Genomic DNA, 91,070 nt, shown 5'->3' with positions numbered 1-91,070 from the left:
TGTTAAAAGAAGTAGTAGAAGATTATACAGAGCATCTCAATTATTCAAACGACCCAGATGCACGACTTGGACATAAAACAGAGGACTCTTCTTTCTTTGGGTTCAAAACACATCTCGCCATGACGAACGAAGAACGAATTATTACAGCGGCAGTGGTTACTTCTGGGGAAAAAAGCGATGGAAAATATCTACAGGAACTAGTTCAAAAAAGCCAAGAAGCAGGAATGGAAATAGATACACTCATTGGAGATACAGCCTACTCAGATAAAGACAACATTCAATTTGCGAAAGCAAATAACATGAGCCTAGTTTCCAAACTCCATCCTATCATTACACACGGAACACGAAAAAATGATGAATTCGAATTTAATAAAGATGCCGGAATGTATGTTTGCAAAGCTGGGCATATGGCTACTCACAAAAAATATGATGGAAGAAAAGGGAAAGATAATAACGCTAGAATCCGATATCAATTTGATGTTGAAAAATGCAAAGTCTGTCCGTTTCAAGCAGGCTGTTACAAAGAAGGAGCAAAAACAAAGTCTTATTATGTGACCATTAAATCAGAAGAACACTCTGAACAAGAAGCATTTCAACAAACGGAAGAGTTTAAAGAAATGGCGAGGTCACGTTATAAAATAGAAGCAAAAAATAGCGAATTAAAACATCGACACGGGTTCAAAATTGCAACATCCTCGGGTCTGTTTGGTATGCAAATTCAAGCTGCAACCACGATATTTGCGGTGAATATCAAGAGAATACTAAAACTTTTGAGAGAAAAAGAATAGGAAAATAAAGAGGAAAAGAGGCAACTTCTCATCCAATAATGGATAGAAATTGCCTTTTTTTATTTAGCTTCTTATTAAGCAAAGAAAAACGGAAGTTTTTCAGTGGCCTCCCTTTATTCCTGCAGGAGTCTACGTATATTTCCTCCGCTAAGGTTGTCTAACGTTCGCATTCTCATTTAAATACTTTAGTTATGTCCCAGTCTGTTTTATTTATTACAAAATAGGGTGAGAAGGGACGAGCGTTGGGTGGATATTCCATATGTCATCTGCGTATTGTTTAATCGTTCGATCGCTAGAAAAGACGCCAGAATGCCCAATGTTAATCACGCTCTTTTGCAACCATTCTCTTTGGTTTTGATAGGTTCGATCCACTTTCTGCTGAGTAGTCAGATAGCTATCAAAATCTCTTAGAACGAAATACTCATCGTTATTATAGAGAAGAGAATAGAAAATATCTTTGAATTCTACATCATCTCCAGAGAAATGTTGATTAACTAGATGATCCATGACAGTTCGTAGTCTTCGATCATTGTTGTAATAATCTCGTGCCCGGTAATCGCCTCTTATTTGATAATTAAACACTTCCTCCGATGTTAATCCAAACGTAAAAATGTTATCTGGACCCACATAATCTCCAATTTCTACGTTAGCTCCGTCCTGTGTCCCAATCGTGAGGGCGCCATTCATCATTAGTTTCATATTTCCAGTACCAGAAGCTTCCTTACTAGCTGTAGAGATTTGTTCACTTACATCCGCAGCTGGAATGATCAGTTCGGCTAACGTAACTTGGTAATTCTCTAAGAAAAGTACTTTTAAATGCTTACTAACCGTTGGATGATGATTGATTTTTTCTGCTACAGCATTAATAAGCTTGATGACTTGCTTGGCGAATGTGTAACCAGGTGCTGCTTTTGCACCAAAAATAAAGGTGCGCGGAGTCATTTCAAGATTTGGATTCTCTAAACAAACATTATAGAGATGGATGATATGGAACAAATTTAATAGTTGGCGTTTGTACCCGTGAAGTCGTTTAATATGAACATCCACAATCGATTGATCATCAATTGTTACATTATAATGTTGTTGAATATAGGAAGCGAGTTTCTTTTTGTTATCATGTTTGACCTTTGCGACCGCATCTTGGAAAGCTGGGTCCGTTGAGAATGGTAACAGATCTTGTAATAATTCGGGTTTCTTAATCCAGTCGGACCCAATGGCATCAGTGATGACTTCGGCAAGACCTGGATTGGCATTTAAAAGCCATCGTCTATGAGTAATTCCGTTTGTTTTATTATTAAATCGGTCAGGAAAAACATGATGAAATGGCTTCATTACACGGTCTTTAATAATGCTTGTATGTAACTTTGCAACGCCATTAATACTAAAGCTTCCTACCATTGCAAGGTGGGCCATATGAATTTGCCCATAAGATAAGATGGCCATTTCATGAATTTGGTCTCGTAACTCTGGATAATCAAACCAAAGCATTTTACAAAAACGCTCATTGATTTCATGGATAATTTGATACAATCTTGGGAAAAGCGTTTGAATCATATCTTCAGGCCATTTTTCTAAAGCCTCGCTTAACGTTGTATGATTGGTATAGGCAACCGTTTCTTGCGTAATAGCCCAAGCTTCATCCCAACCTAGTTTCTCTTCATCAAGTAAAAGGCGCATTAATTCTGGTACAACAAGACTAGGATGAGTATCATTAATTTGAATCACAACATACTTAGACAGTTCATGCAAAGGTTTATTTTTCTTTTTGTAACTTCGTAAAATGCTTTGTAGACCTGCTGAAACTAAGAAATATTGTTGCTTCAGACGTAGTATTTTTCCTTCGTAAAAAGAGTCATCTGGATATAGAAACTCTGAGATTTTTTCGATCGAACGCTTATAGTCAAGATAGTGGTAATAATCATGCCCACGACTAGAGTGAAAATGAAAGTGGTTCGTCGTGGATTCTGCACTCCATAAACGTAACGTGTTAACAGTGTGATTATCATATCCGACAATAGGGACATCGTAAGGAATCGCTAAGACGCGCTCATAATCATGGTGCTGAAAGTGGAGCTCGCCATTGATGTTCGTTGTTTCTACCGTCCCACCAAAGCGCACTTCAATGGCTTTATCATTCCGTTTTGTTTCCCACATGTATTCGTCTTCTAACCAATAATCTGGCAATTCTACTTGGTAGCCGTTCACAACCTTCTGTTGAAACAGACCATATTTATACCTTATGCCCATTCCGTGACCTGGTAATTGGAGGGAGGCGAGGGAATCTAAGAAACAAGCAGCTAGTCGACCTAGCCCACCATTTCCTAGTCCCGCGTCATGTTCTTCTCGAAACACTTCTTCTGGGTTAAACCCAAGAGAAGTTAACGTTTCTTTGTAAACATCTAGTAATCCCAGGTTAAGCAAGTTCGTCTCAATCATTCTGCCTAAAAGAAATTCCATTGAGAAGTAATAGACTTGTTTGCTTTCATTGTTTTCATAGGTTTTTTGAGTCATTTGCCAATTGGGGTGGATTGAGTCTTTCATGATGAGGCAAATCGATTGAAACATTTCCTTTGTAGTCGTTTCCTCGATGCTTTTACCGAATGATGAGGTGAGCTTCTCTTTTAGTAACTGACTTAGATTCTCGACGGTTATGGACATAGTTTTCCTCCTCGTTACACTGCATCGTAAGTACGTTATCATACACTTCTTCATATTTAGATGCAGAATGTTCCCAATTTAATTTTGTTTTATAAACATTTTTTAAGATTCGGTTCCAATGAATAGGCTGGTAGTAGAGATGGATGGCATAGCGGATGGTGTGTAAAAAATCATAAGCATTATAATTCGCGAAAGAAAAGCCATTTCCTTCTCCATTAAATTCATTATACGGCGTAATCGTATCTTTTAACCCTCCTGTTTCACGGACAATGGGAACACTTTCATAGCGAAGCGCAATTAATTGACCTAACCCACAAGGCTCAAACCGTGATGGCATTAGGAAGAAATCAGATGCTGCATATAATCGATGTGCTAGACCTTCATGGAAAATATTAATAAAACGACACGAACCTGGATATTTGTTAGCAATCCATTGAAAAGCTTCTTCAAACTCTGAATCTCCTGTTCCCATTATGATTAGTTGCATCGTTTCGGTACTAAGTAGTTCGTCAAGAATATGAGTTAAAAGTGGAAGTCCTTTTTCCTCCACTAATCGGCTAATTAATACAAACATCGGAATGTCTTTGGATACATGAAGATCTAATTCCTGTTGGATAATCCGTTTGTTTTCTTTCTTTCCTGCATAATTGCGATGGTAAGGAACGGATACATTTAAATCAGACGAGGGGTTATAGATCGTCTCATCAATTCCGTTTACAATCCCATTAAAACTTGTAATTCTTTCCATTAAGAATGGATCTAATCCTTCCCCGTAATAGGGTTGTAATATTTCTTGTGCATACGTTGGACTAACGGTTGTTACCCAATCTGCATGAACGAGCGCTGCTTTCATGAAGTTGAGCGCCCCATTTAGTTCAAGTCCACCCAGATGAACGGGGTCGAGATGCAGCAACTCTTGAAAAACAGAGGTAGGAAAAATCCCTTGATATTTTAAGTTGTGAATGGTGAAGACCGTTTTTATTGGATGCTGATAAACCCCAGCTTTTATATAAAGAGGGATGAGTCCTGTTTGCCAATCATGACAATGAATAATATCTGGCAAAATTTCCAAATGAGTAAGAGTTTCAAAGAAAGCATGTGTAAAAAAAGCATACCGTTCGGCATCATCATATTCACCATAAAGCCGGCTACGGTTAAAATAGTATTCATTATCGATAAAGTAGTATAGAACCCCTTCACTTTCATAAGAGAAAATTCCGCAATATTGTTTTCTCCATTTAACCCAAACATCAAATGAACATTCAAATTGAAGTTGAGATACAATTTCAGAAGGGATCGATCTATGCTTTGGTAAGATTACTGTAAGCTGATGTTTTTTACTTGCTAGTGCTTTCGGGAGGGAGGCAATAACATCGGCAAGCCCTCCTGTTTTTGAAAAAGGTGCACATTCAGATGCAGCCATTACAATATTCATATCCGTGTTACTCCTTTCTACGGTTAGATTACAATACTTTTCTTTTAGCAATGATATAAGGATTTTCAGCGGCTCCGATAAAGGTTCGATCAGGGGAGATGATGATATCTTTATCAAGGATGACATTTTCTAGTAACGTCCCTTTTTGAATCTCGCAACGTTGCATAATGATGGAATTTCGGACGACAGCATCCTTATGTACATGAACGCCACGAAATAAAATACTATTCTCAACAGTGCCTTCAATCACACAACCATTTGCTAATAATGAACGTTTCGTTGTAGCACCTTTTGCATACTTTGTAGGAGGTTCGTCTTTTGATTTTGTATAAATTGGTTTTCGATTTAGAAAAAGTTGTGTATACACGTCAACATTTAATAAAGACATGCTATGTTTGTAGTAACTTTCTACTGAATTAATGACAGCGAGATATCCTGTATAGTGATAGGAAGCGACCGTTAACCGGTCAAGGTTAGCGATAATGCCGTCTAATAGAAGATTATCTTTTTTCCTAGCAATACAATAATCGACTAATTCAAGTAACAACGACTTTTTAAGAATGTACATATCCATAAATAAATGGTGATTCGTTGCATCTGTAGTTATATTTATAACGTTTCCATCTTCGTCCAATTCCAGTTTTTTCTCTGTACAATGTTCAGGTTCTAGTTCAGAAACGGACTGATAGATGGCGGTTACGTCGGCCCCTGAATCTAGGTGTTTTTGAAATACTTTTCTATAGTCGATATTACATATATGATGACTTCCTGTTACGAGAACATATTCTCCTAACCCACGAGTGAAAAAATCTCTATTGTTATGAAAATGTTGTAAGTCGCCTCTTGAAAAATCAGTTGGATCATTCCAATCTGGTGGGAGAATAAACAAACCTCCGCGCTTTCTATCTAGATCCCAAGGCTTTCCTGTTCCTAAATGGTCCATTAAAGAACGATATTTTTGTCTAGCGAAAACAGCAATATCTTGGATTTGGGAATTAACCATATTAGAAAGAACAAAATCAATCATGCGATACCGACTGCCAAATGGAACGGCCGCTCCGCACCTGAAATACGTAAGTTCTTTTAGAAAATCCATTTCTCCATCTAAATGGATGACGCCGATAAGTTTTTCCATTCATTTCTTCCTCTCACCTTTAAGATTTTTATCGTGGAATCGCAGCATAATTTTCAATAGGGGTATCTTTATCAATCACAATGATCTCATGATCAGGAGATTCTATTTCTGTATAATCTGGGACCGTGACACCTTCAGCGAGGATGACTTTATTTAACTTCACGTGTTGACCAATTTTGACGTGAGGCATAATAACACATTGTTCAATTTGGCTATCGCAGCCAACACCTACTTGATGAAACAAGATTGATTTAGAAACCTCACCGTAAATGACACATCCTTCATTAATAAGGGAATCTGTTACGGTCGCGTGAGGGGAAATATATTGGGGTGATTGACATTCGTTAACAGAATAAATTCGCCAATTGTATTCGTGAAGTTTAAGAGAAGGTTGGTCTTTTAATAAATCCATATTCGCTTCCCAAAAGCTTTGAACGGTTCCCACATCTTTCCAATACCCAGAGAATGGATACGCGAATAATTTGCGATTATCATTTAGCATGGCTGGAATAATATCTTTACCAAAATCGTGGCTAGATGTAAGTGATTGTGCATCGTCTTGTAAATAGCTTTTTAAAACAGACCAATTAAAAATATAAATCCCCATCGAAGCTAAATTGCTTTTTGGGTTCTCGGGTTTTTCCTCAAACTCTAGGATGTTGCCGCTATCAGTTGCATTCATAATGCCAAATCGATTCGCTTCATCCCATGGAACTTCAATAACGGAAATGGAGACATCAGCACCACGTTCTTTATGATATTCAAGCATCAGGCTGTAATCCATTTTATAAATATGATCACCGGATAAAATCAATACATATTCCGGATCATATTGTTCGATGAAACTACTGTTTTGATAGATGGCATCTGCTGTACCTAAATACCATGAACCGCCTCTTTTTTCAACAAAGGGAGGAAGACATGTGAGGCCGCCGTTACGCCGATCTAAATCCCAAGGTGTTCCTATTCCTAAATGGTGATTAAGAGCGAGTGGTTCGTATTGAGTAAGAACACCAACCGTCTCAATACCAGAATTAATACAATTGCTTAAGGGAAAATCAATAATTCGGTATTTGCCACCAAAATAAACGGCAGGCTTGGCTAACTTTTTCGTTAGATTTCCAAGGCGTTTACCTTCTCCACCTGCAAGTAACATTGCAACACACTCTTGACTTCTATTCATTTTGACCGCCCCAGTCTGATTTAGATTTAAATGTAAGAGAGGGCCACCTTGTGGGGATACTAGCTGTTTCAAAGCGAGGGTTCTCCTTCTCATAGTGGCATGACCAATATTGTGTTTTCAGTTTATGCGAACGAAAGCGCTTAACATTCCAAATGTATAAAAAATATTTTTAAATGATGAATAACAAAAAAAGACTAGCTCTAACTAGTTCGTTTGTACTAATATATAAATAAGACCTTTAAACTAAAGTTGGTGAGAGAAATGATGGAGGTTACAGAGTTTTATGATAAGAAAGTCACATGTTTGTTTTGCGATCACTCTTTCCAAACGAAGCAAATCCGATCTAGATTCATTCGTGTGAAATCAGTACACAGTGATTTTTATACGGAATATAAGGGAGACGAGATAAACCCTTATTTTTATGAAGTCGTTGTTTGTCCCGAATGTGGATTCTCTTCAACCGATTCTTTTTCAAAGGAATTTCCTTTTCATACGAGAGAAGCGATTAAGAAACAACTTATAAATTGGAAGAAACAGGATTTTGGGAAACCTCGCTCGGTAACAGATGCGATTAAAACGAAAAAGCTGGCGATTCTTTCAGCTGTATTAAAAAAGGAAAAAGATCTTATTATTGCAGGGCTTTGTTTGCGGTTAGCCTGGTTATATCGACTAACCAATAGTGAAGAGCAAGAATTACGCTTTTTGGCAAACTCTTTAACTCATTACAAAGCTGCTTATATAAATTCGGAGTACATAGGGACCTCAATGACGGAATTAACATTGCTTTACTTAATGGGTGAACTAGCGAGGAGAATTGGAGAAATTGAGGAGTCGGCTTCTTATTTTTCAAAAGTTATTCAACACAAACAAAGGCATCTAGAGCCGAAGATTGTTGAAATGACAAGGGAGCAATGGTATCTCATACGTAACAGGGACCAAAAAGTAATATGAGTAATAGAATAGGGTAGAAGTCTAAGGGGGTGTCTAAAAAGATCAATTACAGATCTTTGTGGACACCCCTTTTATTCTCTTTCGATAAAGGAAAGTTTTTTCTTTCCTAGGGGACTCTAAAAATGGCATCTAGATAAAAAGGAATGCAAAAGAGTGTTCATCTTATAGAAAAAAGGGTAAACTTCATGTGTTGGAAAGGAGCGGATTTTGAATGTCTAAAAAGATAGATATGTCTAAATTTGAGAAAAAAATGATTATACGTAACATTGAACCTGCCGATTTTGATGACATCATCGAGATGTCAAAGGTATGTTTCCCTAATATGGAACCATGGGAACGAAAACATCTACAAAGTCATGTTGATATTTTCCCTGAAGGACAATTTTGTGTGGAATATGATGGAGAAATTATTGGTTCTTGTTCAAGTTTAATTATTAATTTTGATGAATATGATGATCAGCATACATGGGATGAAATTACAGATAATGGGTATATCACAAACCATGATTATGAGGGGTATAACCTGTACGGAATTGAAGTAATGGTTCATCCGGAATACAGAAGAATGAAGATCGGTCACCGGTTATATGAGGCGAGAAAGGACTTGGCTCGTGAACTCAACTTAAAAAGCATTATTATTGGTGGACGTATTCCGAATTACTTCAAGTATGCCAAAGAGATGACACCTAGACGTTATGTAGAAGAAGTGACCATGCATAACATTTATGATCCAGTTTTGACGTTTCAAGTTATGAATGGTTTTACAATGAAACGTATCAACCCTAATTACTTAGAAGATGATCGTGCCTCTTTGCGTTATGCTACTTTGATGGAGTGGAACAATATTGATTACCGTCCGACTATTCCGAAAAGACAGTTTAAGACATCGTTTCCAGTACGGATTACAACAATTCAGTATGCGATGAAGAAGATTTCTTCCTTTGAAGATTTCGCGATTCAATGTGAATATTATACGGATGTTGCCGCAAGTTATCATTCTGATTTCGCGGTCTTTCCAGAGATTTTCACACTGCAACTTCTTTCGTTTTTACCTGAAAAAAGCCCGAGTCTTGCTATTCGCCGCTTAACAGAATTTACAGAAGACTATATTGAGCTGTTTACGAATTTAGCTGTAAAGTACAATGTGAATATTATTGGTGGTTCCCACTTTGTTGAAGAAGAAGGAAAGATCTTTAATATTGCTTATTTATTCAGAAGAGATGGGACGATCGAGAAGCAATACAAACTTCACATTACGCCAAATGAACGAAAATTCTGGGGGATCTCAGGCGGCAATCATGTCAATGTATTTGATACGGACTGTGGCAAAATAGCGATTCAAATTTGTTATGATATTGAGTTTCCAGAGCTAGCGCGAATTGCAGTGGATAAAGGAGCGAACATTATTTTTACCCCTTTCTGCACAGATGATCGCCAAGGCTATTTACGGGTAAGATATTGCTCTCAAGCTCGGGCAATTGAAAATCAAGTGTATACAGTCCTTTCTGGAACGGTTGGAAATTTAACGGACGTAGAAAACATGGATATTCAATATGCTCAATCGGGAATTTTTAGTCCGTCTGATTTTACCTTTGCTCGTGACGGAATCGTTGGAGAGTGTCAAGCCAATATTGAAACTGTCGTGGTCGGAGACGTTGATTTAGAAATATTAAGAAGGAACCGTAGAGCTGGAAGTGTCAATCAATTACGAGATCGTCGTCATGACATTTACTCCATTAATTATAAACAATCTTAATTAGGATGTTTACCTCTTCTCTAGTTTGGTTAGGCTGATGGTTGACTTAAAAGGGAGGTCAGGTCTGATGAGACTAGAGAGGGAACCTATTTTTAATCGTCCCATTCTTATGCTGAGTGTAGCTTGCCTAATCTTCATTTCATCGTACTCGGTAATGGCATTTGTTAGTACGGAGGAACTTGAAACAAATTGGACGTTGACCTATGCGGGTGCAGGCGAATCAATACCTACGGGACAGGCAACGGACTTTCACATCTTTCTTGAAGATGAATTGGGAAGTAGTGTCGATCAAGCGACCGTAACGGCTGTTTTTGATCGCCCGGGTACCGTTCACCACATTGAAAAAGGATTCAGTCGGCTAGAAGGTGGATTATATGAAGCAGAAGTGGTTTTTTCCATTCCAGGAACATGGATCGCCATGATTGAGGCGAGAAAAGGTAATCAGCTGTATCGTAATCAAATCATTTTTACTGTTGAAGGCTTCGTCGTTTCGGAAACAAACTGGGATCCAAATGATCACTTTCACTTTGACCAGCCTCTGCCAATGGATATAGAGCGCCAAATAATGAATGTTAGCAAATAAATGAGCTTTTAGTGTAACGGGGATTGGTTCCGTTTGCTATCTTTAAACCAGTCGCCAAAAAAACAGTTATCTAATTGCACCGCGTTTGCGGTGTTTTTTTGTATTCTTTAAATATGAAGGACAACAGACTGCTAATATGGCCTAGAAAAGTCCTTCATCCGCCTTATGAAGGACACAGATTGCTAATACGGCCTAGAAAAGTCCATCATCCGCCTTATGAAGGACAACAGATTGCTAAAATGACCATGAAAAGTCTTTCATCTGCCTTATGAAGGACAATTATCTGCTAAATCACCTAGCTTTTGTCTTACATCAGTTTGAGTCAACTATTAATAGAATAAATGTTCTCAATAGGGAGGGTACTGGTTAGTTTTAGCTTTCTTTTCTTTTTTATTTGGAATTTTAAAGGAATTATAGAGGAATAGGGGGACATGGAGTAGAATTGAGATGCTATAATAAGAACACAATACAACATTAGGAGGCAGCATATGAGTTGGAAAAGTGAATATGAAAAGTGGATGAATTTCTCAGCTTTAGAAAGCGAGTGGAAAGAAGAATTAGAAGCACGTAAAGAAAATGAAGTAGAATTGGAAGATTGCTTTTATAAAAATTTAGAGTTTGGTACCGGAGGAATGAGAGGCGAAATTGGCCCAGGACCAAACCGTATGAATACATATACGATTCGTAGAGCAGCAGAAGGGTTAGCGCGTTTTATTTCTGAAAGAGGAGAGGAAGCGAAGGAAAGAGGCGTGGCTATTGCTTTTGACTCAAGACATAAATCAAGACAATTTGCCTTAGAGTCGGCTCTTACACTAGGAAATCATGGAATTCGTACGTATGTCTTTCATGAATTACGCCCGACACCGGAGCTTTCTTTCGCTGTTCGTCATTTAAACGCGTTCGCTGGAATTGTGATTACAGCAAGTCACAATCCACCGGAATATAACGGATTTAAAGTGTACGGAGAAGATGGTGGGCAATTGCCACCAGGTCCGGCTGATGAACTTGTTCAGTATGTGAATGAGATCGAGGACGAGCTATTAATTAAAGTAGCTGATGAATTAGAGTTAAAAGGTAACCGCCTTCTTCAAATTATTTCTGATGATATTGATAGTGCTTACAATGAGAAACTTCAATCAATCATTGTACAAAAAGACATCATTGATCAATACGGAGATCAAGTGAAAATTGTGTTTACACCTTTGCATGGGGCAGCGAATATTCCTGTTCGCCGTGTCCTTGAAAGCAGTGGATTTACACAAGTAACAGTGGTACCTGAACAAGAACTTCCAGATCCAAATTTCTCTACGGTTACATCACCAAACCCTGAGGAACATGCTGCTTTTGAATTAGCGATTGAGCATGGCAAAAAATTAGATGCAGATGTCCTAATTGCAACCGATCCTGATGGGGACCGAGTGGGAGTAGCGGTTAAGAACAAAGAAGGAGAGTATGTTGTTTTAACAGGTAATCAGACTGGCGCACTTATGCTTGATTACATTTTATCTCAAAAACAAAAACAAGAAACATTGCCTGCTAATGGTATTGTCTTAAAAACGATTGTAACATCTGAAATTGGTAGAGCTGTCGCAACTGAATATAACTTGCCAACGGTCGATACATTAACTGGTTTTAAATTTATCGGTGAAAAAATAAAGCAATATGAACAAACAGGTGAACACAGCTTCCTGTTTGGTTATGAAGAAAGCTACGGATACTTAATTGGGGACTTTGTAAGAGACAAAGATGCAGTTCAAGCGTGCTTATTAGCTGCAGAGTTAGCTGCATACTACAAATCACGTGATATGAACTTGTATGACGGTCTTATCGAAGTTTTTGAGAAGTACGGGTACTATCAAGAAGGGTTAGAATCGCTAACACTAAAAGGGAAAGCTGGTATTGAGCAAATCAATCAAATTCTTTCTTCGTTCCGAGATACTCCTCCAACAGATATGGAAGGAACGAAAGTCGTCACAGTGGAAGATTACAAGACAAGCCAATCAAAAAATCTCATTTCTGGCGCAGAAGAAGTGATTCATTTGCCAGCATCAAATGTACTGAAATATATTTTAGAAGATGGTTCTTGGTTCTGCATTCGTCCTTCTGGGACTGAGCCGAAAATTAAATTTTATTTCGGTGTTAACAAAGAAACATTAGAAGAGAGTCAAGCGTCATTAGCTCAGCTAAAACAAGCGGTTATGACTCTTGTGAACAAAGTTCTTTAATCTATTAAAAAAAGCAATCCTCCGGGGTTGCTTTTTTTAGGTTGTCTTTTTATTACTATTCCTTATCGATCCGTTCCATTGCGCTTCAGGCACTTGCTTTCCGCGGGGAGGATGCCAAGCCCCCACGACGTTCCGTCTGTGGTGTCTTGCCTTTTCCTCTTCTTCCCGCAGGAGTCAAGTGCCTTCCGCTCCATTCCACTAAGTTTTTGTCGAATTTCAATAGTAACACTCTTTGTGAAGAGAGCCTTTTTTATTTTTACATACAGTTGTACTCATGATTTTCACGAACTCGTCATAAATTGGAAGAAAGCAAGTTCAAGGAGGGATTCGTATGTCATCGGAAAATTGGAAGCAGCTTGAACATTCTATTGCTGAAATTACCGAAATTGCTGAGGGGTTTGGCCTTGATTTTTATGAGATGCGTTACGAAATATGTCCAGCGGAAATTATTTATACATTTGGTGCCTATGGAATGCCAACACGGTACAGTCATTGGTCTTTTGGGAAACAGTTTCATAAGATGAAACTGCAGTATGATTTTGGTTTGAGCAAGATCTATGAACTAGTTATTAACTCTGACCCATGTTATGCCTTTCTATTGGATAGCAATTCGCTTATTCAAAACAAATTAATTGTCGCTCATGTTCTCGCGCATTGTGACTTCTTTAAAAATAATGTTCGGTTTTCAAATACACGACGTGACATGGTCGAGAGCATGAGCGCGACGGCTGAACGAATCGCTCATTACGAACATGTTCATGGGAAAGAAGAAGTTGAAAACTTCCTAGATGCAGTTTTAGCGATACAAGAACATATCGACCCTAGTATCCTTCGTCCTAAGTTAAATTGGAGTATGGAAGATGAGGAAGAAGAGCCGGTTAGGAAAATATCTGAATATGATGATTTATGGGCACTAGATGGGAAGAAGAAAGAACCAGTGAAGCCACGTATAAAAAAGAAAAACTTTCCTCCTAATCCCGAAAAAGATATTTTGCTATTTATAGAAGAGTATAGTAGAGAACTTGAACCGTGGCAGCGTGATGTGTTAACGATGATGCGTGAAGAAATGCTGTACTTCTGGCCACAACTTGAAACGAAAATTATGAATGAAGGATGGGCATCGTATTGGCATCAACGGATCTTACGTGAAATGGATTTAACGAGTGAAGAGACAATTGAGTTTGCTAAATTAAATGCAGGAGTCGTTCAGCCATCCAAAACAACGATCAATCCTTATTATTTAGGACTCAAAATTTTTGAAGATATTGAAGAAAGATACAATAATCCTACAAAAGACATGCAAGAACGACAAGGCGTTCAGCCGGGTAGTGGTCGAGAAAAAATGTTTGAAGTTCGTGAAATAGAATCCGACATTTCTTTTATTCGAAATTATTTAACGAAAGATTTAGTAACAAGAGAAGATATGTACTTGTTCCAAAAACAAGGAGCGGATTACAAAATCATTGATAAACAATGGGAACAAGTAAGAGACCAACTGGCACAGTCACGTGTTAACGGAGGATTTCCATATTTGGTTATAACAGATGGCGATTATTTGAAAAATGGAGAACTATACATTAAGCACAACTATGAAGGAACTGAATTGGATGTAGGCTATTTAGAGAAAGTTCTGCCATATCTATTTCAACTATGGGGCCGCCCTGTCCACATAGAATCCATCATCAATGAAAAAGAAATTTCCTTCGTCTATGACGGCAAAAAAGTTCATAGAAAATATCTGTAGAGTTAATAAAAAAAGGTCGCCCTTTCCCTTTTTTTATTAACTCGAAGCGACGAGCGGAGCCGCCGTAATCTTTTAAGCCATTTGAGCGATCTTCTCAAATGGCGCACGGCGAGTGAAGCCGTCGCAAACATGTTCGCACAAGTAAGGATAGCAGGACTTCTTATTTCTTAAAGTAATGGTAAGCTCTTTTTTGAGCTTACCTGTTTTATTGTGAGGTCGGAGAAAATACAGAAAATTTTAAAAAGAATGTTGACGGAGTCTGAATGGGAGGAGTAGTATTAAAAAAGATCAAATGTAATTCGGGAATCTAAATATTCGTTCTTAGAATTAACTTAAGCGGGGGAGTGAAATATGGAAACGTTTAAACGATTGAAGCAATTTTATTGGCCTTACAAACGGTATTTTATTTGGTCGTTGTTGGCTTTGCTGATTGTCACTGGAATGACCGTTCTTTACCCTGTGATCTTGCAGTTTACGATAGACCATGCGGTAAGAGCTGAGAATTATGATTTGATTCCGTATTTAGCTGTTGCGATAGTGGGAGTAATGGCTCTAAAAGGGGGAGCTGTTTATATTCATCAGTACTTTGGTGATTTATTTGGTATTACAACTGTTTATAAATTGCGTAATTCGTTATATCGCAAGCTTCAATATCTGCCCTTTCGCTATTATGATAATGCCAAAACAGGAGACCTGATGTCTCGATTGACAGGAGATGTGGAAACATTCCGCTTTTTTCTTTCTTTTGGTTGCGCTCAAGTTGTGAACTTTGTTTTACTAGTTGGGTTTAGTATGGCCGTTATGTTTTATTATTCTGTTCCACTTACTCTTGTAACAATGGCTGTCCTTCCATTTTTAGCTATCGTCGTAAGGAAATTTGATAAGCGCGTTCATCCTGGTTTTCGAGGAATTCGAAAGTCGCTTGCCCGATTAAATACGAAAGTGCAGGAAAATGTAAGTGGGATGCATACAGTAAAGGCACTATCTCAAGAAGATCAAGAAATGAATCGCTTTGAGCAATCGAATGAAGATTATAGGCAGAAACATATCGATATTTCAAAAATTTGGGGTAAGTACTTTCCGCTTATGGAGTTTCTAGGGAATGTATCAGCTGTGTTTCTGTTGGCTTTTGGTGGGTATTTGACGATACAAGGCAACTTACAGCCAGGGGAGCTAGTAGCCTTTTTTAGTTTGGTATGGTATATCATCGGTCCCATTATGAATTTAGGTTTTATCATTAATATGTTTTCACAATCCAAAGCGTCAGGAGAACGTTTGCTTGAAATACTTGATGAACAAGAGAGAAAAGATGAAGGCAAACCAGTTACTAAAATGAAAGAGACATTTGTAGGTGAAGTTGTTTTTGATCATGTTTCGCTTACATATGGAGAGAAACAAATAGAAGCGTTAAAAAAGATCTCGTTTGAAGCAACAAGAGGAAAAACAATTGGATTAGTCGGTGCAACAGGAGCAGGAAAATCAAGCATCATTCAATTGATTACGAGATTTTATGAGCACTCTTCCGGAAATATTTACATTGATGGCCGACCAATCGAAGACTATTCTCTTCGTGACCTTCGCGAACAAATTGGTGTTGTATTGCAAGAAACGTTTTTATTCTCATCAAGTATTCGTGACAATTTAGCCTATGGCCGTCCAACTATTTCAATGGAGGAGATTATAGAAGCAGCAAAACGTGCCGATGCCCACGAATTTATTACAGCATTGCCAGATGGATATGAAACGGTGCTTGGGGAAAGGGGACTTGGGTTATCTGGTGGACAAAAGCAACGGATTGCAATCGCTAGAGCGATCATTATGGATCCGAAAATTCTGATCTTAGATGACGCAACAAGCGCAGTTGATATGCAAACAGAAGTAAAAATACAAAAGGCGTTTCGTGAAGTGATGAAAGGACGTACAACGTTTATCATTGCCCATCGCATCTCTTCTGTAAAACATGCTGATGAAATTATTGTCTTAAAAGACGGAGAGATCTCTGAAAGAGGTACACATCACGAGCTTCTTCATTCAGACGGATTATACAGAAGAATCTACGATATACAAAACCAAGACCAAGAGTACGTGCTTCAACAAGCTTAAGGGGGGATTCTCATGGAACAAACAACAAAACGGTCTAGATTTCATTACACGACAGAGCAAATTATTGAGAAGCCTTTTAACTGGTCACAAATGGCTCGCCTCTTTAGTTATATGAAGCCGTATGCATGGACATTGTTGCCCAAAACGATCATTGCTATGTTAATTGTAACAGCTGTTAGAGTAGCTGTTCCGATCTTTATCGGGGTATTGGCTATCGATTATGCAATTATACCCGGTAATGTACAGTTACTTTATTTATTTGCAGCCATTGTGTTAGGCTTGTATCTACTCTCTTGGATTGCGAACGTGTTTCGTATACGTTGGATGAATGAAATTGGCCAGCATATGATTTTTGATATTCGAACTGCGTTATTTAACCATATTCAGCGATTATCTCATCGTTTTTTTGACAAACGTTCTGGTGGTTCAATTCTTGTTCGAGTGATTAATGATGTTAACTCGATGCAGGATTTATTTACAAATGGGGTAGTCAATTTATTAATGGATATTGTCATGCTAGTTGGGATTATCATCATCTTATTTACACTAAGCCCGGAACTTGCAATCTTCATTCTCATTGTTCTTCCGATTATGTTTTTAATTTCTACAAAACTAAGAAGGAAGATTCGTAGATCGTGGCAAACGGTTCGTGTTAGACAATCAAAGATGAATTCTCATTTGAATGAAAGTATTCAAGGAATTCGTGTGACACAAGCTTATGCACAAGAAAAAGAAAATATGGATTTCTTTAATGATGTTAATTCGGATAATTATGAAAGCTGGAAGCATGCGACACGAATGAATGCTATTTTTCGTCCATTTGTGGAAATGTCGAGTGCGGTTGGAGCTGTCGTGCTTATCTGGTATGGGGCAACGTTAATTCAATCAGACACGATAACGATTGGGATCTTTGTTTCATTTGCTTTTTACCTAGGAATGTTCTGGGAACCGATATCTAGACTAGGGCAAGTATATAATCAATTGCTTGTTGGAATGGCTTCATCTGAACGTATTTTTGAATTTCTAGATGAGAAACCATCTGTGCCAGAGAAAGAAAACGCTAAGTCTCTTTCAGAAGTAAAAGGAGAAATTGTCTTTGAGAATGTAGAATTTGCGTATGATGAATCGAGAAAGGCACTTCATGACATTAACCTTACATTTGAAGCGGGCCAGACGATTGCACTAGTTGGTCATACTGGTTCGGGGAAATCAACCATTGTCAACTTGATGAGTCGTTTCTATGATCCAACTAAGGGCCGAGTCCTGCTTGATGGAGTGGATTTACGTGATCTACGTTTACATGAGCTTCGGTCAAATGTGAGTTATGTGTTACAAGATACGTTTATTTTTGCAGGAACTATTATGGACAATATTCGGTTTGGGAGACCTGATGCAACAGATGAAGAAGTAATCGAAGCGGCAAGAGCGATTGGCGCAGATGAATTTATTGTGAAACTCGAAGATGGTTATCTAACTGAGGTTGAAGAAAAAGGAAATATCCTTTCAGTCGGAGAACGTCAATTGTTATCTTTCGCACGTGCCTTATTAGCGAATCCTCGTATTTTAATATTAGATGAGGCAACAGCTAGTATTGACACAGAGACAGAATTGAAGATTCAAGAGGGATTGAAACGCTTATTGGCCAATCGTACAGCGGTCATGATTGCCCACCGTTTATCGACCATACGTGATGCAGAGAAAATTATCGTATTAGAACAAGGAAATGTGTTAGAAGAGGGAACACATGACGAATTAATGTCAGGAAAAGGGGCATACTATCACCTTGTTAAATCGCAATACGCAGCAATGAAGGACCATAATTAACAGAGTGGTTGAGTACTCATTTATCAAACTTGGTATAACGGGTTCCGCTTCCTATCGCAAAGAATGGACCATCAAATTGTATGCTAATTTGATGGTCTATTTTTTTTTGAGATTACGGCGAGTTAGTTAACAAGCCAGGATTTGAGACATCTTCATAAGGCGGATGAAGGACAAAAGCCGGTAGAATTAGTAAAGAGATTTCGTTCATAAGGCGTATGAAGGACAAAAGACAGTAGAATTATTAAAGAGATGTCCTTCATAAAGCAGATGAAGGACAAAAGGCAGTAGAATTAGTAAGAGATGTCCTTCATAAGGTGGATGAAGGACAAAAGGCAGTAGAATGACCAAAGAAAAGTCTTTCATAAGGAGGATGAAGGACAAAACCAACTTGAATTACTAAAGAAAAGTCCTTCATAAGGCCGATGAGCTTCAGAGCGTTCTAGAATTCAGATGTGATCCATCAATTGGCTCCATTTTGCTGTTGCAAAAAGGCTTTCCAACAGCAAACGGAACTCATTTTTTCGACATAAATTACAAAATCTCTATTTTTTTCTTTTCACCGAAGCTTGAATGATGTTTAATTAATAAGGAACGGGAAATAAAGAATATTCCTCCTGCTGATGGAAACAGTAATTTATAGACGTTTTTTTGAAAGATAAGTCAGATTTATTGACAATTCCATAAAACGGAGTAATATAGATGTAATATTCATAATTTTATAACAAATTGAGGTGCTAGGAATGAAGTATGCCTTTGCAGATCGAGTTCGGTATTTACAATCTTCTGCAGTTAGAGACATTTTAAAAATTGTAGGGAAGGGGGATGTAATCTCATTCGCTGGGGGTTTGCCAGATGACGAGTTATTTCCTCTTGATGGACTTGAAGATGCATTTTCTAGAGTTTTTCAAACGGGGAAGAAATCGTTGCAATATATGGAAACGGAGGGCTATCGCCCATTACGTGAAGCAATTCTCGATCGGATGCAAAAAAAGGGGATAACAGGTTTTACACCAGATGAGGTACTAGTCACAACTGGCTCGCAACAAGCCATCGATTTGTTTTCTCGAATTATGCTAAGTCCGGGTGATGTCGTATTAACGGAAGATCCAACTTATTTAGCGGCTCTTCAAGTATTTAAATCGTACGAAGCCAATGTCGTTACAGTCGACTCGGATGATGATGGAATGCTTCCAGAAGATTTAGAGAGCAAATTGAAGAAACACAATCCAAAATGTATTTACGTTGTACCCACTTTTTCAAATCCAGCAGGTCGTGTGTGGTCACTTGAGCGACGTAAGCAACTAATTAACCTTGTACATAAATACAAAGTAGTTGTGTTCGAGGATGATCCGTACGGCGAGTTGCAGTTTACGGAAAATGAAGTGTATCAACCACTGGCCTCTTTAGACGACGGTAAGCACGTTATGTACACAAGTACATTCTCTAAAACAGCTGTACCGGCTTTGCGTACAGGTTGGATAGTTGGGCCATATCAAGTGATTCGAATGATGGCTCAAGCGAAACAGGCAAATGATTTACATTCTAATTCGTTATCTCAACAAGCCCTTTATCAATTATGTACGCACTATGATCTAGATGGACATATTCAACATTTAATCAAGGTATACAAAAGTCGCATGGAAGTCATGGTACGCTGCTTGGAAGAAGCAAATATCCCGAATGTTCATTTTGTGAAACCTAAAGGTGGGATGTTCCTCTGGCTAGAAGTGGACGACTCCCTAGATATGACAACGTTATTGAATGAGGCGGTTGAACGAGGAGTCGCTTATGTTCCTGGAGAGCCTTTTTATGCCGGGAAAGCTAAGAAGAATACGTTGCGTTTAAATTTCACGCATTCAACCCCTGATAAAATTGAAAAAGGGATGAAGTTATTTCTTCCTCTTCTTCAAGAAGAGATGGAGAAGAAATTGGTTCATGTAAAATAAGCATCAAAAAACGGACTCTTGAAGGAGTCCGTTTTTTAGTAATCATTTTAAAATTCTGAAATAGAACTAATGAATACAGCTAAGATCGCAATTGGTACGATATAACGTAATAAGAATAACCACGTTAAACCTAGTTTTGTGTTTCCGAAATCAGAATCACGTAATGCATCGGCTTTTTTCCATCCCCAACCCATGAATAAAGCGATAATTAAACCGCCAAGTGGTAAGAAGATATTAGAAGCGATAAAGTCAATTGAGTCTAAAATATCACGTCCGCCAATAATACTAATGTGAGACAATGTTCCTTGGCTTAAGGACGATGGAATACCAAGTAAGAAAATTAAAGAACCCACTATAAGAGCCGCTTTCTTTCTTGACCATTCAAACTTTCTCATAAAGTAAGCAACTGCTACTTCTAATAAAGAAACGGCTGATGTTAAGGCAGCTGCTGCTAATAAGAAGAAGAAAAGAAGTCCAAAGATGCCGCCTAAAGCGAAACTATCAAATACATCAGGCATTACGACAAAGACAAGTCCTGGACCTGATCCTGGTTCAATACCAAAAGCGAAAACAGCAGGGAAAATCATAATACCAGCAATAATAGCAAATACTGTATCTAAACCAGCCACACTAGCCGCAGCACCAGGTAGCTTTTCTTTACTTGATAAATAACTACCGTATGTGATTAACGCACCCATTCCTAAACTAAGCGAGAAAAATGCTTGCCCTAAAGCAGCTAAATAAATGTTCGGGTTTGTTAAGGCTGACCAATCAGGTGAAAATAGGAAGGCTAATCCTTCTTTTGCTCCACCAAGAGTTAATCCATAAATAGAAAGAACAATAAGTAAAATTCCAAGTAATGGCATTAAAATTTTGTTCGAACGCTCAATTCCTTTTTTAACTCCTACAAACACAATTCCAATCGTCAGTGCCATAAATAAAAATTGCCAGAAAAGTGGAAGTCCTGGACTTGAAATAAATCCACCAAAGAAAGCTCCGTATCCATCAGCTGGAGCAGTCCATAATCTACCAGTTAAATAATTAACGAAGTAATAGACAATCCAACCTGCAATAACTCCGTAAAAGGAAAGAATCATAAAGGCAGCTGCAACACCCATAATCCCAGCCGCTTTCCAAGGTTCACCCGGAGCTAATCGATCTCCTCCTGGTGATAATTTTTCGAATGCTCCAACAGCATCGCTTTGAGCTTTACGTCCAATCGTAAATTCCGACATAACAATCGGAAGACCAATTAAGACGATCATAATAAGGTAAACCAAAATGAAGGCTGCTCCTCCATTTTCTCCGGCAACATAAGAGAATCTCCAAATATTCCCTAAACCAACAGCTGAGCCCATAGCAGCTAAAATAAAACCTAGCCGGGTTGCCCACTGTTCACGCCCTGGTTCTTGCTTTAATGACATAGCGTGTTCCTCCTTTAAATGACTAAATTGTTTTGTGGATATACTATATCACACTAAAGAAAAATTGAGTAGTAAATTTTCTGACAAAACAAAATTATTTTTTTATTAGCATGAATGGAAGAGAGTACGATAACAGAAAAAACCCACTAACGAAAAACGTTAATGAGTTTACATATTAGACAACCGTCGTATTCGTTCTTCAGGCTGTGGATGCGTAGAAAAAAGGCTAGCGGCCTTCTTCTTGAGAGGATCTGCAAAATATAGTGGGGCTGACGTGCTTGATGCCTCTTCAACTGGGGTGTGTACGCCCGTTATTTTGCGCAAGGCTGACGCAAGAGCATAAGGGTTTCGCGTCAGCTCAGCTGCACTGGCATCGGCTAAAAACTCGCGATTTCTTGAAATAGCAAGCCGAATGAGAGTCGCGACAATCGGTGCAAGAATTAATAACAAAAGAGCAATGACAAGCACGGCTGGGTGTTGTTTTTGATTGCGATTTCTTCTTGAAAAAAACATCATACGGGTACCAAGATCGCTAAGGATGGCAACAGCTGAAACGAGGGCAACTGCAATCGTCGCTAGTCGAATATCAAAATTTCGAATATGAGCGACTTCATGTGCTAACACGCCTTCGATTTCTTCTCGGTTTAGTTGTTGCAGAAGCCCAGTCGTCACAGCGACTGCCCCTTTTTTAGGCGAAGTACCTGTTGCAAAAGCATTGGGGCTTGAATCTTGAATCACATATAGTTTTGGCATGGGAATTCTAGCGGCCATTGCAAGATTTTCAACAGTGTGCCATAAAAAAGGGTCATCATCTTTCGACTTAATTTCCCTCGCATGGTTCATCCGCATAACAACATTCGTACTAGAAACTAACATGATAACTGTATAAACGCCACCAATGACGGCGGCTAAAACCATTCCGCTATAATAATCACCGGTCGTCAAGTAAGTGAAGGAAGCGCCAACGGCCAACACAAATAGAATAAATCCTACAACAATGAACACCGTATTGCGTTTGTTTCGCTCGATTTGTTTATAGAGAATCATCGTATTCTCTCCAATCTAAAACTGAACTTTCACATTTTCACGTTCTTCAGACAGAATTTCTAACATATCACGTCTTGTAAAATTATGCATCGAAGCAACTAAATTCGTAGGTATTGATTGAATTTTTGTATTGTATTCCATCACCGTTTTATTATATAGCTGTCTAGCGTAAGAAATTTTATTTTCCGTTTGAGCCAATTCTTCTTGAAGCATCGTAAAGTTATTGCTTGCTTTTAAATCAGGATAAGCTTCACGCAAGGCGAACAACTGTCTGAGGGCCCCGGATAATTCATTATTTGCTTCAATCTGCTCTTGGCGACTATTGCCAGGAGCTGTGATTTGATTTCGTAATTCTACTACTTTTGCTAACGTCTCTTGTTCGTGCTTGGCATAGCCTTTTACGGTTTCAACTAAGTTTGGAATTAAGTCAAAGCGTCGTTTCAACTGAACATCAATTTGAGCCCAAGATTCTTCTACCCAGTTACGGTATTTGACTAAGCTATTGTAACTAGATACCCAAAATAATACTAAAATAATGAGCAAACCAATTGCTATCAAAAATCCCATCGTTTTATCGAACCCCTCTCCATGTGTATGTGTTATTTACGTGATTCTAAAAAGAAAGTTTCATTCATGTAGTATTCACTTTTTGATTATGTAATATTGTTATTCTTGATCCCTGAGTTCAGAAATAGCTGCTTGTAAGTATGAAGAAAATTGATTCAAACGATCACGATCATCTTTCATTTTATTAGCAATGGCTACATGAATTCGTTCAAAGTTATCTATTAGGTGAGAAGATTTCATCCCTCTACTCACTAACACATTGTTTAACCAAATCGCGTAATCTGTAAATATTTTTGGCTGGTTCAACAAAAAGGCAGTTTCTAAATAATTAAAATGATGTTCATTGTCTTCCTTGCATTTTACCTTTCCACGCTCGCCAAATTTTTCTTCTAGTTCTGGGTAAGCTTCATAAATACCCGTTATGATGTCATCTAGTAAATCAGGATATTTTTCAAATGAAAATTTGGTCATGTGGCTACCACCTCGTATTGATGAACTTCTGGGATGACAGAAGCTAGTTCTTGATCTGGGTATTTTTTTTCGAGTTCATGAATTTCTTTGAATTCTTGGCTTCTCACCCATGTTAAATAATGTTCTTTAGAATGCCATTCCAGTTGAACGGTTAGTTCTCCTTTTCTTTTGGCGTTTTGGAGTAGGCGAAAGTCAATAAAGCCTTCTGCTTTGTCTACACGTCTAGACCGATTTTTGTAGATTTCAATGACTTCGGCTGCTTTTTCTTCTGGTACTTTAAAAGTGGAGTGAACTATGTACATATGTTTCTTCCTTTCAGTTGGTTGATCTTTTAATCGTAACATGTTTGTAGGTAGTGATGAATCTTTTTCATTCATTCCTCTTTTCTGGGGACGTTGCATTGCGCTTCAGCTCCTTGCTTTCCGCGGAGAGGAGCCAAGCCCCCACGACGTTCGTCAGTGGTGTCTTGCCTTTTCCTCTTTTTTCCGCAGGAGTCAAGTACCTTCCGCTCCATTCCACCATAATTTTGGAAATATAAAAAACAACAATTCTACCAGTTTGAGTCTTAATTAAATTGTTGGCATTTTTTCTAAATGTATTTGAGTTATTTTGATATACTTTATAATTAAGGCTGTTTTTGCATACTTTGTTGTGGTGTTTGGGGTACGTGTTCACTACATGTTCGTTGCATTGCGCTCCAGCCACTCGCACCCGCAAGGAGGTGTCAAGCCTCGACGGCTGCGCCAGTTGGGTTCTTAACAGCAACAATCTTTATGAGAACAGTTATAACTAAACAAGATTTTTTGAAGAACGGGGTGTTTTATCGTGGTAATTCTTATTAAACAAGGTGAAGTGTATTCACCTGAATATAGAGGGAAGAAAGATGTATTGCTTGCAGGGGGAAAGATTATTGCTATTGAAGATCAAATAGATGTATCTAGTTTACATATAGATGTTCAAGTGTTAAATGGGGAGGGGCAATTCGTCGTTCCAGGATTTATTGATAGTCATGTTCATATTATTGGCGGAGGAGGAGAAGGTGGGTTTAAAACGCGAACGCCAGAACTTATGTTGAGCCAGGCAACAACGGCTGGAGTAACAACCATAGTTGGAGTAATCGGAACGGACGGTACAAGTCGAACCATGCCAGACTTACTAGCAAAAGCAAAAGGACTAGAGGAAGAAGGCATTACGTGTTTTGTTCATACAGGATCGTATCAAGTTCCTATTAGACCAATCACTGGTTCCATTCAAAGTGATTTCTTGCTTATTGATCGAATTATTGGAGTGGGAGAAGTAGCTATTGCCGATCACAGGTCGTCACAACCAACAGTAGATGAGTTAAAAAGAATTGCTGCTGAAGCAAGAGTTGGGGGAATGCTTTCCGGAAAGGGAGGCATCGTGAACGTTCATGTTGGCGATGGAGAACAAGCTTTGTCTTTGCTTGAAGAAGTGATCACCTCTTCTGAAATCCCAATCAATCAATTTATTCCGACTCATATTAATCGAAATGCAGCTTTGTTTCAAGCAGGAATAAATTATGCTAAAAAAGGTGGCTATGTCGATTTTACGACAAGTACCATTCCCACGTTTTTAGAACAAGGAGAAGTAAAGTGCAGTCACGCTTTAAAAGTTCTTTTAGAAGAAGGAGTTCAGCTTGAACAAATCACATTTACTTCTGATGCGCAAGGAAGCTTACCTAATTTTGATAAAGAAGGGAAGCTAATTGGGTTGCAAATTGGAGATGTGAAATCTCTTTTTGCTGAAGTGAGAGATGCGATTGTGGATGAAGGAGTCGAACTTGAAAAGGCGTTGCATGTAATTACGAAAAATCCTGCTCAAGCATTGAAGTTAAAAGGAAAAGGCGAGCTTGTGGTAGGCTTTGATGCAGATGTTTTGCTATTGTCCCAAGATCTTCAGATCAAAACGGTTATTGCCAAAGGACAAGTGATGGTGGAAGAAGGAAACATAAAAGTAAAAGGAACGTTTGAATAACCGTTTTCAGAGGGTAGAGAAGTCGATCAGACAGCTCTACCTTTTTGCTTTTTTTAGGAAGGGGTCAAATTGGCTATTTTTTTGATAACGCTTACATTATTGTCATGTCAGTAATGAAACGAACGTATAGTGGATATAGATGCATCAAAGTGAGCGAACGCTCAATTCATCAAAGGGGGAAAGGAAATGGATTTCGGGTTAACAAAAGAACAAAAAATGATTCAAGATATGGTTCGCCAATTTGCTCGAAGTGAAATAGCCCCGAATGCGGAGAAGTGGGATAAAGAAGCAACGTTCCCGATAGAAGTCTTTAAGAAGATGGGGGAACTGGGTTTTTTAGGGTTGCCATTTCCTGAAAGGTACGGTGGAGCTGGAGCTGATACGATTACGTACGCCATTGCCGTTGAGGAAATTGGGCGAGCGTGTGGTGGGACCGGGCTAAGCTATGCAGCTGCTGTGTCTCTTGGAGCGAGCCCATTATACTATTTTGGAACGGAGCAACAAAAACAAGAATATCTCGTTCCATTAATTAAAGGAGAAGCGCTTGGATCGTTTGGATTAACTGAGCCCAATGCAGGGTCCGACGCTGGGGGCACAAGAACAACTGCGGTTTTAGAAGGAGACCATTATCGGATTAACGGGGAAAAATGTTGGATTACAAATGCTGGATATGCCAAGTGTGTCATTGTTACAGCTGTAACAGGGGAGGATTTGAGAGGGAAAAAAGTTATCTCGGCTTTGATCGTTCCCACGAATCAGGAAGGCTTTCAGATTCGCTGTGAGTACGACAAGATGGGGGTTCGCGCTTCCAATACATGTGAATTAGTCCTAACAGACGTCAAAGTGCCAAAAGAGAATTTGCTAGGAGACCCAGAGAAAGGATTTAAGCAATTTCTTTATACATTGGATGGGGGGAGAATTTCAATCGCAGCGTTAGCGGTAGGCATTGCTCAAGCAGCTTTTGACAAAGCATTAACATATGCAAAAGAAAGAAAGCAGTTTGGGAGAACCATCTCCCAATTTCAGGCGATTCAGTTCAAATTAGCAGATATGGCTATGGAGATTGAATTAGCAAGGAATATGGTGATGAAAGCAGCCTGGTTAAAAGACCAAGAGAAGCCTTTTTCAAAAGAGGCTGCGTTTGCAAAATTATTTGCCTCTGAAATGGCTACAAAAGTATGTAACCAAGCTTTGCAAATTCATGGTGGCTACGGCTATATGCGCGAATATGGAATTGAGAGAATGTTACGAGATGCAAAATTAATGGAAATTGGAGAAGGAACATCTGAAATTCAGCGCCTTGTGATTGCAAGACAATTAGGTTGCTTATAAGGAGGGGTCCCGTGTTTACGAGCGTTCTAATTGCAAATCGTGGTGAAATAGCTCTTCGAATTATTCGAACATGTAAAAAGTTAGGTGTTCGAACAGTAGCGGTCTATTCGGAGGCAGATCGCAATGCTTTGCATGTGAAAATGGCTGATGAATGTTATGAAATTGGACCTTCTAGAGTGCAAGATAGTTATTTAAATATGGATAAGATTCTAGAGGCTGCCAAAGTATTCGAGGTAGATGCGATCCATCCGGGGTATGGATTGTTGTCTGAGAATGCCGAGTTTGCAAGGCGATGTGAACAAGAAAATATAGTCTTTATTGGGCCGCAACCTAACATGATTGAACTAATGGGAGAGAAAGTAAAAGCTAGAAAGGCCATGGCAGAAGCAGGATTTCCTATTATTCCAGGTACCGACTTCGCAACAGAAAAGCTGGAAGAGATGTTGCAAGCAGCCAAACAAATTGGGTTTCCAGTGATGGTGAAGGCTTCTGCAGGTGGTGGCGGCATTGGAATGCAAGTGGTACAAAATGAAAACGAATTAGAGAAAGCGTTTGTATCTAATCAAAAAAGAGCAAAAATGTTTTTTGGCAATGGAGAGATGTTTGTTGAAAAAGCAATCGAACAAGCAAGACATATTGAAATACAAATCCTCGCTGATAACAAGGGTAATACCGTTCACCTTTGGGAACGAGAATGCTCTATTCAACGCAGACATCAAAAGGTGATTGAGGAATCTCCTTCACCCATTTTAGATGAAGAGCTTCGTGACAGGATTGGTACATTAGCTAGAGACGTAGCACAAAAAATTGGTTATACGAATGCAGGAACGATTGAATGTTTGGTAGATCATGAGAAACAAATTTACTTCTTGGAGATGAACACTCGACTACAAGTAGAACATCCGGTCACGGAGGAAATAACAGGGATTGACTTAGTCGAGTGGCAACTAAGGATAGCTAGTGGTGAAACGTTGCCTTTTAAGCAAAAAGATCTTAAACGAGATGGTCATGCAATGGAAGTACGAATCTATGCAGAAGATCCGAAAACAAGTTTTCCTTCTCCTGGGACGATAACCGCTATTCATGTTCCGATGATGGAAGGGGTACGTCATGAATGCGCGGTTGAAAAAGGGAGTGTGATTACCCCCTTTTACGATCCAATGATAGCCAAAATGATTACGAAAGGAAAGACAAGAAAAGAAGCGTTAGATCAGTTAATTCATGCGCTACAACAGTATCAGATTGAAGGTATTAAAACGAATATTCCAATGCTTTTAGAAGTGCTTAGTCATCCTGCTTTTCAAGCTGGAAATATAACGACTTCTTTTGTTTCTGATTTCATACAAACAAAAAAAGGATGAGTGAAAAAATGAAAAAAGTAAAAACAACCATGGCAGGCAATGTGTGGAAGATACTTGTTTCAGCCGGAGACAAGGTGGAAGTAGGGCAGGAGATTGCGATCTTAGAATCGATGAAAATGGAAATTCCTGTTGAGTCTACGGAAAGTGGTACGGTCCGTGCCATCGTCCAAGAAGAAGGAGCGTTTGTAGATGACGGTGACACTTTAATTGAGCTTGATGGATAGTGAAGAAACGAAAAGGACGTGATGCTTTGGCAAGAAGTAATGATGTTCTGATACGTGAGGTAGGGCCACGGGATGGGCTGCAAAATGAGAAAGTCATCATCAAAACGGAAACCAAGATTGATTGGGTGAATCAGTTAGTTGACACAGGCTTGAACTATATTGAATTAACGTCATTCGTTCATCCTAAATGGATCCCTGCATTAGCGGATGCGAGTGAAGTCGTAAAAGGGGTTAAGAGAAGAGACAACGTTACATTTGGTGCACTAGTTCCCAATGAACACGGGCTTGAGCGAGCATTAGAAGCAGGAATTGATGAAGTAGCAGTCTTCCTTTCAGCTAGTGAAACACATAATAAGAAAAACGTGAACAAATCGATTGATGAAACGATTGTCATTTTGAAGAATGTTATAAAGGAAGCGAAAAAAGCAGGGAAGTCCGTACGTGGATATGTATCGACCGCTTTTCATTGCCCGTACGAAGGCAAGGTGAGTCATGAGAAAGTGCTGTATGTGTCTTCAATCCTTCATGAGATCGGGGTGGAGGAACTATCACTAGGAGATACGATAGGTATGGCAACTCCAAACGAGGTGGAGGATATTGTGAAAAAGATTTCAGCTTACATCCCTCTTCAAAACCTTGCTTTTCATCCACATGATACGAGCGGGACAGCATTAGCCAATAGTTACGCAGCTTATCAAGTTGGCATACGTAAATTTGATGGATCTGTTGGAGGACTTGGAGGTTGTCCGTACGCCCCAGGTGCAACCGGAAATGTTGCAACAGAAGATCTGGTTTTCATGTTCGAAGGAATGAAGGCTCATACGGGGATAGATTTAGAAAAACTAACACAATGTGCCGTATGGATACAAAAGCACTTCCATCATCGATTGCCTAGTCACAATTTACAAAGAGCCCTTGCTCAAAGGAGATAAGGAGGTTGTCAAATTGAAGGCACTATTAATAGAAGAAAAACGGAATGGCATAATTTTGGCAACTCTGAATCGTCCGACAAAAGCAAATGCCCTGTCCATTCAACTGCTTCGTGAAATGAATGACTTTTTGACAAGTGTTGAAGAATCAAAACAGGCAAGAGTTGTTATTTTTACAGGTAAGGGAGGAAATGTGTTTTGCGCAGGAGCTGATTTAAAAGAACGAAGTGAGATGAATGAACAAGAAGTTAGGTTTGCTGTACAAAAAATCGGGATGACGATCAATAGAATATCGATGCTTAAACTACCAACCATTGCAGCCATGAACGGAAGTGCCTTAGGTGGGGGTTTGGAACTAGCTTTGGCCTGTGATATACGGGTAGGGAACAAGACCGCTTCGTATGGACTAACAGAAACGTCTTTAGCGATAATTCCAGGCGCAGGAGGTACGCAGCGGCTTCCTAGGATAATAGGGACAGGAAAAGCGAAGGAATTAATTTTTACAGCATCTAGAATAACCGGAATAGAAGCGAAAGAAATGGGCTTAGTAGAACATGCAGAACAACAAGAAGATGTTTTGAAAAAGGCATTTGACCTTGCTGAGAAAATTGCAAGTAATGGCCCCGTTGCAGTTAGACAAGCGAAAAAAGCGGTTGATCTTGGATTGGAAGTTGATTTACAAACAGGCTTAACGATTGAGAGGCATGCATACGAAAAAATCATTGATACGAAAGACCGCCGTGAAGGATTGCTTGCCTTTCAAGAAAAGAGAAAACCGAATTATAAAGGGGAATAGGAGTGACGCTGATGTCCTCAAAAAAAGAATTAAAAGATGAAATCAATGTTATTAAACAAGGTGGAGATTCGAAGTATCATCAAATGAATGAAGGGAAAGGAAAACTATTTGTTCGAGAAAGATTGAAATTGCTTTTTGATAATGGAACAGAGCTAGAAGATGGATTATTCGCAAATTACGAATCAAAGGGATTGCCCGCGGATGGCGTTGTCACAGGAATTGGAACCATTCATGGCCAGAAGGTTTGCGTAATGGCAAATGATTCAACTGTTAAAGCGGGTTCGTGGGGAGCGAGAACGGTTGAAAAAATCATTCGGATTCAAGAGACAGCGGAGAAGCTTCATATACCCATTCTTTATTTAGTGGACTCAGCAGGTGCACGTATTACAGACCAAGTGGAAATGTTCCCAGGTAGAAGAGGGGCAGGGAGGATTTTTCACAATCAAGTAAAGCTCTCAGGGAAAGTACCTCAACTATGCTTACTATTTGGACCATCAGCAGCAGGTGGGGCCTACATTCCTGCATTTTGTGATGCAGTGATTATGGTGGATGGAAATGCCTCGATGTATCTTGGTTCACCACGAATGGCAGAAATGGTAATTGGGGAGCGTGTTTCGTTAGAAGAAATGGGTGGAGCAAGAATGCACTGTTCAGTTTCTGGCTGTGGAGATATATTAGCCAGTTCAGAACAGGAAGCTATTTCGTTAGCTAGAAGGTACTTATCTTATTTTCCTGCAAGTTACAAGGAAAAACCTGCAACTATACCAGCACAAAAAGCAAAAGAGTTTGAAAAAAGCATTAACGATATTATTCCGTCTAACCAAAATAGCCCTTTTAACATGTACGATTTCATTGAAAGGGTCGTTGATGAGGATACGTTTTTTGAAATAAAAAAACTGTTTGCACCTGAATTAATTACTGGATTTGGTCGAATAGCAGGGCGTGTCATAGGATTCATTGCGAATCAACCGAAAGCAAAAGGGGGAGTTTTATTCCACGATTCGGCTGATAAAGCAGCGAAGTTTATTTCGTTATGTGATGCTTATCATATTCCACTATTATTTTTGGCTGATATTCCTGGATTTATGATTGGGACGAAAGTAGAACGCGCAGGAATTATTCGGCATGGAGCTAAAATGATTGCAGCTATGTCTGAAGCAACGGTTCCGAAAATATCGATTATTGTTCGAAAAGCATATGGAGCAGGTTTGTATGCGATGGCTGGTCCTGCTTTTGATCCTGATTGTTGTTTAGCTCTTCCACAGGCACAAATTGCTGTAATGGGACCCGAAGCTGCCGTGAATGCTGTTTACGCAAACAAAATAAAAGAGCTTCCCGAAAAAGAGCGACAACGGTTTATTGCAGAAAAACGTGAAGAATATAAGGCTGATATTGATGTGTATCGATTGGCATCTGAGCTTGTTATTGACGGCATCGTGGATGGAAACGATTTGCGTGAAGAGTTAATAAATCGTTACGCCGCATATGAATCAAAGCAAGTGAACATTAGTGAAAGAAAACATCCAGTTTATCCTGTTTAATTATTTATGAGTATTTAAGGCTTCTCAAAAAGCCTCGCTTAGGAACATAAAAAAGGCACATCTCTAGTGCATTGTGTTAGCTCCATTCTAAACGATTGTGGCACTTTTTGTGCTATTTTTGGTAGAAAGGTTCATTAGCGGACGGGATGGGGAGGCCGACTCCTGCAGGAGGAGAGGGCAGGTTGAAATCCACCGGCGTGCCGGTTAGTTCAACGCCCGCCTGCGGAAAGCGTGCCCCCCATCCCGGGAGCGGCATCTGACCTCTCATTTATAAAAAAGAGTCTTAACCCAAAGGTCATTTTCATGACCTTTTTTTAATTGTGTCATAAAGGTTTGAGTCAATTACCATAAATTATCAACATGTTTTTTACATAACGAAGACGAAATAAACCACACTATAAGTACACAAGGAGGTGAGACACATGGCAAGTAACAATAACAGCAATTCAAACCAATTGCTTGTACCTGGAGTACAACAAGCACTTGACCAAATGAAGTATGAAATTGCTTCAGAATTCGGTGTTAACCTTGGAGCAGATACTACATCTCGTGCAAACGGGTCTGTAGGTGGAGAAATTACAAAACGCCTAGTTCAGATGGCTGAACAACAAATGGGTGGAACACAACAATAATTAATATTTTGGATTAGAAGGGGTGAGTTCGCTCACCTCTTCTTTGTATACAAGGAGAAGAGAACAATGGGGATGTGTCCAGTTTGTAATGGCATGGTATCGTTAGAACTAAAATGTCAAGAATGTCAAAGTCAGCAAGTAGATTATGGAAGAATTATGGATTATTACGAGAAGTATGATGCGTATTTACCTATTGATTTAACAAAATTAAATAATGGGATAACAAATGACTTTGAAGAAGAGAAATGTCCTCATTATTTACAATGTAGTCAATGTGGAAAGACTTCTGTTCATCTTGTTAACGAACAATAAAGAAAGATTAAAAGATGGAATTTATAAAAAAAGGGCGGAGTGTGTAAATGATACTAAAACACGTCCGCCTTAAAAGTGTTATGATTTTTTTGGAGGGTCTTCTTCTTCAAGATATCCTCGTGACTCTTCGATTATTCCTGATTGACGGCCGTGGGTTGTCCCACCACCTAGACCTTCATTAATCATACGGTCTACATCAACGAATTTTTTATCGCGGCCTTCATAATTGGATCCTTTATTTTTTGCCATGTTGTTACCACCCCTTTAGTTGTTATGGTGTGTGAGTGGTGGCTTTTTATTCGTTTAATGCTCTTCATACACATGATAAAGCATTAAGTCATGAATATGAGGCTCAAGTTTCTCTTTCTTTTCCAAAGTGAGATCATCATCATTCCACTTGATACGACCGTCTTTGTAGTACGTACCCGTCATGTATCGACCTTCATAAAAAAAAGAAAAAGACCATTCGCGACGTAGTAGGTTATTACGTAACTCTTTGTACTGAAAGTGAACGAGCATAGTCTTCCCCCTCTCGATTGGTTAAAGCGCTTTCTTTCATTGTATCATCAAGAAGGGATAGCTGCTCGAAAAATCTTTTGAAGGTGACTCTGAAAGACCACTGAAAAAAGGTAAAAATCGTACCATTTTTCAGTGGCCTCTTTTATGCTTCTTTTTCCGTAATATCATCGGTATGCCAGTGCCCTCCACCAAACCAAAGGTAAATCTGATCATTTTCTCCACGTAAATATGCAAAGCAAACAAGTCCAGCTTGAAGTGCAGATTTTATTCGGTCTTTGTCATCGTATTTTATTTTGGTATAACAAACACCGAGATCATCAATTAACGAAGTAAATAAATGAATCTGAATGTGAGATTGAATATACTTTGGAGCAACAATAAAAGCAGAATGTGTTGTCCCATAGTCACTTACGGCAGCAACAGCAATGATTTTGCCTTCCCACAGAGCTAACTTAACTGCAGTTCCTGGTTGATGCAAATGATGTTTTTTTAATCTAAAAAGCCAAGAATAACAAGAATTAATCGCATCTTTGTCGTGGCGTTTCACAAAATTTAGAATAGGCCTACGGTATTGCTCCCATTGTCGACTCTTTATTGAAATGATCTTCATGTTTTAGGACCTCCTTTGAATAGTGAGAGGGATAAGCCATCTTCCTGGGGTGATAGACATAAACTAGCGGGGGCGTGTTGTGTATCGTATACTATGTGTTAGATGCCTATTTGGTGAATGGATAAAAGGAGTGTTATCAAGTTGCAAACAATGTTACTTATTAGTTTTATGGTAATCATCGGTGCCATTATAGGTGGATTAACCAATTCACTTGCCATAAAGATGTTATTTCGACCTTACAAAGAAATGAGAATTGGATCTTGGAGAGTTCCTTTTACCCCAGGCTTAATTCCAAAACGACATGATGAACTGGCGAAGCAGCTAGGTAAAATGGTTGTTGATTATTTATTAACAGCTGAAGGTCTCGGGAAGAAGTTAAAAAGTCAGGCTTTTTCGACGGGAATTATTAGTTGGTTGCAAACAGAAGCAACAAAAGTGATGAGAAGTCAAGATAGCATTTCAACGTTGCTAGAACAGCGGTTTGGAATCATGAACTCAAAAGAACGGCTCGTAACAAAGACAGAGTTACTTGTACAGAAGAGCTATCGACAATTTATCGAAACAAATCGCATGGAAACGTTAGAAAAGTTAGTTCCTAATTCCATACAAGAGAAAATAGAAAGTCACATACCGTCTGTAACCAATTATATTCTAGAAAGAGGACAGTCATTCCTCGAAAGCGCGGAAGGAAAAGAAAAGCTTAGTCAAATGATTGACCGGTTCTTAATTCAAAAAGGCACGCTTGGAAATATGATCTCGATGTTTCTTGGAAATGATCGATTAGTGGATAAAGTACAGCCGGAACTTGTTAAATTTTTAACAGACGAGGGAACGAGAACACTTGTACAACAGCTCCTTGTACAAGAGTGGGAAAAACTAAAACAAAAAAAGCTTGAAGACATTGAAAAAAATGTAAATGAGGAAGAAATGGTTTCATTTCTTGTTCGTACAGCAGAAAAACAAATTCCATTGTATTCGATGATAGAACAACCGCTGTATGAATGGACAGGCGCTTACGAAGAGTATGTAACGACAACCGTCATACCAAAGGGTGTCGATGTTTTATTGGACTTGCTAAGTACTCATTTGGAGGCGTTGCTAGAGAGGTTCCACCTTGATGATATTGTTCGAGAGCAAGTACAGACATTTTCGGTAGAAAGATTAGAGGAGTTAGTTCTTTCTATTTCAAAGCGTGAATTTAAAATGATTACGTATCTTGGCGCTGTACTTGGAGGGGTCATTGGATTTATTCAAGGTTTTATTATTTTGCTGATAGGGTAATGAGAAAAGAGAAGACGAAAAACAGCTAAATTTAATAAAATTCGCTCGTGTGGGATGCATTGAGAAGGCGGAAATGTTATAGTCGGTAAGACTAATATTTTTAGGAGGACATACATAATGTCAAATGTTTACGATAAGGCCCATGAATTAAAAAAGACTCTAGCAGAGAGTGAGGAGTTTACAACGCTTAAATCACTGCACGAACAAATTGCGGCAGATGATATCGCGAAAAGAATGTTAGATAACTTCCGTCAACTGCAACTGGAACTTCAACAAAAGCAAATGCAAGGAATTCAAATTACAGAAGAAGAAGCACAACAAGCTCAGCAACAATTTGAACTTGTTCAACAACATGAATTAATCTCTAAGCTAATGGAAGCTGAGCAACGTCTAAGTGTCATTATCGGAGATGTAAACAAAATTATTACAGAACCGTTAGAAGAAATCTACGGAAATCCGGAACAACAATAATGAACGTAAGGTGTGACAAAAGCGCAATATCGCTTTTGTCACACTTTTTTATTTGGAAACTTTTCTCTTAATGATCATAGCAATATGGATAACAAACCCAGTTAACAAACCAAGACAAATCGAGCCTAAGATCGTCATGAAAATCGTATGAATACTTTCTTCATACAATTGGGAAGCCGAGAGCAATAAGAAAAATACAGTTGGTAGCAAATAGTACGATGATACTCGTTTCATAAGATCCCTTCTTAGCCATTTTTTCGTAACAGTAAAATTATACACGTTATCGATGAAACTACAATATAGAGGAGCGCTGAAAAAGAAAAAAATCGGAATTCACGGAAAAAGCTCTTTTTAGCAAATTCGTGGAAGCGACGTTTATGGTTCTAAGAAACGAGCTCTCCTCATAGTCTAGGTTATAAAGAGCAAGCCTTTTTTAGGTGCTCAAGTAAAGGGACAACATGAAGAAGGGGGACATACGATTATGACTTACAAACTGCTAGCCCTAAACATCGATGGAACCATATTAAAATCAAATTCTAAAATGACCAAACAAACAAAAGATGCCATTGGATATGTAAAGGACAAAGGGGTTTATGTGACTCTTGCAACGTCAAGGCCGTATCCATCGGCGAAAAAAATTGCAAAAGCGTTAAAGGTAGATGGATGTCTAATAACAAGCGATGGGGCGTTTATCGCTGAAAATGCAGATGAACCTATTTTTGTAAGAAGAATGAAAGAAGAAAAAGCATTGCAAGTAGTAGACATTTTAGAAAGATATGATTGCCACATTCGAGTGTTCCATGAGGATTACTCCATTGGAAATAAGGTACGGCAACGAAATCATTTAATCGCGAAAATGACGATCGGAATAGGGGATCCTCTTTTTTATCCAATTCGATTTGTAGATTCTGTTTGTGAGCAGCTCATGCAAGAGCCAATTGCTCCTCCAAAAGTGCAAGTTCAATTTTTTAATCAAGAGGATCAAAAAAGAGCCATTAGGCAACTAGAAGAAGTTGTGGCAGGAATTCGACTGCAAGAGTCAGCGCCAGGAAGATTTGAGATTGTGAGTGCCGGTGTTTCTAAAGCAAGAGGGTTACAAACATTAGGTCAGTATTTAGGAATATCAGCAAATGAAATGGTAGCTGTTGGATCACAAAATACGGATGTGGATATGATTAATCAAGTTGGATTAGGAGTCGCTATGGGAAATGCAACAGAATCGGTTAAAGAGGTAGCAGATTGGCTTACCCGCTCAAATGAGCAAAATGGAGTTTCCTATATGATTCGAGAAGTGTTTCGAAAACAATTAAGATTGCAATTATAATTACCGTTATTCTGCATCAACCAGATGGTTGGTGCTTTTTGATATTCTAAAAACATGTCAAAAACTTTTATATTGACTTGTTACTAGAAAAGAATATTATAAGATATGGACTCAAATCTGTAAAAAATTGTTTGTTGGTGAGAGGAGAAAGAAAAATGGCTGCCAAAATAAAAGCCGAATTAATCAGATTACGTTTTCTTTTGTTAGCTGTCGCTTTTTTATGTTTGAAAACATATCTGCTTTATAAATTTGGATTTCATATTCAATCTGAAAATATCTTACAAGAAATGTTATTACTATTAAACCCTCTAAGTGCGAGCGTCTTTGTTATTGGGCTTAGCTTGTTCTTTAGTGGTGTAGTAAGAAACGGCATGGTCATTGTATTAAGTACCATTGCCACTTGTATTTTGTATTTTAACCTGCTTTATTATCGTTTTTTTACTGACTTTTTGACGTGGCCCGTTTTATTTCAAACGAGCAATGCAAAAGATTTGCAAGGAAGCTTTTTGCAATTAATGAACTGGACTGATGCGTTTCTTCTTTTCGATATCCTTATTCTTATCGGCCTAATATGGTGGAAAAAGATTCCCTTACAAATGAGAGAAAAAAGAGAGCCAGCTGCTTTAATTGTGGCATCGTTAGTTATCTTCTTATTTAATATTGGGATCGCCCAGATTGAACGACCACAATTGCTGACAAGAGCTTTTGATAGGGAGATGTTGGTGAAAAATATAGGACTCTTAAATTATCACGTATATGACGCCTATGTTCAATCACATTCAAAAGCACAAAGAGTGTTTGCTGAGAGTTCAGATATCGATGAAGTGATTCGTTACCGGAAAGAAAATTATAAAGAGCCGAATCCGGAAATGTATGGAATTGCTGAAGGGAAAAATGTGATCGTATTATCATTGGAATCTCTTCAAAGTTTTGTGATAAATGAAACGTTAAATGGGGAAGAAATTACGCCCTTTTTAAACGACTTAATTGAGGAAAGTTATTATTTTGATCATTTTTACCACCAAACGGCTCAAGGAAAAACATCTGATTCAGAATTTCTCGTTGCGAATTCATTGTTTGGAAGAGACAGTGGATCGGTGTTCTTCACACATGCAGGAAATGAGTATAATAGTTTACCTGAATGGCTACATGAAAATGGCTATTATTCATCTGTCATGCATGCCAATAACAAAAGTTTCTGGAATAGAGATATGATGTATTTGCAATTTGGTTATGATCAATTTTTCGATATTGACTCGTTCACCGTGACGGAAGAAAATTCAATTGGTTGGGGATTAAAAGATGTTGATTTCTTTGAACAGTCTATTGATCTGTTAAAAACTCAACCAAAACCATTTTATACGAAATTGATCACGTTAACGAATCATTACCCGTTTGAATTAGGGGAAGAAGATAAAATGATTAATGAGTTTGATTCAAATAGTGGAACTTTAAATCGTTATTTTCCAACCGTTCGGTATATGGATCATGCTGTCGAAGAATTTTTTACTAAATTAAAAGAAGAAGGTCTATATGAGGACTCTATTTTTATTCTTTATGGAGATCATTACGGCATCTCAGAATATCACCATAAAGCAATGAGTCAATTTTTGGGGAAAGAGGAATTAACTCCTTTTGATCATGTCCAATTACAAAGAGTCCCGCTGCTTATTCATATTCCAGGCCACGATCCTAGTGTGAATCATACCGTATCCGGCCAAATTGATCTTAAACCTACAATCATGCACTTGTTAGGAATCGATACTCGAGATGACATACAATTTGGCTCTGACCTATTCTCAAACGAACGTGAATCTTTTGCTGTGTTACGGAATACGAGTTTCATAACCGATGATATCGTCTTTACGAATGGGGTCTGTTACGATAAAGGGACTGGCGAGGAAACGCTGGAAGAAAAATGTGAACCATTTATGGAGAAAGCACAATTAGACTTACGATTATCTGATAAAATCATTTACGGAGATCTATTAAGATTTGATTAGTAAAGATTTTTCGTGATAGAGCCTCTATTTTGTAATACAGTTTGGTTGTGATAAAATGAACATAAAAAGAGGAGGTGGGGCAAGGTGATTGAATTTATTTCTGATATGACGATGTTATGGGAAACAGTCTTACTAACATTCCTAATCGTCGCTGCTTTTACAAAAGCAAATGTGTTGTTGATTGAATGGCAGTTACGGACAAATTGGAAAAAGCATTCGGTTGATACAGTTGTTCGATCAGAAGTGAATGTATACTTGAGCCACCCTTCTTCGAATCAGTACCGACCGAAAATCCCTTCTTTGATTGATCATAAAAATCAAGCTGATGAAGAACCTAATCTTGTTGTTTTCTAACAAATATTGAAAACAACAAGGAGGAACGATTTGTGAAAAAATTTGGTTTGTTATTTATGATTATAGGGATCTTACTAACGTTGACGGCTTGTGGTAGTGTAGAGCAAGCTCCGATCACATCTGAAACTCAAGGAATTTGGAATCACTTTTTTGTTTATCCAATGTCATGGCTCATCATATATGTTGCAGAAGTATTTAATGGCAGTTATGGACTTGCGATTGTATTGGTTACGATTGCGGTTCGCCTAGCTTTATTGCCATTAGTGTTAAAGCAACAAAAAAGTACGCGAGCATTACAAACGCTTCGACCTGAGATGGAAAAATTACAACAAAAATATAAAGAGGCAACAAAAAAAGACCCTAAAAAGCAGCAAGAAATGCAAAAGGAATTATTTGCACTGTACCAACAACATGGTGTGAATCCGATGGCAGGATGTTTGCCACTGTTCGTGCAATTACCGGTCATGATGGCTTTCTACTTTGCTATTATGAGAACAGAGCAGATCGCATTTCACAACTTTTTATGGTTTGATCTTGGAAATCCCGATCCTCTTTATTTACTACCTTTAGTAGCCGGGGCGACGACGTTTTTACAAGTGAAAATGACATCAAGCCAATTAAATGGTCAGATGAAAATGATGATGTATATGATGCCAATTATGATTATTATAGCTGGTATCTCATTGCCATCAGCACTTTCCTTATACTGGGTAGTTGGAAATCTATTCATGATTACTCAAACGTATTTTACGGTAACAAGGTTCGAACAGCAGGAAGCACAAGTTAGTAAAGTATAAAGTTTTTGGAGGTGTCATCAGGAGGTCAAGAACAGACCCTTGAGGACGCCTTTTTTGTGTGCAGGTGAATCAATCCGCAATCACCCATATCTCTTTTTTTGAATAGGCTAGAACGGTGAAGGAGGAGATAGTATGAGTCAATATCAAAATATGAAAATGCAATGTCAACAATACGTAAATCAAGCTGTTTCGGTGGAAGTAGAAAACAAACAGAACTACTCGGGAATTGTTGAGCATGTTGATGATCAGTATGTCTATCTTATGGTTCCGATAAATGAACTTGGGCAATATATGGATCTGTCACAATTGACTCAAGGAACAAAAGCACATTCGATGTATCAACAAGGACACGAGTACGATCACGCTTTTGCGCATTATCCTCAACCGTCTATGGCTAGAGAGGAAGATGAAAGGTTTTATCCAGCGGGTTTCTATCCTCCTATTTTCCCGTACCCATATTTCCCACCATACCCGCACTTTCCTTATCCATACGGGCCTTATCCACGCCCGATAGGTTGGAATCGATTAATCTTACCTCTTGCAGCTTTAACCGCGATAGCAGCACTGTATTAGTAGAGCTGTTACTATAAGGGGTGTTTTGCCATTTAACAGAACGGAGTACGATAGATTAAAAATAGACTGTTTTTCAACAGTTGTTGATATTGAATTTCCAGGACTATAGTGGAATGGAGCGGAAGGTACTTGACTCCTGCGGGAAAAAGAGGGAGGCCGCTGGAAAAGATCTTTTTAGCAGATTCGGGGAAGTGCAATGGCTTCACACGTTGCGCGCCTGCTACGAGAAACCCACTCGTAGCAGGCTTAAAAGAAGGCAACGGCTCCGCTCATTGCTTAAAGGCGACTAAAAAAGGTGAAAACCGTACCTTTTTCAGTCGCCTCGAAAGCAAGTGCCTGAAGCGCAATGCAACGGACACCATTTGCCCGTCAGCACTGTCACCTTTTGATTGGAAACGTCAGTTTTACCCGGGAAATATCGAAAAAAGCAAAAATGACGGCAATCACGTTGGATTATGAGAAAAGTTGTAATAATAGCGGTTTGTATACCTGAAACTCGTGTCATCGATTAAAATAAGATACAATATGGAATAGATTATTATTTATGAAACCTTATTAAGGAGGAAATATACATGGGTGAATATATCGTCTACCTAGTTGAGGATGAAGAAAATTTATCTGAGGTGTTAAAAGCCTACTTAGAAAAAGAAGGCTGGACTGTAAAGGTGTTTCATGATGGCGATCAAGCACGTGAAGCGATTATGGACAAGCCCCATTTATGGATTCTTGATATTATGTTGCCAGGAACCGATGGCTATCAATTATTGAAAGCCGTAAAAGAAGAAACAGATACACCGGTGATCTTTATATCAGCAAGAGATCAAGACTTGGATCGTGTTTTAGGTTTGGAAATGGGAAGCGATGATTATTTAGCCAAACCGTTTTTGCCGCAAGAGTTAATTATTCGTGCAAAGAAATTACTAAATCGTGTATACGGTGTTTCAACACAAGAACAGAAGAAAATTGAATTGAATCAATATACAATTGATGCAATAGGACGAACTGTAGTCGATGAAGAGGCGGAAGGAGATCAACTAGTTGATTTGACAACAAAAGAAATGGATCTCATTTTGCTTCTTACTGGAGAAGTAGGAAAGGCATTTTCTAGAGAAAAAATAATCGAACATGTGTGGGGAGAAAATTATTTCGGATCTGAACGTGCAGTAGATGATGTGGTTAGACGTGTCAGAAAGAAAATGCCAAGAGTTCATCTAGAAACGTTATATGGATACGGATATAGGATTTTATCTTCATGATAAAAGTGAACTTAACGCAGCGTATTTGGCTAGCGTTCATATCCATTATTGTTTTAGTTGGTTTGTCCATCATCATCATTTATCCAATCTCCATTAAAGGGACGTTAACAGATGAAACATATCGAATTATTGAACATGAACAATTTCGTAGTGCGTATCCTTTATTGGACTTAATTAATCCAAGAAATGAACAAGAGTTTACTGATCGTGAAGCAGGTCGTGTTGGTCATTTTCTGATTTATGATACGTTAGGAAGAGCAACAGAAGGTGCTCCTCCTCCTAAAGAAGTGTTACAGGAAATGGCACAAAATGCTTATAGACAAGAGGCTGACCGTGGACGTTATGAAATTCAATACGGTGGTGCCACAGTTTTCTATGTGATTACGAAAGCGCAAATTGATGAGCGTCCTGCTTTTCATATTTCCTATATGTGGGATACGTACCGTGACCAAATGGTTAATCGATTGTGGGAGCGGCTTTTATATATTTTGCTTTTGACAAGTTGTTTAAGCTTAGTGCCTGCCATTTGGCTGAAACATTATTTACGTCAGCCATTAATTATTTTAGGAAATCATTTGGAGCAAATTGCCAATCGAGATTGGCAGGAGCCTTTAAAGTGGAAAGGCGATGAGGATTTTCAACGTTTGTCAGATCAATTCGAGAAAATGCGTCAAAACTTAAATTTGTATGATCGGGCTCAGAAAACATTTATCCAACACGCTTCACATGAACTGAAAACGCCAATTATGGTAATTAAGAGCTATGCACACTCTGTTAAAGACGGCATTTTACCTAAAAATAATATGGAACAAACAATGGACGTTATTATTGAAGAAGCAAATCGAATGGAAAGACGTGTCATTGACATGTTGTATTATACAAAATTGGATTCTTTGAAAGAAGAAAGTCCAAAACATGAGGAATTGGTCTTCGGACAGGTAGCGTTCCAAATTGAAGAACGATTCCGCGTACAGCGAGAAGACGTTAAGATTTTAGTCGAAGGTGCTGAAACGAAATTTTTCGGTGATCCGGAACAGCTTGAAGTGTTATTGGAAAATTTAGTTGAAAATGCTCTTCGTTATGCCAAAAATACAATCTGGATGAAAGCATCTAGTGAAAAGAATCAAGTTCTCATTACGGTTGAGAATAATGGGGATTCGATTCCTACTAGTGATTTACCTCAATTGTTTAACCCGTTCTATAAAGGAAATAAAGGGAAGTTTGGTCTTGGTCTAGCGATTGTAAAGCGGATCACTGAATTACATGGAGGATCTCCGAAAGCAGAGAATACAGATTCTGGTGTGAAGTTCTCTATTACTTTTCCAAAATATCCAAATAAGAATGCAAAACATAAATAATGAATCATTTTACCGTAGAAGAGGCTTGACCCAAGTGGTCTAATAATGGACCACTTGTAAAGAAGCTACTGAAAAAACCTCTTGAAAGTTATTCAGGGAAGTCGCAGCTTCACACGGGGCAAGCATGCTATGAGACTTCAATCATAGTATGCTTTTGGGAATGGCAGCAGCTCTGCGCAACGATTAGAGGGCACTGAAAAAGAAACATACTTTTTCAGTGCCCTATTTTTCTAGTTAAGAAGGCTTCAGGAGAAAATCAAGACGAAATATATGCTATACTGAAAAATATCGAAAATTGTAGCTGAGGTGAATAGTATGAGCAAGGGAATACGGTTTCAACAAGTTGGAGATAAAGTAGAAACGTATTACTTAATAAAATCAGCAATAAAAGGGGTAGCTAGTAACGGGAAACCGTTCTTAACATTAACTTTAAGTGATCAGACTGGTGACATAGAAGCGAAACTGTGGGGATGTTCACCTGATGACGAAGCTACATTTTGTAGCCAAGTTATCGTTCATTTGCATGGAGAAGTGTCTGAGTATCGTGGACGCTTGCAAATGAAGATTAGTAGTATTCGTCCGACTACAGCAATGGATCAAGTTAATGTAGCTGATTTTGTGAGATCGGCTCCGATTGCCCCAGCAGATATGCTAGAAGAGATCACACAATATATTTTTGAGATGAAGAATTCAACCATTCAGCGTATTACACGTCATCTATTAAAGAAGCATCAGCAAGCGTTTTTGGAGGTGCCCGCTGCAACAAAGAATCATCACGAATTTGTTTCGGGACTAGCCTATCACGTTGTGTCGATGTTAAAAGTCGCTAAAAGCCTTTCAGAATTATATCCAACGCTCGATACGGATTTGTTATATGCAGGAGTGATCTTACATGACTTAGGAAAAGTAAGAGAGTTATCAGGCCCCCTTGATACAACGTATACGTTAGAAGGGAAGCTAATTGGTCACATTTCGATTATGGTTAGTGAAATTGCCGAAGCTGCCAAAGAACTGGGGATTGAAGGAGAAGAGGTGCTAATGTTACAGCATTTAATCTTGTCTCACCATGGAAAAGGGGAATGGGGAAGTCCGAAAGTTCCAGTTATTAGAGAAGCTGAAGTTTTGCATATGATTGATAACATTGATGCCAAAATGAATATGATGGACCGGGCACTTGAACGAGTTCAACCAGGTGAATTTTCTGAAAGAGTTATGGCGATGGACAATAGAAGTTTCTACAAACCAAGTTTTCATGAACCTCCTTTAGATTTCTAGTTCTAAACTCTTATGCTTGTACATAGTCTACAGTAAAAGGTACAAAGCATGGAGGGGTAAATATGAAAAAGAAACCAAGTAAACGATTTGCATTCATTCTACTAGCCATCCTTGCAGTTGGGTTTTTACTTACCCAAACAGCGTTGGGAACATTCTTATTAAGTAGTCCTTGGTGGGTTTACTTTGTGGTCGCAGGGATTGTTCTAAGTGGCTATTTAGCTGTGAAATATTCTCTTGAGGACAAGCGAACAGAACAAGAATGGATTGAAAATGAAGGAAATATTTATATGCAACGTCTTGAGGAAGAAAGAGAGCGCCGCAAAATAAGTAAAGGGTAACGATAAAAAATAGACAGAGAGCCATTAAAAGGCTTCTGTCTATTTTATTTATGACTGGTTAGCAAACGTAGGCAGCTCCTACAATAATTAGGAGAATAAACAATACGACTAGCAACGTGAATCCTGTATGGTAGCCTGTTTTTACTGTTCCTGACATAGCGAAACATCCTTTCTATTGAGTAATTCATTCTCTCTAATTTAGCCTATGCATAGGCATTTGTTTTGTTCTAGGCAGAAGCGGAATTATACAAAAAAGGGAACTGCAAAGGTGAAAATCGTACCTTTTGCAGTTCCCTCTTATTAAGTCGAGCTATTATTCAGCTGTTTCTGCTCCCATTAAACCAGAAAAGCGAGCGTCTTTAATTTCAATATTCGCTTGTTCCATTAACTCAGCCATCACTTCATCTGTTGATTTAGACTGCTGTTGAATAAGAATTTGCTCAATTTCTTCTGCAAAGCCTTCAAAGTCATCGCGTTGATCGGTTACTTTGATAATGTGAAACCCAAAATCTGATTCAACCGGTTCACTAATCTCACCAATCTCTAAAGAGAAAGCAGCTTCTTCAAATGGCTCAACCATTTGACCACGTCCAAAGAAGTCAAGATCTCCTCCACGAGCACCAGAGCCTGGATCCGTTGAATATTCACGAGCAAGGTCTGCGAAGTCTTCTCCAGCTTCAATTCGCTCAATCAATTCATTAGCTGTGTCTTCGTCTTCCACTAAAATATGGCTAGCACGTACTTCTTCTGAAAACTCTTCTTCGTTTTCTTCATAATACGAACGCATTTCTTCTTCCGTAATATCGATCCCTTCTGTAGCTAAATGCTGTAATACAAGAGGAGGAAGAAGGTATTCATGAACAAAGTCATCTAATGACTCAACATCTAAGTTAAATTGATTTTGAAGCGCGTCTACGATTCCCTCGTCATCTTCAATATTGTAAGCTACTTCAAACTCATTACGAAGCATGTTCAATTCTTCTTCTATTTTTTCTTCAGGGATATCTACCGTTTCAATGGCTTGATCTAGTACATAATTTTGAATCATTTCCTGCAATACGGCATCACCGTGTTTTGTTTTCAGTTCATCAACGAATTCAGACTCACTAATTTCAAATCCATCAATAACAACAACAGGTGTATCATCCGCTGCGGTTTCCTCATTGTTACATGCAGCTAAAGTGACCATACAAGCTAACCCGAAGGCAGCTATCATTCGTTTTTTCATTGTTCTTCTCACTCCTCAACATAATGCAAGCCTGTCTTTTTCATAGACCTAACTATACCATATAATTGATTGTTAGAGAAATGTTTTCAAAAGCATACAGATGGAAATTCTCTAATCTGAGGCAAGTGCCTAGTACGAAATTGACTTATACGCATAGGATAACGTAACAAAGCAATAAGGAGGTGTTATTATGTCTCACGCATACCACGGAGGATTTGCGTTGATTGTTGTGTTGTTCATCTTATTAGTTATTGTAGGTGCAGCTTGGTTATAATACCAGCAACAACATCTCTTTACGGAAAAGTGGAAGATATATAAGGAGGGATGAAGGATGTCTCACACTTATCATAGCGGATTTGCGTTACTTGTAGTGTTATTTATCCTACTAGTCATTATCGGTGCAACTTGGATGTACTAATTAGGGTAGGAACACGTTAAAAAAGAGGATAACTAAAAGAAGAGTGAGGACTTAGAGTCGCTCACTCTTCTTATGTGAATAAAATTTTTACATATGTGGATGTCAATAAAATGGTCATAAGAATATTAATCGTTCGAAATAATTTTGGCTGCTTCTCCGAAGGGATTTCACGCTTTAAACAAAGAGCATCAGTCATTGAATTTATAACGAACAAAATAAACAATGCAAATAATATACTAAAGAAGAGCATGTACGTGCCTCCTGACGAGCAATGATATATAAACTTTATCAAAAATTGATAAAAAAAGATAGGAGAATGCTTAATTTATTTGAAAAGCTGTTTTTAAGTAGGATTCATTGTGTATTTTTAAAAGAGGACATACAATAAAAAGAAGACAAGAGAGGTGTGGAAATAGAATGATGAAAAGAAACGATAGTTGGAAAATAGCCTTTCTATCATTACTGGGCTTAGTTATTGTTAGTATAGTAGTTGTCTTCATGCTTTTTCAACGTTATTTTCCAGAAGTAGAAGAACACCATTTTTCGCCTAAAGAACCGGTAGAAGAAGAAGCAACCTTTCTTATACAGACAAATAAATCAAGATTAAATGCTTTTCTTTCTTTAAAGATAGAAGAAGATGCGAGTGATATTCCATATATAGTGGAACTGATCGATGACCGTGTGCAATTTCGGTCAGCATTTCGGGTCCTAGGTCAAGAAGTACCAGTAACGATTAACTTTCTTCCGAGTGTGGCACCAAATGGAGATTTATTATTAGAGGTTACAACATTTTCACTAGGGATTTTACAGCTGCCAGTTGATCAAGTTATGCAGTTACTTTCGAATTGGTTGGAACTAGCAGAGTGGATTGTCATTTATCCAAGTGAAAAAATGGTTGAAGTAAAAGTAACAGAAATTGAAGTCGATGAAACAGACTCGATGAAGTTTCGATTTGTAACTTTCGATTTAGATCAAGATCGTATTGAATTAGAAATGATTTTTAAATAAAAATAGGTTGGCTCGAAGGATTGTCTAGATCCGAATTGAGTCAACCTATTTTTTAAACAGCTTGTTTAATTAGAATGTGGAATCCTTCCTCATGATTCTCAACAAAGCTATGCTTTGGCGCTTTAATCACATACGAAGCATAGAGGATATCATAGAAAGCAAATCCGAAGTGAATAGAGCTTAAAATAGAAATATAGGCTATGTACATCGGAAACATAGCTGAAGCGAAAGCTCCTATCGCAGTGATCGTTAAAACGGGTGTAAGCAAAGCAGTTAAATAAAGATTGCGCGCTAAAGGTTTCGAAATTCGCACAGAGAAAACAGGAATAGCAGAGAACCAATTTGTTTTTAATAAAGCTTTTTTTCCACAAATCCATATCGGTAATAGATGTAGCAATTTATGAACAAAAAATAGTGCCAAAATACTCATCATAAAAAATGGAAAGCTCACATTTGGTGATTGGGTAGTCGGTAATAAACTACTAACGACTAAGTAATAAAATAAAAATGTAAAAAGCATCGTGCATCCAGAATACATCATTAGGCGCAACGTACCGTATTCACGGCTTATACGTATTGTTTTCCAGCAGTTCATTGAAGTGCTGCACCTCCTTAATCCACTGAATAATTTACTCTCATTTTGATGATAAATCAATAGAATCGACAAAAATAAAATGATTTCGACATTGGTGGATTACTGGAAACGGCGATGATTGTGATTAATTCGTTCCTATGCACTACAGCCACTCGCTTTCCGCGGGGGGGTCAAGCTTCCCCGGCTTCTCGCAAATTGAAACGATCAACAGCTATTGTCGTTTAAAGAGAGTGGCCTTGAAAAGTCGCTTCGAATCCGCTACCGGGATGGGGGGCACGCTTTCCGCAGGCGGGCGTGGAACTAACCGGGCTGTGCCGGTGGATTTCCACTTGCCCTTCCTCCTGCAGGAGTCGGCCCTCCCATCCCGTCCGCTTTAATGAGAGGGAAGAGAGAAATTTTCTTTTCTTCAACGACCAACAAAAAGTACAACCTTTAACGTTACTGCACCATTTTTATGAGACCAGACACAAAAGAAGAGCCTAGTCTATGACTAGGCTCCTTCATTCGAATACGTTTTATTATCGTCGGATTGTAGCTTTGTAAGTCGACCATTCACTTCGTTGAAATCATCATCAAATTTGCTGAGAGACTGTTCAAAAATATCAATGAAGTCTGGTCCATAAATGTGGCGTAAAATGCTCGTGATTTCAGATAATTCTGGGAATTTTCCGTATAAATCATGAATGGGTAACGCACCTTCATATACACCATACGTATCAGGCTGATAAGCTTCTAATGTTTCTAGGAATAAATCATGTCCTGCATTGGTTAAACAGATGTATGTGTTACGTTTGTCATTTTCCTTCTTTGAGAAGTGCAATAGACCTCTTTCTTCTAATTTTTTTGAGAAATTAAAGGCAGTGGATACGTGCATCACTCCAAATTTTGCAATATCTGAAATGGATGCACCATCTAAATGATAAGCAATCCAAAGAATATGATGCTCATTAATATTGAGATCAAACGGCTTGATCCATGCTTGCCAATCTTTTTCTACAGACTTCCACAGTGCCTTGCTTAGTTGTGCTACCTTATGACTAAAAATGACTGATTGTTTTAAGGAGCTAGGTATTTGCTGATCCATCGTTCTCCCCCTACGTAATAAGTACATTTGATAAAAGAGTAATTCTTTTATCCCTACTAATTATTATTTTCACATATTTTTCTTTTTTACATTATGACAAGAAACAACGTAAAAAGAAAGAGAAAAATTAGTGAATTAAAAACTTTTTGAAAATTACCTCAATCATGGATGTTTGGAATCTAATCAAGACTTTTTCTTGTTTGATCGACACTCTTTTGTAGATCTTCAATATCTTTTCTAAGTTGATTGAGCGTTGGTTCTACATCATGTTTCCAGCTATTTAGAGAATCTTTCACTTCACTTCCTACAGCCGTGAAGGAGTCTTTCCCTAATGTTGCCGTTGTTTTGAGTTGAATGGTTGCAGCTTTGCTAGAAGAGGAAAGTTGTTGTAATTCTTTTTGAATTTTCACTGTATTCTCTTTGCAATTTGTGCGTATGGTTTTACCTGATGTAGGTGTCGTAAGAAGGGTTAACGCGCCTGCAACTACTGAACCGACAAGCAAACCTGCACACAACGATTTTGCTTTTATCATATACATGACCACCTTTATTTACGTGTTCTTTTAACACCCCTCTTAGCATAAGGATTAAGGATAAGGAGGGATGAGTATGGAAGCACTCATTTTATTAATGGTATCGGTTTGTTTACTTTCATTGTACGGGCTGGTTTATGTTTCCATTCGGTTAGTTGGTGATGTAAGAAGCAATGAAAGAACCGAATTTCGAAATTCTCTTCTTATCATGTTAGTACTATTGCTTGTAAGTGGGACTACTGCTATTTTTCTTATTATGACGTGATGTGGTTAGGGAGTGTGTTCCTAACCACATCATATACCTTACTGATTGATACGGTAAGAGTCCATAAATTCGCGTAAAGCAACACAAGCTTCGAAAGGAACCGCATTATATGTGGAAGCACGGCAACCACCAACAGAGCGATGACCGTTGAGTCCAACAAACCCTAGTTCTTTCGCTTTGGCAAGAAATGCTTGATTGTCTTGATCGGTAGGGAGGTTAAATGTGATGTTCATTAGTGAACGAGCTTCAACCTCGGCGTGTCCACGGTAAAATCCATTGCTCTCATCAATGGCATCGTAAATTAATTTTGCTTTTTCTTCATTACGCTTTTGAATCGCTTGTACCCCACCTTGTTCTTTTACCCATGTGAGCACTTGGTTCAGCATGTAAATAGAAAATGTAGGTGGTGTGTGATAAAGGGAATTGCTGTCAGCATGCGTTTTATATCGTAAGACCGTTGGAACGTTGTCTACTTGTTCTTCTAAAAGATCTTCACGGATAATCGCAACAGTTACACCTGAAGGTCCTAGGTTCTTTTGTGCTCCCGCATAAATAAGGCCAAATTTCTCGATATCAATAGGACGAGAAAGAATATCACTAGACATATCTGCGATAAGTGGTGCATGATCGATTGTCGGGAAATCTCTCCATTGTGTACCGAAAATCGTGTTATTTGATGTAAGATGTACATAGGCATCATTTTGATTGTATTGTAATTGATTCACATTTGGGATTGAGCTATAATTGCCTTCTTTTGTTGAAGCTGCAATCGCTGTTTCACCAATTAATTTTGCTTCTTTTAATGCCTTCTCTGACCAAGCCCCAGTAAGAATGTAATTTCCTATTTTCCCTTCTTTAAGAAACTGCATAGGAATCATTGAAAACTGTAAGCTTGCACCGCCTTGCAAAAAGAGAACTTTGTATTGGTCTGGAATGTTATAAAGTTCTTTTAATAAGTCAATTGCATTTTGATGTACGGCTTCATAGTCTTTACTACGATGGCTAAGCTCCATTACTGACATACCCGTCCCATTAAAATTCGTTAACTCGGCTTGGGCTCTTTCTAAAACTTCTTTCGGTAACGCAGATGGGCCAGCATTAAAATTGTACACTGCAGTCATGTTCTCTCCACTCCTTTATCTCTTCACCACGTTAATAACATAGACTGTCATTATCGTACCATAACTACACAAAGAATGAACTGTTTTTTTAGTGTTTTCTGAAAGTTTATATATGAAAATAATTTCAATTTTTCATTCAGATGAGGCTAACCAAAATTTTTTGGTTAGCCTCATCTGAATGAGCTTCTTACTTTTTGAGAGAAAAGGTAAGAAGCTCAACATCAAGTCGCTTTATTTGCTTAGAAAGACAGAGATCTCTTTTGCGATTTGTTGTAAGTCTTCAGGTTTGTATTCAGCGCTATGGTCTTTCCAGACAGCACCAAATCCATCTCCTTTACCGTATCTTGGGATAAGATGAACGTGATAATGGTAAACGGTTTGTCCGGCTAACTCGCCATTATTATTAACAATATTTAACCCTTTAGCTTGATAAGCTTGTTTAATGGCTTTTGCCACTTTAGGAACCGTTGTAAAGACATGCTGTGCGCTTTCCTCTGATAAATCGAATAAATCTTGATGATGAGTTTTAGGAATCACTAGAGTATGTCCTTTTGTAACTTGACTAATATCTATAAAAGCTAACACATGCTCGTCTTCATACACTTTTGAGGCAGGAATATCGCCTTTAACAATTTTGCAAAAAATACAATTAGAATCCGTTGTCATCAAATCACCCTTCCCATAATTTGTATAAAACCACTATACATGAGTGCTTGACCTCCTTGCAAGTTACTGCTGAAGGAATCATGCTAGAAGGCTGTTGTCATGTAAGAGAGGGGCAATGAAAAGACGCTTCGAATCCGCTCCCGGGATGGGGGGCACGCTTTCCGCAGGCGGGCGTTGAACTAACCGGCTGCGCCGGTGGATTTCAACCTGCCCTTCCCTCCTGCAGGAGTCGGCCCTCCCATCCCGTCCGCTTTGTTGGGAGGGAAGATAGAAATTTCCTACTCTTCAACGATCAAATATAATAGGAGAAATAGCGTAAAAAAGGCATTTGAGAAATGAAACGCAAAGGCCTTTTGTATACAGTCAGGCAATTTTCATCCAATAATTGATAGAAATTGCCTTTTATTAAGCAAAGAAAACGGTAGTTTTACAATGGCTTCATGCAGAGGGAGGGGCGAGACCCCACAGGCGCATAGCTGAGGAGGCCACTGAAAAAGTTCCTTAAGCAGATTCGGGGAAGTGCAATGGCTTCACACGTTGCGCGCCTGCTACGAGATACCCACTCGTAGAAGGCTTAAAACAAAGCAACGGCTCTGCTCATTGCTTAAAGGCCATTGGAAAAGGTGAAAACCGCACCTTTTTCAATGGCCTCGGGTGTGAGTGGCTGGAGCGCAACGGAACGAACATAAGGGGAACACGTACCATAAAACAACAAAGTATTCGAAAACAACCTTCTAGTAAGAAATTAGCAGTCTTTTAACAAGGCTTATTTTTAGCCTCCTTAGGGTAGAAAAGAGCCTCATCAGATAAAAAGTGTGTCGAAGAAAGCAAGGCTTTGTCATTAGACTAGAGAACTAATCCGCTTCTTTGGTAAGATAAGGGTTGTGAAGGAGTTGTTGTGAACATGTCAGAGGTTTTGAAAATTGAAGGAATTACAGGTGGATATCATCCAAAAAAACCAGTTTTACATAATGTTCATTTTTCTGTTAAACAGGCAGAAATTGTTGGGTTAATTGGATTGAATGGAGCTGGGAAAAGTACGACGATCAAACATATATTAGGTCTACTTCAGCCTGAAAAAGGACAAGTAACGATCCAAGGCAGAACGTTTCAAGACGATTTAAATGACTACCGTCGATCATATGCCTATATTCCTGAAACTCCGATTTTATATGATGAATTAACGCTATGGGAACATTTAGAGTTAACAGCATTAGCTTATGGACTTAAGAAAGATGTATTTGAAGAAAGAGCAGAAAAGCTCCTTGCTGAATTTAGAATGGGAAAAATGAAGAAGTGGTACCCTAGTCATTTTTCAAAAGGGATGCGTCAAAAAGTCATGATTATGAGTGCGTTTCTTATTGAACCTCCCGTCTACATTGTAGATGAACCAATCGTTGGGTTAGACCCAATTGGGATCCAATCTTTTCTTACGCTTTTAAGTGATATGAAAAAAAGCGGAGCAGCTGTATTAATGTCCACTCATATATTAGCAACAGCGGAACGCTATTGTGATCGCTTTGTTATTTTACATCAAGGTAAGGTAGTCTTAGAAGGCACTCTTGATGAGATGCGTAAGGAATTATCCCTACCTCGCGCTACGTTAGATGAAATTTATATCGAAATGACAAAGGAAGAGCTCGTATGAATGATGGAATGACGTTGTGGAAAGAGAGAGTTAGCGCCTACTGGAATATGGCCATACGCTATTTGCGTCTTATCGGTAATAGTGGATTTTTATTTACCGTTTACGTCTTAATCATTATCGGTAGTTATTATTACAGTGTGTTTTTAGACTGGTTACCAGAAACGTTTCCGGCTGTTTGGGTTTTTGTTGCCGTATTTGCTCACTTTTTAACTAGAAGTGGGGTCAGAACGTTTGTGAAACCAGCAGATGTCGTCTTTTTATTGCCTTATGAGTCGAAGTTAGGTCGATATTTTCAAGCGTCTAAATGGTATAGTATAGGATTACAAGGCGGAGTCATTCTTCTTGTCCTTGTTGTTCTCTCACCTTTATTTACTCAGTACTTAGCACAAGATGTAGGAAGTTTGCTTCTTGTCTTCTTCCTTTTAATAGTGGCAAAAGTATGGAATGTATTTGCGAGTTTCGAGGAACAACGATTCCAAAGTGAAGCAGAGAGAAGTACTCACTTTTTCCTAAGAGGGATCATAAATATTGTTTTCACGTATCTCCTTTTTTCAGGAGCGAACATCCTTTATCTCCTTGTGTTGTACATTATTATGGTTGGACTCTATTTCCTTTATTATCAGAAGATAGCTAACCAATTAACGGTAAAGTGGGATCATTTAATTGCAGTTGAACAAGGAATGTTACTATTCTTTTATCGTATTGCCAATGCCTTTACAGATGTTCCGCAATTACGAAATAAAGTGAAGCCAAGAAATTATTTAAAGTGGATCGTAAACGTCATTTCTGATCCAAATAAATCGGTTTATCATTATTTATTTGCGCGTTCCTTTCTACGGTCTAATGACTACCTTGGGATCTACATAAGACTTGTGGTTATTTCCGCTATTCTACTTATTGCATTACCAAGTGGTTGGCTTCAACTAGTCGTATTCGTTCTATTTATGCATATGGTGACGAATCAATTGTCTACTATTTGGTATCATTACGATACAAACATGTGGGTGGATCTTTATCCAACTGAACCCGAAGAAAAAAAACAGGCATTGTCTCAAGTTGCCTTGCGGTTGCTACTGATGATGACAGCTGTTCAACTAGGAGTTTTACTAGTTTCGTCAACATTAATGATAGCCGGTTTGGCCCTGATTATTGGGTGTGCATATAGTTACGTTGGAAGTCAAAATCTCATTCATAAGCGAAAAAAATAGTCATCTTCTTGTCAGTTACTGCATCTATAAGGACAAAGAGGGATTTGTCATAAGGAGTGGACAGCATGTACGAAAAGGAGATTACAGAGGAACTAACAAGATGGAAGAGGAAGATGTTGAAAAGACCGTCGTTGATGGGGAGATATACAAAAGGTCTACAACAGAAAATGAATAACTGGGTGCCAGAAAAAGTTCATTCTGTTGTAACAGCGAGCATTAAAAACATGGTTCATGCCACCCTCGTTGGATCAGAGTATACAACGAAAAAGCAGCCGGAGGTCGCACTCAGCTTAGAAGAAAGAGAAGAGAAGGTACATCAGCTAATCAAGGCTTACAAACGTACAGCTGCACTTGAAGGAGCTGGTACCGGTGCGGGAGGGATTTTGCTAGGGATGGCAGACTTCCCCTTACTCTTAAGTATTAAGATGAAGTTCTTGTTTGATGTCGCTTCAGCTTATGGGTATGATGTTCGTGATTATCGCGAGCGGTTATACGTTCTCTATCTTTTTCAACTTGCTTTCGCAAGGGACGAAAAGAAAGCAAATTTACTCGAACAATTAGAGGGGTGGGAAGCCCAAAAGGAAGAACTCCCTGAAAAAGAAGAATATTTAGCCACGTTTGACTGGAAAGCTTTTCAATTAGATTATCGAGATTATATTGATTTGCCCAAAATGTTACAGCTTATTCCTGGTTTTGGAGCAGTCATAGGTGCAGCAGCAAATTATCGCTTTCTAGATGTTCTAGGAGAAACAGCGATGAACGGCTATCGAATCAGATGGCTTTCTTCTTTACCAAAAGAATAAAAGAGGGATGGGGGCCTAGTTAGAATAGGCTGCGAAACGATCTCTAAATGTAGGAATGGCCCGTCAAATTGTATTCAATTCGACGGGCCATTTTTGTTTGTTCTTCATCAAGCCGATGAAAGACGAAATCCGGTTGAATGACGATGAAAGGTCCTTCATCAAGCCGATGAAGAACAAACCCCGGTTGAATGAACGATGAAAGGTCTTTCATCAAGCCGATGAAGGACGAAGCCCGGTTGAATGAACGATGAAAGGTCCTTCATCAAGCCGATGAAGGACGAAACCCGGTTGAATGAACGATGAAATGTCTTTCATCAAGCCGATGAAGGACGAAGCCCGGTTGAATGAACGATGAAATGTCTTTCATCAAGCCGATGAAGGACAAACCCCGGTTGAATGAACGATGAAATGTCTTTCATCAAGCCGATGAAGGACGAAACCCTGGCTAAATAATCGATGAAATATCCTCCATCAAGCAAACATTTAAAGTTACTCCTCTTATTAGCACCCTGGTTAAATAGTAAAGGGAAGAGATTGAGAAATTCTGTTTAAGTAGGCAGAGATGACAGCGAATTGTCCTGTAAATAACAAGATACCCAAGATGACCATAATCCCACCACTTACTTTCTGAATAGTAGGCAACCATCTATTTAGTCTTCTAACTTTATTTAATGAACGGGACCAGAGTAGTGCTACTAAAAGAAAAGGAATCCCTAGACCAATGGAATAAATCAATAACATAAACACCCCGGACCACATCGTGTCCGCTTGGCTAGCCATGAAAAGAATAGAAGAAAGAACAAGTCCGATACAAGGAGACCACCCTGTCCCGAATAGAAATCCAAGTAATACCGAATTCGCGAAGCTGGCTGTTTTCTTTGGCTTAACGGAAAACTTCTTTTCACTTAGAAGCATGCGAATAGAAATGACTCCCATCATCTGTAATCCAAAAACAGCGATAATTATGCCGCCAATTTGTTCAAATAGTTGTCGATTGCCTAGAAAAGCTTGGCCAATAAAAGTCGAAGATAAACCGAGCAGAAGGAAGATCATCGTAAATCCCATGATGAATCCAAGACTTCTGGAAATAATGAGTCTTCGATCCGCATTTATTTGATTGTCCGATATATTAGTACCTGTTAATTGAGCTAAGTAAGCGGGTACTAGCGGAAAAACACAAGGGGACAAAAACGAAACAACCCCCGCTAAAAAGGCGAGCCATATTGATACTTCAGTCATGATTGAACACATCCTTAAAATAAAGTGAATCGAAAATTGGAAAAGCTGTACTTGTCTGTTCTATCTTATTCTAGATCATTGTTGATATATGAATCAATTTTAACCATGTCTTATCTATTATATCTGAATCTACATAGAAACAAGGCTCAAATGAAAAACGTTCACAAATAAGTAAGGAAGATCAGTCTTAAGGCGGAGAGAAAAACATTTTACAGGTTGGCTTCAAATCTTCTCATTTCTCCTACAATAAAAGTAAGTTAAAAAGGAGGAAAGATAGATGAAACAAACAGGAAAGATGATAGGTGGGATACTTCTTCTATTCATAGGAGTCAACATACTTCTTGGAATGATAGGAGTCAATATTGGAGGATTACTGGGTGTTCTTATAGGGGCTGTTTTACTCTATTGGGGATATTCGAGATACCAAATCAAAGACCAATGGTCATTTTCAAGCATTATTCTTGTTGCACTCGGTGTGTTGATGGTGCTTGGTGGACTTGGAGGAATTGTCAGCTTAGTGATTGGAGCTTTCCTAATCTATGGTGGCTACAAACTAATACGCACTAAAATTGAAGAGAGTGTTGATTTGAAAAAAAGGAATAAAGAATGTTCCTATGACACGATTGATGAAGAGTTTACGAAGTTAATGGAAGAAGGAGGAGACAAATATGTTAGATAGAATGAATCAATTAATAAAGGCATATATAAATGAGGGGTTGGAGCGAATAGAGGATCCCGCCATCATGGTGAAGCAATACATGAGAGATGTGAAAGAACAGGTGTTAAGGGCTGAGAAAGAATGGAATAGGGCAAAGCTTGAGAAAAAAACGTTAGAGCACAATCTTTCAGCTGCTCGTGATTTATTTGCAAAACGAGAAGAGCAAGCCGTTATTGCGATTCAGGCAGGGGATGAAGAATTAGCTCGTAAAATTCTCCTAAACAAGAAAGAAATTTGGGAGAGAATGAACGAGTTGGAAAAAAGAATAGCTGAAAATGATGAGGTAAGATGCCAAAAGGAATTAGAGTTTGAGCAACTCCAAACCAAATATACCCAGCTACAAGAGAAGAATTTAGAGTTAATTGTGAGAGTTCAAGCAGTGCGGGCAAGTAAGCAAATGAATGGACGAAACGAGAAAGTAGATGGACAAACGGACTGGATTGACAAACAAGTAATGAACCCAGAATGGGAAAAAGAAAGTGAAATTGAACGTGAACTAGCGCATTTAAGAGAAAGAGTTCAAAGTAACTCATAGTAAAAAAGGGAGTTTCGTTTGTGTTCTACTTCATGAAAGTAGAAGGCTTCGACTCCCTTTTAAAATCTTTTCTCAGCTATAAAAGAATCACTAGGCTTGCTCGGAAAAATTCTATATAGTTAATATGATTGGTAATAGTTAGGAGGGGGAACATGAAGGTATTTTTAGGAATCATATTAATTGTTGTTGGCTTACTCCTTTTAGTCACAACGATTTCGTTACCTTTTACTAGCTCTCAAAAAGCAGAGAGTGGTAGTTCACTAACAGCAGATATGAGTAACGTGAAAACCCTTGATTTATCTAGTACTTCGGTAGATTGGGTAATACAAGAACATGACAGTCAAATGCTGAAGGTGGAACTGTCAAAACAGGATAAACAAGTAAAATTAATTAAAAAAGAAAACAACGAAACCATAGAGATTGAGGTGAAAGAACCGAGATTTCGATTTTTTTCGTTTAACTTCTCAGGAAAGGGCCAGGCCATTGTTTACCTTCCTGTCACTTATAAGGAAAATGTAATAGTAAATAGCGTGTCAGGAACAATTGAGTTAAAAAATGATCGGAACCTACATTCACTAACCTCTCAAACCGTTTCGGGGAATATAGTAGGATCAAACGTCTTAGTTGATTCTTTCCAAGCGAAAACAACCTCTGGGCGAATTCAATTTAAGGATGTTGCTTCGAATCTAACCAAAATTGAAAGTGTGTCAGGAGATGTTCAAATTGACCAAATGTCGGGAGAGTTAGATACAAAAACCGTTTCAGGAAATGTAGATATTGGGTTCAAAGAAGAAAATGAGAATACCTATATTAAGACCGTTTCAGGAGATGTTCGGGTCAATCTACCGGTAGGAAATGCCGATTTGAAACTTACTACCGTTTCGGGTGATTTGCGGATCGACCATACGCTCCAACAACAATCGGTGAACAAACGATCACTTACTGGTATAATAGGCGATGGGCTTTATCCAGTAACGATTGCTACCACCTCAGGAGATATTATTCTACATGAACGCTAAAAGAAGGGAGTAGGAGCATGAAGAAACAAACATTACTTGGACTTATTATCGTAATCATAGGCTTTAATATGTTAATTAATACGATGAATCTCTCATTAGGATCCTTCGTTGCTCCGCTCATTTTCTTTGTGATCGGTTTGTTTTTTTATAAACGCAAGCATAGTTTTATCAGCCTTATTTTCTTCATTATTACAGCGAGTATTATTTTTGATCAATTTTTAGGTATGAATTTCATGGGGTTGCTTATCGCGTTCGCCGCGCTATATTTTGGGATTCGCTTAGTTCGATCTCCTAAAAGAGAGAAAAGGGAAAAACATAGCAAACGAGTGAGAAAAGAAAACGTTCATGAACCGATAAAAAAACAAATGGACAACCAAAATGAGTCTTTCACTGATACGACTAATGATGCAGTGGAAGATCGCATTGTGTTTACACCAACGATGCGAAGAAGTTTAATTGGGGAAGTTCACTATTTAGGAGAAGCCTTTGAGTTACATGATTTAACGATTTGGAACGGAATTGGGGAAGTTCGAATCGACCTTTCAAAAGCGATTATCCCTGAAGGAGAAACCGTTATTGTTGTACAAACCTTTATTGGCGAGATTGACTTTTATGTACCAGAAGATTTAGCGATTGCTATTCAAGCATCGTCAACAATAGGCGAGGTTTCTATTTTTCATGAAAAACATGGTGGAATCAATCAACAGATTAGCATAGCGACAAAGGACTTTAAACAATCACCTAGACGAGTCAAACTCATCCTATCTACATTCATTGGTGAAGTGAAGGTGAGAGTAGTATGAGAAAAAGATTAGCGAGTATCCGGTGGCAATTTATTCGTCATAGTGTCATTGTAACGCTTATTTTATCTATTCTACTGCTTTTTTTACTAACGTATGATGAAGCTCGTGGTTTGCTTTTGTTATTTGATCGAAAATTAGCAGGAATTCCTCTATTCTTTTGGTTACTAGCGGTTATTTTGCTGACAGGTGTAGTTGGTGGCTATATTCAAGCAGATCCAATCAGAAGAAAATTAGATCAGCTCATCCATGGGTCTTTACGATTTGAACGAGGTACATTCACACATCGTGTTGAAGTAGAGGGTTCGGATGAGATAGCGGAGCTTGCTAGGCGTTTAAACGGTATGGCTCAAAATTTTGAAGAACAAGTAGCCTCCCTACAACGCTTATCGAAAGAGCGTGCTGAAATGCAAGAAACGATAAAAAATGCAGCTGTTACTGAAGAACGACAACGCTTGGCTCGGGATCTACATGATGCTGTTAGTCAACAATTGTTTGCGATTTCCATGATGACCGCTGCTATAAAAGAAACGATGTCTCAAAGCTCTGACCCGGCTGTAGAACAAATCAAAATGGTAGAGAAAATGGCAAATACGGCGCAAGCTGAAATGCGGGCTTTGCTCCTACATCTAAGGCCAGCTCACTTAGAAGGAAAAAGTTTAAAAGATGGAATCCATCAACTGTTTATAGAGATGGAAGAGAAATACGGAATGGTTGTAAGCGTCACAATTCAAGAGGATTTAAAGATTCCTAAAGGAATAGAAGATCAAATCTTTCGGATGGTTCAAGAAGCGATTTCCAATGTTCTTAGGCATGCCAAAGCTACTCAGCTCGAGTTACAACTGAAACAAACAGCGAAAGAGCTAAAGGTAAAGCTGATAGATAATGGAATCGGATTTGATGCGAAAAATGTTCAGCAAAATTCATATGGTTTACATACGATGAAAGAGCGGATGACCGAAATAGGTGGGACGCTCCAAATTGTCTCTGTACCGAATAAAGGTACTCAAATTGAGGCCAATATTCCGATTGCCTGGAAGGGGGAGAAACATGATTCAAGTTCTGCTAGTTGATGATCATGAAATGGTTCGAATGGGCTTATCCGCATACTTATCTACACTACCTGACATAGAAGTGGTAGGGCAAGCAAGCAATGGGATAGAAGGAATACAAGCTGCGCTTGACGTAAAACCAGATGTCGTGTTGATGGACTTAGTAATGGAGAAAATGGACGGCATTGCAGCTACAGCTGAGATTGTGAAGAACTTGCCGAATTGCAAAGTGATTGTGCTAACGAGCTTTATAGATGATGAAAAGGTGTATCCGGTTATTGAAGCGGGAGCTTTTAGTTATTTACTCAAAACGTCTTCTGCAAGCGAAATAGCTGGAGCGATTCGTGGGGCTGTGGAAGGAAAGCCGGTTGTAGAGGCACAAGTGACTAATAAAATGCTAGATCGAATGCGAGGGAACAAGGAAAAACCATTACATGACTCGTTAACACCACGGGAAAGAGAAGTGCTTGAGCTAGTGGGAGAAGGGAAGACAAATCAGGAAATAGCTGACACACTCTTCATTGGAATTAAGACAGTCAAAACTCATGTTAGTCACGTTTTACAGAAACTTGAGTTAGAAGATCGAACGCAAATGGCTATATACGCCCATCGTTCAGGTTTAGTAAAGTAGAAAACATGCAAAGAGCTTAGATTCTCTGCATGTTTTCTTTTTTTTAGCTGTTTAAGGGGTATTTATTTAATGAAATACGTTGTAACAAAGGATGGGCGAGGAAAGATGGTTGTTGGTAAGGCTTGAGACGTTCCGCGCTTTTTATGAGCATTTTCATAAGACTTAGATGTTCGCCAATTCGTAAAGGAAGCTTCGTCATCCCAGATCGTCATAATCGCGTATGTGTCATCAGTGATCGGACGTAAAATGCGAATTGCCTGAAATCCAGGCTCTCCTTCAACCAATCCTGCACGGTTCATAAATCGCTCTTCAAATGACGAACGACCTTCTTCGCTAACGGGAATGTTGTTTATAACAACATATCCTTCTTTATGTAGTGCCCCTGTTTCACTTAAAATCTCGTATTGTTTGGCGGTATGGTCTTCGACTTTCTCTTCTACATAAACAACACTTCCTGAGTCACCTTTCATGAGCAGTCCAGTTACACCAGATGTTTCATTGCTTAGCGATATCATACTTGCATGTTTCATGGTCTTACCTCCTAGGATTATAATGTGTGAAACGAAAAGTCTATCTACTCGTAAATAAGTGTAGCCTACGAGAGATTTACTGTGCAACTGTTATGAATGACTATAGACGGGTATAGTAGGTAATAGAAGGGAGGTGTGAGATTGAAAAAGAAGATTGTTATTAGCTTCATTGCTATATTAGGTACAACGCTTTTTGCACTTATTATTTATTTAGGCATTATATTAGCAGGTAATTATGTGATAGATGATCAAAAGCTTGTTATGAAGACAACGACATCTCTTGTAGATCAAGACGGAGAAGTGTTAACGCAGTTATTTGTAGAAAATAGAGAACTTGTGACGATACAAGAAATTCCTTTACATGTTCAACAAGCCTTTATATCTGTAGAAGATACACGGTTTCATAGTCACCAAGGAATTGATTTTCGCGCTATAGGAAGAGCGCTTTACCGAGATTTGCTTGCGGGAGCTAGAGTGGAAGGAGGAAGCACAATCACTCAGCAACTCGCCAAAAATGTCTTTTTAACGAGTGAAAAAACGTTGTTGCGAAAAACGACTGAAGTGTTAATTGCAATGAATTTGGAAAGAAGATACAGCAAAAATGAAATATTAGAAATGTATTTAAATCGTATTTATTTTGGTCACGGTGCTTATGGAATTCAAGCTGCCTCTAAATTGTACTTTAATAAAGATGTGCAAGATCTATCTGTGGAAGAAGGGGCGCTTCTTGCTGGATTGCCTAAGGCTCCTAATACGTATTCTCCAATTGCCAATCTTGAAAGAAGTAAGCAAAGGAGAGATCTCGTTATAACGTTAATGGAAAGGCAAGGGGATCTTACGAACGAAGAGGCGAAACATTTACGTGGAAGAACAGTTGTGATTGATCAGAATAGAATCTCCGAAAATGTTGCCTATCTTACCTATATTGATATGGTTTTAGATGAGGCAAAGGAACGTTTTCATTTATCGAATGAAGAGGTTCTTACGGGCGGCTACCAAATTATTGTTCCAATGAACAAAGAGATGCAAGAAGTGACGTATCAAAAACTAGAGGAAGATCGTTATTTTCCAAATGAAAGTGGAGATGCGGAGGCTGCAGTGGTGTTTCTTGATGTTCAAACAGGTGGAGTGTTAGCTGTTCAAGGTGGAAGGGAGTATGTCCGAAAAGGGATCAATCGAGTTAATATCAAACGCCAACCCGGCTCTACCATTAAACCGCTAGCTGTTTATGCACCTGCAATGGAAAGATATGACTATGTCCCGTATTCATTACTAGTAGATGAATTAATTGATTATGATGGATATACACCTAGAAATTATAATCAAGAGTATGTCGGCCAAATGACAATGTATGATGCATTAACTTATTCAGCCAATGCACCAGCAGTGTGGTTAGTAAATGAACTTGGAACTGAAACAGCTGCAAGTGCATTAGAGAGCTTTGGCATTGAAACAGAGGACAGGGGCTTAGCCATTGCATTAGGTGGAATGACTGAAGGGACTACCCCTCTGGAGTTAGCTGCGGCATATAGTGCATTTGCCCGTGACGGGAGCCGAATAGAACCTTATTTTATTGAAGCTATTTATAATCAAAATGGCGAAAGAATCGTAGGGGAAGCCAAAAAGAGTGAGCAAGTGATTTCCACTCAAACAGCTTGGTATATGACACGAATGCTTGAATCAGTTGTACAAAATGGCACCGGTAGGAGTGGAGAGGTACAAAGTGCACTTGCTGGAAAAACGGGGACAACGTCTTATCCTGAAGTGGAAGGTGCCACCATGGATGCTTGGTTTGTAGGGTATACACCGAACGTCGTTGGTTCTGTATGGATGGGGTATGATGTAACATCAAAAGATCGTTATTTTCAGGGAGGTAGCGGGTATCCTACTGTTTTATTTAAGGATGTTATAAATGAAATGCCCTCAACTCAGCGAAAGAGGGCGTTTGAGAAACCTGCTGATGTCATTGAACTTGATCCACCCGTTGTTTTGCCGCAAATTACCGATTTAACAGCGACATTTTCTATAGGTGGAAGAGGGTTATCGAGTATTCACCTTCAATGGACTGGCAATGATGATGAGAGAATCTACTATCACATTTTTGAGAAAGATAAAGATGAGAGAGAACTAATCGCAACAGTAGTCGGTCAAACAGAGTTTTTCATTAATAGTTCCAATCCCTTTACTAATAAAAAGTACGAAGTGATTCCATACAATTCTATAACAAAGCAAGAAGGAGAAGCTTCCAATCTAGCGGATGTTACCTTTCGATTTGGATTTCATTAAATTCTCAAAGAACATCTCCCTTCTGATTAGACGTTGCTCTCAGGAGGGAGAGCTACTTATTCGAAACGTATGTTTCAATCGTGAGAAGGAGAAGGTATGAATGCTTCATCTTTTTAATTTGTGAATGTAATTCGTTTCCTGATTTTTGACAGGTGGTTGATAAGATTCATCTATTTTATGACAGTTGTTCACATTTGGTATACACGTGTGCTTTCGGTCATTATAGTAAAAGTTGAATAAAATGCTTTTTTGAATTGGTTCAAGTAAAATAGATAGTAACGATTAATAAAGGAGTGGCAGAATGGATCAGAAGTTATTCAATGATACGTTTTTAAAAGCATGTAGAGGAGAGGCTCATGATCATGTTCCTGTTTGGTATATGCGTCAAGCTGGAAGATCGCAGCCAGAATATAGAAAGATTAAAGAAAAGTATTCTCTGTTTGAAATTACGCATCAGCCAGAACTATGTGCGTACGTAACAAAACTACCAGTGGATCAATATAACAATGATGCTGCAATTTTATATAAAGATATTATGACACCGCTACCTGCAATTGGGGTTGACGTGGAGATTAAATCTGGAATTGGACCTGTCATTGATAATCCGATCCGAACAAAAGCAGATGTTGAAAGGTTAGGAACGATTAATCCAGAACAAGATGTTGCTTATGTATTAGATACGATTAAACTATTACGTCAGCAACTAACGGTACCTTTAATTAGTTTTGGGGGGGCTCCTTTTACGTTAGCGAGTTATATGATTGAAGGTGGACCTTCGAAAAATTATAACAAGACAAAGGCTTTCATGTATGCTGAACCTGAAGCTTGGCATCTCTTAATGGATAAACTAGGTGAAATGACAATTACATATGTGAAATCGCAAATTGCAGCAGGTGCGCAAGCGATTCAAATCTTTGATTCATGGGTAGGGGCATTGAATGTGGCTGATTATCGTACATTCGTGAAACCGGTAATGAATCGAATTTTTGCGGAATTAAAGCAAGAAAACGTTCCTTTAATTATGTTTGGTGTGGGAGCTAGTCATCTTGCGAATGAGTGGAATGACTTGCCGTTAGATGTAGTGGGACTTGATTGGCGTTTATCCGTGCAAGAGGCTCGCGATTTAGGAATTAAGAAAACGGTTCAAGGAAATTTAGATCCTGCTATTTTATTAGCTCCGTGGGAAGTCATTGAAGAGCGCACGAAAGCCATTTTAGACCAAGGAATGAAAAACCCTAACTTTATTTTTAATTTAGGACATGGTGTGTTCCCAGAAGTGCAACCAGATACGTTGAGACGATTAACTGCGTTTGTTCATGAGTATTCGATGAACAAAATGTAATAAGAGGTGAGAGAATTGACAAAGAAAAAAATAGGATTACTTGTTATGGCATATGGAACGCCAAGAAAAAAAGAAGAAATTGAGCCGTATTATACGCATATTCGGTACGGGAGAAAGCCATCAGAAGAAGCGTTAACGGACTTAACGGAACGTTACGAGGCTATTGGGGGCATTAGTCCGCTTTCTAAAATTACAGAAGATCAAGCTTTCGGACTAGAAAAACAATTAAATAGTGAATTTGAAGATATTGAGTTTAAAGCGTACCTCGGTTTAAAACACATTGATCCGTTTATTGAGGATGCGGTAAAGCAAATGAAAGAAGATGGAATAGAGGAAGCGGTCAGCATCGTATTAGCTCCTCATTTTTCTACATACAGCGTGAAATCGTACAATGGACGTGCTCATGAAGAGTCAGAAAATCTAGGTGGTCCCACAATCTATAGTATAGAAAGTTGGTATGATGAACCTTCTTTTATTGATTATTGGGTAAATCAAGTAAAACAAACACTAAATAAAATTGAAGATAAGGAGAAGACCTGTGTAATTTTCTCAGCACACAGTTTACCAGAGAAAATTATCAAAATGGGTGATCCTTATCCACAACAATTGCAAGAAACAGCCGATTTGATTGCGGAAAAAGCAGGAATTGCTCATTATACAATAGGATGGCAAAGTGAGGGAAATACACCGGACCCTTGGCTTGGACCTGACGTCCAAGATTTAACAAGAGATCTTTATGAAAAACATGGATACACATCGATTGTCTATTGTCCGGTTGGATTTGTAGCCGATCACTTAGAAGTTCTTTATGACAATGACATCGAATGTAAAGTGGTAACAGATGAACTTGGGATTGATTACTATCGTCCGGAAATGCCAAATGCCAAACCTGAATTTCTCAAATGCTTAGCAACAATTGTGAAAAAAAAGCTTGAAGAGAGAAAGTAGTGAGGACTTGTGGGACAAAAGGAAAGAAAGATAGCGATTGTCGGTGGTGGAATAACGGGATTAGCAGCAGCTTATAAATTAGAGCAAGCGAGAGCTGAAGGTGCGCAAATTTCGTATGATTTGTTTGAGAAAAGTGAACGTCTTGGAGGGAAAATACAAACAAAGCGAGTGAATGGGTTTGTTATTGAACTAGGGCCAGATTCGTACCTAGCTAGGAAGGATAGCATGACTAGGTTAGCGAAAGACGTGGGATTAGAAAAGGACCTTCTTTATAATACAGCAGGACAGGCGTATGTGCTAAAAGGGGAAACTCTTTACCCCATACCTGGTGGAGCCATAATGGGGATTCCTACTGAAATTAAGCCTTTCTTACAGACGAATTTATTATCGCCTCTTGGAAAATTGAGAGCTGCTGGAGACTTCTTTTACCCACGTATAACGGCTAGGGATGAAGATATCTCACTCGGACATTTCTTCCGACGAAGATTAGGCAATGAAGTGGTTGATCATCTGATTGAACCACTTCTATCAGGGATTTATGCTGGTAATTTAGATAAATTAAGCCTAAAAGCTACGTTTCCACAGTTCCAACAGGTCGAACAAAAGCATGGAAGTCTCATTCGTGGAATGAAAGGGCCAAAGACGAATCCATCACAACAACCACAAACAGAGACAAGTAAGCCGAAGGGGATGTTCGTTTCCTTTCGTCGGGGGCTTGAATCATTGGTTGAGGCCATTGAAACAAAGTTAGATCCAAGTTCAGTTCATAAATCCTGTAATCTTACAAAGGTTGTTAAGCAGGATGGAACCTTTCAATTGCAATTTGAAAATGGTGAGACCGCTACTTACGATGATGTTATTATCACAACACCACCTAAGGTGACAGCTGAATTATTGGGTGATTACCCGTATTTTACTTATTTACGAGATATGGATGCTACAACAGTAGCTACTGTTGCGATGGCGTTTAAAAAGGATAAAGTGAAAAATCATAAAGATGGTACGGGATTTGTTGTTTCGAAGAAAAACAACTATAGTATTACTGCTTGTACGTGGACTCATAAAAAGTGGGCACATTCAACTCCAGAAGGGTATGCGTTGCTTCGAGCCTATGTAGGCCGTGCGGGAGATTCTGCGATTGTTTCTCGTTCTGATGAAGAAATTCTACGTGCCGTCCTTTATGATTTGAAACAAATTATGACCATTGAAGGAGATCCTGAATTTTACTTCATTAAACGTTGGCAAGAGTCGATGCCTCAACCAAATGTTGGTCATACGTTTAAGATAGCGAAAATCAAGGAAGACATGGTCCGAAACTTATCTGGCCTGTACCTTGCTGGTGGAGGGTATGACGGAATTGGACTACCGGATTGTATAAATCAAGGTGAGGAAGTAGTAGAGCAAATTTTAAAAAAGTGGTAGGGTAAGAAAGAGAAACCAATGTCGGAGAGGTTACGAAACAAGTAGCCTCTCTTTTTTAGCTTAAACCATCTTACTACTGATCATTATAAAAGAGATAAGGGAGAGAGAATAATGGATAACTCTGTTGTTAATCAAATAAGTTTAATAGATGAATCTGATTTACAAGCGGAACTCCAAGTGCAACATTGGATGGCTCCTCCTCATTTCTTAGTCTATGAAGGCCAGTCCCTCAAAGAAATACTTGAAATGATGCAACATAAAAATGAAGATTTGATCCTTATAAATACGGATCACAATGTACTCGGAATCGTTACGCAACAGAAGATCAACCATCTTTATTTACAAGGGGTATCTCTTGACGTCTTACTAGAAGAAGTGTGGGTAGAAGAAACAGAAGTGATACTTCCTGAAACATCGATTTTGCATATCACATTAAACAGTAGAGTCGTTCCAATCGTAAATCATGATTCTAAAATTATTGGTTCGATTAGCTCTAAAGAATTGTTGTTGGCCCAAGAATTTTTAATTAGTTCCATTAAACATAACGTTAATGTAATAGATATTATTCTGGATATCGCTTACGAAGGCGTGACTCTTGTTGATCGGAATGGTTTTATCGTGAAGATGAATGAAGCGTATCGAAATTTTTTAGGGATCAGGACTAAGGATGTAATCGGAAAACATGTAACCGATGTAATTGAAAATACAGAACTTCATACAACCGCCAAAACGGGTATTCCTCAAAGGGGAGAAATTCAAGTGATTCGCGGTCAAAAAATGATCGTTCATCGAATTCCAATATGGCAGAACAATGAGCTAATTGGAGCAATCGGAATGTTAATTTTTGAAGGGGTTTCTGAATTGTATCGTATCTTAGAAAATGCAACTTCAGCTTCTACTGATTTTCCGAAAACAACTCGTAATAGAATAGGGAAAGAAACACAAAAACAACCTTCTTCAATTAACGTACTAGATCGAATACTCGGCGTTAGTGACGAAATCCTTGCCTGCAAAAGGCTAACGAAGAAAGCTTCGACAACAAGTGCAACTGTATTAATTACGGGAGAAAGTGGAACAGGGAAAGAAGTGTTTGCTCAAGCTATTCACCAATTAAGTGGGCGGTCAGAAGGTCCATTTATTGCTATTAACTGTGCCGCTATCCCTGAGAATCTCCTGGAGTCTGAATTGTTTGGGTATGAAGAAGGAGCCTTTACTGGAGCGAAAAAAGGGGGAAGTGTAGGTAAGTTTGAATTAGCGAACGAAGGAACGATTTTTTTGGATGAGATAGGAGATATGCCTAAGCATATGCAAACCAAAATTCTCCGTGTCTTAGAAGAGAGAGAAGTAATGAAAGTAGGGGGGATTCAAACAGTTCCTATTAGTGTGAGAGTCATTGCTGCAACTCATCAAAATCTATTGGAAAAGGTGAACGAAGGGTCTTTTAGAGAAGATTTATATTATCGTTTAAATGTAATTGAATTAACCATTCCTCCATTAAGAAGAAGACAAAAAGATATACCGATTTTATTTACTCACTATTTGAAAAAATATTTTCAAGAATATAAAGTACAAGAGAAAAAGGTTGCACCAGAAGTAATCAATAAGTTAATGAATTATGATTGGCCTGGGAATATTCGTCAACTAGTTAATACAACTGAACAATTGGTCACATTAGTTGAGGAAGATGTAATTGAAGTCTCTCATTTGCCTGCACAAGTTAAAGATCAGTCAAGAACAACAGTGATTAGCCAAAGCCAAAGTCAACCGTTAAAACGTAACCGTATGGAGCAAGAGAAAGCAACAATAGAAGAGATATTAGAAGAGGTTGGGGGAAATAAGACCGAAGCAGCGAAACGGCTTGGAATTCATAGAACGACTATTTATAAAAAATTAAAACAATATAACTTAGAATAGTGTAGCAAAAAAGATACATATCTGTTGATGATGTATCTTTTTTGCTACACTTTGTCATTTGTTTATTTTGAAAATGTGGCGTCTTTTCAACAAATTAAAAGTTGGCACAGTTATTGCATTGTTATAAGTGTTAATAAAAAGGAGGGATTTAGATGAATGTATCCACTGTCCACTTACCTAAAAGTATTTTTTACGGTCAAGGTAGTTTTGGAAAAGTAGGAGAAGAGACAGCTAAGTTAGGTCAAAAAGCTCTTATTATTAGTGACCATGTGATGAAAAGTCTAGGAAACTTAGAAAAGTGTCATGATTATTTAAAACATGCTGGGGTAGCGTTTGTAGACTACTTAGAAGTAGCGAGTGAACCAACGGATCAGTATGTTCATGAAGCTTTGTCATTAAAAGAAATAGAACAATGTGATGTTATTATTGCACTAGGTGGGGGAAGTTGCATTGATACAGCTAAAGCAGTTGCCGTATTAGCAACAAATAGTGGTAATATAAGTGACTACATGAATTTGAAAACGTTAGCAAAAAACAAACCTCTGCCTTTACTAGCCATTCCAACAACGGCAGGAACGGGATCAGAGGCAACTGATGTCACGGTTATTACGAACACGAGCAATGATGTGAAAATGATGATTAAGCAACCGGCCTTTATGCCTGAAATTGCGATTGTGGATCCAGTCTTGACGATCTCATCGCCCAAAAATACAACGTCGGCAACAGGTATTGATGCGTTAACTCATGCTCTAGAAGCTTATATTTCAAGAAAAGCACATCCGTTTACTGACCATATGGCTCTGTCAGCGATCAAATTAATTACTGAAAACATTTTAGAAGCGTATCACAATGGTTCTAATCTTGAGGCGCGTGACAAAATGATTTATGGATCGATGCAAGCTGGTATTGCTTTCTCAAATGCTTCGGTTTGTTTAGTTCATGGCATGTCAAGACCAATTGGAGCCTTATTCCATGTTCCTCATGGTATTTCAAATGCAATGCTTTTACCGGCTATTTTAGAATACACAAAAGATTCATGTGTAGAACGTCTAGCAGAAATCGGACGATTTTTATATCCAGACCTGAAAGGGTTTTCAAATGAAAACATGGCAAACAGAGTAGTTGATAACATTTTAGACCTTTGTCGTAGTCTTACTATTCCTAACTTAAAAACATGGGGTGTAGATGAGAAAGAATTTGAAAGTGTTCTTGAAAAGATGGCTAGAGATGCCATGGATAGCGGAAGTCCAGCCAATAACCCTAAAGTTCCAACTGAATCAGAGATCATCTCACTTTATCGTCGAGCATACGTCTATGAACATTCATTAAAAAAAGTATAGTCATTTCTTTTGTAGGGGGAAAAAAGATGCTGAGCATGATTGGGCTATTTGTTGCGCTAGGACTTCTCATCTATTTAACTATGAAAGGAATTAACATTATAGTTGCAGCTTTGCTTTGCTCTATTTTGTTAGCTTTAACAGGAGGTCTAAATCTTAATACGGCCATGACTGGCTTTTATATGGAAGGGTTTACAGGGTACTTTGCTAATTGGTTTTTGATTTTTCTATTAGGAGCTATTTTCGGGAAGGTCATGCAAGATACAAAATCAGCTGAATCAATTGCAAGCTGGGTTAGTCGAACCATGGGCCCACAATGGGCAGTTTTTGCTGTAGTTGGTGCGTGTGCGATTATGACATACGGTGGTGTAAGTTTATTTGTAGTAGGGTTTACCGTTTATCCAATTGCAGTTTCATTGTTTAAATTGGCCAATTATCCTCATAGGTTCATACCTGCAGCATTGGTTTTTGGTTCTATTTCTTTTACGATGACGTCACCTGGTTCACCAGAAATTCAGAACTTGATTCCAACTGAGTTCTTTGGTACAACGCCTACTGCTGGTGGTTGGGTTGGTGTAGTAACAGGGGTTTTCATCGCTGTAGTTGGTGGATTGTGGTTACGATTTCTAGTAAGAAAGGCAGTAGCAAATGGTGAAGTGTTTGAGTTGCCAAGGTCAAGTCCATTTTATTCTAGAGACAAGTCAAAAGAAGAAATTGCAGCAACGAGTGAAGAACAAAGTCTTCCGAATGCATTTTTAGCTATTTTGCCTCTTATTATTGTTATTGCGGTCTTGAATATACTCTCGTTTTATATGGCGCCTAAAACAGCTGCCCTTGTTGCGTTAGTTCTAGGTATTCTAGGTGTCTGGGGATTTAACTATAAATTTGTCCAAGAGTACTGGCAGTCCTTAGCAGAAGGAACTCAGAATTCCTTAGTTGCTATTGCCAATACTTGTGCGGTCGTTGGTTTTGGTAGTGTGGCTGCTCAAGTATCAGCATTTGATACATTTATTAATGCACTAGTGAACATATCGGGTCCTCCTTTACTTGGATTAGCTATAGGGGTCACGATCATATGTGGTTTAACAGGTTCGGCGTCTGGAGGACTTGGAATTGCCTTGCCGTTACTGGCACCGATTTATTTAGCAAAAGGAATCGACCCTGGGTCGATGCACCGAATCTCAGCGTTAGCATCAGGTGGATTAGACTCCTTGCCTCATAATGGTTATGTCGTTACAACGGTTCGAGCGATTTGTGGGGAAACACACAAAAGGTCGTATTTGCCAATTTTATGTGTAAGTGTCATTCTTCCAACGATTGCACTTATACTAGCGATTATTCTCTATTCTGTATTTTATATTTAATAAACAAATCAAGTTGAAAAGGGGTTTTTTTAAATGACAGTAACAACAACAGCAGTATTAAAAAATTACATTAACGGAGAATGGGTAGAAGCGTCATCAGCTGATTTTGAGATTGTTCCAAACCCAGCGACAGGTGAAGAAATTGCTCGTGTTCCACTTTCAACGAAGGAAGATGTAGATTTAGCTGTAAAAACAGCGAAAGAAGCGTTTAAAACGTGGAAGAAAACTCCGGTTCCAAAAAGAGCGCGTATTTTGTTTAAGTATCATCAACTTTTGATGGAAAACTATGAAGAATTAGCTAGTTTAATTACAAAAGAGAATGGTAAATGCTTTGATGATGCTTATGGTGAAGTCCTTCGAGGAATTGAGTGCGTAGAGTTTGCTGCAGGTGCGCCGACATTAATGATGGGCGAAATGTTACCTGACATTGCAACAGGGATTGAATCAGGAGCATACCGCTATCCTGTTGGAGTCATTGGTGGAATCTCTCCTTTTAATTTCCCAATGATGGTTCCTTGTTGGATGTTCCCATTAGCAATCGCTTGTGGAAATACATTCGTCCTTAAGCCTTCTGAACGTACACCATTACTCGCTGAACGATTAGTTGAATTATTTACAGAGGCAGGTTTACCTAAAGGAGTATTAAACTTAGTTCATGGAGCGCATGATGTTGTAAACGGATTACTTGAGCATAAAAACGTTAGTGCCATTTCCTTTGTAGGTTCTCAACCGGTAGCTGAATATGTTTATAAAACAGGAGCTAGTTACGGTAAGAGAGTTCAAGCATTAGCTGGTGCTAAAAATCATTCGATCGTTCTTGCTGATTGCGATATGGATAAGACTGTGCAAGGAATTGTTGGTGGAGCATTTGGAAGTGCGGGTCAACGCTGTATGGCTACATCGGTTGTCGTTGTTACAGAAGATATTGCGGATGAACTGATTTCAAGACTAAAAGAAGCAGCAGATCAATTAGTGTTAGGTGACGGATGTGATAAGTCTGTCAATCTAGGTCCGGTTATTCGTCAGTCTCATCTAGATAAAGTAAACGAAGCAATTGAAGAGGGCATTCAAGAAGGTGCGACTCTTGTTCGTGACGGCCGTACAGATGGTCAAGATTTAGATGGCTTTTTCCTAGGAGCAACGATTTTTGACAACGTGACAACAGACATGAATATTTGGAAAAAGGAAATCTTTGCACCTGTTTTATCAATTGTGAGAGTAAAAGATTTGACGGAAGCAATTGAAGTAACAAATGAGTCCGATTTTGGAAATGGCTCTGTGCTGTATACAGATAGTGGAGCAGCGGTTCGTCAGTATCGTGAAGATATTGAGGTAGGGATGCTAGGTGTGAACGTTAATGTGCCAGCTCCAATGGCATTTTTCCCATTCTCAGGCTGGAAGAATTCGTTTTATGGTGATCTTCATGCTAACGGAAAAGATGGATTGAATTTCTATACTAGAAGAAAAATGTTAACTTCACGTTGGTAATAAAAAAAGAGAGGAAAGCGCCAAAGGTCTGAACTGACCTTTGGCGCTTTTTTAAATATTATTTCCATTTATCGATACGAGAAAGGTTGTCTTGACGTTCTTGTTCGTACTTTTGTTGTTTTACCAACTTTTCTAATTCTTGTCCTGAGTACTCTCTCTTTTTGATCGTAATAGTAAATAAGATAAAGTTAAATGTCATTGTCCTGCCTCCTAAATATACATCTCTATTATTCAGGTGAGGCCTTTCACCTGTTCATACCAGCCTTGTAATACTAACCCTTTGAGAAAAATCATCGTCATTACCTCCTTTTTGATAGTTGATAGTGTTTATTGCATAAATTTGTGAATCTGTTCATTGTGGTACTCTTCTAATTTTTGTTGTCTTACTAATCGTTCTAATTCTTCGCCTGTATATTGGCGTTTTTTTATTGAGATTGTGAACAATAAAAATGTAAATGTCATTTTGATCACCACCTTTCAAATAAGAGTTGGAAATTTACTAATATCCATATTTTGGAATCGTGAGAGGACACAAAAAACCACAGGGGAACAAATCCTGTGGTTTTAAAAAATAATCCACAGGTATACGTTCACCTGCGGCTTGTCATCATTAGCTTCCAAATAGAAATTAATAAACTTCTAGTTTGAGGCTAGCAGGTATTGAACGCATGATATATGAAGATAAGTTAGGTGTTACTAATCGTGTAATCATCATTGTGTTCAACCTCCTTTGCTCTCAAATTTACTTTCATAAGGAATTATATCCAATGTTTGGTAACTTGTAAACATAAAATGTGAACTTTTTTTGCCTATTTTAAAATTGAGTTGACAACAGACAAAAACCGCTCAGTTCCGACAGGATCTGAGCGGTTGAATTTTTATTGATTTAAAATAGCATCCAAACGAGATGTATCAACAAAGCCAGTAAGATCTGGATCTTTATCCATAAACTTTAATTCATAAGATGCATCAGCCCAAGCTTGAAGTGCTTCAGGATGTGTTTCTGTTGTAACAGCCATACGAGTCCACGCTTTTTCAAGAACCGTTTCAGGTAAACGATTTTGTGTTAAGTCAAAAAGGTGATCATTAATAGTTGCTAGTGTGTCTTCTGTATTTTCTTGTGTGTAAGCAACGGCTTGCTTATGCCCACGTAATACAGCATCAACAGCTTCTGGGTTTTCTTCTAAGAAACGTTTAGATGTAACGACAACTACACTTGCTAGTTCTTCCCCAAGGAAGACATTGTTCCATTCTGTAACAACATTTGCATTAAGCTCTTCTACTAGGTATGTTCCCCAAGGCTCGGGTGCTGCAGCTGCATCGATTTGACCTTGTTCAAACATAGCAACCATGTTCGCAGGAGCAATACGTGATTGATGTTCGACTGTTCCACCAACACGGTTTGATTCAAGACCAATTTCTTTTAGCATCATTTCTAGCTGAACATTATGTGTACAACCATTTCCAGGAGTACAGAAAGACTTACCACCAAAATCTTCAAGAGTTTCAATTCCAGAATCTTCACGAGAAACAATGAGCGTTGCACCATTAGCGGCAGCTCCAAGAACGACAATGTCTCCACCTGTTAAGAAGTAGTTAATAGCTGGACCTGGTCCAACATAACCAATATCAAGAGTACCTGTTTCAAGGGCTTCAATAAAATCATTTCCATTAGGGAAATGAGTGTACTCGGCACCTCTTTCACCTAATTCAGCATCAAAGTATCCTTTTTCTTTACCAATAATAGCAGCAGCGTGATCCAGATTTGGAAAGTACCCAATACGAACGTCACTATCTGAATCTGAACCAGTTGTACTACCAGCACCACAAGCAGTTAATGCACTAAGCGCTAAAGCAATACCAGTAGCTTTTAACCATTTTTTCATTCTACTCTCTCCCTTTATATTATCTTTTTTATTTTGCATAGCCCCAACGGCTAAGAACTTTTCGTTCAATTGGATTGAAGATGCAATATTCAACAATTAAGCCAATAACGGCAATGATAATCATAATGGCAATAACAAGTTCCATATTAAAGAAGTCACGAGCATCAAGAAGTGTGCGACCTAATCCGCCTCTACCAAGGAGCTCTGCAGCCATTAGCGCACGCCAACCGAATGCCCACGATAAACGCACACCTGTTAGAGCAGAAGGGATAGACGCCGGAATCATGACTTTCCAAATTAATTCATAGCCTTTGTAACCCATCGTTCGTGCAGCTCGAATGAGAAGAGGCTGTACATTTTTAATTCCCATCCTTACATTCATTGTCATCGGCCACGTTCCACCAAGCACGATAACAAAAAGAATGGCCGTCGTTCCTCCTTGGAACATGACTAAGGCTAAAGGAAGCCAAACGATACTTGGTACTGACTGCAGGGCAACAACAAGCGATCCTAGTGTTTCATCGGCTATTTTAGAAGTAGCTAATATAATTCCAAGAATTGAGCCAATGATAACAGCTAGAGCAAAACCTAGGCCGATTCGACCTAAACTTGTTGTTAAAGCAACAGTTAAAATCCCTGTCTCAAAAAAACCTTTATACAACTCTACAAATGAGAGGAGGGGAGAAGGGAACATTCTAGTACCAAAGGCATCAAGTCTATATATGATCTCCCATATCGCGATGAGAGCTGTAAAGAAGAGTAGCCTTCTGACTATTGTAATCATCACCCATTTCCTCCTTCATCACTTTCTCAATTTCCCCGGCTAGTTGCTTGCTTATCTTTTCTTCTAATGAAGCAAATGCTTCATCTGAGGGCTTTCTAGGACGGGCAAGAGGAACATCAAACACATTGATAATGCCACCAGGTCTTACCCCCATAAGAACAATTCGATCTGATAGTAAAATAGATTCACGAATGTTATGGGTAACAAAAATAATGGTTTTCCCTGTTTGTTCCCAAATATATTGAACTTCTTTATGAAGCATAGAACGCGTCTGTTCATCTAAAGCACCAAATGGTTCATCCATTAAGAGAACCTCAGGATCCATTGCTAAAGCACGTGCAATCGACACACGCTGTTTCATTCCACCAGATAGTTCGTGTGGATAAGAATCAACAAATTTACTTAAATGGACAAGTTTGAGGTACTCAATCGCTTTTTCTTTTGCTTCCTTTTTACTGTAACGCTTTTTTATCCCGAACATCACATTGTCGAGAACCGTCATCCAAGGCATAAGAGCGGCTTCTTGAAAGACCACGCCGCGGTCGACACCAGGTCCAGTAACTTTTCGCTCTCCTACTAAAACGGATCCTGTGCTTGCTTGATCTAATCCAGCAATGATATTTAATAGTGTTGATTTGCCGCAACCAGATGGACCTAATAATGAAACAAATTCGCCTGATTTTACATGTAAGTCAATGTTATCAAAAACTGTATATGATGTTTGCTCTTGTTTATTTTCGAATGTTTTTCCAACACTTGCAATTTTCACGTCAGACATCGTACCCCTCCTTACCAAGGAATTTCTTTACAATTCATATCATTTTAGTTGGTTTTAACTTAACTTAGTATATGAAGATCTTCTCGATCTGTCAATTGTTTTATAGGCATGTCCGATTTGGAAAGTAAGGATTGAAATCGGTTGTAACAAATTATGACGATTTAAGTCGACATGGCTTCTAGTCGGCACTTTGTGGTAAGATAATCCATGTAATGAACAGAGCGATTCTTTATTTTATTTAGGAAGGAAAAAAGGGAGAGACTGAAATGGATAACCAATTAGATGTTTTAAAGGCGCTTAGGCAAACACGTCATGATTGGTTGAACGTTATGCAGTTAATAAAAGGGAATTTAGCACTTAAACGATATGATCGAATAGAAGAAATTATTGAACAAGTGACACAACAATCGATTTGTGAGAGCAAAATTTCAGAAATACAAGCAACTAGTGTTGTGTATTTTCTTTTAACGTATAATTGGTTCAGCAGTAAAATGAAGTTAGAAATAGACGTCGCGGGTGATGTTTTTTCACTAAAAAAAGACGAAGTTCGGATGCTGCGATTATGTGAGCAAATTACGGAGAAACTATCGGAAAGAAGTTCTATAGAATCAGAAAATCATCTACTAATTACATTTTTATTTGGAGATAATGAATGTAAAATAACATTTGATTTTCAAGGTGCATTACAATCCGAAGAAAAAGACTGGCTTGAAATTGTGAATGAATGGGAGCCGGACATAGAGTTAGTGGCGTTAGATCATTCTGAATGTGTACTAGTCGCTAGGTTTATGAGAAGTTGAGGTGAAAGAGAAGATGTTTGTAGATAAGGTGAAAGTTTATGTAAAAGGTGGAGACGGTGGCAATGGACAAGTCTCTTACCGAAGAGAGAAGTACGTTCCAGATGGAGGACCTGCTGGTGGAGATGGTGGTCGAGGTGCAAGTGTCGTCTTTGAAGTAGAAGAGGGCTTACGAACACTGATGGACTTCCGTTATAAACGGCATTTTAAAGCTCAAAGGGGAGAGCACGGAAGACCCAAAAACCAACACGGAAAAAATTCAGAAGATATGATTGTCAAAGTTCCTCCTGGGACAACCGTGGTTGATGATGCAACAGGCCAAATTATAGCTGATTTGACTGAACATGGACAACGTGCGGTAATAGCGAAAGGTGGTCGTGGTGGCAGAGGAAATACTCGATTTGCGACGCCAGTCAATCCAGCACCAGATATTGCCGAGAACGGTGAACCAGGGCAAGAAAGAGATGTAGTACTTGAATTGAAAGTACTTGCAGATGTTGGGTTAGTTGGATTCCCAAGTGTCGGCAAATCTACCCTTCTCTCTGTTGTGTCTGCAGCAAAACCCAAAATTGCTGATTATCACTTTACAACGATTACTCCTAATTTAGGTGTTGTAGAGACAGAGGATAACCGAAGCTTCGTTATGGCTGACTTACCTGGATTAATTGAAGGAGCTCATGAAGGAGTAGGCCTTGGTCATCAATTTTTACGTCATATTGAGCGAACAAGAGTCATTGTCCACGTTATTGATATGTCAGCATTAGAAGGTCGTGACCCTTACGAAGACTTTCTAAAAATTAACGATGAGCTTAAGCAATATAACTTGCGCTTATTAGAAAGACCGCAAATTGTCGTGGCCAATAAGATGGATATGCCTGATTCCGAGGAAAATTTAAAGGTGTTTACAGAAAAGCTAAATGGTGAATACCCGATCTTCCCTATTTCTGCGATTACGAAAAAAGGGTTGAGAGATCTGTTGATTACAATTGCAGATAAAATCGAGGAAACACCTGAATTTCCTCTTCACGAAGAAACAGAAGAGTCAACTCGTGTTGTTTATCGTCATGAAAAAGCCGAAGTTCCATTTGTTATTACGAGAGATGATGACGGAACCTTTGTTTTATCAGGTGCTGAACTTGAACGTTTATTTAAAATGACTGACTTTTCAAGAGATGAATCAATCAGACGTTTTGCAAGACAAATGCGTGGCATGGGAGTTGACAACGCGCTACGCGAAAGAGGCGCCAAAGATGGCGATTTAGTAAGAATTATGAAATTTGAATTTGAATTTATCGATTAAAAGCAACAGAATGAAGAAAACTGTCTCTATCGAAGAGACAGTTTTTCTCTGTTAAAAGACATATTTTTGTTGTCAAAAAGTTTTGTCAATTTTATAATGAAACATAGCTCTTCGTTGAAAGAAGGTGAATACGATAGATGACATCACGAAAATCATTTTATCTTGTGCGTGAGGATATGCTAACAGAAGCTATGGAGAAAACGTTAGCAGCAAAAGAACTACTAGAACTAGGGAAAGTAAAGAAAATTAATGAAGCGGTCAATAAAGTAGGTCTGAGTCGTAGTGCTTTTTATAAATATAAAGATGGAATATTTCCTTTTCATAAAGTAGTAAAAGAGAAAATTATTACGCTGTCCATTTTATTAGTTGATCGATCTGGTTCCCTTTCTCAATTACTAGGTAAGGTGGCAGAAACTGGTGCGAACGTATTAACGATCAATCAAACCATTCCTTTGCGAGGAAGAGCTCATTTGACGCTGTCCATTGATACAGCTCCGATGAAACTGGATTTAGATGAGCTGATGGACTGGCTTGAAGGGTTAGATGCAGTAGAAAAGGTCGAACTAGTTGGAACTGGTTCATAGGAAGGAGCATCAAAACATGAAGATAGGATTTCTAGGTCCAAGAGGAACATTTACGGAAATGGCGGCTAGAGGTTTGTTTGAAAAAGGAGATTTTCTCCCTTATCGAACGATACCGGCTTGTATGGACGCTGTAGCTAATACAGAAGTAACGGTAGCGGTTGTCCCAATTGAAAATGCCATTGAAGGTTCTGTGAATATGACGTTAGATTATCTAATTCACAAACAAAGACTTCCCATTATTGGTGGGATAACCGTTCCGATTGAACAACATCTACTAGTTCATCCGAACAAGGAAGGAAATGAACTTGATAAAGTAGTCTCACATCCACACGCGATTGCTCAGTGTCATGAGTTTCTTCAAAAGTACTATCCGAATGCAGAGTGGGAATACATGAATTCAACCGGTGCAGCTGCAGAATATGTGAAAAAACATCCAGAATTAAATATTGCAGCGATCGCCAATGAAATTGCAGCAAATGAGTATGAATTGAAAATGGCTCACTCGAATATCCATGACTTTGATAACAATGGAACCAGCTTTGTTGTATTAAGCAAAGAACCAATGGAAGTTGAATTCAAAGGCGCTGCATTTACAGAAGAAAAAACAACGATCATGGTGACATTGCCTTCTGATTACTCAGGAGCACTCCATCAAGTCCTTTCAGCATTCGCATGGAGAAAATTAAACTTAAAAAAGATCGAATCCAGACCAACAAAAACGGGACTAGGAAATTACTTTTTCATTATTGACGTAGAAGGTGCAATGGATGACGTCTTAATCCCAGGAGTGGCCTCTGAAATCAAAGCACTCGGCTGTGGTGTTGAAATCTTAGGCAGCTATCCATGCTACACACTAGCTAGAAAAGAAGCGAATGTATAAGCTAAAAAGACCTGCCTGTTTTTGGCAGGTCTTTTTAGCAAAGGAACCAGAGCGAACTTCTCTGGTTCCCATGTTTTTATACAGCCCGGTTTTGGCAGGGGTGTTACGCTATTTCTCCTATTATTTTTGATCGTTGGGAGTAGGGAATTTCTATTTTTCTCTCAACAGAGCGGACGGGATGGGAGGGCCGACTCCTGCAGGAGGGAAGGGCAGGTTGAAATCCACCGGCGCAGCCGGTTAGTTCAACGCCCGCCTGCGGAAAGCGTGCCCCCCATCCCGGGAGCGGGTCGAAGCTCCTTTTCAAGTCCGAAATAAACGAGCACTTTTTCAGTGGCTTCGCCTTTAATCTTTTACCCCTGCCCGATTTTGGCAGGGGTGTTTGGCTCTAGTCTTGCAAAATAAAACCTCTCTCATTTAATACGTGAATGGCTGCATTAAGTTGACTTTCTTGCTCCGCCTCTAATACATGCAAGTGGACACCATCCGTTAATTCGGACAATAAAGACGATTGAGTATGTTCAACTTTTTGACAGAATGATTCAACATCTAGACGAGTTGATAACATGAGCGAAGCGGTTATCTCTCCATAAATGGCATGTTCGACAATCACTTGTTGGACTGTCACACCGTGATCAACTAGTACAAATAATTCATCTTTCGTTTCTGCTGGTGAGTGTTTGCAAGCAATAATTCGATTAACTTTAGGAGGTAGATTTTGTTTTGAGTAAATATACCCTTGTGCTGTCGCAATAATTGGATGTTTTTTTGCTTTTAATATTGAAATATCTTGAACAATCACTTGTCTACTAACATTTGAACGCTTGGCTAACTCGCCACCCGTTAAAGGCTGATAGCTAGTTGATAACCATTCAACAATGAGTTCTCTTCTTTTATCACCTAATATTTTTTTTCCGTCATTCACTCTCATCATATCCCTTCAAATCTAACAATATTTGTTTCCATGCTTTAATAAGCAACAACACTTCTTCCTCTGTTGTCCATCGACCAAATGTGATTCGTATAAGCTCATGTGCTTCATGTTTTTCTCGTCCTATGCTCATCAATGTTCGAGGAGGGGCACTTTCTCCAACTCGGCAAGCAGACCCAGTTGAAACGGCAAATCCCAAACGATTCAATTCGAGCATAGCTAATTGTCCTTCAATTCCTTTCATTCGTAAACTTATATGAAACGGAAGGCGTTCGGTAGGGTGTCCTTCAAAAACGAGATGGTCGTTATGATTAAATTCATTCATAAATAGTTGACGTAAATCATGACATTTTCTCATATCAGATGATGCATGTGGAACATACTCTTCTACCGCAGCTGCGAAGGCTGCAATGCCAGGGACATTGACTGTTCCAGCTCTAAAACCGAATTCATGGGTTGTTCCATTCAAAAATGGCGTCCAAGGGATTTTCTTGTCTATATACGCTGCCCCGACTCCCTTTGGACCATAGCATTTATGAGCTGTAACACTTAGACTTGTTAACACTTCAGTAGGGATGGGGATTTTCCCAAATGTTTGAACACAGTCACTATGAAATAGGATTTCATATTTATTTAATATATCACCTAGAGCTTGCAAGTCCTGAATGGTTCCAATTTCGCTATTGGCATGAGCAATGGAAACGAGGATGGTGTCTGGTGTGAGGGTAGCCTCTAATTCAGCTGCCGAGACTTGTCCATATTGATTAACCGGAACAAATAAAATAGTAAAGCCAAATTTTTTTAAATAATTCAGTGCTTGAAGAACAGAATGGTGTTCTCCTTCTGTTGTAATGATCGTTTTCCCTTTGTGTTGATGAGAAAAAGCTAATCCTGTTAATGCTAAAAAAGTTGCTTCTGACCCTGATCCCGTAAAAAAAATTTCAGTATCGCTCACATTAAGGATTTCTGCAATGGTCGATCGACTAAGAGAAAGAATGTCCTCACTTTCTAATCCGTTGTTATGAAGACTTCGACTATTTGCAAAAAAATCGGTAGCAACACGATTGTATGTTTCAAGAGCAATAGAGGACATAGGTGTTGTCGCACTATAATCAAAATAAATCATGAAATAAGTTCCTCCTCTACTCTCCATTAATTCCCTATTTAATCAAAAAAAAGCGCTTGTCACAACTCTTATTTTATGTAAAGATAGGTGACAAGACAACTGTAAATTACTTGGGGGAATGGAGATGGCGAATAAGGCGGTCGATGTTATCATCATTGGAAGCGGAATTGCGGGTCTTATGACTGCACATTTGTTAGCTGATCATATGAATGTGATGATTATCACAAAGTCAAGTCTTCCTATTAGTAACTCAAGCTGTGCTCAGGGAGGAATGGCTGCAGCCTTAAGCCCTGATGATCATTGGGGAAAACACATGAGTGATACGATTAAAGCTGGACAAAATCACCACAATGTAGAAAGTGTTGAAATGTTAGTAAAACGCGCTCCAGCTATTGTTCAGTTTTTAGAGCAACTAGGAGTACCTTTTGATAAAGCTGAAGATGGATCAATTGTTTTAGGAATGGAAGGAGCCCATCAGAAAAGGCGAATTGTACACGTGAATGGAGATCAAACAGGTCAAGCATTTACGACCGCTTTAATTAACGCTGTTTTACATCGGGTTGAAATACGTGAACATACGATGATCACGAACTTGCTTTCCAAAAAAGATCGAGTTATTGGAGTTCAAACAGAAACAGAATGCATTTATGCAAAATCTACTGTTCTAGCAACGGGTGGGATAGGTCAGGTGTATGAACATACATCAAACGTTGTAGAGTCAACAGGAGATGGATTGGCGTTAGCTTATCGAGCAGGAGCAACATTAAGTGATTTGGAATTTGTCCAATTTCATCCAACTTTATTAAAGGTTAATTCAGTGACTTGTGGACTGATTAGTGAAGCGGTTCGTGGAGAAGGGGCAACATTAATTGACGAGCGTGGTAACCGTATTATGAATGATTATCAGCAAAAAGAACTAGAGTCTAGAGATATCGTTAGCAGGGAAATTCACAGATGTATTCAAACCGGAAAGGACGTTTTTTTGGACTGTAGAGGCATTCATGATTTTAACCGGCGTTTTCCTGGATTATCAAAGCGCTGTCAGCAGCAAGGGATTAATCCATTAGAGACTCCTTTGTCTGTCGTACCTGGAGCACATTTTATAAGTGGTGGTGTTGAAACGGATTGCTTCGGAAGAACGTCACTAAAGGGATTATATGCTGTGGGTGAGGTAGCTTGTACGGGTGTTCATGGTGCCAATCGTTTGGCAAGCAATTCTCTATTAGAAGGGCTTGTATTTGCAGAGGAAGTAGCAAAACAAATAACGGCAATTCAACCTAAAACACATTTCATTTATTTAGAGCAAGATGATGAATTGCCTGACGCTCCTATTTACCTACAAATGCCTAATAAGAAAGAAATTCAAGCAAAAATGACAAGGCTTGTTGGAATTGAGCGTAGTTTGAATGGCCTTATGGAAATGAAGCGTTGGTTAGAACCTTTCTTGTCTTTCGCTAATAAAGTTCAAGCGTCCGACTCACGAAATGACGTTGAATGTAAAAATATGATTGTCGTTGCAGCTTTGATTACGGAGGCAGCTCTTCTTAGAACAGAAAGCAGGGGCGGTCATTATCGATTAGATTATCGTAAGAGAGACGATCAGAACTGGTTAGGGCGTTCCATTTCCATTACAAAAGAACATGGATTTGTTGTAAATGAGAGAAGGAAGATCGTTAGTCCGTTATTTATAGAAACGATGTAGGGGGAGTAGAAGTGAATACGTTAATTGTAAAAAAACAGCTAGAACAGTTTTTCATTGAAGACCTTGGTGAATTAGATGTGTCTAGTCAAACAGCCATTTCACCCAATGCACAAGGTAAAGCGAAAATTGTAGCCAAAGAGAATGGAATCATGGCAGGAATCGATCTATTACGAGTAGGATATGATTTGTTAGATTCGGGGATTTCTGTCCAATTCAATAAAAAGGATGGTGAATTCTTCGAAAAGGGAGAGAACATTGCTCTTTTAGAAGGAAACGTAATTTCGCTTTTAGCTGGAGAAAGAGTTTTGCTTAATTTGCTTCAACGGATGTCAGGAATTGCAACGATGACTAATTCAGCTATTAGAACAATTAATGATGATACGATTAGAATTTGTGATACAAGAAAAACAACACCTGGCTTGAGGATGTTTGAAAAATACGCAGTACGATGTGGTGGAGGCTTTAATCATCGACGTGGATTAAGCGATGCTGTCATGTTGAAAGAGAACCATTTGCTTGCTGGTGGAGGGATTAAGAAAGCTGTTGATACCGTTCGAAGGCAAGTTGGCCATATGGTAAAAATTGAAGTAGAAACAACAAATGAACAGGAAGTGAAAGAAGCCGTTGATGCAAAAGTAGATGTCATTATGTTTGATAATGCATCTCCATCTGAGATTACACACTATATGACACTTGTACCAGATTCAATTATAACGGAGGCTTCAGGCGGAATTACTTTAGAAAATCTTGCTACTTTCCGTGGTACCGGAGTCGATTATATTTCGTTAGGGTGTTTAACGCATTCAGTTAAAGCAGTTGATATTAGCTTTTTATTAGAGGAGGGTATCTAGATGAATTTCCTTGAAAAAGTAGCAACATTAGATCGTATTCCAGAGCGGTACCGAGACATGTCCGTGAATGAGAAAAGAGAAAGAATCGCTGCAATTAAACAGCAATTGGGCAAACGCTTATTTATTCCTGGCCATCACTATCAGCGAGATGAAGTAATTGAATTTGCTGATACTACAGGAGATTCTTTACAACTAGCGCAACTGTCCAAAGCGAACCGGGACGCGGAATATATTGTATTTTGTGGAGTTCATTTTATGGCAGAAACGGCTGATATGTTAACAACAGATAAGCAACGAGTGATCCTGCCTGACTTAAAAGCTGGCTGTTCAATGGCAGATATGGCTGATATTAATCAAACAGAACATGCCTGGACTGAACTTCAAAAGCTATTTGGAGATACGATATTACCTTTAACGTATGTCAATAGCACAGCGGCCATTAAAGCATTCTGTGGAAGAAACGGTGGGGCAACTGTAACATCATCTAATGCCAAAGCAATGGTTCGGTGGGCTTTTAGTCAGAAGGAAAGACTGCTATTTTTACCGGATCAACATTTAGGGCGTAATACGGCGTATGATTTAGGTATTAAACTAGAGGAAATGGCTGTTTGGGATCCGATATCACGTGAACTAATTTGTGAGGGACCAATGGAAGAAACGAAAGTGATTTTATGGAAAGGTCACTGTTCTGTTCATGAAAAGTTTACGGTTGTACAAATTGAAGGATTAAGAAAAACATCTCCTCAAACGACTATCATTGTTCATCCTGAATGTACGTTTGATGTAGTTCAGGCTGCTGACCTTAATGGATCTACGCACTTTATTATAGAAACCATTAGACAGGCTGAACCTGGTACATCCTGGGCAGTAGGAACAGAAATGAATTTAGTAAATCGACTTGCACAGCAGTTTCCTGATAAAGAGGTCTTTTCTTTAAATTCCACTATGTGTCCTTGTTTAACGATGAATCGGATTGATTTAGATCACTTACTTTGGTCTCTTGAAGAGATTGTCGAAGGAAGACCTCATTTTCAAATAACGGTTGATAAACAAACGACAGAAGCAGGAAACTTGGCATTAAAACGCATGCTCGATCGCCCATCTTAGGATGGGTTTTTTCTTTTTAAGTAGGCATAAACCTATTTTTTCCGACATAAGCTGTGCTGAGACCCTTGAAATACTAGGATTTTTCTTATTTTTATTCTGTTCTATAGGTAAAGTTTCGTGTCAATTCGCCTAAGGCGACATACGATGTAACGAACGGTAAGAGGAGGGAATGAAAACGTGAAAATTCATATTGTCCAAAAAGGTGACACACTTTGGAAATTAGCAGAGAAATACGGGGTTGATTTTGAACAGCTAAAGGCAGCAAACACTCAGTTGTCTAATCCAGATATGATTATGCCAGGAATGAAGATTAAAGTACCAACAGGCAGTGTACCGGTAAAGAAAGAGGCACAAATGGCTCCTCAACAAGCACCAATAAAAGAGCAACCTAAAAAAGAAATGCCGGTACAGAAGAAAGAAGCGCCAAAACCAGCTCCGATGCCAATGCCACAAATGCCAAAGATGCCACAACAAGTGGTACAGCCAAAGCAAAAAACAAAAGTGGATTTTAATACGTATGAAACAAATATTAATTTTTATAAGCCACAGGTGAAACCTAAAAAAGAAATGCCAGCCGTTCAAAAACCACCTGTAACGAAAAAAGAAGCTCCAAAAAAAGTAGCACCAAAAAAAGAAGCTCCTAAAAAGGAAATGGTAAAACCGAAAGAACAGGTAAAACCTATAAAAAAAGATGTTACACCTAAACATTTTGCACCTAAGCAACCAATGCAAAAACCAATGCCAATGCAAAAGCCAATGCAGATGCCAATGCCACCACAGATTCAACCACAAATGCAACCACAAATGTATCAACCTAAACCAGATCCTTGTCCACCAATGCAACCGGTCAGTCCATTAATGCCAGGGTGTGGCCCAACCAAGCCTTTTAGTCAACCAATGATGCAACCGGTTAGTCCATTAATGCCAGGATGTGGTCCATCAACATCACCTTCTGATCAACCAATGATGCAACCATATCATCAACATCCGATGCCGATGCAACCATCACACGAGCAAATGCCATTTTATCCAGAATCATCTTTTATGCCAACGCATGGATCGATGCCTTATTACCCGCAACAGCAACCAATGCATCACCAACCAATGCACGATCAACCGATGATGCACCAACAGCCGATGCACCACCAACCGATGCACCACCAACCAATGCACCAACAGCCGATGCACCAACAACCGATGCATCAGCAACCAATGCCACAATCTTTTCAGCAACCATTTGGTAATTCTCAAGATTGTTGTGGACCTTCGCGACCGATTACTTATGGACCGAATGGCCAATTAGTATCTATGCAAGATTATCCGCAAGAGCCGTATGTGCAAGGCTATCTTGAAACAGATGATTATGATGATTAATTAGCAAAACTAGATGAAAAACGCCCTGTTATGTTTCTTCATAGCAGGCGTTTTTTTTGTTATGGAATGCTAACCAAGATGTAACAGTGTAAAGAGACCTTTGATTAGCCAACATAATTGGTGAAAGGGGGAATTAAAAAATGAAAAAAATCGCAATGTCAGTAGCAACAGCAACGATGCTTCTAGGTGGGCTTGCTGGATGTGGTGCAGATAACCAAGCAACAGACATGGGAGCAAATCAACAAACAGGTATCCAAGCACAAGATATGCGTGGTGGAGGAGCGATTGATGGTCGTCACAGAGGTGAAGGGCCAATTACAGATATGATGACTCCTGACTATCATCGTGGCGGTACTGTAGGACAAGGAACAACTCGTGGAGCAGCCGGACAAGGTCATGGAGAAGGGTTGGCAACTGGTCGTGGAGCGACTGGTCAAACGCAACTATTCAATAGAGACGCAGGTAACCAAGGTGGACTATTTGGCGGACAAGGTGCCGGTCAAACTGGAACGCGTGGTGGATTATTTGGAGGCCAAGGTGCTGGAACCATGGATGGACGTGGAGCTGGAGCCGGTGGTGGATTATTCGGCGGACAAGGAGCCGGTCAAACTGGAACACGTGGTGGATTATTTGGAGGACAAGGAACTGGACAAGGTCGAACACATTTAAATAACTTCCAAACTCGTGGTACGGGGAATGATCGTGGTGTTGGTTACACGAATACTGGTCGCGATAACTTTGGAACAAATACGGGTATGTTTGGAACCCAAGGTGCGCAAGGAATCACTGGTCGTCAAGGAACAGATACTCACCGTCCTGGCTTAACTGGCGGAAACCGCCCAGGAATGGTTGATGAAGACGGAATCTTAAGAGGAAGAGCTCGTCGTGGAACAGGTGCTTTGGATGCTACTCATGGTCACCGTCGTCAAGGACAAGGAGCTATGAACTTAGAAGCTCGTGATCGTGGAAATGTTAATCAAGGTACACGTACACCGAATCGTATGAATACAGCAGGCCGTGAGAACCGTACGGGAGTTCACCATGGTCAAGGTACAGGAAATTACCACAAAGACTATGATGGTAAAACCGTTCAACGCCTAACAGAGCGAATTGAGCGTGTAGATGGTGTTGATGACGCTCGTGTCATTGTTCATGATGACGATGTTGTTGTTGGTATTACATCTGATGGTGATATGAAGAAAGTGAAAAAACAAGTAGAAGATACGGTTAATGGATTAGCGGATGGTAAAAATGTACGAGTCGTAACCGATTCGGATGCAGTTGGTCGAATTCGTACAATGGATAATGAGCTAAGAACCGGTGCAGCTTTTGAAGAAGTTGGAGCAACTTTTACAGATATGCTTCAAGATCTAGGGCGTGCCGCTCAGCGTCCGTTTGAACGTTCTCGCTAAGAATTAAAACAGTGGAGATTTTTCTCCACTGTTTTTTTACATGCGAAAACTTATTGAAATACATAAAAATAACGCATGTTTTCTTCCAAAAGTGGGCAACATTAGCCTAAGATGGAAGTTTCTTGACTATTTAATCATGGTGGTGAAAAGCTGATGACACAGGTGAGACAAACTCAGCGAAAACATATTTACTCCTTTATAATAAGTTTAGCCTTAATTGCATTTGGTTTCTTGTTATGGAATACGGCTGTAATTGAAGGAAGTCAAACAAAGGAAATAAGTGGTGGAAAAAATGAACAGGCGGAAGCTTTTGAAGTTATGGGACCGCAAACATTAAATATTACTTTGGAGAGAGTGTATTTAGATGGAGAGAAGAGTCAAGAACGCATTCAAGAAACCATCTGGTCTATGGAAGATTTTTGGGCTTTATACGAAGACTGGACTCTCATCGATCAAAATCAAAATGAAATGATTTTTAGAAAAGAAGTAAATGATATTTCTCCACTATTAAAGGTTAACGGTTATTTTGGCATAACAGAAGAAGGAATCCTTTCCATTTATGAAGGAAGTCCAAATGAAGAGAGAGTCATTCAATCCTTTTTTCAGTTAGATACGGCTAAATTAAAAAGTCAACAACATATCGAGTTAAGAAAAGGAATTCCTGTTCAGGACCTCAAACATTACGAAGAAGTATTACAAGTTTTTGGACAATATAAATCAGCTCAATTGTGAGAACTAACCAGGTGGTTTCCTCTGAAACCACCTGGTTTTAGTTCGATGAGTGAAGGGGGCATCGGCTCCGCGCAGCGCATAGAGTCAAAGCAAAAAGGTAAAAACCAACCTTTTTGCTTTGATCGGAACGTGGCGCTGGCTCCGCACGATGCGCGCCGTAAGGAGAAAAGCACTCCTTACGGCTTGAAAAGAAGGCATCAGCTCCGCGCAGCGCATAGAGTCAAAGCAAAAAGGTAAAAACCAACCTTTTTGCTTTGATCGGAACGTGGCGCTGGCTCCGCGCGATGCGCGCCGAAAGGAGAAGGGCACTCCTTTCGGCTTTAAAAGAAGGCATCGGCTCCGCGCAGCGCATAGAGTCAAAGCAAAAAGGGAAAAAGCGACCTTTTTGCTTTGACTGGAACGTGGCGCTGGCTCCGCACGATGCGCGCCGAAAGGAGAAGGGCATTCCTTTCGGCTTTAAAAGAAGGCATCGGCTCCGCGCAGCGCATAGAGTCAAAGCAAAAAGG

92 protein-coding genes are annotated in these 91,070 nt (G+C 38.9%); 62 read left to right on the top strand and 30 right to left on the bottom strand.

Annotated elements, in window-relative coordinates:
- A partial coding sequence (locus tag N0O92_RS17810; protein WP_315616013.1) for a transposase occupies window positions 1-788 on the top strand: 788 nt, incomplete at its 5' end.
- A 213-nt stretch (window positions 789-1,001) separates the two neighbouring features.
- Here the strand turns inward: N0O92_RS17810 and N0O92_RS17805 are convergent.
- The 4 genes from N0O92_RS17805 to N0O92_RS17790 are packed head-to-tail and all read right to left on the bottom strand — an operon-like array spanning window position 1,002 to window position 7,199.
- Window positions 1,002-3,446 (bottom strand): glycogen/starch/alpha-glucan phosphorylase, encoded by a 2,445-nt coding sequence (locus N0O92_RS17805; RefSeq protein WP_315616012.1) that lies wholly within the window; start codon window positions 3,444-3,446, stop codon window positions 1,002-1,004.
- Window positions 3,382-4,881 (bottom strand): glycogen synthase GlgA, encoded by a 1,500-nt coding sequence (gene glgA, locus N0O92_RS17800; protein WP_315616011.1) that lies wholly within the window; start codon window positions 4,879-4,881, stop codon window positions 3,382-3,384. Before glgA ends, N0O92_RS17805 begins: the two co-directional genes overlap by 65 nt.
- A gap of 28 nt (window positions 4,882-4,909) precedes the next feature.
- Window positions 4,910-6,016, bottom strand: a complete 1,107-nt coding sequence (gene glgD, locus N0O92_RS17795) for a glucose-1-phosphate adenylyltransferase subunit GlgD (protein WP_315616010.1) — start codon at window positions 6,014-6,016, stop codon at window positions 4,910-4,912.
- Between the two features lie 28 nt (window positions 6,017-6,044).
- Entirely contained in the window at window positions 6,045-7,199 is a 1,155-nt protein-coding gene (locus N0O92_RS17790; protein ID WP_315616018.1) for a glucose-1-phosphate adenylyltransferase, read from the bottom strand.
- A gap of 261 nt (window positions 7,200-7,460) precedes the next feature.
- Between N0O92_RS17790 and N0O92_RS17785 the strand changes: the two genes are divergently transcribed.
- The 8 genes from N0O92_RS17785 (at window position 7,461) to N0O92_RS17750 (ending at window position 20,331) form a co-directional block, all read left to right on the top strand.
- Window positions 7,461-8,150 carry a DUF2225 domain-containing protein gene (locus N0O92_RS17785; protein WP_315616009.1) on the top strand — a complete coding sequence of 230 codons (690 nt, stop codon included), beginning with the start codon at window positions 7,461-7,463 and terminating at the stop codon, window positions 8,148-8,150.
- A gap of 211 nt (window positions 8,151-8,361) precedes the next feature.
- Window positions 8,362-9,906, top strand: coding sequence for a bifunctional GNAT family N-acetyltransferase/carbon-nitrogen hydrolase family protein (locus tag N0O92_RS17780; RefSeq protein ID WP_315616008.1), 1,545 nt, complete (start codon window positions 8,362-8,364; stop codon window positions 9,904-9,906).
- A gap of 67 nt (window positions 9,907-9,973) precedes the next feature.
- A complete protein-coding gene (locus tag N0O92_RS17775; protein ID WP_315616007.1) occupies window positions 9,974-10,489 on the top strand; it encodes a FixH family protein in 516 nt (171 codons plus the stop codon).
- 488 nt (window positions 10,490-10,977) lie between these two features.
- Window positions 10,978-12,714 carry a phospho-sugar mutase gene (locus N0O92_RS17770; protein WP_315616006.1) on the top strand — a complete coding sequence of 579 codons (1,737 nt, stop codon included), beginning with the start codon at window positions 10,978-10,980 and terminating at the stop codon, window positions 12,712-12,714.
- A gap of 331 nt (window positions 12,715-13,045) precedes the next feature.
- Window positions 13,046-14,458 carry a SpoVR family protein gene (locus N0O92_RS17765; protein WP_315616005.1) on the top strand — a complete coding sequence of 471 codons (1,413 nt, stop codon included), beginning with the start codon at window positions 13,046-13,048 and terminating at the stop codon, window positions 14,456-14,458.
- A 351-nt stretch (window positions 14,459-14,809) separates the two neighbouring features.
- A complete protein-coding gene (locus N0O92_RS17760; protein ID WP_315616004.1) occupies window positions 14,810-16,561 on the top strand; it encodes an ABC transporter ATP-binding protein in 1,752 nt (583 codons plus the stop codon).
- 12 nt (window positions 16,562-16,573) lie between these two features.
- Complete coding sequence (locus N0O92_RS17755; protein WP_315616003.1) at window positions 16,574-18,385, top strand: ABC transporter ATP-binding protein; 1,812 nt, start codon at window positions 16,574-16,576, stop codon at window positions 18,383-18,385.
- 740 nt (window positions 18,386-19,125) lie between these two features.
- Window positions 19,126-20,331 (top strand): aminotransferase-like domain-containing protein, encoded by a 1,206-nt coding sequence (locus tag N0O92_RS17750; RefSeq protein ID WP_315616002.1) that lies wholly within the window; start codon window positions 19,126-19,128, stop codon window positions 20,329-20,331.
- A gap of 47 nt (window positions 20,332-20,378) precedes the next feature.
- Here N0O92_RS17750 and N0O92_RS17745 read toward each other — a convergent pair whose 3' ends face one another.
- The 5 genes from N0O92_RS17745 to N0O92_RS17725 form a co-directional block, all read right to left on the bottom strand.
- Window positions 20,379-21,755: a sodium-dependent transporter gene (locus N0O92_RS17745; RefSeq protein WP_315616001.1), complete on the bottom strand. Its 1,377-nt coding sequence runs from the start codon at window positions 21,753-21,755 to the stop codon at window positions 20,379-20,381.
- A 168-nt stretch (window positions 21,756-21,923) separates the two neighbouring features.
- Window positions 21,924-22,799: a zinc metalloprotease HtpX gene (gene htpX / locus N0O92_RS17740; RefSeq protein WP_315616017.1), complete on the bottom strand. Its 876-nt coding sequence runs from the start codon at window positions 22,797-22,799 to the stop codon at window positions 21,924-21,926.
- An 18-nt stretch (window positions 22,800-22,817) separates the two neighbouring features.
- On the bottom strand, window positions 22,818-23,369 hold the full coding sequence (locus tag N0O92_RS17735; protein WP_315616000.1) for a LemA family protein: 552 nt from the start codon (window positions 23,367-23,369) through the stop codon (window positions 22,818-22,820).
- 99 nt (window positions 23,370-23,468) lie between these two features.
- Window positions 23,469-23,840, bottom strand: a complete 372-nt coding sequence (locus tag N0O92_RS17730) for a hypothetical protein (protein WP_315615999.1) — start codon at window positions 23,838-23,840, stop codon at window positions 23,469-23,471.
- Window positions 23,837-24,142: an antibiotic biosynthesis monooxygenase family protein gene (locus tag N0O92_RS17725; RefSeq protein WP_315616016.1), complete on the bottom strand. Its 306-nt coding sequence runs from the start codon at window positions 24,140-24,142 to the stop codon at window positions 23,837-23,839. The genes N0O92_RS17730 and N0O92_RS17725 overlap by 4 nt, the downstream gene beginning before the upstream one ends.
- A gap of 523 nt (window positions 24,143-24,665) precedes the next feature.
- Here N0O92_RS17725 and iadA point away from each other — a divergent pair.
- The 9 genes from iadA (at window position 24,666) to N0O92_RS17680 (ending at window position 32,962) form a co-directional block, all read left to right on the top strand.
- Window positions 24,666-25,835 (top strand): beta-aspartyl-peptidase, encoded by a 1,170-nt coding sequence (gene iadA / locus N0O92_RS17720; RefSeq protein ID WP_315615998.1) that lies wholly within the window; start codon window positions 24,666-24,668, stop codon window positions 25,833-25,835.
- Between the two features lie 186 nt (window positions 25,836-26,021).
- Complete coding sequence (locus N0O92_RS17715; RefSeq protein ID WP_315615997.1) at window positions 26,022-27,167, top strand: acyl-CoA dehydrogenase family protein; 1,146 nt, start codon at window positions 26,022-26,024, stop codon at window positions 27,165-27,167.
- Window positions 27,168-27,178: 11 nt separating this feature from the next.
- Window positions 27,179-28,528 (top strand): acetyl-CoA carboxylase biotin carboxylase subunit, encoded by a 1,350-nt coding sequence (locus N0O92_RS17710; RefSeq protein ID WP_315615996.1) that lies wholly within the window; start codon window positions 27,179-27,181, stop codon window positions 28,526-28,528.
- A gap of 8 nt (window positions 28,529-28,536) precedes the next feature.
- Entirely contained in the window at window positions 28,537-28,752 is a 216-nt protein-coding gene (locus N0O92_RS17705; RefSeq protein WP_315615995.1) for an acetyl-CoA carboxylase biotin carboxyl carrier protein subunit, read from the top strand.
- Between the two features lie 26 nt (window positions 28,753-28,778).
- Window positions 28,779-29,684, top strand: coding sequence for a hydroxymethylglutaryl-CoA lyase (locus N0O92_RS17700; protein ID WP_315615994.1), 906 nt, complete (start codon window positions 28,779-28,781; stop codon window positions 29,682-29,684).
- A 13-nt stretch (window positions 29,685-29,697) separates the two neighbouring features.
- A complete protein-coding gene (locus N0O92_RS17695) occupies window positions 29,698-30,477 on the top strand; it encodes an enoyl-CoA hydratase (protein ID WP_315615993.1) in 780 nt (259 codons plus the stop codon).
- Window positions 30,478-30,488: 11 nt separating this feature from the next.
- The gene (locus N0O92_RS17690) at window positions 30,489-32,018 is read left to right on the top strand and encodes an acyl-CoA carboxylase subunit beta (RefSeq protein WP_315615992.1); all 1,530 of its coding nucleotides are present in this window, start codon (window positions 30,489-30,491) and stop codon (window positions 32,016-32,018) included.
- A 422-nt stretch (window positions 32,019-32,440) separates the two neighbouring features.
- Complete coding sequence (locus N0O92_RS17685) at window positions 32,441-32,650, top strand: alpha/beta-type small acid-soluble spore protein (RefSeq protein ID WP_315615991.1); 210 nt, start codon at window positions 32,441-32,443, stop codon at window positions 32,648-32,650.
- Between the two features lie 66 nt (window positions 32,651-32,716).
- On the top strand, window positions 32,717-32,962 hold the full coding sequence (locus tag N0O92_RS17680; RefSeq protein WP_315615990.1) for a hypothetical protein: 246 nt from the start codon (window positions 32,717-32,719) through the stop codon (window positions 32,960-32,962).
- 78 nt (window positions 32,963-33,040) lie between these two features.
- On the opposite strand, the gene N0O92_RS17675 is transcribed toward N0O92_RS17680, so the two are convergent.
- From N0O92_RS17675 to N0O92_RS17665, 3 genes are all read right to left on the bottom strand, one after another.
- Window positions 33,041-33,211 carry a hypothetical protein gene (locus N0O92_RS17675; RefSeq protein WP_315615989.1) on the bottom strand — a complete coding sequence of 57 codons (171 nt, stop codon included), beginning with the start codon at window positions 33,209-33,211 and terminating at the stop codon, window positions 33,041-33,043.
- Window positions 33,212-33,265: 54 nt separating this feature from the next.
- The gene (locus tag N0O92_RS17670) at window positions 33,266-33,481 is read right to left on the bottom strand and encodes a DUF5342 family protein (protein WP_315615988.1); all 216 of its coding nucleotides are present in this window, start codon (window positions 33,479-33,481) and stop codon (window positions 33,266-33,268) included.
- Between the two features lie 142 nt (window positions 33,482-33,623).
- Window positions 33,624-34,091: a hypothetical protein gene (locus N0O92_RS17665; protein WP_315615987.1), complete on the bottom strand. Its 468-nt coding sequence runs from the start codon at window positions 34,089-34,091 to the stop codon at window positions 33,624-33,626.
- Window positions 34,092-34,241: 150 nt separating this feature from the next.
- On the opposite strand from N0O92_RS17665, the gene N0O92_RS17660 reads away from it, so the two are divergent.
- Window positions 34,242-35,372: a DUF445 domain-containing protein gene (locus N0O92_RS17660; protein ID WP_315616015.1), complete on the top strand. Its 1,131-nt coding sequence runs from the start codon at window positions 34,242-34,244 to the stop codon at window positions 35,370-35,372.
- Between the two features lie 117 nt (window positions 35,373-35,489).
- A complete protein-coding gene (locus N0O92_RS17655; protein ID WP_315615986.1) occupies window positions 35,490-35,843 on the top strand; it encodes a YlbF/YmcA family competence regulator in 354 nt (117 codons plus the stop codon).
- Window positions 35,844-35,891: 48 nt separating this feature from the next.
- Here the strand turns inward: N0O92_RS17655 and N0O92_RS17650 are convergent, their stop codons facing one another.
- Entirely contained in the window at window positions 35,892-36,077 is a 186-nt protein-coding gene (locus N0O92_RS17650) for a hypothetical protein (protein WP_315615985.1), read from the bottom strand.
- Window positions 36,078-36,324: 247 nt separating this feature from the next.
- Here N0O92_RS17650 and N0O92_RS17645 point away from each other — a divergent pair, with 247 nt between their 5' ends.
- From N0O92_RS17645 to N0O92_RS17600, 10 genes are all read left to right on the top strand, one after another.
- The gene (locus N0O92_RS17645; RefSeq protein WP_315615984.1) at window positions 36,325-37,167 is read left to right on the top strand and encodes a Cof-type HAD-IIB family hydrolase; all 843 of its coding nucleotides are present in this window, start codon (window positions 36,325-36,327) and stop codon (window positions 37,165-37,167) included.
- A 155-nt stretch (window positions 37,168-37,322) separates the two neighbouring features.
- Complete coding sequence (locus N0O92_RS17640) at window positions 37,323-39,170, top strand: LTA synthase family protein (protein ID WP_315615983.1); 1,848 nt, start codon at window positions 37,323-37,325, stop codon at window positions 39,168-39,170.
- 84 nt (window positions 39,171-39,254) lie between these two features.
- The gene (locus tag N0O92_RS17635) at window positions 39,255-39,524 is read left to right on the top strand and encodes a hypothetical protein (protein WP_315615982.1); all 270 of its coding nucleotides are present in this window, start codon (window positions 39,255-39,257) and stop codon (window positions 39,522-39,524) included.
- A 56-nt stretch (window positions 39,525-39,580) separates the two neighbouring features.
- Window positions 39,581-40,321, top strand: a complete 741-nt coding sequence (gene yidC, locus N0O92_RS17630) for a membrane protein insertase YidC (RefSeq protein ID WP_396334544.1) — start codon at window positions 39,581-39,583, stop codon at window positions 40,319-40,321.
- Window positions 40,322-40,453: 132 nt separating this feature from the next.
- Window positions 40,454-40,894: a hypothetical protein gene (locus N0O92_RS17625; protein ID WP_315615980.1), complete on the top strand. Its 441-nt coding sequence runs from the start codon at window positions 40,454-40,456 to the stop codon at window positions 40,892-40,894.
- A 129-nt stretch (window positions 40,895-41,023) separates the two neighbouring features.
- A complete protein-coding gene (locus N0O92_RS17620; protein WP_315615979.1) occupies window positions 41,024-41,353 on the top strand; it encodes a hypothetical protein in 330 nt (109 codons plus the stop codon).
- Between the two features lie 113 nt (window positions 41,354-41,466).
- A complete protein-coding gene (locus tag N0O92_RS17615) occupies window positions 41,467-42,150 on the top strand; it encodes a response regulator transcription factor (protein WP_315615978.1) in 684 nt (227 codons plus the stop codon).
- On the top strand, window positions 42,147-43,508 hold the full coding sequence (locus N0O92_RS17610) for a sensor histidine kinase (protein ID WP_315615977.1): 1,362 nt from the start codon (window positions 42,147-42,149) through the stop codon (window positions 43,506-43,508). Before N0O92_RS17615 ends, N0O92_RS17610 begins: the two co-directional genes overlap by 4 nt.
- Before the next feature lie 315 nt (window positions 43,509-43,823).
- Entirely contained in the window at window positions 43,824-44,783 is a 960-nt protein-coding gene (yhaM, locus tag N0O92_RS17605; RefSeq protein WP_315615976.1) for a 3'-5' exoribonuclease YhaM, read from the top strand.
- Window positions 44,784-44,845: 62 nt separating this feature from the next.
- The gene (locus N0O92_RS17600) at window positions 44,846-45,121 is read left to right on the top strand and encodes a sporulation YhaL family protein (RefSeq protein WP_315615975.1); all 276 of its coding nucleotides are present in this window, start codon (window positions 44,846-44,848) and stop codon (window positions 45,119-45,121) included.
- A gap of 58 nt (window positions 45,122-45,179) precedes the next feature.
- Here N0O92_RS17600 and N0O92_RS17595 read toward each other — a convergent pair whose 3' ends face one another.
- Both N0O92_RS17595 and N0O92_RS17590 read right to left on the bottom strand, forming a co-directional pair.
- Window positions 45,180-45,278 (bottom strand): YjcZ family sporulation protein, encoded by a 99-nt coding sequence (locus N0O92_RS17595; protein WP_315615974.1) that lies wholly within the window; start codon window positions 45,276-45,278, stop codon window positions 45,180-45,182.
- Window positions 45,279-45,434: 156 nt separating this feature from the next.
- Window positions 45,435-46,349, bottom strand: a complete 915-nt coding sequence (locus tag N0O92_RS17590) for a peptidylprolyl isomerase (RefSeq protein ID WP_315615973.1) — start codon at window positions 46,347-46,349, stop codon at window positions 45,435-45,437.
- Between the two features lie 190 nt (window positions 46,350-46,539).
- Between N0O92_RS17590 and N0O92_RS17585 the strand changes: the two genes are divergently transcribed.
- Entirely contained in the window at window positions 46,540-46,623 is an 84-nt protein-coding gene (locus N0O92_RS17585; RefSeq protein ID WP_088102685.1) for a YjcZ family sporulation protein, read from the top strand.
- A gap of 57 nt (window positions 46,624-46,680) precedes the next feature.
- Entirely contained in the window at window positions 46,681-46,767 is an 87-nt protein-coding gene (locus N0O92_RS17580) for a YjcZ family sporulation protein (RefSeq protein WP_315616014.1), read from the top strand.
- A 70-nt stretch (window positions 46,768-46,837) separates the two neighbouring features.
- On the opposite strand, the gene N0O92_RS17575 is transcribed toward N0O92_RS17580, so the two are convergent.
- Window positions 46,838-47,017, bottom strand: coding sequence for a hypothetical protein (locus N0O92_RS17575; protein WP_034625331.1), 180 nt, complete (start codon window positions 47,015-47,017; stop codon window positions 46,838-46,840).
- Between the two features lie 167 nt (window positions 47,018-47,184).
- Between N0O92_RS17575 and N0O92_RS17570 the strand changes: the two genes are divergently transcribed.
- The gene (locus tag N0O92_RS17570) at window positions 47,185-47,775 is read left to right on the top strand and encodes a YpmS family protein (RefSeq protein WP_315615972.1); all 591 of its coding nucleotides are present in this window, start codon (window positions 47,185-47,187) and stop codon (window positions 47,773-47,775) included.
- Between the two features lie 52 nt (window positions 47,776-47,827).
- Here the strand turns inward: N0O92_RS17570 and N0O92_RS17565 are convergent, their stop codons facing one another.
- The 3 genes from N0O92_RS17565 to N0O92_RS17555 all read right to left on the bottom strand — a co-directional run bounded on the left by N0O92_RS17565 (window position 47,828) and on the right by N0O92_RS17555 (window position 49,987).
- Window positions 47,828-48,370 (bottom strand): DUF3267 domain-containing protein, encoded by a 543-nt coding sequence (locus N0O92_RS17565; protein WP_315615971.1) that lies wholly within the window; start codon window positions 48,368-48,370, stop codon window positions 47,828-47,830.
- A gap of 490 nt (window positions 48,371-48,860) precedes the next feature.
- Complete coding sequence (locus tag N0O92_RS17560; RefSeq protein ID WP_315615970.1) at window positions 48,861-49,454, bottom strand: HTH-type transcriptional regulator Hpr; 594 nt, start codon at window positions 49,452-49,454, stop codon at window positions 48,861-48,863.
- Window positions 49,455-49,633: 179 nt separating this feature from the next.
- Window positions 49,634-49,987: a YtxH domain-containing protein gene (locus N0O92_RS17555; protein ID WP_315615969.1), complete on the bottom strand. Its 354-nt coding sequence runs from the start codon at window positions 49,985-49,987 to the stop codon at window positions 49,634-49,636.
- Between the two features lie 76 nt (window positions 49,988-50,063).
- Between N0O92_RS17555 and N0O92_RS17550 the strand changes: the two genes are divergently transcribed.
- Entirely contained in the window at window positions 50,064-50,252 is a 189-nt protein-coding gene (locus N0O92_RS17550) for a hypothetical protein (RefSeq protein ID WP_315615968.1), read from the top strand.
- Window positions 50,253-50,290: 38 nt separating this feature from the next.
- On the opposite strand, the gene serC is transcribed toward N0O92_RS17550, so the two are convergent.
- On the bottom strand, window positions 50,291-51,373 hold the full coding sequence (serC, locus tag N0O92_RS17545; RefSeq protein WP_315615967.1) for a 3-phosphoserine/phosphohydroxythreonine transaminase: 1,083 nt from the start codon (window positions 51,371-51,373) through the stop codon (window positions 50,291-50,293).
- 231 nt (window positions 51,374-51,604) lie between these two features.
- On the bottom strand, window positions 51,605-52,039 hold the full coding sequence (locus N0O92_RS17540) for an HIT family protein (protein ID WP_315615966.1): 435 nt from the start codon (window positions 52,037-52,039) through the stop codon (window positions 51,605-51,607).
- A 904-nt stretch (window positions 52,040-52,943) separates the two neighbouring features.
- Between N0O92_RS17540 and N0O92_RS17535 the strand changes: the two genes are divergently transcribed.
- From N0O92_RS17535 to N0O92_RS17525, 3 genes are all read left to right on the top strand, one after another.
- The gene (locus N0O92_RS17535) at window positions 52,944-53,687 is read left to right on the top strand and encodes an ABC transporter ATP-binding protein (protein WP_315615965.1); all 744 of its coding nucleotides are present in this window, start codon (window positions 52,944-52,946) and stop codon (window positions 53,685-53,687) included.
- Window positions 53,684-54,895, top strand: a complete 1,212-nt coding sequence (locus N0O92_RS17530; protein ID WP_315615964.1) for an ABC transporter permease — start codon at window positions 53,684-53,686, stop codon at window positions 54,893-54,895. Before N0O92_RS17535 ends, N0O92_RS17530 begins: the two co-directional genes overlap by 4 nt.
- A 65-nt stretch (window positions 54,896-54,960) precedes the next feature.
- Window positions 54,961-55,698, top strand: coding sequence for an EcsC family protein (locus N0O92_RS17525; protein ID WP_315615963.1), 738 nt, complete (start codon window positions 54,961-54,963; stop codon window positions 55,696-55,698).
- 513 nt (window positions 55,699-56,211) lie between these two features.
- Here N0O92_RS17525 and N0O92_RS17520 read toward each other — a convergent pair.
- Window positions 56,212-56,937 carry a cytochrome c biogenesis CcdA family protein gene (locus N0O92_RS17520; RefSeq protein WP_315615962.1) on the bottom strand — a complete coding sequence of 242 codons (726 nt, stop codon included), beginning with the start codon at window positions 56,935-56,937 and terminating at the stop codon, window positions 56,212-56,214.
- Window positions 56,938-57,214: 277 nt separating this feature from the next.
- Between N0O92_RS17520 and N0O92_RS17515 the strand changes: the two genes are divergently transcribed.
- The 6 genes from N0O92_RS17515 (at window position 57,215) to N0O92_RS17490 (ending at window position 61,692) form a co-directional block, all read left to right on the top strand.
- The gene (locus N0O92_RS17515) at window positions 57,215-57,616 is read left to right on the top strand and encodes a LiaF transmembrane domain-containing protein (RefSeq protein ID WP_315615961.1); all 402 of its coding nucleotides are present in this window, start codon (window positions 57,215-57,217) and stop codon (window positions 57,614-57,616) included.
- Entirely contained in the window at window positions 57,606-58,190 is a 585-nt protein-coding gene (locus N0O92_RS17510; RefSeq protein ID WP_315615960.1) for a PspA/IM30 family protein, read from the top strand. The genes N0O92_RS17515 and N0O92_RS17510 overlap by 11 nt, the downstream gene beginning before the upstream one ends.
- 152 nt (window positions 58,191-58,342) lie before the next feature.
- Window positions 58,343-59,209 carry a DUF4097 family beta strand repeat-containing protein gene (locus N0O92_RS17505; RefSeq protein ID WP_315615959.1) on the top strand — a complete coding sequence of 289 codons (867 nt, stop codon included), beginning with the start codon at window positions 58,343-58,345 and terminating at the stop codon, window positions 59,207-59,209.
- A gap of 17 nt (window positions 59,210-59,226) precedes the next feature.
- Window positions 59,227-60,012: a cell wall-active antibiotics response protein LiaF gene (gene liaF / locus N0O92_RS17500; protein ID WP_315615958.1), complete on the top strand. Its 786-nt coding sequence runs from the start codon at window positions 59,227-59,229 to the stop codon at window positions 60,010-60,012.
- Window positions 60,009-61,082 carry a sensor histidine kinase gene (locus tag N0O92_RS17495; protein WP_315615957.1) on the top strand — a complete coding sequence of 358 codons (1,074 nt, stop codon included), beginning with the start codon at window positions 60,009-60,011 and terminating at the stop codon, window positions 61,080-61,082. The genes liaF and N0O92_RS17495 overlap by 4 nt, the downstream gene beginning before the upstream one ends.
- Entirely contained in the window at window positions 61,060-61,692 is a 633-nt protein-coding gene (locus N0O92_RS17490; RefSeq protein ID WP_315615956.1) for a response regulator transcription factor, read from the top strand. The genes N0O92_RS17495 and N0O92_RS17490 overlap by 23 nt, the downstream gene beginning before the upstream one ends.
- Before the next feature lie 62 nt (window positions 61,693-61,754).
- Here the strand turns inward: N0O92_RS17490 and N0O92_RS17485 are convergent, their stop codons facing one another.
- Complete coding sequence (locus N0O92_RS17485) at window positions 61,755-62,222, bottom strand: antibiotic biosynthesis monooxygenase family protein (RefSeq protein ID WP_315615955.1); 468 nt, start codon at window positions 62,220-62,222, stop codon at window positions 61,755-61,757.
- 141 nt (window positions 62,223-62,363) lie between these two features.
- On the opposite strand from N0O92_RS17485, the gene N0O92_RS17480 reads away from it, so the two are divergent.
- From N0O92_RS17480 to N0O92_RS17445, 8 genes are all read left to right on the top strand, one after another.
- Window positions 62,364-64,508, top strand: coding sequence for a transglycosylase domain-containing protein (locus N0O92_RS17480; protein ID WP_396334542.1), 2,145 nt, complete (start codon window positions 62,364-62,366; stop codon window positions 64,506-64,508).
- A gap of 301 nt (window positions 64,509-64,809) precedes the next feature.
- Window positions 64,810-65,850, top strand: coding sequence for a uroporphyrinogen decarboxylase (hemE, locus tag N0O92_RS17475; RefSeq protein ID WP_315615953.1), 1,041 nt, complete (start codon window positions 64,810-64,812; stop codon window positions 65,848-65,850).
- 15 nt (window positions 65,851-65,865) lie between these two features.
- Window positions 65,866-66,798, top strand: coding sequence for a ferrochelatase (hemH, locus tag N0O92_RS17470; RefSeq protein ID WP_315615952.1), 933 nt, complete (start codon window positions 65,866-65,868; stop codon window positions 66,796-66,798).
- Window positions 66,799-66,807: 9 nt separating this feature from the next.
- Window positions 66,808-68,220, top strand: a complete 1,413-nt coding sequence (hemY, locus tag N0O92_RS17465; RefSeq protein ID WP_315615951.1) for a protoporphyrinogen oxidase — start codon at window positions 66,808-66,810, stop codon at window positions 68,218-68,220.
- A gap of 111 nt (window positions 68,221-68,331) precedes the next feature.
- Window positions 68,332-70,134, top strand: coding sequence for a sigma 54-interacting transcriptional regulator (locus N0O92_RS17460; RefSeq protein WP_315615950.1), 1,803 nt, complete (start codon window positions 68,332-68,334; stop codon window positions 70,132-70,134).
- Window positions 70,135-70,286: 152 nt separating this feature from the next.
- The gene (locus tag N0O92_RS17455) at window positions 70,287-71,474 is read left to right on the top strand and encodes an iron-containing alcohol dehydrogenase (protein ID WP_315615949.1); all 1,188 of its coding nucleotides are present in this window, start codon (window positions 70,287-70,289) and stop codon (window positions 71,472-71,474) included.
- 26 nt (window positions 71,475-71,500) lie between these two features.
- Window positions 71,501-72,835 carry a GntP family permease gene (locus N0O92_RS17450; protein WP_315615948.1) on the top strand — a complete coding sequence of 445 codons (1,335 nt, stop codon included), beginning with the start codon at window positions 71,501-71,503 and terminating at the stop codon, window positions 72,833-72,835.
- 33 nt (window positions 72,836-72,868) lie between these two features.
- A complete protein-coding gene (locus N0O92_RS17445; protein WP_315615947.1) occupies window positions 72,869-74,323 on the top strand; it encodes a CoA-acylating methylmalonate-semialdehyde dehydrogenase in 1,455 nt (484 codons plus the stop codon).
- Between the two features lie 58 nt (window positions 74,324-74,381).
- On the opposite strand, the gene N0O92_RS17440 is transcribed toward N0O92_RS17445, so the two are convergent.
- The 5 genes from N0O92_RS17440 to N0O92_RS17420 form a co-directional block, all read right to left on the bottom strand.
- The gene (locus N0O92_RS17440; RefSeq protein ID WP_315615946.1) at window positions 74,382-74,522 is read right to left on the bottom strand and encodes a YrzI family small protein; all 141 of its coding nucleotides are present in this window, start codon (window positions 74,520-74,522) and stop codon (window positions 74,382-74,384) included.
- A gap of 128 nt (window positions 74,523-74,650) precedes the next feature.
- Entirely contained in the window at window positions 74,651-74,785 is a 135-nt protein-coding gene (locus N0O92_RS17435) for a YrzI family small protein (RefSeq protein WP_315615945.1), read from the bottom strand.
- A gap of 416 nt (window positions 74,786-75,201) precedes the next feature.
- Window positions 75,202-76,209, bottom strand: a complete 1,008-nt coding sequence (locus tag N0O92_RS17430) for an aliphatic sulfonate ABC transporter substrate-binding protein (protein WP_315615944.1) — start codon at window positions 76,207-76,209, stop codon at window positions 75,202-75,204.
- Between the two features lie 28 nt (window positions 76,210-76,237).
- Complete coding sequence (locus N0O92_RS17425; RefSeq protein ID WP_315615943.1) at window positions 76,238-76,993, bottom strand: ABC transporter permease; 756 nt, start codon at window positions 76,991-76,993, stop codon at window positions 76,238-76,240.
- Window positions 76,926-77,771, bottom strand: a complete 846-nt coding sequence (locus N0O92_RS17420) for an ABC transporter ATP-binding protein (protein ID WP_315615942.1) — start codon at window positions 77,769-77,771, stop codon at window positions 76,926-76,928. The genes N0O92_RS17425 and N0O92_RS17420 overlap by 68 nt, the downstream gene beginning before the upstream one ends.
- A gap of 266 nt (window positions 77,772-78,037) precedes the next feature.
- Here N0O92_RS17420 and N0O92_RS17415 point away from each other — a divergent pair, with 266 nt between their 5' ends.
- The 4 genes from N0O92_RS17415 to pheA all read left to right on the top strand — a co-directional run bounded on the left by N0O92_RS17415 (window position 78,038) and on the right by pheA (window position 81,332).
- The gene (locus N0O92_RS17415; protein WP_315615941.1) at window positions 78,038-78,571 is read left to right on the top strand and encodes a Spo0B C-terminal domain-containing protein; all 534 of its coding nucleotides are present in this window, start codon (window positions 78,038-78,040) and stop codon (window positions 78,569-78,571) included.
- Window positions 78,572-78,584: 13 nt separating this feature from the next.
- Window positions 78,585-79,868 (top strand): GTPase ObgE, encoded by a 1,284-nt coding sequence (gene obgE, locus N0O92_RS17410; RefSeq protein WP_315615940.1) that lies wholly within the window; start codon window positions 78,585-78,587, stop codon window positions 79,866-79,868.
- Window positions 79,869-80,005: 137 nt separating this feature from the next.
- On the top strand, window positions 80,006-80,452 hold the full coding sequence (locus N0O92_RS17405) for an ACT domain-containing protein (protein ID WP_315615939.1): 447 nt from the start codon (window positions 80,006-80,008) through the stop codon (window positions 80,450-80,452).
- 16 nt (window positions 80,453-80,468) lie between these two features.
- On the top strand, window positions 80,469-81,332 hold the full coding sequence (pheA, locus tag N0O92_RS17400; RefSeq protein ID WP_315615938.1) for a prephenate dehydratase: 864 nt from the start codon (window positions 80,469-80,471) through the stop codon (window positions 81,330-81,332).
- Between the two features lie 385 nt (window positions 81,333-81,717).
- On the opposite strand, the gene N0O92_RS17395 is transcribed toward pheA, so the two are convergent.
- Both N0O92_RS17395 and N0O92_RS17390 read right to left on the bottom strand, forming a co-directional pair.
- The gene (locus N0O92_RS17395) at window positions 81,718-82,260 is read right to left on the bottom strand and encodes a transcription repressor NadR (RefSeq protein ID WP_315615937.1); all 543 of its coding nucleotides are present in this window, start codon (window positions 82,258-82,260) and stop codon (window positions 81,718-81,720) included.
- Window positions 82,247-83,386 carry a cysteine desulfurase family protein gene (locus N0O92_RS17390; protein WP_315615936.1) on the bottom strand — a complete coding sequence of 380 codons (1,140 nt, stop codon included), beginning with the start codon at window positions 83,384-83,386 and terminating at the stop codon, window positions 82,247-82,249. The genes N0O92_RS17395 and N0O92_RS17390 overlap by 14 nt, the downstream gene beginning before the upstream one ends.
- 124 nt (window positions 83,387-83,510) lie before the next feature.
- Here N0O92_RS17390 and nadB point away from each other — a divergent pair, with 124 nt between their 5' ends.
- The 7 genes from nadB to N0O92_RS17355 form a co-directional block, all read left to right on the top strand.
- Entirely contained in the window at window positions 83,511-85,088 is a 1,578-nt protein-coding gene (gene nadB, locus N0O92_RS17385; protein WP_315615935.1) for an L-aspartate oxidase, read from the top strand.
- Window positions 85,089-85,099: 11 nt separating this feature from the next.
- Complete coding sequence (nadC, locus tag N0O92_RS17380; RefSeq protein WP_315615934.1) at window positions 85,100-85,939, top strand: carboxylating nicotinate-nucleotide diphosphorylase; 840 nt, start codon at window positions 85,100-85,102, stop codon at window positions 85,937-85,939.
- The gene (gene nadA, locus N0O92_RS17375) at window positions 85,940-87,046 is read left to right on the top strand and encodes a quinolinate synthase NadA (RefSeq protein ID WP_315615933.1); all 1,107 of its coding nucleotides are present in this window, start codon (window positions 85,940-85,942) and stop codon (window positions 87,044-87,046) included.
- Window positions 87,047-87,223: 177 nt separating this feature from the next.
- On the top strand, window positions 87,224-88,420 hold the full coding sequence (gene safA, locus N0O92_RS17370) for a SafA/ExsA family spore coat assembly protein (protein WP_315615932.1): 1,197 nt from the start codon (window positions 87,224-87,226) through the stop codon (window positions 88,418-88,420).
- Window positions 88,421-88,560: 140 nt separating this feature from the next.
- Window positions 88,561-89,832 (top strand): YhcN/YlaJ family sporulation lipoprotein, encoded by a 1,272-nt coding sequence (locus tag N0O92_RS17365; protein WP_315615931.1) that lies wholly within the window; start codon window positions 88,561-88,563, stop codon window positions 89,830-89,832.
- 153 nt (window positions 89,833-89,985) lie between these two features.
- Window positions 89,986-90,564, top strand: coding sequence for a BofC C-terminal domain-containing protein (locus N0O92_RS17360; protein ID WP_315615930.1), 579 nt, complete (start codon window positions 89,986-89,988; stop codon window positions 90,562-90,564).
- A gap of 284 nt (window positions 90,565-90,848) precedes the next feature.
- On the top strand, window positions 90,849-91,070 hold a 222-nt coding region (locus N0O92_RS17355; protein WP_315615929.1), incomplete at its 3' end, for a hypothetical protein.

Origin of the sequence: Alkalihalobacillus sp. MEB130 (assembly GCF_032335535.1) — a bacterium.
Taxonomy (GTDB): Bacteria; Bacillota; Bacilli; order Bacillales; family Bacillaceae_D; genus Halalkalibacter.
Note: the sequence above shows the minus strand (reverse complement) of the source record. Positions and strands in the feature narration are given on the sequence as shown.

What these genes read in the sequence shown, in the direction of transcription:
- N0O92_RS17805 (WP_315616012.1), bottom strand. Translation starts at nt 3,446, where the DNA reads ATGTCCATAACCGTCGAGAATCTAAGTCAGTTACTAAAAGAGAAGCTC.
- glgA (WP_315616011.1), bottom strand. Translation starts at nt 4,881, where the DNA reads ATGAATATTGTAATGGCTGCATCTGAATGTGCACCTTTTTCAAAAACA.
- glgD (WP_315616010.1), bottom strand. Translation starts at nt 6,016, where the DNA reads ATGGAAAAACTTATCGGCGTCATCCATTTAGATGGAGAAATGGATTTT.
- N0O92_RS17790 (WP_315616018.1), bottom strand. Translation starts at nt 7,199, where the DNA reads ATGAATAGAAGTCAAGAGTGTGTTGCAATGTTACTTGCAGGTGGAGAA.
- N0O92_RS17785 (WP_315616009.1), top strand. Translation starts at nt 7,461, where the DNA reads ATGATGGAGGTTACAGAGTTTTATGATAAGAAAGTCACATGTTTGTTT.
- N0O92_RS17780 (WP_315616008.1), top strand. Translation starts at nt 8,362, where the DNA reads ATGTCTAAAAAGATAGATATGTCTAAATTTGAGAAAAAAATGATTATA.
- N0O92_RS17775 (WP_315616007.1), top strand. Translation starts at nt 9,974, where the DNA reads ATGAGACTAGAGAGGGAACCTATTTTTAATCGTCCCATTCTTATGCTG.
- N0O92_RS17770 (WP_315616006.1), top strand. Translation starts at nt 10,978, where the DNA reads ATGAGTTGGAAAAGTGAATATGAAAAGTGGATGAATTTCTCAGCTTTA.
- N0O92_RS17765 (WP_315616005.1), top strand. Translation starts at nt 13,046, where the DNA reads ATGTCATCGGAAAATTGGAAGCAGCTTGAACATTCTATTGCTGAAATT.
- N0O92_RS17760 (WP_315616004.1), top strand. Translation starts at nt 14,810, where the DNA reads ATGGAAACGTTTAAACGATTGAAGCAATTTTATTGGCCTTACAAACGG.
- N0O92_RS17755 (WP_315616003.1), top strand. Translation starts at nt 16,574, where the DNA reads ATGGAACAAACAACAAAACGGTCTAGATTTCATTACACGACAGAGCAA.
- N0O92_RS17750 (WP_315616002.1), top strand. Translation starts at nt 19,126, where the DNA reads ATGAAGTATGCCTTTGCAGATCGAGTTCGGTATTTACAATCTTCTGCA.
- N0O92_RS17745 (WP_315616001.1), bottom strand. Translation starts at nt 21,755, where the DNA reads ATGTCATTAAAGCAAGAACCAGGGCGTGAACAGTGGGCAACCCGGCTA.
- N0O92_RS17735 (WP_315616000.1), bottom strand. Translation starts at nt 23,369, where the DNA reads ATGGGATTTTTGATAGCAATTGGTTTGCTCATTATTTTAGTATTATTT.
- N0O92_RS17730 (WP_315615999.1), bottom strand. Translation starts at nt 23,840, where the DNA reads ATGACCAAATTTTCATTTGAAAAATATCCTGATTTACTAGATGACATC.
- N0O92_RS17725 (WP_315616016.1), bottom strand. Translation starts at nt 24,142, where the DNA reads ATGTACATAGTTCACTCCACTTTTAAAGTACCAGAAGAAAAAGCAGCC.
- N0O92_RS17715 (WP_315615997.1), top strand. Translation starts at nt 26,022, where the DNA reads ATGGATTTCGGGTTAACAAAAGAACAAAAAATGATTCAAGATATGGTT.
- N0O92_RS17705 (WP_315615995.1), top strand. Translation starts at nt 28,537, where the DNA reads ATGAAAAAAGTAAAAACAACCATGGCAGGCAATGTGTGGAAGATACTT.
- N0O92_RS17690 (WP_315615992.1), top strand. Translation starts at nt 30,489, where the DNA reads ATGTCCTCAAAAAAAGAATTAAAAGATGAAATCAATGTTATTAAACAA.
- N0O92_RS17685 (WP_315615991.1), top strand. Translation starts at nt 32,441, where the DNA reads ATGGCAAGTAACAATAACAGCAATTCAAACCAATTGCTTGTACCTGGA.
- N0O92_RS17680 (WP_315615990.1), top strand. Translation starts at nt 32,717, where the DNA reads ATGGGGATGTGTCCAGTTTGTAATGGCATGGTATCGTTAGAACTAAAA.
- N0O92_RS17675 (WP_315615989.1), bottom strand. Translation starts at nt 33,211, where the DNA reads ATGGCAAAAAATAAAGGATCCAATTATGAAGGCCGCGATAAAAAATTC.
- N0O92_RS17670 (WP_315615988.1), bottom strand. Translation starts at nt 33,481, where the DNA reads ATGCTCGTTCACTTTCAGTACAAAGAGTTACGTAATAACCTACTACGT.
- N0O92_RS17665 (WP_315615987.1), bottom strand. Translation starts at nt 34,091, where the DNA reads ATGAAGATCATTTCAATAAAGAGTCGACAATGGGAGCAATACCGTAGG.
- N0O92_RS17660 (WP_315616015.1), top strand. Translation starts at nt 34,242, where the DNA reads ATGTTACTTATTAGTTTTATGGTAATCATCGGTGCCATTATAGGTGGA.
- N0O92_RS17655 (WP_315615986.1), top strand. Translation starts at nt 35,490, where the DNA reads ATGTCAAATGTTTACGATAAGGCCCATGAATTAAAAAAGACTCTAGCA.
- N0O92_RS17650 (WP_315615985.1), bottom strand. Translation starts at nt 36,077, where the DNA reads ATGAAACGAGTATCATCGTACTATTTGCTACCAACTGTATTTTTCTTA.
- N0O92_RS17645 (WP_315615984.1), top strand. Translation starts at nt 36,325, where the DNA reads ATGACTTACAAACTGCTAGCCCTAAACATCGATGGAACCATATTAAAA.
- N0O92_RS17640 (WP_315615983.1), top strand. Translation starts at nt 37,323, where the DNA reads ATGGCTGCCAAAATAAAAGCCGAATTAATCAGATTACGTTTTCTTTTG.
- yidC (WP_396334544.1), top strand. Translation starts at nt 39,581, where the DNA reads ATGATTATAGGGATCTTACTAACGTTGACGGCTTGTGGTAGTGTAGAG.
- N0O92_RS17625 (WP_315615980.1), top strand. Translation starts at nt 40,454, where the DNA reads ATGAGTCAATATCAAAATATGAAAATGCAATGTCAACAATACGTAAAT.
- N0O92_RS17615 (WP_315615978.1), top strand. Translation starts at nt 41,467, where the DNA reads ATGGGTGAATATATCGTCTACCTAGTTGAGGATGAAGAAAATTTATCT.
- N0O92_RS17610 (WP_315615977.1), top strand. Translation starts at nt 42,147, where the DNA reads ATGATAAAAGTGAACTTAACGCAGCGTATTTGGCTAGCGTTCATATCC.
- yhaM (WP_315615976.1), top strand. Translation starts at nt 43,824, where the DNA reads ATGAGCAAGGGAATACGGTTTCAACAAGTTGGAGATAAAGTAGAAACG.
- N0O92_RS17600 (WP_315615975.1), top strand. Translation starts at nt 44,846, where the DNA reads ATGAAAAAGAAACCAAGTAAACGATTTGCATTCATTCTACTAGCCATC.
- N0O92_RS17595 (WP_315615974.1), bottom strand. Translation starts at nt 45,278, where the DNA reads ATGTCAGGAACAGTAAAAACAGGCTACCATACAGGATTCACGTTGCTA.
- N0O92_RS17590 (WP_315615973.1), bottom strand. Translation starts at nt 46,349, where the DNA reads ATGAAAAAACGAATGATAGCTGCCTTCGGGTTAGCTTGTATGGTCACT.
- N0O92_RS17585 (WP_088102685.1), top strand. Translation starts at nt 46,540, where the DNA reads ATGTCTCACGCATACCACGGAGGATTTGCGTTGATTGTTGTGTTGTTC.
- N0O92_RS17580 (WP_315616014.1), top strand. Translation starts at nt 46,681, where the DNA reads ATGTCTCACACTTATCATAGCGGATTTGCGTTACTTGTAGTGTTATTT.
- N0O92_RS17575 (WP_034625331.1), bottom strand. Translation starts at nt 47,017, where the DNA reads ATGCTCTTCTTTAGTATATTATTTGCATTGTTTATTTTGTTCGTTATA.
- N0O92_RS17570 (WP_315615972.1), top strand. Translation starts at nt 47,185, where the DNA reads ATGATGAAAAGAAACGATAGTTGGAAAATAGCCTTTCTATCATTACTG.
- N0O92_RS17565 (WP_315615971.1), bottom strand. Translation starts at nt 48,370, where the DNA reads ATGAACTGCTGGAAAACAATACGTATAAGCCGTGAATACGGTACGTTG.
- N0O92_RS17560 (WP_315615970.1), bottom strand. Translation starts at nt 49,454, where the DNA reads ATGGATCAGCAAATACCTAGCTCCTTAAAACAATCAGTCATTTTTAGT.
- N0O92_RS17555 (WP_315615969.1), bottom strand. Translation starts at nt 49,987, where the DNA reads ATGATAAAAGCAAAATCGTTGTGTGCAGGTTTGCTTGTCGGTTCAGTA.
- N0O92_RS17550 (WP_315615968.1), top strand. Translation starts at nt 50,064, where the DNA reads ATGGAAGCACTCATTTTATTAATGGTATCGGTTTGTTTACTTTCATTG.
- serC (WP_315615967.1), bottom strand. Translation starts at nt 51,373, where the DNA reads ATGACTGCAGTGTACAATTTTAATGCTGGCCCATCTGCGTTACCGAAA.
- N0O92_RS17540 (WP_315615966.1), bottom strand. Translation starts at nt 52,039, where the DNA reads ATGACAACGGATTCTAATTGTATTTTTTGCAAAATTGTTAAAGGCGAT.
- N0O92_RS17535 (WP_315615965.1), top strand. Translation starts at nt 52,944, where the DNA reads ATGTCAGAGGTTTTGAAAATTGAAGGAATTACAGGTGGATATCATCCA.
- N0O92_RS17530 (WP_315615964.1), top strand. Translation starts at nt 53,684, where the DNA reads ATGAATGATGGAATGACGTTGTGGAAAGAGAGAGTTAGCGCCTACTGG.
- N0O92_RS17525 (WP_315615963.1), top strand. Translation starts at nt 54,961, where the DNA reads ATGTACGAAAAGGAGATTACAGAGGAACTAACAAGATGGAAGAGGAAG.
- N0O92_RS17520 (WP_315615962.1), bottom strand. Translation starts at nt 56,937, where the DNA reads ATGACTGAAGTATCAATATGGCTCGCCTTTTTAGCGGGGGTTGTTTCG.
- N0O92_RS17515 (WP_315615961.1), top strand. Translation starts at nt 57,215, where the DNA reads ATGAAACAAACAGGAAAGATGATAGGTGGGATACTTCTTCTATTCATA.
- N0O92_RS17510 (WP_315615960.1), top strand. Translation starts at nt 57,606, where the DNA reads ATGTTAGATAGAATGAATCAATTAATAAAGGCATATATAAATGAGGGG.
- N0O92_RS17505 (WP_315615959.1), top strand. Translation starts at nt 58,343, where the DNA reads ATGAAGGTATTTTTAGGAATCATATTAATTGTTGTTGGCTTACTCCTT.
- liaF (WP_315615958.1), top strand. Translation starts at nt 59,227, where the DNA reads ATGAAGAAACAAACATTACTTGGACTTATTATCGTAATCATAGGCTTT.
- N0O92_RS17495 (WP_315615957.1), top strand. Translation starts at nt 60,009, where the DNA reads ATGAGAAAAAGATTAGCGAGTATCCGGTGGCAATTTATTCGTCATAGT.
- N0O92_RS17490 (WP_315615956.1), top strand. Translation starts at nt 61,060, where the DNA reads ATGATTCAAGTTCTGCTAGTTGATGATCATGAAATGGTTCGAATGGGC.
- N0O92_RS17485 (WP_315615955.1), bottom strand. Translation starts at nt 62,222, where the DNA reads ATGAAACATGCAAGTATGATATCGCTAAGCAATGAAACATCTGGTGTA.
- hemE (WP_315615953.1), top strand. Translation starts at nt 64,810, where the DNA reads ATGGATCAGAAGTTATTCAATGATACGTTTTTAAAAGCATGTAGAGGA.
- N0O92_RS17460 (WP_315615950.1), top strand. Translation starts at nt 68,332, where the DNA reads ATGGATAACTCTGTTGTTAATCAAATAAGTTTAATAGATGAATCTGAT.
- N0O92_RS17455 (WP_315615949.1), top strand. Translation starts at nt 70,287, where the DNA reads ATGAATGTATCCACTGTCCACTTACCTAAAAGTATTTTTTACGGTCAA.
- N0O92_RS17450 (WP_315615948.1), top strand. Translation starts at nt 71,501, where the DNA reads ATGCTGAGCATGATTGGGCTATTTGTTGCGCTAGGACTTCTCATCTAT.
- N0O92_RS17445 (WP_315615947.1), top strand. Translation starts at nt 72,869, where the DNA reads ATGACAGTAACAACAACAGCAGTATTAAAAAATTACATTAACGGAGAA.
- N0O92_RS17440 (WP_315615946.1), bottom strand. Translation starts at nt 74,522, where the DNA reads ATGACATTTAACTTTATCTTATTTACTATTACGATCAAAAAGAGAGAG.
- N0O92_RS17435 (WP_315615945.1), bottom strand. Translation starts at nt 74,785, where the DNA reads ATGACATTTACATTTTTATTGTTCACAATCTCAATAAAAAAACGCCAA.
- N0O92_RS17430 (WP_315615944.1), bottom strand. Translation starts at nt 76,209, where the DNA reads ATGAAAAAATGGTTAAAAGCTACTGGTATTGCTTTAGCGCTTAGTGCA.
- N0O92_RS17425 (WP_315615943.1), bottom strand. Translation starts at nt 76,993, where the DNA reads ATGATTACAATAGTCAGAAGGCTACTCTTCTTTACAGCTCTCATCGCG.
- N0O92_RS17420 (WP_315615942.1), bottom strand. Translation starts at nt 77,771, where the DNA reads ATGTCTGACGTGAAAATTGCAAGTGTTGGAAAAACATTCGAAAATAAA.
- N0O92_RS17415 (WP_315615941.1), top strand. Translation starts at nt 78,038, where the DNA reads ATGGATAACCAATTAGATGTTTTAAAGGCGCTTAGGCAAACACGTCAT.
- obgE (WP_315615940.1), top strand. Translation starts at nt 78,585, where the DNA reads ATGTTTGTAGATAAGGTGAAAGTTTATGTAAAAGGTGGAGACGGTGGC.
- N0O92_RS17405 (WP_315615939.1), top strand. Translation starts at nt 80,006, where the DNA reads ATGACATCACGAAAATCATTTTATCTTGTGCGTGAGGATATGCTAACA.
- pheA (WP_315615938.1), top strand. Translation starts at nt 80,469, where the DNA reads ATGAAGATAGGATTTCTAGGTCCAAGAGGAACATTTACGGAAATGGCG.
- N0O92_RS17395 (WP_315615937.1), bottom strand. Translation starts at nt 82,260, where the DNA reads ATGAGAGTGAATGACGGAAAAAAAATATTAGGTGATAAAAGAAGAGAA.
- N0O92_RS17390 (WP_315615936.1), bottom strand. Translation starts at nt 83,386, where the DNA reads ATGATTTATTTTGATTATAGTGCGACAACACCTATGTCCTCTATTGCT.
- nadB (WP_315615935.1), top strand. Translation starts at nt 83,511, where the DNA reads ATGGCGAATAAGGCGGTCGATGTTATCATCATTGGAAGCGGAATTGCG.
- nadA (WP_315615933.1), top strand. Translation starts at nt 85,940, where the DNA reads ATGAATTTCCTTGAAAAAGTAGCAACATTAGATCGTATTCCAGAGCGG.
- N0O92_RS17365 (WP_315615931.1), top strand. Translation starts at nt 88,561, where the DNA reads ATGAAAAAAATCGCAATGTCAGTAGCAACAGCAACGATGCTTCTAGGT.
- N0O92_RS17360 (WP_315615930.1), top strand. Translation starts at nt 89,986, where the DNA reads ATGACACAGGTGAGACAAACTCAGCGAAAACATATTTACTCCTTTATA.